Source organism: Paenibacillus intestini (assembly GCF_030803945.1).
Classification (GTDB): Bacteria; Bacillota; Bacilli; order Paenibacillales; family Paenibacillaceae; genus Paenibacillus; species Paenibacillus polysaccharolyticus.
Genome location: NZ_JAURUN010000005.1, coordinates 1 through 115,343, shown reverse-complemented (window position 1 = coordinate 115,343; position 115,343 = coordinate 1). Strand labels below are relative to the sequence as shown.

Here is a 115,343-nt window from a genome sequence, read left to right as displayed (position 1 = left end):
ACCGATATGCATCTGCTTGATGCATGAAGCGTGAAGCCTGTGCCCGCCGCTCTTCAGAAACGAATGACAGAAAAAGATCCCAATATGGTTCAGGTACAACGGAGGGCACTTGCAGTACTTGTATAGTTATCATCATTTATCACCTGACGTTGTATTCGGCATGGATGACAGGCTTTCCTCTATATTTATCCTTATCTCGCGTTTTTCTCCAATGGATCAGGCTAGTTGTGTTTTTTTCCATTCTTCATGCGCAATCTGTATCCGTTCCCACATCTCCCTACGCTCTTGTTCCGTATAAATCACTAACGGTTCATAGAAAAGCTTGGTTAGTATGTCTTTCCACTCATTGTAATTTCGAATTTCTGTCTTGCTAATGCCTTCGATTCCATGCGTTCGAAGCACGCATCCCCTAAGCTCATAGCTGTGGGCTGTATCTCTCTGACGGAGCAGAAATGCGTTATGCCAGGGTGAATCCACGGATTGGCTGTAGAATTCATGCTTGGGAATAAACTCTTCCAGACGGGTAAGCTCCTCGGGATCATAATCCACTCCCATGCTTGGTCCGTTAGGCTCGTATTCAAGCCTCCATCCACCAGTAACAACGGAAGAAGGCATCAATGTATACGTAAACGGTGCGGGTCCATAGGCTCCGTAACGGAGAGGGAGCGGATCAAAAGGCATGCCTCCCAGACCGACATCTACAATCCAACGTTCCACATTCGGGTCCGCATCTGGCAAAGAGACGGACAGACCGAGATGGAACGAGTTCACACGTGGCTGTTCTCCATGCGGCTGAACGCCCGCGCGGTGCCAGTGCACCGTATATCCCAGGGAATGAAGTAAAACACTGAATGCGCCGTTCAAATGGAAACAGTAGCCACTGCGTCCTTGCAGGATCAACTGCACGGATTCTTGCAGATCGATGCCCGCAGGTCTACCTGCAAAAATATCGACCGTTTGCCAAGATAGATGATGGATATGTGCCTGTTGCATCTCGGCAAGGAATTCTAAAGTGGGTTTCTTGATCGTATCCAGGCCTATCCGTTTCAGATAAGCGTTTATTTCAGCTAGAGTCAATGTAACATTCATCTCGATCACCTCAATTCATATCATGGGCTGCAGGGGAAATGCCTCGAACGCTACTGCCCTGAATTCATTGTATAAGTGAGCATCTGAAATGCACACACAAGTTTATTATGATTGTACCGGTACAATTCTAATGATACTCATAGTGGAAATAGGGTACACATATATATTTTGCGCACGTTATATGATAAATGATAGTTTGGTTTCTTTTTCCGGGGTATGTTAACCGTTTGGAGTGGAAATAGGTTAGAATAGAGATAGATAGCAGGATTAGGAGATGGAAAACATGGCTAATGATGAAGTGATTTTGACACAGGAAGGTTTGGAAAAGCTGGAGGAAGAACTGAAGGAACTGAAAACGGTGAAGCGCAAGGAACTGGCAGAACGACTGAAGCTTGCGATCAGTTACGGGGACCTGAAGGAGAACAGCGAGTATCATTCAGCCAAAGATGATCAGGCATTTATGGAGACCCGCATTCTGATTCTGGAAAAGATGTTAACCAAAGCAAGAGTCATCAGCTCAGATAATATGGATTCCAATAAAGTAAGTATTGGTTCAACAGTGATATTGAACGACCTTGAGTTTGCTGAAAAGATCGAGTATCAGCTGGTCGGTCCAGCGGAAGCGGATGTATCCAACAGCAAAATTTCTTATGAGAGTCCATTAGGCAAAGAGCTGATGGGCAAAGAAGTAGGAAGTGTGATTCATGTCAATGCTCCAATGGGTGTAATCAAATATGAGTTGCTAGAGATCAAAATCTAGACAGCATCGAGCGAAAACAATACACATATGCGGGACAATACCCTGCGATATATAGACCATCTTTCAAAAAGGGGATGTTTCAGAGGCTATGCCAAGAGCTGTCTGAAACATCTTTTTTTGTTTTTTCCCAAGTTAACTAAGGGTTCATTGTTGATGGGTGATGGTTAAGTTTCAGGTTATTTTCCCATACTGAATTCATCCTGAAATCATCTCCAATTTGGTGAATTTTCGACAAATACTGATTTTTGCATGACCTGAAACGCGGACTAGTATATAATTACGGGAAAACTTTAAAGTGATGGAGTAGATACAATGAATTTGAGTAAGTCTGATCTAGACCCAAACAACGCTGGCAAAGGGGAACGCTTCTCGCGTGCCGGTTTTATTCTGGCGGCCATCGGTAGTTCCGTAGGTCTCGGTAACATGTGGAAATTCCCTTATATTACGGGCGAAAATGGGGGAGCAGCTTTCTTCCTGCTCTTTATTATCTGTCTTTTGCTGATTGGTTTGCCTGTCTTGCTTGCCGAACTTGCTATTGGACGAAGTGGACGGGGGAGCGCAGCAACTGCTTTTATTAAAGCAGGTGGACATAAAGGTTGGTTAGCGGCTGGTTTACTGCAAGTATTAACGCCTTTTATCATTCTGTCCTTCTACGTCATCATCGCAGGATGGACATTACAATATGCTGTAACTTCGTTCAGTGGCACGTTGTTTAATAATCCGGATTATGGCGCACAATTCGGCAGTTTTGTCGGTGGTTATATGCCGATTGTATGGCAGTTGGTTTCTGTCCTGATCACAGGCTGGATTGTAGCGAAGGGTGTATCGAACGGAATTGAGAAGTTTAACAAAATTCTAATTCCAGCCATGCTGGTTCTGTTAATTGTGTTGATGATTCGTGCCGTTACGCTGCCAGGGGCAGGTGCTGGAGTTTCCTTTTTCTTGAATCCGGACTTCTCCCAGCTTACAACGGAGTCGGCATTGGTTGCGCTCGGACATGCCTTTTTCTCGCTGTCGCTGGGTATGGGTATCCTCGTAACGTATGGTTCGTATGTGGATAAAAGCCAATCCCTGGGTGCGGCAACAGTTGCTGTTGGTGCGGGCGACTTGCTCTATGCCTTTATCGCGGGACTGATCATCTTCCCGACGACGTTCTCTTTTGGCATTGCACCAGACCAAGGGCCGTCCCTGATCTTCATTGCGCTACCTGCAGCATTCTCGGCAATGCCGCTAGGATTCCTGTTTGCCGGATTATTCTTTGTTTTGCTGGCAATCGCAGCGTTGACATCAGCAGTTTCACTGCTTGAGGTTCCCGTAAAATACTTCATGGAGCGTCTTTCCTGGAGTCGTAACCGTGCCGTGTGGGTCATCTCTCTCGCTGTTTTCATCGTAGGGCTACCTTCCGTGCTGTCGCTCGGACTGTTCCCAGAGTGGAAGATCGGATCGAAGAGTGTGTTCGACTGGATGGACTTTATGGCATCCAACATTCTGTTACCTGTAGGTGGATTGTTAGTTACAATCTTTGCGGGATACTTCTGGAAAACGGCTGCTGAAGCAGCTGGTCTGAGCTCCGGCTGGTTCCGCATCTGGCTCTTTATGCTTCGTTATGTCGCACCTGTTCTGGTTCTGCTCGTTCTGTTGCATACGTCTGGCATTATTCACTTCTAGGTCGTCTGCGCAGATTTACCAAGCATAAAACCTCTTGGAAGAAATGCAAAAGCCCTTGTGTTCCCTTGTTAATTTTGGGACAATACAGAGTAGAGGTTTTTTGGGTAAGACGACCGATGAGCCATATGTTTTTTGCGAAAAGAGGTTTATACCATGATTAAATCATCCATATATGGATTAACATTAGAGCAATTACGTACCTGGCTGCCCGAGCATGGGCAGAAGAAATCCCGTGCTTCTCGCATCTGGGAGTGGTTATACCAGGAGCGGGTTCATGATTTTAACGACATGTCCGATGTTCGTCAGGAATGTTTGGATGTGCTCTCTGAGCATTTCACCTTGAATTCAATGAGTGAACATGTGAAGCAGGAGTCAGCAGACGGTACGGTGAAATTCCTGCTCCGGTTGCAGGATGGCAACCTGATCGAGACGGTGCTCATGCGGCAAAAATATGGCTTAACTGTCTGTGTTACTACACAGGTCGGATGTAATATTGGCTGTAGCTTCTGTGCCAGCGGGCTGATCAAGAAGAGCCGTGATCTCTCCGCAGGAGAGATTGTAGAACAGATCATGCATGTACAGCGGCATCTGGATGCAGTTGGTCAAGGCGAGCGCGTCACAAACGTTGTGGTAATGGGCATTGGTGAACCATTTGATAACTTTGAACATATGAGCAACTTTATCGAAGTGATCAAGGATCGAAAAGGGTTAGCTCTCGCAGCGAAGCGAATCACGGTGTCCACAAGCGGATTGCCGGATAAAATCAAGGAATTTGCAGACAGCAGTCTGCAGGTGAACCTTGCGATCTCACTGCATGCGCCGAATAATGAGCTACGTACACATATCATGAAGATCAACCGGGCATTCCCGATTGAACAATTGATGGATGCGGTGGATTATTATTTGGAGAAAACAAACAAACGCATCATGTTTGAATACATTTTGCTTCGGGATGTGAATGATCAGCGCGAACATGCGGCTGAACTCGCAGAACTGCTGTCCAGTCGTAAGAGCATGGTCAGTGTGAATCTGATTCCGTACAATCCGGTGGATGAGCATAGCCAGTACCAGCGCAGTACGGAAGAGAGTATTCTGGGATTCTATGATACGCTGAAGAAGAACAACATCAACTCTACGGTACGTATGGAGCATGGTACAGACATCGATGCGGCCTGCGGACAGCTACGTAGCAAGCAGATGAAAAATGCGGAAGCTGAAGCAGATGTAAAAACAGCTGCAAAACCAGATGCCAGCCGTCTGGCTTTGGGATAAAAAACACAACAAACGCCTCTATGTACTCACTGACGAAGTGAAGATAGAGGCGTTTTCTTTGAGTTGCAAGCTAATTTCGAACGGAGAGATCATGTCTCTTAGTTCAGCTTTTTTGTCATCAGCAGATGGGGAATGCCATCCTCCATGAATTCGTCGGAAGCCGGAGCATAGCCAAGACGTTCATAGAAGCCGGAGGCTTGAACCTGTGCGTGCAACTTGGCTTTCTCTAATCCGTCCTTTCTGGCCATCTCCTCCAGCTTGTTAATTAATACACGGCCCAGACCATGCTTGCGGTAATCCAGCATCACGCAGATGCGTTCCAGCTTGGCTACTTGCTCTACGATGCGTAGTCTGGAGGAGGCGGCAGGTACACCATCCACATAGAGCAGGATATGGCGTGCTTCTGTACCTAGCGCATCAAAGGCATCGAATTCATCGGAGGCAGGTACGCCTTGCTCTTCCACGAAAATGGCCATACGAATGGCAAAGCACGCATCAAGCAGTTCCGGGGTGTTTGCTTCAACAACAGTTATATTCATGAATCGTTCTCCTTTACCTAGTCGGATGGAATATCGGAATGGAATTGAAAGTGATACACTGAACTAGTGTAGTTATATCATCAATTATGTTGCGAATGCAACAATTTTATAGGAGTGTGAACTCTGTGACAGAACCGAAAGAACCTAAATTGGCCAACGAACCGACTCAGCCGAACGATGAATCGCAGGAAGTACATGAACTGAACGAGCCAAGAGAAGTGTTGCGCGAGATTGGCATGATTGCCCGCTGTCTGGATTCCATCAGCAATGTGGAGTTTCAGCATTTGAACTTGTCCCGTGGACAATATTTGTACTTGTACCGCATTTGCGAGAACCCTGGCATCATTCCGAACCAGCTGGCTGAACTGATCAAGGTGGATCGTACAACGGCAGCAAGAGCGATTAGTAAACTGGAATCTGACGGATTCATTGTCAAACAGCCGGCATTGGGTAATAAGAAGAATAAGGTGCTGTATCCAACCGAGGCTGGGCTTGAAGCATGGCAGTTCATTCGCAAAGAAGGTGTGCATTCAGATCAGGTAACGTTGGATGGTCTGACACAGGAAGAGATTGAGACAGCAATCCAGTTGCTGCGGAAGATGAGACATAACATTGAGGTCGATTGGAAATTTGTTAAAAAGGGCGGTCGCCGCCCATACATGGATATCCATGATTAAGCGCACACTGTGGATAAGGCCTACTTCCAAAAATGTAAGAAGTGGCTCAGTTGCTCCGTCATATATTCCCGTCAGGAGGAATGGTGTGAAGTTTATTTTCCGAAAAAAGCGGTCATGGTACATATTACTTGCGGTTGTTGTATCTGTAGCGATTGTACTGCTATGGAGGGAGCGGTTTGTGATGGAGAAGGTGTCCCCTACAGTCGCCTTTGTTAAGGAACATATGACGAATCCTAATGGCATACTTGCAACCTATTTGCAGGAAGCGGCGTCGGAGAGAGCAGACATCGTTGCTGGCCGAGAGGCACTGTCGGAGTCGCTTGGATTGTGGATGCAGTATGCTTTGGCAAGTGATAACGAAGTTATGTTCGAGCAGGCCTACAAGCAGCTCCAGACATACTATGTGATCAGGCCCGACATCTATATCGCCTGGAAGCTTAATCCTCAAGGGAAATCCCATGTAGCAACCAACGCGTTAGGTGACGATCTGCGGATTATGGGGGCTCTGTTGCAAGCAGCAGACAAGTGGAAACAAGGCAGAGCAGACAAACTGGCGACCGCATCAGCCCTTTCCCGAACATTAACGCAGCGAACCGAGCAACAGGGGTATCTGGTTGATTTTTATGATTTCAAAAGTGGACATTCCACGGACACCTTAAGTCTGGTCTATGTGGATTTGCTCGCCTTGCAAGCGATGAGAGACCATCAGATGCTGGGTCCGGACGTTTACAGCAGGTACGAGGATATACTGCATAAAATGCCTGACGATGGATTATTCTATCCGAAGAGCATGAATGTCAATACCAAGGCTTACACCTACGATGAGAAAGTCAATCTGATTGATCAGCTCATCGTTGCCAATCATGTGATGGAGATGGGGCACAAACCCGACAAGCTGATTGCTTTTCTAAAAAAAGAGTTCGGCACTCGGGGTAAGCTCCCCGGACAGTATGATCGTAGAACACAGAAACCAGCCGTAGATTATGAATCGGCAGCGGTATATGGTCTATCCATCCTGCTTGCTGTTCGCTCAGGTGATCCAAATTGGGCAAAGCAGCTGTATCAACATATGATCACACTGCGAGGGCAAGACACACGATATCCGGGCGGTTACGTATTTGACGGAAACACCCACCTGTTTGATAACTTGTTTCCGTTGCTTGGCGAAACTTATTTATATAATTTTCTTAAAAAGTAAATTTTTATTTATATAATCCAAGATTATATGTTACTATATTATTGTCTTTAATTGTCGGTTTTTGTTGAATTTTCGGTTGATAAAAAAAGAGGTGTTGGCACCGAGTCATTCTGAAATTCGATGCAGAGAAGGAGGACTATGAGAAATAACGCACCTACCCAGCGTCTGGCCTGGGGTTACGCAATCTTGATTAGTCTCGCCATCGTACAGCAGTTCTTTGTATATCTCCACTTGTACATGAATCAAAGTTACACCAAGCTGGATGTTGTACTTAGCATAGCGTCACTAGGGGCGCTAGCCGCGGGGCTTTTGCTTCCTGTTGGTGTATCCGTCGTACTGATATTTATATACTTGGTCACTTATTTTGTGTGGCTCGTGACTTTCGCAGAACCCAATGCGCTCGTGTTCTCCTGGTGGCTACTTATTCCGGCGAACACGGCAATCGCTGCTTATATCAAAAGAAGACTTGTGCGTAGTGCACGGGTGATTGAACGTCTGGAGCAGATGAAGGATCACAATCCAGAGATCGATCTGGATACAACGCTGGGCAATAAGGAAGCACTTGGAGATACATTGGTTAAACAGAGCAACCTTGCCAGACGTTATTCAGACTGCTATGGGTTCAGCATCGCCATGTTTAAGATTGAATTTCTGCCGCTTGTGCAGGAGTCACTTGGTTCAGTTCGGTATTCCCAATTCCTGCTTGAGATCTCACAGTCGATTCAGAAACAAATTCGATACGAGGATCACAAATTTTTTGTGGACCGCGGACGATTTGTCATTTTGTGTCCGATGGTCAATGTGGATTACTTACCGATGTTAACCCGCCGGATTAAAAAAAATATTATGGATATGGATGTGCTCGATAAAAAGGGGAACCAGCTCCAGACCATTATCAAATCAGGCGCACTGGTTTTTCAGAAGGAACAATTCAGCAAGTATGACAATCTGGACGCTGTCCTTGCCGCGTTGGAACGAAACACGGAGACGGATTTAATCGGGGAATATATTTAACCGAAAGGAGCGAGGCTTATGGATTATATGTCCTGGTTTATCCCGATCTGTATTGCCGTCAGTTGTATTTTTGTGGTGTTTACCATCGGATTAACGATTGCCACGCTCCGATTTCGCTCTAGGGTAATTCGAAGGTATGATCGGAGGAAAACGGATGGCTGATTTCATTCTGATCTTGTCGATATTCAGTATTTGGATCGCTGTGTTCGAATCGATCGTCATTATGGCCGGGGCTATTCGTTTTATCCACAAGCAGGAGAAGAAGGGCATTCAGATTCCGGAAAATATGGATCATTATCCGAACGTCACGGTTATGGTACCTGCTCATAACGAAGGTCTGGTCATCGTGGCAACAGTGGAGCATATTTTGCGACTGAACTATCCTGAGGATAAGGTGCAGGTGATTGTCATTGCAGATAATTGCACAGATGACACAGCCGATCGGTTAAAATCGTTCCTTGGACAGACCAGTTATGTGCACCGTAACGTCACGGTACTTGAACGCAAAGGTACGGGTGGAAAATCCGGTGCACTGAACGACGGACTGGAACTGGCCACCGGCGATTGGATCTGTATATTTGACGCAGACGCTGCTCCAGAGCGAAATTCACTGATGTTCCTCGCACAAAAATCACTGGAGAATCCTGAACAGTACGGGGTTGTATTTGGCCGAAACAAAGCGCGTAACCGTGGGCAGAACTTCCTCTCCAAATGTATTAATCTCGAAATTATAACGTCTCAGCGTGTCTACCACACCGGGCTGTGGGAGCTGTTCAAGCTGGGGACCATTCCGGGCACGAATTATATTATTAAGACAAGCCTAATCCGGGAAATCGGCGGCTGGGATGTGACCGCCATTACGGAAGATACGGCATTGTCGTTTGAAATTATGAACCGGGGTCAGTTGGTGGCCCTAGCGCCGCAAGCGGAAGCATATCAGCAGGAGCCAGAGCAGCTTGGTGTATACATGAAACAGCGTGAACGCTGGGCCAAGGGGAACTACCAGGTGGTTCTGGATAACATTCATAACCTGTTCAACCGTTCCAGCTGGCGCAATAAATTGCTTGTTCTCTACTATGCGGTCAGTTACTTCTGGTTTATGTTGGCTATTATTGTGTCGGACATTATCTTTGTGGTGAACCTTGTTTATCAGGTTATCGCAATATTCAAACCGGAGGTCAGTTCTCCATTCCAGTTTGCTGGGGACGCATATGTCTACCTGGTCATTGGTTGGGCACTGATGTATTTCATCTATGTTCTACAGATCAATCTGGCACTGGCAGCGGATATCGGGCAGAGCAACACCCGGAATTTTATCTACGCATGTGTATCCTATTTCACATATGCTCAGCTCTTTATTCTGATTTCGATCCGGGCCTTTTACAATCTGCTGATGGACAAGATTCGTAAACGCGAGAGCAAGTGGTACAAAACTGAGCGATTTGGCTAGGAATTAAACAACTCAAACCAAAGTAGAAGGCTGTTTGCGGAGTGGGCTCCGGCAAGCAGCTTTTTTTATGGTGAGAGATGCTTGAATCCGGTATACTTTTACAGAATATAGCCCGCAGCAGGGTGAACCACACTAGTGTATAACTCATAGAATGGGGGTCAGTGCAGATATGAGTGAAAGAGGTTCTGATTTTTACGATAATAATGAGGTATTTGAGACGTATATGGAACGTCGTCAAGGCCAGGATAACGCCAATGATACGTTGGAGAGACCGGTTATGCTGGAGTTGGTCGGGGATGTTACGGGTAAACATATTCTCGATCTCGGTTGTGGAGACGCAAAATTTGCGGTAGAACTACTTGGCGAGAGGTATAATGGCTTGTCTTATACAGGTATTGAAGGTTCAACGAATATGGTTCGGGCTGCCCGCAAGTCCGTTCAGGGATTGAATGCCCGGATTGAGCAATCTTATCTCGAAGAGTGGACGTATCCTGTACATTCATATGACCTTGCCATTTCAAGACTGGCGATCCACTACATCGAGGATGTTGAAAGCCTTTTTCGTAAAGTGTATGGGGCACTTAAAAAAGATGGAACCTTTGTTTTTTCGGTAGAGCACCCGGTGATTACTTCAACGCTGCAACCCTCCGGAACACGAACCAATTGGATCGTAGATCAATACTTCGTCGAGGGGTATCGGGAGCAGCAGTGGCTTGGGGGTTCCGTCCAAAAAATGCACCGTACCATTGAATCGTATTACATGGCCCTGCAAGAAGCTGGATTCCGAGTGGAGCAATTGCGTGAATCAGCACCTAAGCGTGCAGAATTCGTCAATGAAGAGACGTATCAGCGCAGACGGCGTATTCCGCTTTTTCTGTTTCTCTCCGCACGGAAGTAGGCTAAGGAAGAGGCAAACATAGAATCGAAGTTATACTCAGATTGGCGAAAGTTTTACACAGAAAACCGTGGATAACACAATATATAGGAGTAGAAAACCCAAAAACTATCCACATGTGGATAAGTCTTTGGGTTTTACTTATTGTTATGCCCATATTTGATGTGCTCTTTTTCATTGGTAGGGTGTTTTTAACCTTTAGATGCTGCTGCCCGTACATAAACTCGTTCACCATGCTGATCTACTTCTACTGGGGCTTCAAAGAAATCACTTAATACGTCCTGTGTCATGAGATCAGCGGTTAATCCACACCCAAAAACTTCACCCCGACGGAGTAAAAGGCTGTGCCTGAAGACGGGCAAAATTTCCTCGGTATGATGCGTTACATAGATCAGCGAAGGTGAGTCTGAACGTGCTGTCAGTTCACTGATGCTGTCCAGTAGACGCTCTCTGGAAAATAGATCAAGCCCATTACAAGGCTCATCCAAAATGAGCAGCTGTGGATTCGCCATCAGGGCACGGGCAATGAGCAATTTCTGCTTCTCCCCCTGCGAGCAAGTGCGATACTCACGATCCCACAGATGCTGGCAATCCAGCGTTTGCATCCAGTGCATTGCCTGATTCAAATCTTCGTCTGCCAGTTTGTCGTACAGACCGATCGTAGCGTGTTTCCCACTAATCACGACATATTGCGTGCGGTCAGAAGCGTATAGTTTCTCTTGCAAGGAGGAGCTCACCCAGCCAATCGACTTTCGAAGCTCCCTCAGGTCTACACTGCCATATTCATGACCGAGTACCGAGATGTTGCCTTCCGTAGGCCACAGGTAGCCGGTAATCATATTGAGGAGCGTTGTTTTGCCAGAGCCGTTCAGGCCAAGCAGCGCCCAGTGTTCGCCTTTGTTTACACGCCAGCTGACATCGTTCAGCAGGGTGAGGGATTCTCTTTTCCAAGTCACATGCTCTATATCAATGATCATTGAACCATTCCTTCTCTCTGATAAATATCGCGCCTCCGTTTCTCAACTTATTGTATTGGAACTGTTATGGAAGTATCAATAGCTTTCCAATGTGGGTACCATGCAATATTCACGTTTGCTCCTCGGGGCATGGCGTTATAAAAATTAAAGGGTATTCCTGATTTTGTTGTTGCTAAACATTCAAGACTCTGCTAAGATGAGAAAAAGTTTATGAAAGCGTATACATTTAAATTAAAATTACAACGTTGTAATTATGGGGGATGTAAGATTTGAAAAGGTATAGTTGAGGCATGAACGAGACTGAATAAATGCAATTTTTCTCGTAATTATGCGGTATAGTATAGGTCGTTACAAAATTGTAGTTAGCCTAATATCAGATGTATTACAAGGGAACAGATTTTTTTTATCAAAAAATTCAAACGTTGTAATTTTGGAATGAAGGGGAGTGTTTACGTTGAAAAAACGCATGTCCACGCTGTTCAGTCTGATTCGGCGGGATAAGTATTTGTTGCTGATGTTCTCACCAATCTTTCTGTATTATCTCATCTTCATGTATCTGCCCATGCCGGGTGTATTGCTTGCCTTTCGCAACTTTATACCGGGTCAAGGCATGTTCAGTGGCGAATGGGTGGGGCTGCGCTGGTTTGAGCAGTTCGTCAACTCGATTTACTTCTGGCGGCTATTGCGTAATACCTTTTTACTGGCCTTTCTGCCACTCTTGTTCGGTTTCTCCATCCCCATTCTATTTGCAGTCTGCATCGTAGAGATTAAGAATCGAACCTTTAAACGCTTCGCGCAAACCGTAACTTATCTTCCTCACTTTATCTCCACCGTTGTGGTGGCCGGCATTATTATCAACTTCCTATCACCAACAGACGGTATCATCAACACTCTAATCGCAAGACTCGGTATGGAAAAAATAAACTTCATGATGGATGCCAGCTGGTTCCGTACCATTTTCACAAGTTCAGACATCTGGCAGAGCTTTGGTTTTAGCTCCATCATCTACATCGCAGCCATTATGGGCATTGACCCCGAGATGTATGACTCCGGCAAAATCGACGGTGTGAACAAATTCCAGGAATTGTGGCATCTAACCCTGCCAAGCATCAAACCAACCATTGTTATTCTGTTGCTACTGTCGCTCGGCGGTATCATGAGCGTAGGTTTCGAGAAAGTATACCTGCTCTATAACGGAGCCACATATGAAACGGCAGATGTACTGTCTACTTATGTGTACCGTATGGGGATCGAGGGTCAGAACTATGGATTCGCCACAGCTATTGGACTATTCAACTCCATTATCACCTTTATCCTTGTTTTTGCAGCCAATACTCTGACTCGCCGCCTGACCAAAATGTCACTCTGGTAAAACACACACTGATCCAAAGGAGAGCCTGTATGCAAAAATCGAGAAGTGACCGATTATTCTATCTCTTCGTCTACCTGCTGACCATTCTGGCGGTTGTAGTCACCTTATATCCATTCCTGTACGTGGTCAGCATTTCCTTCAGCTCGGTTGATGCCATCGATAAACAAAAAGTGGTGCTCTGGCCTGTGGGGTTCACTCTCTCAGGATATAAGATGGTACTGCAGTACAAGGAACTGTGGGTGTCCTTCTATAACACGGTCTGGTATACCGTTGTAGGCACGTTGCTGAACATTGTAGCAACTTGCCTGGCTGCATTTCCTTTGTCGAGACAGCAGTTTTTTCTACGGCGCAAGCTGAACTTTTTTATCGCTTTCACCATGTATTTCTCAGGTGGACTCATTCCGGTCTACATGCTGATCACATCGCTTGGTCTGTACAATACGCGCTGGGTGATGGTGCTGCCTGTACTGGTAATTACGTTCAACGTGATGATCTGTCGCTCAGCCTTCGAAGGCATTCCGAATGAAATTTTTGAAAGCGCAAGCATTGATGGAGCGAATGAGATGACGATGTTGTATCGTCTGGCCGTTCCAATTATCAAGCCTACACTAGCCGTGCTGACGCTGTACTACGCCGTATTCCACTGGAATAATTTTTTCTCAGCCTTACTGTATCTAGGCAAACAGGATATGCAACCGCTCCAGATGTTCCTGCGAAGGGTGCTGATCATGGCTTCGCCAGAAGTTATGCAGAAGATGGGCGGTACGATGACATCCGGTGCACTGGCGGTTTCATCGCTGCAGGTTCGTTATGTATCTATTGTGGTCAGCATTCTGCCGATCGTGATGATCTACCCGTTTATCCAACGGTACTTCGTTAAGGGCATTACCCTCGGAGCCGTGAAAGGATAGAGTGCATTACCAAGCACCACAGTCATTCAAGCAAGTCATTCAAGGGAGTTCAAAAAGGTCCATACCAAGGAGGAATGATGGATGAAAGTCAAAGGGGCAGGAAGAAAAAGTGTAATTGCGGCGATACTTGCGATCAGTTTGGCGGGTTGTAGCGGGGGAACGGGTGCAGGAACCGATGCGGGGAAAACACCTGAGAGTACAGAAAAAGCCTTCAATTATACCGGCGCTGGGCCGGTAACGGATCAACCGGATGCGAAGCTGTCAGTCCTGGCAACGAACGCATGGACAACCAACGTGGATCTGTCCACCGCAGCCATCGTTAAGAAAATTGAGAGTAATGCGGGTGTGAAAGTAGATTGGGATCTGATCCCTCCTCAAAACTATGCGGATGCGGTCAATCCGAGGCTGGCTGCCGGCACGGGGCTCCCGGATATCGTGTACCTGCCGGATCAGGATCAATTAATGAAGTACATTAACAGCGGTCTGTTCATCCCGATTAATGACCTGGTAGAGAAGTATGGCGTTAATCTCAAAAAAATATATGAAAAGTCGCCATCCGTGAAAGCCAGTTTAACCACGCCAGATGGTAAAATGTATTATGTTCCACAACAAACGCTGACGCGTAACTACATGCCTGTATTCATGGTGAATGAGCGTTGGCTCAAAAAGCTGGGACTATCTGAACCAACTACGCTGGATGAGTTCACAGCGATGCTGCGCAAATTTAAAACAGATGACCCGAACGGCAACGGCAAAGCCGATGAGATTCCATTGTCGATGGAATCGAAGTTTGTGCCCATGGCCTTCGGCCCAGCCTTTGGACTTGATCTATCGAACAATTTCTATGCAGATGATCAAGGCAAAGTAGACTTTAGCTATTATGAGCCTGCTTACAAGGAATACCTGACTTACTTGAATGGTCTGTACAAAGAAGGTCTGCTGGGGGTGGACTACGCGAGTACCACAAGCGACCAGGTTACTTCACGGATCTCGCAAGACGTAACGGGAGCGACGTTTAATTTCAGCTGGTATATGTCGATGGTTTACAGCCCGCTCTTCAAGGATTACAAGCCCGAAGAGCCGATCATCAAAGGTATTCTACCATTAAAAGGGCCACATGGAGATCAGTTCTACATCGGACGTACACCGGTTAGTGGTATCTTCGGCATCAGTAAAGATAGCAAAAATCCGGAACTGGCTTTCCGCTTCCTGGATTATGCAGTCAGTGATGAAGCACAGACATATTACACTTGGGGCATCAAGGATGATACGTATACAGAAGAGAATGGCGTGAAGAAATTCACGGATAAAGGTAAAGACAATGAATATATCCAAAAGCTCGGAATTGGCCCAGTCAACCTGCCAAACATCCAGTCCACGGATTCAGCGGATTCGATCGTTGCACCTTGGCATGCGAAGCTGGACAAAGAATTAGAGAAATATGTGCGTGAGCCGTTCCCGTTTGTGTATGCTTTGCCGGATGAAGCGAGCGTAGAGAGCATGTCGATGCCTGACATCACCACGTATGTGGAAGAGATGAACTTCAAGTTTATTAGCGGTGATGCAAGCCTCGATCAGTTCGACAAGTACATCGAGACACTCAAAAGCATGAATGTTGAACAGGTGATCGCAGGCAGACAAGCACAATACGATCGCTATAAAGCTGCACAGAAATAAGAGACAGGTTTCAGGCATATGAGAGGTGTTGATTCAATTTGATTACTATTAAAGATATTGCCAAACTGGCGGGGGTGAGCTACAGCACGGTATCGAAAGCGCTGAATGATGATCCCCGGATTAAACCGGCGACCAAGCAGAAGGTGCTCGCGGTAGCGGAGAAACACCAATACCGGAAAAATATGCTGGCCCGGCAACTCTCCACCGGCAGAAGCAATATCATCGGTTTTGTGCTGGACGAACTGAGCAATCCATTGTTCTCCAACATTTCGGGTAGCCTGCATACCGAGCTGAAGAAGCGAGGATATCAGATGATTCTGGTTGTTGCCGATGACGGGGTGGACGTGTTCAGCCAGCTGCGTGTCGATGGTTGTATTCTGTGGGACTATGCGCTGGACAACCGGGATGCATTTTGGAAAAAGTTTGCGACCCTGAACATGCCGTGTTTTGTACTCGGTACAGATGAAGCCCCGAACTCTCCTTACATCAAGATTGACCGTAAGGAGGGTCTGTACAAGGCTGTGGAGCATCTGAAATCCCTCGGTCACAGCCGAATTGGATTCATCGGTAACTCGCAGCATGTCAAGCTGGAGGGTTATCGGGAAGCCTTGCAGCGCACAGGACTGGTTTTCAATGAGGACGATGTGTTGCCTGCGCATTCTTCGTGGGAAGACGGATATTTCGCGATTCGGAACTATACGTTTGGCGCGGAGTCTCCCACGGCATTTATCGGCTTGAACAACCTCGTTACACGGGGAGCACTTCGGGCGTTGCTCGAAGCCGGCTACAGCGTGCCGCGTGATATCTCGATTATCGGTTACGACGATCTGCCGGATATGCAGTATGCCGAAGTGGCATTGACCACCATTGGTCCACCGCTGGATGAACTGGCCGCTCAGGCGGCAGAGCTCATCGTATCCCTGATTCGTGACGAGCGGGTGGATGTACCGGTTGTCATCCAGCCGAAGCTGAATCTTCGTAATTCAACAGCAACGTGCCGGCAGTAATGCCGGCTTTAATAGAAAGCTAGTTCAGCTCTAAAAGTAGTAAGTGAATGTATAATTGAATGAAGAACTATCCCATGTTGAGTTATTATTTTGCACACCAACGGAGAGGACAGAAAAAACCTGAAAAAGTGAAGCGTTCGCCTTTATCACCGGATTTTCCCTTTAATAAAAGGGAATTGAAAAAAATCTGGTGATAACAGCGATTGGAAGGTTATTCTGTCATTGGAGTAAGCGTGTAAACATCTTTAGTTCAAATTATAGCTTAGAACGAATGAGTAGAATGAGAGCAGTGGCTAGTAACAGATTCGATATACGGTATTGTATTCGAACCAATACAAACTACTAGGAGGTAACGCGATGCAGGTACAGACGCAGTTATCCTGGTCTGAGCGAATTGCAGCTACAATTATGCAGCAATGTAACGAGGACGGATTCCATGCATTCCCTTCAGGACGATGGGCATACGTGGAAGGCATGACGTTAATGGCTATGGCACGAACAGGAGAAGAATACGGCAAACAGGAATATATCAATTTTATGAAAAGACATATGGATCTGTATGTGCATCCAGACGGCTCCATCGGTACCTACTCCCTGGAGGAATATAATCTGGATCAGATTAATCAAGGGAAGAACCTGTTTGCGTTATTGGATGATGCCAAGGATGGGCGCTACGCAGAAGCTGCTCATCTGCTCGCTGCGCAACTGGCAGGGCAGCCTCGCACATCCGAGGGTGGCTTCTGGCACAAAAAAATCTATCCGTTCCAGATGTGGCTGGATGGACTGTACATGTCTTCTCCCTTTCTCTCCCAATATGCGAAGACGTTTCAGCGTCCAGAGTTATTTGACGAAGTAGCTCATCAAATTCTGCTGGTCGAGCGCCAGACACGTGATCCACGTACCGGATTGTTATACCATGGCTGGGATGAATCGAAGGAGCAGATCTGGGCAGATTCCCTGACCGGATGTTCCCCGCACTTCTGGAGCCGAGCTATGGGCTGGTATGCCATGGCCATCGTGGATAGTGTTGAACATTTCCCGCTGAATCATCCTAAACGGGGTACGATTATTGGTATCTTTGAGCGGATGTGTAACGCCTTGGTACGAGTACAAGAGCAGGAGAGCGGACTATGGTTCCAGGTGCTGGATCAAGGGTTCCGCAAAGGAAACTATCTGGAGGCTTCAGGCTCAAGCATGTTTGTATATGCAATTGCGAAAGGTGTACGTTTGCGTTATCTGGAACCTCACTTCAGAACTGCGGCTGAAAAAGGGTGGCAAGGGCTTACGTCCAAGTTAATGGAGGAGACCACTGAAGGCGTTCGGTTGAATGGCATCTGCCACGGTGCAGGATTGAGTCTGGATCGTGATGGCTCGTACGGCTACTATGTCAGCGAGGCTATTGTAAGCGATTCCTTTATGGGAGTTGCTCCGTTGTTATTGGCCGCACTGGAAATGGAGCGTTTGCCATGACGGAGCAACGCTCGGCAGCGGATCTCGTGATGGAATCCTCTACTCCCTGTATTACGGTTGCTTCTGACGGATCAGGAGATTATACAACCATTCAGGCGGCAGTGGATGCTCATCCAGATCATGGTACTCAAGGCCTTCCGATCCGAGTGAAGGCAGGCGTGTATGTTGAGAAGCTGCACATGGATAAGCCGGGCATTCATCTGATTGGTGAGGGCGCCGAGCAGACGATCATCACCTATGATGACCATGCACTCAAGCGGTTTCCCGACGGTTCACAGTATCATACATTCCATTCGTACACAGCGTTTATCGGGGCTGATGATTTCAAGGCGGAAGGCATCTCTTTCGTGAATTCGGCTGGGCCAGGTAGCGAGGTAGGACAGGCGCTAGCAGTCTATGTGGATGGGGATCGTGCTGTGTTCCGTGGATGCCGTTTTATCGGTCATCAGGATACGATCTTTACCGGACCATTGCCTGAGCAACCGCTGGACCGCAGTTATTTCGGCGGACCTCGTGACGGTGCCGAGCGCAGGAAGTTAAGACAGTACTTCGAGGATTGTTATATCGAAGGGGATATCGACTTTATTTTTGGCTCGGCTACGGTTGTGTTCAAGGGTTGTGAGATCTTCACGAAGAGCCGCTTGACGGAAGCGGAGGTTGCAGAAGGACATGTGAATGGCTGGATTACAGCGGCTTCTACACCAGAGGATGTTCGTTACGGATATGTGTTTGTCGAATGTGATCTGACCAGTAATGCCCCTCCGCAATCGGTGTATCTGGGCAGGCCGTGGCGTAATCATTCCAAAGTCTGTTTCCTGAACTGCTGGCTCGGTGCGCACGTGAAACAGGAAGGCTGGCATAACTGGAACAAGGTCGAAGCGGAAACCACGGTTAATTATGCCGAATATAAAAGTGCCGGGCCAGGAGCCGGACGTGCAGATATGCGTGTGCCTTGGTGCAACATATTGAAGGACGAAGAAGCAGCCGAGTATGCGTTGTCACTCGTTCTGTCAGGGGAGGATGGCTGGAAGCCATTTGAATAAGCCGAGGCTGTGTCTAAATTTCGAATCGAATTTAGGTACAGCCTCTTTGGTGCTTTTTTACGTGCTGGATAATATTTGGACCCATGAATGATTCTTAATTGGTATAGTTATGTACAGGGGATTCAACCCATTACTTGTACGTTTGTGGAGGTGTGAATGATGGAGTGTACAAATTCAATTCGAGAAAGATTGATGCAGTACATACAGGATAATCATATTAAACATTCACACTTTGCTGTGACATCAGGCATAAATTCAGGGACGCTCAGCCGTATATTACAAGGCAATAAGCCCATATCTATGAATCAACTTATAGCGATTACCGCGGGTATGGGATTACCTGAAGATTATTTTTTTGATGATTATATAGACGAGTGTTTTTCAACCCTGATCTCCATCAGACGTATACGGCCGTTTATATTTCGTTGCGCTGATTTGAATCGAGTGGATTGTATCCAGCATATCACAAACCGTATTTTAGAAGACCTTGCTTATGTTCCCGTATTATTTGAGATGGCTGAGGAGTTATTTGACAATAACAAAAAAATGGCTGCAGCAGTTTTATACCGAGGGGTATGTGAAGCGGAAAAGTATCAGCATTCTGAGCGTCTTGCACGTTGCCAATATCGTTTGTTTCTAATTGATCAAGGGGACAATATGGAAAAAAATATACGAGCGGCGACTCAGTTTGAGACATACGTGAACCGGCTGGATGAAACCGATCAGCTTGAAGCATTAAAGCAATTATCACATGCATTCGGAATGGCCCATAAATGGGAGAAAGTGAATACACTTGCCAAAGAGATGCAACGAATCGCAACGATACAATATGAATTGCAACACCGTTCTGTTCGTTCGGAAGAAGTAAAGAAGGAGACAGAAAGACCGCTTTATTATTATATTTTATACGCCTATCTGGCCCAAGCTACAGCAAGTGAGAAGTGCGGTGATTACAAAAGAGCACTGGAACTTGTAGGTCTATATGATAATGGGGAACGCTGGGTTCGAGAGAAAGACGAGCAAGCTCAGCAGATTATTGGACAATTCTCAGAATGGGCTATTGCGAATACCTACCTGTATCGTCTGATGTCAGGAGAAGTGCAGATTATAAATGAATATGCTGATTATATAGCAACTCGCGAAGGTGAGATATTCATTGCTCTATGGCACATGATCCAGGCAGCGAATATATATCATTTCAATATTGACACGATTTTGGAACGATTTGCAGGATATATACCTTATCAATCGGGAAAAGCTGAATTCGGGGAGTATAAACCGACGATAATAAAAGAAAAATACGTCCAGTTTTTAGGGGATTTGGCCGTGTATCGCTTCGTTGAAAGTAAGGATAATCACTCTGCCACAGAGCTTATGTTAGAGGGCTTGAATCTATCTATAGCTATGGGGAGTAGCACAATTCTTAATTCCTGCTTAGCTATTTTCGAAAAAATTAGAGATCGTTCAGAGTTTTATGAAGCTAAGCAAGGCTAGAGATGGCCGTGTATTCGGTCAAATTTCATATAATAGTACTCTTTTTGTGCCTTTAAATTAATAATCTATATTCTGACATCAGATTCTACAATGTTTCAGAGAGGCTAATTTGATGAGAAAAAGTGTGCTTATACATTTGAAAATGGAGCGGGCTAGAAGCCACCTGCACGAACTTGCGAAGAAATATAACGGATTTCTGCATCCTGAAGTAATCAAGCAGTCGGTGATTCTGGATAAACTCGTTGACCAGTTTAATCATAAAGAAGAAAGCAAAAACAAAGCCGATGGATGAATAATCGACTTTGTTTGATAGGTTAATGGTCTTAATTTAAAGAATTGAATTAAAAATCAAAGTTATCCGGGTCCGGACCTACGCGCACATTCTCGTTCAACGAGTTGATCCGTTCCATCTCCTTAGTGGACAGCTCAAAGTCGAATATGTCAGCATTTTCGATAATCCGATGTTCTTTGGTTGATTTCGGGATGGTCACGACACCATTTTGCAGATCCCAGCGTAGGATGACTTGAGCGACAGACTTGTTCTTGGATGTAGCAATCTCCGTGAGTACCGCGTTGTCCAGCAATTCGCCTTGCATTAACGGTGACCAGGCCTCGAGCTGAATGCCATGCTGCTTACAAAATGATTTTAAATCCTCCTGCGTTAGACGCGGGTGGTACTCCACTTGGTTGACCATCGGTTTCACTTGTGCATCCTGCATCAGATCTTGCAGGTGATGAATTTGAAAATTACTTACGCCAATTGCACGGATTCGGCCTGCTGCGTACAATTCCTCCATGGCTTTCCAAGCACCCTTGTATTTGCCGGCTTTGGGCCAGTGAATCAGGTATAGATCGAGAACTTCCAGTCCCAGCTTGTTCATCGTGGTATCAAATGCGGCAAGTGTTTCCGTATATCCAAGATCAGCATTCCATACCTTAGAGGTAATAAAGAGGTCTTCGCGCTTTAACCCGTTTTCTTGCAATGCCTCAGCGATGGCCTGTCCAACTCCTGCTTCATTGCCGTAGATCGCTGCTGTGTCGATACTGCGGTAACCGTGTTTGATTGCACTTTTCACCGCCTCAATCAGTTCTGATCCCTCTTCGACCTTGAATACGCCTAGGCCAAACCAAGGCATGTGAACACCGTTATGCAATGTTGTAGTCGATTGTAGATTTTTTGCTATTGTCATGAGAAATCCTCCTTGAAATCTGTTTATATTTCTATTTAAAGTGATATTGCCAACAATTCATGATACAAAATTAAATCATACTAGATCAAATAACGTCCAACCTATATAGTAACGTATATAGTCTGTCGATATATAATATGAGGCCGGATACGGATTCGAGCGGTCTCTGATCTATAACGAGAAAGGTGCTTTTCTTCCAGATCAAACCTTAACAGGGTTTGGTTCCAACCTGTCTGAGTTTGTCGTAACTTGCTGTTCAAGATGTTGCGCCCATATCGTCAGGATTGCCGCAATAAGCACCATTAATGCACCGACCCATGTGGTATGGATCAAACCGATGGAGTCATTCACGACTCCGCCCAGATAGGCACCTATAGCAATTCCCCCGTTAAACGCAGCAATATTAAAAGCTGACGCGACATCTTTGGCTTGCGGTGCAAACTTTTCTGCGAGTGTAACCACAACGACTTGAAGGCCAGGTACATTCATGAAAGCAAGCAAGCCCATGCCCATAATGGTCACCAGTGCAGCCCATTTGAATGGAACGGTGAAATACAGGATGCCAAGGATGATCGTTTGCACAATGAACATGACAAGAAGTGACTTCAATGGCTTGCGGTTGGCTGCTTTACCGCCAATCATATTACCAATGGCAATGGCCACACCGTACAACAGCAGAATGATAGCGATCGTTTGATCCGAATAACCGCTGATGTCATGCAATAGCGGAGACAAGTATGTGAACACGACAAATGTGCCTCCATAGCCTACAGCCGTGATGATAAAAGCAAGCATCAGACGACCGCGTGTTACGAGTCTCACCTGATCCCGAAAGGGTGTACGTGTACCACGTTGTAACGTTGAGGGCACAAGCAAGAGGTTAGCGATCAGGGCAAGGATGCCAACAGCTACAATCAGAATAAAGGCTGCCCGCCAGCCAAGATTTTGGCCTACGAATGTACCAATAGGCACACCGGTTACCGTTGCAATGGTCAGTCCCGAGAACATCGTGGCAATAGCACTTGCTCTGCGGCCTTCTGGTACCAGATCAGCTGCTATGGTGGAGCCAATCGACATGAACAAGCCATGTGCGAGAGCGGATATCACCCGTGCGATAAGAAGTACAGTAATCCCGGTGGATAATGATGCCAGGGTGTTACCGGCAATAAAAACCAACATGATCGCGAGCAGCAACGTTTTGCGTGATATAGCCGATGTAAGTGATGTTAGAATCGGTGCACCGAACATCACACCCAGAGCATATATGGTAACGGTTAGCCCTGCTGAAGATACACTAATATGAAGATCATTTGCGATCAGTGGCAAGAGTCCTACACTGATAAACTCCGTCGTACCGATTGCGAAAGCGCTGATTGCTAATGCCAGTAGCGCCCAAGTGCTGTGTTTTGTCTCATGATGCATGTCCTGTTCAACTCCTAGAATGTAGATTTGCTTACCGGCAAATGCTATTATGAATTATTCGGTATGACATGAACAGTACGTACTTTTTAGTACCCTACGTACTTTTTGGTGCCTGCACATTAGCATGAACGGAAGCAAATCATAGATGCATCAGGGAGGAAGACAACGATGGAGCGCAAAAAATATAATATATCTGTTGAAGCAACGCTGGAGGTTATTGGCGGCAAATGGAAATGTGTTATTCTCTGTCACCTGACACATGGAAAGAAACGAACCAGTGATCTGAAGCGTATCATGCCCGCAATCACCCAAAAGATGTTAACGCAGCAACTGCGGGAGCTGGAGAATGACGGCATTGTAAAAAGAATCGTGTACAATCAGGTGCCACCCAAGGTAGAGTATGAATTGAGTGAATACGGCCGGAGTTTAGAGCCCATTCTGACCGCACTATGTAATTGGGGTGACCAGCATATCATCAAGGAATATGGCGACAAAGCAGCCGTGCTGGAGGATAATGGACTCAATGACTTTACTACCGACAATGACAGGGAGCTGATGAAACCGTGAAATACGAAATTCTATACGACGGCGCATTTGCTATGCTTAAGGTAGATTTACAGCGTGGAGAGCGTTTCAAGGCTGAAAGTGGAGCCATGGTGTCCATGTCGCCTACCGTTGAACTCAAAGGATCAGCAGAAGGCGGTATGCTCGCCGGATTTGGCCGTATGCTGAGTGGAGAGAAATTTTTCTTTCAGGAATTGACGGCCGCCGGGGGAAGCGCGGAGATTTTGTTATCTCCATCAACTCTGGGCAGTGTGGAGGCTGTAGAACTGGATGGCTCGTACTCTCTCTATGTACAGAAAGACGGATTTCTGGCAGGAACAGAAGGCATTCAGGTGAATACCAAAATGCAGAATCTGAAAAAAGGTCTTTTTTCCGGAGAAGGCTTCTTTATAATTGAAATCAGTGGACGAGGCACTGTGTTTCTGTCCTCATATGGTGCGATACATCCTATACAATTGGCTGCTGGCGAAGAGATTATTGTCGATAATGCTCACTTGGTGGCTTGGCCTCATTACGTTGATTATCGCATCGAAAAAGCATCCCAAGGCTGGTTGTCCAGTGTGACGAGTGGGGAAGGGTTGGTTTGCCGTTTTCGAGGAGAGGGCACCATCTTGATTCAGAGTCGAAATCCGCAGGGATTTGGTCAATGGATAAAACAGTTTATTCCTACACGATAAATCGTTATATTATTTCATAGATGAATGAATAGAGATGCAACGGAAGTGTATTTCGAAGCGTTATTATAACAGATTCGTTATACCATGTATGATATATACATACATCTCTGTTGCACAAGATCGTACATCACGGAGGTAGAACAATGAAAAGCTCACGATACACGAATCCGCAAGATAGTCCCGGATACCTGTTATGGCAGGTAACAACGATGTGGCAGAAGGAAGTGCGCAGGGTATTAGAACCCCTTGATCTGACACAGCCCCAATTTATTTTACTGCATACTTGTTTATGGCTTAATGAGCGTGACTTGGAAGGCAAGGGAGTTACCCAGGTACAGATTGCTCATTTTGCCAATGTAGACGTTAATGTTACCTCCCAAGTGTTACGAGCCCTCGAAAAAAGAGGTTACGTTAAGCGTGAGCGTCATCAGACGGACACACGGGCTAATATCATTACGACAACGCCTGAAGGCACAAGGCTGGCGATTGAAGGCATGAATCTCGTGGAGGAATCGGATAAAAACTTCTTCGAACTTCTCGCGGATCGTAAAGAGGGTTATATGGAAATCATGCAGGAGTTTATTCGGAATAGAGCAGAACATTAATACGGATTACATTTTGATTCATCAGCGGCTTTCGTTTACATGAGTGAATTCATGATATATTTTGCGCGAAAAATGACGAAAAATGGATAAACCTCCCTAACCATGTAAGGTTGGAAGGTTTATTTGTCATTAAAATCTAATCCAGTCTGTAGGATGCGAATGGCTGGCCATAACGGAAATCCTCGCTCAGCTGATCCAGTTCAGTCAGCAATTGATCTGAAAGCTTTAGGTCAAGGCTAGCCAGATTATGCTCTAGCTGCTCCGTCTGCGTGGCTCCTACAATTACGGTGGATACGGCCGGGCGAGTTAATAGCCATGCGAGGGATAGTGTACTTGGAGAGCAACCGGCGGCCTCTGCCTTGGCACTTACCTGCTCGCTTAGCCGAATATTATGCTCCAGCAAGAAGCGGTTGAACGACGGGTCGGTATCTGCTCTGGAGCCAGACGGAATACTGGCTTGTCCATTGTATTTTCCCGTCAGGATACCTCCAGCCAGAGGGAAATACGGGATAATGCCTACACTTTGATCGAGACACAGCGGAACGAGTTCGTTCTCAGGTGTTCGATCGGCGAGCGAGTAACTGGTTTGCGTGGAGATATACCGCGCATATCCACGCATCTCGCTAATGCCGAGGGCTTTCATTAGCTCCCAGGCGGCGTAATTGGAGGCGCCGATGTAGCGCACTTTGCCGGACGTAATCATGTCGTCGAGCGTGCGCAGGGTTTCATCCAGCGGGGTATGCGGGTCAAAGGTATGGATCTGGTACAGATCAACATAATCCGTCTGCAGACGCCGCAGGCTATGTTCCAGCTCTTGCTGTAGATGGTAGCGCGAGGAACCGCGCCCATGGGGACCATCATGCCGGGGCAAACCGGCTTTGGTTGCAAGCACAGCGTTTTCCCGCCGACCGGCCAGTGCCTGTCCAATGATTCGTTCCGATTCGGTGCCAGCATAGATGTTGGCGGTGTCAATAAAGTTGATGCCACGGTCCAGCGCTGCATGAAGAATGCGGGTCGAGGCGGCCTGATCTGCTCTTTTGCCAAATGCATTTGTGCCCAGTCCCAGTGCCGATACGCGCAGACCGCTGTTGCCTAAACGTCGATATTCCATCTCTCATCGCTCCTTTGGTGTCCAGTATTTGTATAGCCGATTATATCGTAATCTATTGAAAACGTGTTATTAATATAGTTAAATGAATGAAGAAACCGCAACTAAAGGAGATATGATGGAAAACAGTGCTGCACATTTAACTAGACGGAAGCCGAAGAAACCGAAGAAAAAATGGAAGAAGCCCCTTATCATCATACTGAGTTTATTGATTGTGCTCGGAGGCATCGGATTCATCTATCAGAAACAACTCGTTGTGCTGGCATTTAACCTGTTCGCCTCAGGTACGGTGAAGGAAGCTTTGGATGATTCGTATAAAGCCGCAGGGGATAAGGATGCGCCTGTTGTTCAACATACCGATCCTTTTTCATTGTTGCTGTTGGGCATTGACCAGCGGGATAATGAGCCAAGCCGTTCGGACACGATCATCTATTCTGTCGTGCGTCCAGAGGATAATAAAGTGTTATTGTTGTCTATTCCGCGTGACTCCTACACTGAAATTGTGGGTCGTGATGTGAAGTCCAAGATTAACTCGGCTTATGCCCACGGCGAAGCTAAAATGGCGATGGATACGGTGGAGAAGCTGCTGGAGAACAAAGTGGATTTCTATGCGGCGATTAACTTTCACGGTTTGAAAGACATTGTCGATGCGGTGGGCGGCGTGGAGCTGCCGATTAAGAAAGATATTGAGAATAAAAGTAAAGCGCATGAGAAGCTGTTCGTGCAAGCTAACAAACCGATCTATAACGGCGAAGAAGCACTGGGATATGTGCGTTATCGGGAAGATTCCGATTTCAACCGTACGATGCGTCACCGGATTTTCCTAAGTAGCTTCATGAATCGTGCGATGGAGGTCAAAAATCTGACCAAAATTCCAGACATCATCAAGATTGCCGGATCGAATTTTACAACAAATATGAAATCGGACTTTATTGTGAATTTTGCCGAGTCTCTATATATGAAGGACAGCATTCCAACCATCAGCAATTACATGCTGAAAGGCGATGGGAAAATGCGTAGCGGCACGTGGTATTATGATCTGTCTGATGAAGATCTAACCTATGTGCGAGGTATGATTACGAGCTGGCTTGACCCGAATACAACGCAATTGATTGAGCCGGAATCGGATGACAAGAAAGAGGGCACGGAGTCGTCAACACAAGATTCAACAACGCAGACGGGGAATTAAAGGGTTTAGTTATAAGTATGAACATGTACGTGGTAGTAGTGTGGGTAAATGGATATAAAACAAGCAAATAGTCTGGAAGCATAAAAGAAGCCTTGGGCAACTTTATGCTTCCAGGCTTTTTTGTGCTCTATTCGTTCAAGTGGTCAGGAGAAGCGGGATGAGTTGGGGCACCCGGCAAAGTGTTGGTAAGGTATCAGCAAAGTATCTGTTCTGTAAACCCTTTTTTGAGCTATCTATAGTAAAATATAGGAAAACAACTTATGACAACCAATGGAGGAAGTCCATGAAGGAATTTAAGGAGCGGCTTAGGCAGGTTCAGGAGCAGCAGAGGCAACTCGCTAAGGACTATCAAGCCTTACTACAGGAGTATCAGTCCGATGACCTTACGGTTCGCAACGAACAGTTGCTGGAGCAGACGGAAACGCAGCAACTTAAACTGCAACAACTGGAACGTCGTGCACGCCAGATGGAAGAAGAGAATGCGCGTCTTCGCATGGCATTGTCCGAGCAGATGCTGGACGAGAAGCTGAATCTGATCCGGGTATCGCGGGAGAAGATGGAGACCTATTTTCAAGGCAAAACGGCAGTACATAACGACCATATCAGCGAATTGGAGCATCGAACCAAAGCTAATCTGAATACTATCTTCAATCAGGCTTCCCAGCATCTGCAAGAGGATGCGGCTGAAATGAAGGAACGGATTGCCTACCTGGCAAACGAGGTGAAATCACGGATCGAATCGCACAAGCAGGCTGTGTGGGAGAGAGCTGAGGCAGTTCGCGGCCAGATGCAGCATGGTTATGAGCAGATGGCAGAGGAGGAGCTGAGCGAGGAAACGATCCAACGCCGAATCAAGCAAAATCGGATGGAGATGCGGATCGGGCTGAGCTGGATTAACAAGGTAGCGATACTGCTCCTGATTCTGGGAGTCGGCGCAGCCTTTCGATACTCCTATTCAACGTGGTTTAGCGATGAGATGAAGGGTGCGGGCTTTTTCCTGCTTGGCGCACTGATGCTAGCAGGTGGGGAGTGGCTGTTCCGCCGGAAACAAAAAACATTTGCCATGGGACTGCTTGGCGGAGGCATATCTGTGTTATTTGGTTCGATATTCTACAGTTATTTCCTGCTGCATATTATCGGGCTGTACACAGGTTTGGGTTTATCTGTGCTGGTGTCAGCTGTGTCCGTCTTGTTGTCTTTAAGGTATCAGTCCAAGACGATCTGTTCCTTTGGTCTTGTGGGTGGATATTTGCCATTCTTCTCTTACCTGTTCACGTTTGGGCTGGAAGGCACAGCGGTCTATACCGCAATGATCTATCTGTTGCTGCTGAACGGCATCATTGTGTTTATTTCCTTTGGGCAGCGTTGGCCGGTAGTGCACTACATCAGCTTCCTGTTCCACACGCCGTCCATGCTGATTCTGTTGTGGCTGTCGCCGAGTGAACAGGTGGGGATGCTGTATTCTATGGTGACTTTTGCCCTGTATCTGGGTATTACGCTTGCGTATCCGTTTAAACATCGGGTGAAGCTGACTTGGTTGGATTTTGCCTTGTTAGCAATGAATACGAGCTTGAGTTGTCTTGTTTTATATGTATTGCTTGATGCGGCGGGCTGGAATGGTGCGCAGGGCTTGCTTGCTGTTATTTTTGCACTCGTCTATCTCGGACTTGCGAGGTTTGTTCAGCGGCATATGGCGCAGGAGAAGCAGACCATTTTACTGTTCTATCTTACGTCGCTCACCTTTACCATTCTGTTTGTTCCGTTCCAGTTTGGTTCGAAATGGCTGTCGATGGGCTGGCTGATTGAAGGCGTGTTACTGGTTACGTTTGGACATTTCAGAAAATTTAAGGCAGTCGAGCGTGCGGGCTGGGGCATCGTGCTTCTATGTATTACATTCTTTGTGCAGTATGATTTGTTATCATTATTCTTTGTGGGGGAACAGTCGTATTTTATGTTAAAATACTCCAGTCTTACGCTGGGAACTCTGCTCATTACGCTTTATTATGCTTGGGCAGTACGCGGAAACGCCACCGAAGGAAGGGGAAGGAGCCTCAGCTATGCCCCGTGGGAGCGTGGTTTCCTGGAAGGTTTCAGGTACGTGACCCTTGTAAATGTATGGTTATACGTGCTCTATGAATCCAACGAACTGTATGTCAGAGCTATGGATGAAACGTTCGTCTTATATATGTTCTATAAGCTGCTTATGTTTGCGGCGCTGACGATTGCTCTGGCGTATGGACTGGGCAAAGTGAAGATGCTTCGTGATCCATTCCTGCGGGGATATACACTCTTTTTGCATGGCATTGGGTGCTGCATTGCACTGGCGGTAACCTTGACGATGCCAGCATTGCAGCCAGGTGTAGAACAGCATACGGCAGCCGAAATTGTCGGACTGATTGTGCTAATTATTTTCAACGTGGGTGTATTCTTCGCCGGGCGTGACCTGCTCATTACAAGCATACGTGGTCAGTTCAAAAGTGTCGAGTGGTATCCCGTTATTGCGGGCATCTACTTGCTCGGCGTCATCACCGTGTTCCTGACCATTCAGTTCCAGTGGGATGACATAGGACTGATGTTCAGCTTGATCTACCTTGTGCTGGCTATTCTCTATATTGCGTACGGGTTCCGTAGAAAATATGTCATGATCCGGCGTCTCGGTCTGGGCCTGACGTTGTTCGCAACTGGCAAGATGGTGTTCTACGATGTCAGTCTGTTGACGGCAGGCAGCAAAATCATCGCGTATTTCAGCTTTGGTCTGCTGCTACTGGGTATCTCGTATCTGTATCAGAAGGTGTCCAGCCGGATGGAGGAGATTCAGGAGAAGGTTGAGGGTGAGGGTCAAAACATATCCACTACGAATATAATAAATCCAACAGATCAATCAACACGATCCAATGAATCTGAGAAAAGTACCTCAGGTACATCCGAAGAAACAGATAATGAACAACATTGATGTAGGCTTATAACGTCGTCAAAGGACTCTGGAATTAGAGTGATTTCAGAGTCCTTTTGAGTGCAAAAAATGCTATGGGATCGCTTCGTAGAACTCAGTCATGAGGTCTGCCAGTTCACCCTGTGGCTCGATTGGCTGATGATTCATATCGGTAGGTGTCATATAAAATATGACGGTTTCCTGTTTGAACATGGTCACATGAAATAACACGCCTGTTGTGTCTTCTGCGTCTGGATGCTGAACAATTTTTACATGTCGAATCTTTTCAATCCAGTCATGGATCAACTTGGGATTGGTCGTTCTTTTTGTAGAACCGTCACTGCCACTCATGATTTCAATTGAATCTACTTCAGTGATGTTATTTGGATAGAACGACCCCAGCTCTCGTGGAGTTTTATTTAGTTCCGCTGGGTTGGGCAGATCAGAGCTTTGACAACTGCTAAGGATCAAAGCAGCAAAAAGAGCACATGTGATTGCGTGAATGGTATTTCTTTTCACTGTAATTCCTCCCCTTATATTGTGGAACGAAGGACGTGCTACAAATGTTTCGTATAGATGACATTCGTGAAACGTTTTGTACAGGAGTCGCGTTTATAATAGAGTAGCTGCCACATTTAAGGTTGATTGTTCATTCGAAGCCACGAGATTTCGGAGGCCGATGTCCCTTCTGGTGATACACCGCCATCGTTACTCACGCGTGACAGCACGGTTAGGGTGATTGATAAAGCGAAAGCAAGCAGCACGTATATCAAAATGGTTTTTTTCTTCATGGGAAATACCTCTCTTGTTGAATAAGCTAAAGCGTCCGTCAGGGCGTTATGAGAAAAAATGCACAACGTCTGGTATAGTTATAGAATGAGTAAAGAATGTTTAAGCCTGTTTAAGTCTATGGTGTTCCTGTATATCACTATATGAAATGGCAGACATGCAAACAATGGAACAAATCTGATGAATTTATCAGTACTCGAATGAAAAGATAGAGATCGAGTGACATTAAAGGTGGGGAATAACATGCGGGAGACGGCAAAAATCGTCATTCGTACGCCGGGACAGGAGAGCGATGGTTCATTCGCCTATGTGAGCCAGGGCCGCTCGATTACGGTGGGGCGTTACACAGGTGTCAGTGAACTGGACTTGTCCATCTATAATCAGATGATATCGAAGCGGCATTGCCGCATTCATTATGACACGAAAGAACAGCTCTGGATCGAGGATCTGGATAGCAAAAATGGAACCGAACTTAATGGGCAACGCCTCGTCCCATATGAGAAATATCCGTTTGGCGAAGGCGACAGCCTGACACTGGTCAACGGTTTGATTCACCTTCGGGTGGAAGGTGATCTCGGGGAGACGAGAGAATATCGTATATCAGACTTGCTCGGCGAGGGTGTGCGTTTACAGGATCATCTGCAGACGGTGCAGGTAAACGAAGATGAAATTCCGCTGTCCAAGAAGGAATACCAATTGTTCAAGCTACTGTATAGTGAGCTGGATCATTTTGTAACAAGGGAGCAGATCATTGCTCAGGTGTGGCCGGAACGAAGTATGTTGGAGAGTGATCCGGTGGGCATCGACGAGATTAACTCGCTCATTTACCGCACGAATCGCAAGCTGGGCATTCATTTCACGATTAAATCCGTGTACAAAAAAGGGGTATACATGAAATCTCATGTCGGGGAAACTGGCGAATAGTAACATCACTTCCTCTAGACAGAAATACCAAGTAATAATTATCATGCCTTTTATAAAATTATGGACAAAGGGAAGCTTCTGAGCGATCATAGACCGCCGAAGCTTCCCTTTGTTATGATGAGTTCATGATGATTATTCAATTAATTCCATGGCTGATTGCCGTGTTAACTTTGATTGCCGTTGTGTGGATCGTAATCGTAAGTTGGAAAAATGGAATCTCGCCCATGCCGACATCCCGCCCGGTCAGGCAGGTAGTGATACAGGAGGTCAATCGAATAACGGGTTATGCAGATATTATGGAGGCGGGTTCGGGATGGGGAACACTTGGCATGGATGTGGTGAAGCATTGTCCTGGCAAAAGACTGACGGGCATTGAAAACTCACTTATCCCACTGTGGACTTCTCAATGGCTGACATGGCTAAGTATATGGCTCCACCGCGCTAGAGGACAACAGCATTCGTTCAAGGGACGTCTGCGCTTCATCCGCGGCAACATCTATACATGTTCCTATGCGCATGCCGATGGTGTGATCTGTTATCTGTTTCCGGGTGCAATGACTCGGCTCGTGGACAAGTTCCAACGGGAACTGCCGCCGGGTGCGAAGGTGATCAGCGTCTGTTTTGTACTGCCGGGCAAAGAGCCACTGCGCACGATCACCTGCCGCGATGCGTTGCGAACCAAGGTGTACGTGTATGCTTTTTGAGAGTGGGGCAGGTTGGAATTTCTCTAAAGACGTAAAATGGTTCCCTCCGTATCTTGATTTCGTCTCAGCTAACTTCTAACGATCACCAGAGACGTTATTTGGCTGGATTTAACCATTCTTAAAATCTAACGATCCCCAGTGACGCTATTTCGGTAGAAAAGCTATATTTTGGCCGTTTTCTGGCATGTTTCTTGGAAATAAGCTTTGTGGAGATCGTTAGAAAACCTTTAGAATATATATCCATATTCGCGTTAGGCTTACAGGTTCCTGTTGGATGACCTATCTTCCCCATGTGAAAAACAAGCAAAGTCCGGCTCTGATTTCACCTTGATTGTGAAATCAGAGCCGGACTTTTTAAATTTGTGTAGGTCAGGGCAGGCTTGCCCTTTCGGCTCACAAGTACATCATCAGTTACTTTGCCGAATCCGTAGTTCCAGTTGTGCTTGTCGTACCCGTTGTATTTGTAGATGTACCGGATTGTGAACGATTTCTTCCACCGCCGAATCCGCCTTGTCCATTGCCACCGCCAAAACCACCCATGCCGGAGCGCGCTGTTGTTACGCCTGATTCATTCACCCAAGTCACATTACTTGTGGATTGGAAGGCAACGATTTGGGTTCCGCCGCTATACGTACCATCGGTATAAAGTCCATCTACCGCTTTGCCTGTCGATGTTCCGCCAGAGTAAATGACGTAAGAGCCATCTTTTTTCAGGTCTGGTGAGCTAACGACTACGTTTTGGTAGTCTTTGGCTGGTGCAAACGTCAGAATATTATTTCCTTTGCTGTCCTGAACATGAACCAGTGTTCCAGCTTTTTGTGTCTCAGGGAATGTCATCACGATTGCATTTTGCGTTGAATCATCGGAAGTGCCTTGCGCCATGCCAGAGCTTCCCGCAGCCACCAGATATCCGCCACTGATTACAAATGTGCCGTCATAATCCAGTGCCCCATTACCGTTATTCGTTGGGCCATTCACGATAACCGTTCCGCCCGTCATTGTGATGGAGCCATTGGAATCCAGACCATCACCACCAGCATTTACGGTAAGGGTTCCGCCGTTGATGTGAAGCTCGTTATTGCCTGATGATTCGCCTGCCATACCGCCAGGGCCACGGGTTTGCTGGCTTGCGTCCGAACCTTGTGCCGACTGATCTGACGTGGATGTGGTACCCGTCGTTCCAGTGGAGTTAGCAGTGTCTGTATCTGCTGATTTGTTTGTGTCGATAGCAGAACTGCTGTTATTTGTAGCTTTTCCCGTTGTAGTTGCTGTTGTGCTGCTCGTTGTTGCCTCACCACCAGCGGCATTCACCCCATCATCTGACGCCGTTACGTCTACATCCCCATCATTCAGGGTGATAATTGCCCCTTCGAGCCCTTCATAACTTTTCGTAATTTTGATTGTTCCGCCGTTAATCGTCAGCGCCTGATCGGCGTGAATGCCATCATCTCCAGACTGAATGTTGAAAGTCCCATCGTTTACTGTCACATTGCTATTGCTGTGCAAGGCATCATCCATAGAATCAATGGTGTATGTTCCACCATTCACCGTGAGATCAGTTCCTGCTTTAAGTGCTTTGGCGCTTATAGATTCTTCCTCTGTTGTCGTCGTTGCAATGTCTGCATCAGCGTTGGATTCAGATGATGTTGCTGTAGTGCTAGCCGCACCGGTATTTGCCGACTTCGTGGAGTTCGTTGTTGTACCGCTATTGGCGTTGCCATTGCTATTTGGCATCGCTGGCATATCGACAGGCGGTTCACCATCCGGTGGGGTGCCCATATCGGTTGGAGGTGTACCGCCATTCATTGCACCATCACCTCCGAAGCTACCACGGCCACCGCCAAAGCCACCACTGCCGGGGCCTTCTTCGACCTTGGCAGGTGCATTTGTACTGCCGCCAGCCGTCACGATGTTATACGTACCGCCATCGGTGACAAGTGCGGTTTCCGCCTGAATGCCGTCGCTGCCGCTCTGAATGTTAAAGGTACCGTCTGCAATCGCGACAAACCCTTTGCTGGTATCGGTGTCATTGGTCGATTTAATGCCGTCACCTGTTGCATCAACAGTAATGGTACCCGACTGAATGGCAACCATATCTTTGCCTTTGATGCCGTCGTCGGCTGCCTTGACGTTAATGGAGCCGCTGATGATTTTCAGATCATCTTTGCTTGTAATCCCTTCATTATAGTTGCCTGTGACGGTCAACTGACCTGCACCGTTAAACGTAAGATCGGCTTTGCTAAAGATGGCCGCATCCGGCTCATCGGTGCTGCTGTCTGCATAGACATATGTTTTACCATCGGAAACGGCGTTTTGGGTTCCTTTTTCAAGCGTAATCACCGCTTTGCCTGCCTTTTGAATGTAGATTCCTGCACTGTCATTGTCATGAATGGTTGCGCCGTTCAACACGAGATGTACCACGCCTTTATCGGCGACATTGACCACGATTTGGCCGTCGGTTAGCTCACCGCTCAGCACATAAGTGCCTGCTTCCGAGATGGTAACTGAACCGCTCGCTGCCTTTGCACCCGAACCTGTAATTGTTGCTGACGTACCGTTCAGCTTGATCATGGTTGAATCCGCTTCAGTCCAGCTGACATTCGTATCATCGGCATCCAGGGAGACCAGATCGGCATACTTCACGGACGTAGACTCGCTGACGGATACGATTTTGGTTGTTCCTGTTGTGGAGACGGCTGCATTGGCTGTGTTGCTTGTCGTTGCCGGAGCACTGCATGCCGCGAGCAGACTGGTAATCATGGCGATGGACCACAGTTTGCTGCCTGTAATGATGTTTTTACGTTTCTGAGCATTTTTCTTCTTCATATATATCGTTCCTCTCCAAATCATAATGGGTTAGTCGAATAAGCGAGCAAATCAATCTTCCAAATTTTAATATTCTGTCGTTGGACTCATCGTTAACGAGATATCCAGATTGCCGTTCCGTGTACGGATGGCATCGAGGAATTGCTTCTGATTCACGCTCTCGTGAATCGTGACGTTATAGACCAGTTCGTACAGGCTACCAAGTTCGGTCGTTCTGATTTTTTTCAGATCAAATGGGATATTAAAAGTATGGAATACTTCGTTCAGAGCCTCTTCATAACTCAAATTCTCGGGAATGGTAACCTTGAGCGTCTTCTGTTGACTCTTTTTCCCGCCAAAGTTAAATCGGTTCAGTACAAACATCAGCACGCACAGGATAACGGTGAACAGAACAGCGTAACCAAAAGCCCCTACACCACAAGCCAGACCGGATGCCATCGTGAACAAAACGTAAGCAATGTCTTTCGGATCACCAGGAGCGCTGCGGAAACGAATGATGGAGAAGGCTCCCGCCAAGCTGAAGGCCCGGGCGATATTGCTACCGATCAGCAGAATGATGATGGCAACGATCACGGGAAGCACAACCATAGTCAGCGTAAAACTCTGTGAATAAGTGGCCTGATTGGTTTTCATATAGGTAAGGCTGATGATAAGTCCCAGAATAATTGCAAGTCCAATCGTGATGACAGCACTGCTGAAACTCAAGGTTGAATCTTCTAGGGCGGAGCTGAAAAGGGCATCAAGCATAGAGTACACGCTCTCTTTCTCTAATTAATTTTTCTTGTGGAGTAGCCGGGGCCGCATCGTTAGGATTGAAATCAGTACCCGGGATAAGCTCTCGTTCGTTCTGATAATTCAGGTTGGTGGTTCGAACCAGATGTCTGTATTCATTGCCGTATTTGGAAAATCCGGTCCGGTACAACCCGTGCCCCGACAGTAATTGGGACAGCCACATCGGAACGGTTTTCTCGGCTTTGACTTCCATCAGCCAGCGCCCGTCTTTCACGAGCGGTTCACCGTAGTCTCCCTGTTCCAGCTTCAGATCATATCTACGGCTGCGGATGTTGGTATCAAAGGTAATGCGGAGATCGCGGCTGTTCTTATCGAACAACGCCTTGCGTTCGTAGGCCAGATAAACTTTAGGTTCAAGGTCGTAGAGCCGGAGAAAATATTTGATCTCTTCCAGCACCTGCGGGTTCATGTAGTCGGCCAGATCTGGCGCTTGTCCCGAGCGGACAAAATCGTAAGCTTCATCCAGCTTCAACGCAGTTCTGCGTTTGTTGACGAGGCCGAACACTTTCTTTTTGATCTCCAGATATACTTTCGCATTCTCTTCAGGTACACCATAAGCTCGCAAACGCAGCTTTTCCTTGTATTTCGGTTTGGATAAACTCGCTCGAATCAGTGAATCCTGCGGTGTATCGAAGTACAGATTACTGATGGAGTAAAACTCATGTTTTTTGTTGTAGGCGTCCAGTTCCATGTAGTGGAGCAGATCGTTGTAGAAATGCTGGTATTGCTCATCGGTCAGCAGGTACTTGCTCTCATATCGGTTGAATACTTCAATCGCCACGACGGTTCAGTCCTTTCGGGTATGGATAAGTTGGTGTATGTTTTGATTATGTTTGGTTTGTTGTGTGTTGCTGTCATGTCTGTATCTTAGCGAAGCAACCTTGAATGAATCTTAAATCGTTTTACATTGCGTTAACATTTCTTTTCCTTCATCTATACCGTGAGGGTGTTCCAATTATTAAGGTTGATTCAAGGTTTAATTGATAGAATGAGAACATACAAACCATCGTGAGCAGAGGATGAATAGAGGATGAGAATTTTAATTGCGGAAGATGAGGTTCATTTGGCAGAGGCAGTTTCGCAGATTTTGAAAAAAAACAACTACTCCGTGGACATGGTCCACGACGGCAGATCAGGACTGGATTATGCGCAGAGTGGCATCTACGACCTGTTACTGCTGGACATTATGATGCCGGAGATGGACGGCATAACGGTGCTTAAAACGCTCCGCAGTGAAGGAAACCATACTCCGGTTATTTTACTCACAGCCAAAGGAGAACTGTCGGACAAAGTATCCGGCCTCGATTACGGTGCCGATGACTATATTGCTAAGCCTTTTGCAACGGAAGAATTGCTTGCCCGGATTCGGGCAGCCTTAAGACGTAAAGGGGAAGTGATCCCCGAGGATGGGGTGAAGTTTGGTGATATCGAACTGAATACGACCCAGTTGAAGCTAAGTGTTCAAGGTAAGGAAATCAAATTGAACCTGAAAGAAAACGAGCTGCTGGAACTGCTGATTACTCGTAAACAAGCAATCACCTCCAAAGAGCAGATCATTGAGAAGTTATGGGGATTCGACTCGGATGTCGAGTATAACAACGTGGAGGTCTACATCTCTTTTTTACGCAAAAAACTAACCTTCCTGAATTCGGCTGTCCGCATTAACACGATTCGGGGCGTAGGGTATGTACTTGAGGTGACGACCTGATGTTCAAGAAACTCCGCAATCGGTTCCTGATTGTCAATCTGGTATCGATCTCGATTATGATGCTGGTGGCTTTTGTAACGATCTACACGATTACGTACCAGAATGTGCAACGCGAGACGAATATGGAGCTGTACAAGGTATCTGATTTCTACCATAACCCGTTTGGTTTGGGTGCTCAGCAGTCACGAGGTGAAGGGCAGAGTGGGGGAGCAGGAGTAGGGACAGGAACGGGAACGAATTCCGGATCGGCAACTGTACCCTCTTCTCCGAGTAGGGGCGGGGGCAACAACAGTAACGGCATGAACGGTGGAAACTTTGGTGGGTATCGAGGACCGGGTGGAGATCTCGGCGCACCTCCTGCCCGATCGGTTTCTTTTATGATCCAGACCGATAAGCAGTGGAAGATTACCGATACCCATTCGCGGTTTGATATGGAGGACTCGTTTTACACACAGGCTCTGCAAAAAGTAGATCAGGAGAAAACCGGTCAAGGTGACAGTAGTCGGTGGACTGGACAATTTGCACTGGATGGCACGGACTGGGCCTATGTGGTTGATCCAAGCGGGGACGGGCACATGATCGTATTCATGGATGTGACTGCGCAGCAGGGTATCCTGACCAATCTGATCTACACTTTTACCGTGGTTGGACTGATTATGTTGATCGTCATCTACTTCCTAAGCCGTTATTTTGCCAACCGTTCCATTGCGCCTGTGCGTGAAGCGTTTGAGAAACAGAAACAGTTTATTGCCGATGCCTCCCATGAATTGAAAACACCTCTGGCAATCATTAATACGAACACGGATGTCTTGCTGGCGAATCAGGATGAGACCATTGAGAGTCAGGCCAAATGGCTTCACTATATCAAATCGGAAACCGAGCGGATGTCTGGACTAACGAATGATCTGCTGTATCTGACTCAGATGGAGGACTCACGTTCCAACCTGATCCATACCGGGTTTAATATGAGTGAAGCGGTGGAAAGTATTATTTTACCGATGGAAGCTGTGATTTTTGAAAAAAATATCTCCCTGGATTACAGCATTGATCCTGATCTGATGGTTCATGGAAACCCGGAGCAGATCAAACAGGTGGTTCTGATCTTGCTCGATAACGCCGTGAAATATTCCGGGTCAACAGGGGCCGTGAACATTACACTTCAGAAGCAAAACCATGATGTGATGCTGACCATCTCCAATACGGGTGAGGGGATCGCGCCAGAGCATCTGGATCGAATCTTTGACCGCTTCTATCGCACGGATGCATCAAGAGCACGTAAACACGGCGGACATGGCCTCGGTCTGGCGATTGCCAAGTCTATTGTAGAGCAACATAAGGGAGAGATTTACGCCAAAAGTGTGGTGGGGGAGGGGGCAACGTTTTACGTGAGGTTATCGTAGGTGCGGATGCTAAGGTGGCAACTGGCGAAAATGAGCACCTTATCATAAAGGGCGCCACAAAAGGCCGGGCATAAGTTCTGCCCGTAATGGGATAACCTATGCTACAATGACAGCAAGAAGGATAACCAAGGAGATGAACATACGTGGCAGACAACAACGCAATTAATGAGCAGGAAATGATGCAATATATCGCGGACAAAACAAAGGCCAGTAAAGCAAATATCGAACTTGTATTGAAGCATGAGCAAGCTTACATCAACAAGGCACATGAGAATGCTAAAGGTAAAGACGTCGATATTGACGGCGACGATCTGTCTGACTACATTCTAAGCCGCAAAGATGTGAAGCTTGACGAGCTGACTGTCGAAAGTATTTTGGATGCGGAAATGGATTATTTGATGGACAAAGGTCACGCGGGATACGTGGATTAAAAATTCTAACGATCACCAGCGACACTATTCAGGTGTTTATACCGAAATAGTGTTCATGTTGATCGTTAGTTTAGTGGAGTAGCACAATAGCAAAGGTAGCCCTGATGGATATACGTTAGTGCATAAGAGAAAAAAGACCTCAACATCACACAAGGGAAGTGCCCTTCATGGTGGTGTCGAGGTCTTTAGTTTTATGCACTATTACTGACCCATCATACCGCCGTCTACAGTGTAGAGGGATGCGGTAACGTAAGATGCATCTTCGGACAACAGGAAGTTCATCACGGCTGCGACTTCTTCCGGTTCACCGTAACGGCCCATTGGAATGGCAGATACTGTAGCGGATTGGTAATCTTCCACGTTGCCTGAGTTAGCTTCGATCTGACGCATCATACGCGTGTTGATTGTACCTGGCAATACGGCGTTAACGCGAATGTTGAAAGGTGCCAGCTCGTTAGCAGCGGTACGTGTGAGACCAACAACGGCATGTTTGGACATAATATATGGAGATACCGCCGGAGCGCCCATCAGACCAGCAAGGGAAGAGGTATTCAGAATCGCACCGGATTTTTGTTTTTTCATCACAGGAATGACGTTTTGCAGACCAAGGAATACCCCGCGAATATTTACGTTGTATACTGTATCAAGTGCTTCAACGCTCAGGTCTTCAATTAGACCCGTTGGCCCTTCAATACCGGCATTATTCGCAAAATAATCGATACGTCCAAATGCATCCATTGCTTTTTGTACGTAATTTTTAACATCTGCTTCATCGGATACATTGGCTTTGACCGCAATGGTATGCTCTTGATCGAGATTTAATTCTGCAATCGTTTTGGCAATCGCTTCTTCGTTCAAATCAACCAAGACCAGATTGATTTTACGTTCAGCCAAGCGACGTGCAAGCTCTTTACCAATTCCTCCGGCAGCTCCTGTAATGACAGCGGTTTGTGTGTAGGATGTACTCATGATTGAATCGTCTCCTTATAATATATAATGGGCAGGTAATCTCCATAGGAATTAAATAATAATTCAGTGGGTGAAAACCTGTCGTCTTTAGTTCCTGTCTTAATGTTAAGATATACATAAATATGTGACAATAATCATTGACAGCGCAAATGTCAGCTACTGAACACAGATGTAAGCGTTGTTCATTTAGGTTACAATAATGGACAAAGGAGGCGGAAGTGTTGATTATTGAACACCCTCAGGATCGGAGAGCACGAAGAACGCAGGATGCGATCATCGCTGCGGCGGTATCTTTAATATTGGAAAAGGGGGCTGACGCCCTGACCATCCGGGATATTACGGAACGAGCCGATTATAATCGGGGGACCTTTTATTTGCATTTTCCCGGCAAACCGGAGCTACTGCAATTTCTTCTGGAAGACTTCCTGCAAGGATTAGGACAGGCTTACGCCTCACCGTATGCTAACCTTACAGAAGTAGATATGACCGGACTGTTACCGTCGACTATGCCTGTGTTTGAATATATTGAAAATCACCAGGATCAATTCAAGGCGCTCATGACAATGCATGGGGATATGGCGCTCAGGATCAACAATGTGTTCCGGGATTACCTTACTCAGGACTTCATTTTGGTAACTGAAGACAGTGAGCAAGTGATCAATTATGACATTATGTTAAGTTATCTCGTATCCGCAACCGTGGGGGTTATTATGCATTGGGCAGAGGTGGGGTTCAAATATTCCGCCCATTATATGGGAGAACAGCTGACAGCTCTTATTAACATCAAACCGACCCGTCTGCTGATTGAACCAGGGCAGAAGGGTCGGATGATGAATGAGCGTATGTTTTCGGACTAAATACATGCTTATTATACTATGTGAATGCGTTCCGCTGCGGGATCTGCGTACAACTGAAGGTTAACCCGTCATTGAAGCAGATGCAGCATGCTGCATCTGGAGCAATTGTTCGCGGATGAGTACGGACTCTCCAACCATAATTAAAGCTGGATTACAGATGTGATGCATATTAGCTAATGTCTGCAGTTCGGCAAGTGTGCCTGTGACAATTCGTTCTTCACTTGTTGTTCCTCGTTCAATTAGTGCGGCTGGTGTATGCCCGGCTTTGCCATGACGAAGCAACTCTTGCTGTATCTGTGATAACTGGCTTATCCCCATGTAAATCACAAGCGTATCTACGCTATGCGCAAGCAGGTCCCAGCGAACAGAGGATACACTTCCGTCGCTGCCGGTTCCCGTTACGCAGGCAAAAGAAGAAGCGACCCCGCGATGGGTTAGTGGAATGAGCGAAGAAGCGGAAGTACCCACAGCCGAAGTGATGCCTGGGATAATCTCATACGGGATACCAGAATCCGCCAGCACCAGCGCTTCTTCACCTCCACGGCCGAAGATGAACGGGTCACCACCTTTAAGCCTGACAACGTGTTTGCCTTCTGCTGCATGAGAAGCCAGCATACGTCCGATCATCTCCTGGCTCATAGAGTGAAGCCCGGGAGCTTTGCCACAGTAAATACGGAGAGCACCATCCCGCGCCTCAGCAAGTAATTCATCCGTGACAAGTCGATCGTACATAATAACATCAGCAGACTGAATCCGTTTCAGGGCTTTGACTGTAATCAGTTCGGGATCACCAGGACCAGCACCGATGATACTTACCAACCCTCTGCTCATGACCGTGTCCCCCATTTCGAAGTTGTATTGGGAGCTGTTAGCCCTGATCTGCCACCTTGAATGGTCGCTAGCGGAGATGATAGCTTAAGCGAGCTTCCCCAGTGATGCGCAAAATACAGACCAAGACCTGTAAATACAGCGCCGCCCAAAAAATTACCTGCCAGCACCGGAATCTGATTCCACAGCAACCAGTCTGTAATCGTGACATGAGCGCCAAGCATCATGCCGGCCGGGATCACAAACATATTCACAACGGCGTGTTCAAAGCCTTGGGCAAAAAAGATCGTAATGGGCAGCCACATCGCCACGATTTTCCCCAGTGTAGATGTAGAGGTCATCGCCATCACGGCTCCGAGCGCAACCATCCAGTTACATAGAATGGCCTTTATGATGACAAGCACGATGCCTGCCCCGCCCAGATGCTGATATCCCAGTGTTTTCGTTTCGCTGGTTTGAATCAGTGTTTGAACGAGTGGGTTACTCATATCTGTACCCATCTTGGTTATCGTCAGGCCGTATAATAGTGCGTAAAATGCACATCCGATCAGGTGACCTATAATTACCCAAAAGTAATTACGAAGCATATCGATAAGTTTGACTCTGCGCTTCATCACTGCGAGCGGAATCAAGGCGAAGTTTCCTGTCACCAGTTCAAGACCGAGCAGAATAATGATTGCGAATCCTGCCGGGAAGATAAGTGCACCCGCCAAACCAAGCGAAGTTTGAGACACGGCAGTATACGCCAGCGTAGTGGCAAAGGCAAGGATGGCCCCAGCCAGAAAACCGCGGATCAACATCTGTACCCGATTCATTTTGGCTTTATGTTCACCAACGTCAACCATGGCTTGCAATACTTCTGCAGGTTTAACAAAATCCATCGTGCACCCCTCCTTCTGTCAGCATTGTCTTGTAACACTAATCAATTGGTTAACCTGCAATCGTAATATAGATATCCCCGCTATCTCCGTCCACTTCTGTTTGGTACGTGTTCAAGCAACCATCGTCCGGTTCATGGACCTTGCCGCTTCGCAGATCAATCTTCCAGTCATGTAATGGACAGTGAACGGCTGTGCCGCAGACCATGCCCTCCGATAGCTTGCCGCCCTTGTGAGGGCAGCGGTTTTCTACGGCATGCAGGCTGCCGTCGCTCAGTTTGAAAACGGCAATTTCGGTATCCTCGACCAGAAAGGTACGAGCCCCTTTTTCATCAATATCGGCCAGATGCCCAATGCGAAATTTACTCATCGCTGATCCTCCTCTTCTAGTGAGCTACCGGTTCTGCACCGGACAGTGGGGTGAAGTTTTTACGCAATTTCTCATCTTCAATAATCTCTTTCCAAGGATCTACCGTGTGACCCAGTGTCACTTCCAGACGTTCAACCAGTGCGAGACGTACGTCTCGATCTGCTAGAGCCTCCTTCACGTGATCCAGACCTACCCGTTCAATCCAGGCCGCTGTTCTCTCATTCCATCTTGCGTTCTCTCTATAGTATTGCAGGTAAGCATAAGTCCACTCTTCGACTTCAGCATCTGTTTTCACCGTACATAACAGCTCGGCTGCGCGAACCTTCACACCGCCGTTGCCTCCAACATGAAGCTCCCATGCGCCATCGATGGCTACAACGCCCAGATCTTTAATCGTTGCTTCGGCACAGTTCCGCGGGCATCCGGAGACCGCCAATTTTACTTTTGCTGGAGCGACCATCTTGTCGAGTTTCTTCTCCAGACGAATGCCCATTTCTATGGAATCCTGTGTACCGAAGCGGCAGAACGTATTACCTACACATGTTTTTACTGTCCGTAAAGCTTTGCCGTAACCAAAGCCGGAAGGCATGTCGAGTTCTTCCCATATCTTCGGCAGGTTTTCCTTCTGTACTCCAAGTAGATCGAGTCGTTGTCCACCCGTAAATTTGACCATAGGTACGTCGTATTTCTCTGCAACTGTTGCGATCTTGATCAGTTCTGCCGGGGACGTTACGCCACCGTAAATTCGTGGAATAACGGAATACGTACCGTCCTTCTGAATATTGGCGTGGTACCGCTCATTCGTGAATTTGGATACTCGCTCATCCTCATACTCTGTCGGCCAGATCATACCGAGGTAGTAGTTGAGGGAAGGGCGACATTTGGAGCAGCCTTCTGGCTCATCCCAGCCCAGCACGTTCATGACTTCTTTGACGGTTTTCAGGCCCATTTCCTTGATTTGAGCCACAATTTCATCCCGGTCATAGGAAGTACAGCCGCAGATGCCTTCTTTAGTCTGCTCGCCAACATTGTCCCCTGCATAATACGTGAGCAGTGATTCCACGATTGGTTTACATCCTCCACAGGAAGCGGAAGCTTTCGTGCAGGATTTGATAGCACCGACAGTGTTACATCCTTTATTGAGAACAGCATCACCGATGGCAGCTTTCGTTACACCGTTACAGCCACAGATGATCTCATCATCTGGCATGGCAGCCATGCGCTCGGCTACAGACGGGCCGGAACCGGAACCGCCAGAAGGCACGCCGAGCAAAATTTCTTTTTCACGACCGCTGATGTCCTCACCGCTTTTAATTAAGGAAAAGAGGGATGCGCCATCGGTCGTATCACCAAACAACACTGCACCGACGAGCTTGCCATCCTTGATCACCATCTTTTTGTAAACACCGTCTACATCATCCTGAATGCGAATGCTGCGTGTGTCTGGTGAGTCCTTGAATTGTCCGGCAGAGAATACGTCGACTCCCGAAACCTTCAGCTTGGTTGAAGTGACCGACCCTGCGTATCCTTCGGTTGCTGCACCAGCGAGCCGTTTGGCAAGAACCATACCTTGTTCATATAACGGAGCTACGAGTCCATAGGCAATACCGCGATGCTCCGCACATTCTCCTACAGCAGAGATTCCAGGGATATTGGTATGCATATAGTCATCCACGATGACCCCGCGATTAACATCCAGACCGCTGTTTCGAGCCAGTTCGATCTGCGGGCGAATACCGACTGCCATCACAACGAGGTCTGCCTCAAGCACCGTTTGGTCGGTGAAGCGAAGTGCTTTAACCCGGCCTTTGCCTGTAATCTCTTCGGTATGTTTGTTCAAAAGGAACTTCATGCCCTGCTCCTCAAGCTCTCGCTGAAGCATTAATCCAGCAGGCAGATCCAGATTTCGATCCATCAAGTGTCCGTTAATATGAATGACGGTTACGTCCATACCCAGATTCAATAGTCCGCGGGCAGCTTCCAGACCGAGTAGTCCACCGCCGATGACAGCCGCCTTGCGGTACTTTTGGGATGCTTGCATCATCGTTTCACAGTCTTTAATGTCACGGAAGCCGATGACCCCTTCTTTATTCGCGCCTGGAAGAGGCAGGATGAAAGCCTGTGAACCTGTCGCCATAATCAGCTCGTCATAGGATGCGTGGACCCCATTCTGAGATACAACTTCCTTGCGTACCGTATCGATCTGCACGACAGGGTCACCCGGATAGACATGGACACCGTTATCTTCGTACCAGCTCCAATCATTAATCACGATATCTTCAATGGATGTTCCGCCTGCGAGAACGGAAGATAGCATGATTCGGTTGTAGTTTGGATGCGGCTCTGCGCCAAAGACGGTAATGTCATATGCATGTGGTGCGAGTTTCAGAATATGCTCAATTGTACGAATTCCCGCCATACCATTGCCGACCAGCACCAGTTTTTTCGTTGTACTCATTGTGGTTAGCCCCCTCAGATCCATTTCTGTATTCTGTTTACTACGCTACCTTCGTCTGTTCCTAAAAATCGAAAAAGCCTGTCATGCCTCGGAGGACTGCGCATATACATACGCATCCCTTATCTCCGAATTTGCAAAACAGGCTTCATTGCCGTTTCAACCAGCTACGTCGTTGTAACTGTGAGTGATCCTTCAGTTATGGAGTTCTTATGGGTTAACTATAAAAGAATGATTTGTTCATGTCAATATAGTTAACATAAAAAAGTATTTGAAATTTGAAGTTAATTATGTTTACATGAGTTTAAAGAAAAGCTGAATCGGCTACGTAAAATATGCTTTAAATTACAAAAAATAAGAAAATAAATCCATGTATCACTTCGTAAACGCCATATAATGTAGGAAATGTGCCATAGTACTCATGATTAACCCATTATTTGTTCCATTTTAATTCATTAGGATCAGACCGAGGATCAGAATGCATCTCATGATGCTACTTACGAATACTTCAGAGCACCTGGAATTTTGAAATATAGATGTTTATTCCTTGATTTTTGTTAGGTAACATGACATTATAGCGCTTTCATGTGGTAATGTATTAAAAGTGAGCGTGGGTACTGTATATCAATATAAGGAGGGATTGATCCATCATGCGATCCATATTGGTCATCCGTGTACATCCCATTCAGGCCGGCTCGTCCGAAGCAATCCCTCTAACACCGGAGAAGCTGCTGGGAGCAGTTGGCTATCATGTTAAGGTCTCGGACAGTGAGGATGAGGTGATGAAGCTTGCTCGTGAAGTCGATGCCTCCATCCTGCATTTGTCTCTTGCGGACGTGGCTTATTGGGTAAAGCGGCTGGGTGAGGAGAAGTCGAATGCTCCGCTGCTCTGGTGGTGTGCTCCGGATACAGCATCTTCCTCTGTAGAAGACTGCGAGGTTGATACCTCGTTTGATGGCATTCTTACACCGTCTATGGCTGGGCCGGAGATTCATTGGACGCTGCACTTTGCTGCGCGGCGTTATATGGAACGCAAGCAATGGGAGCAAGAGCGAAAGCAACTGCAGTCCAGATTGGAAGATCGGAAATGGATTGATATGGCGAAGGCGATCTTGTGTGATTTAAAGCAGATCTCCGAATCGGAAGCCTATGATCTGTTACGCAAAAAAGCGATGGATGAACGCAAACGGATGGTCGATGTAGCTACAGCGATTGTGAAAGCACATCAACTGCTCCAGTCATAATTGGAAGGAGGATGCTCTATGGATATGTCTCAGATCCTCAGAGAGGTAGGGCGTGGCAAACGAGGCTCACGTGATCTGAATTATGCAGAGGCATTGAACGTTGCCGAGAATATATTGAAACAGCAAGTTTCTCCTGCCCAGACGGCCGCATTTCTTATGGCTGAGCGGATGAAGATGGAGAATGTCGAGGAAATGGAAGCCTTTGTCCATGCGTGCCGGAACAGTGCGGAGCGTTTCTCCGTATTTCAGGATAGCTTGGATTGTGCGGGTCCTTACGACGGACGAACCAAGTCATTTATGGCGACATACCCTGTGGCATTTGTACTGGCGGCAGCGGGTTTACCGGTTACGCTACACGGTAGTGAACCTTTACCACCTAAATGGGGAGTTACGCTGTCTGTTGTATTGAGAGAGGCAGGGATTGATACACGGAAGATCGACCGGGAAAATGCCCGGAGTGCTGCTCTCCATACAGGTGTAATGTATGTTTCTGCGGAAGACTGGTGTGAGCCGTTACGCAGACTTCGTCCATTACGGGAAGAACTAGGTTTTCGAACGGTACTGAATACAGCCGAGAAGCTGATTGATTATAATCATTCGCCTTATCTTGTTTTTGGAGTGTTTCATAATACGTTTCTGGATCGAATAGCCAAGCTTCTTACTCGTTTTCAGTATCAACGTGCTTATGTTATTCAAGGTATGGAAGGATCGGAGGATCTCTATATTGATCGTCCTACACGTGTATATGCTGTGGAGGATGGTGAGATGAAGCTTGAACTTGTAGATCCTTCAATCTACGATCTGGATATGCCTGTGCCGGATATGATCTGGACCGCGGCGAGGCAAGTTGAGGTGGCGGAGAGTGTACTACGCGGGGATGGCCATCTTACGTTTGTAAATCAGGTGCTGTTAAATGCGGGCTTTCGACTATATGTTGCAGGACGTGTCCCTTCCATAGAGCAGGGTATATACATGTCTAAGCAGTATATCGAAAGTGGAGCTGCGTTCCGGCTCTATCAACAGTGGTGTGTTTCTATGGGAGGAGAGTTGCCGGATAGCAGAACGATATCGATCTATCCGGCATCCTCCGGTTAAACTGTTCTGTGCTTATTCCCAAGGATATGTTACGGTCAGGAAGTCAGCGAACTTTTTGCTCTCTTCCCGCCGTTGTTTCCGCATAGCTGCGCGGTCAGGCGCAGTCTCGTACAGCTTTTTCTCCTCTTCAGTCTCCGGAATAATACGGGGCACGATCAGTTTGCGGTTATTTTCATCCAGGGCCACAAAGGTCAGGAAGGCTGTTGCCGCAATTTTTTTCTCCCCTGTTATCAGATCCTCACGAATAACCTTCACGAAAATTTCCATGGAACTGCGGCCAGTCCACGTAGCGAACGATTCAAGTGTTACGGAGTCCGTAGGATTAATCGGGTACAGAAAATCGACAGAGTCGGTTGATGCAGTAACGGTATTTACCCTGCACAACTTGGAGGCAGCGATAGAGGCAATATCGTCAATGTAGGACATCAACTTGCCGCCAAACAAGGTGTTATGATTGTTGACATCTGTCGGGAATACCCGTGCCGTTTTGAAGCAGCGCGTTTCACGTACATACTTTCTCTCCGTTTGATCCATCTCCGTTGGTTTCGGTATCTCTCTCATGTTTCTTCCTCCTTACAGTATGGCTGTTATGATTGTATTTCTAAATGCAGCATTTCTTGTGGGCTCTTCTTTGTTCAAAAGGTTATTCTCTCATCGGAGTGGGCTGTGTAAAATCTTTGAGTCCAACTTATATAGTATAGGTGTCGGTTAGGAACATATTCAAATGTAGAGGTACGAGACGAGGTAATACGAAAAAACCGCCAGGCGCGGACCGGCGCGCAGGCGGTGGGACTTCAATCTGTATATTAAGCCTTAGGTCTGAAAATACCGGACGGTTTGCCGATCGGCAGGAAAGTATAACCGAAGTGAGCATTCAGAACCGAAGCACCTGTACCATACAGGGACACAATGCCAATCGCCATCTCAGCGTATGCAGCGATCGTATGGAAGATATGTGGTGCTACGCCGAAAGCGTCAAAGGTCAGACCAAGGAACAAGAAATCGATCAGAATGAAAATGATAAGCAATACTTTATTGGCTTCAACAGCCCCAATCGTCATGAACAAGGTGAAGATCAGGTATCCGGCAAAAGCGAATCCAAGCTGCTTGCCATCGGTTTGCTCAGCGAGTGTAGAGCCGAACACACCCATTTTAATCATCCAGTTGGCACCCATGGCGAACCAGAAGAAGGCATAAGCGCCGAAAGCGGTGGTGCCGAAAGTGTTATTGCGTTTGGAATCCTGAATACATGCGAATAGTTGGGCGAAAGCACCCAGGAAGATCGCCCACGGAATAGCGTAGCTAAGTCCATCGGTAATGCCGAGTTTTTGGGAAGAAGCGACAAGGGTTACAATCGCAAGCCCAAATAATCCCATCGCGCTGGGATCGGCGTTTATGATTTTGACTTTAGTCTGTGACTCGGTTTGCATGGTGTTGATAAGCCTCCAATTAATATCAAATCTGAATCATAGGCCTGCGTAGGCCATTCTCGAAACTGCATGTTGGCATCCGCCGGACCCGGACACACATATCGCCCTATTGTAACCGAATGACCCGGTTATGGAAAGGGATATTATTACCTGAAACATCGGAAAACGGTTGCTTATGTGACAGCCAGTTGAATGGGGGGATAATATATCGGGTTTGTGGTGAAAAAAGACGGATAATTACATGTTATTTCCAGGACATTAACGTTAGTATCGAGGGGAAATCAAATCTGCAGTTCGGTGTGAGCCTGGAAGCGGCGGCATAAACTGCGGTGGGAAAGGGGGAGGTGGACGTGGAGTCAGAGAGGAACAGGGAGAGTTGTAAGAATCGTAGGAGGGTTGTACATCAACAAAATGCAAGCGCTTACTTTATTTAATTCAGCAGAAAAACATGTTGAAGAAACGAAAGGGTGGGTGTAGATGATTGCAAAACGGACGCGGCAACTCGGTTTAATTGTGCTGATATTCATATTTACGATTTCCAGCTTGGGATGGGGTGCATTCTATGGTACGACAGCAGTAAGTGCGGCAGCACCGGATTCAGCTGTTGATACTGGGGAAACAACCGTTTATCGATATGATTTTGGATCAGGAGTCGTGGCGGAGGGGTATACGGGTGTGGGAGCGGATGCCGTTTACACCTCGGAACGGGGATATGGTTTTGCGGATGCATCCAAGGTGACGGTGCAGGATCGTGGAACGAGTGATCCAATCAAGTCTGATTTTGCAACATTTGCTACAGGTGGACAATTCAACGTGGATTTGCCGAACGGTGACTATACTGTTTCGCTTGTTGCCGGGGATGCAGCCGGAGCTACAGAGATCGCCATCGATGTAGAAAGCATGAACAAGGTACAACTGAACAGCAAGGCGGCAGGCGAGTATCTGGAGATGAACTTTGACATCGCGATGGTGGATGGTCAGATGAATCTGGTATTCTCCGGTACCGCTGCGAATCTGAATGCATTGGTTATTACCAAGCAAGCTGAGCGTGATGCGGGAAGCAAACCTGTTCTGTATCTGGCAGGAGATTCCACGATGCAGACCTACAATCCGTATTGGGAGCCGCAAGCGGGCTGGGGGCAGATGTTTCCTTCCTTTTTTAACGATACCGTGGAGATCAAAAATCATTCCATTGGTGGACGCAGTTCCAAGTCGTTTATTTTCCAAGGGCGGCTGGATGAAATTCTGAGAGTAATCCGTCCAGGAGACTATCTATTTGTACAGTTCGGACATAATGATGCGACCATCAGTGTGCCTGACCGCTACGCTTCCCCGGCCGATTACAAAATCTATCTGAAAACCTACATAGACGGTGTGCGGCAACGGGGGGCAACGCCGATTCTGGTAACGCCGATGGGACGCAGGGACTTCAATGCAAGTACGGGTAAATTCAATGTTTCCTTCCCTGAATATGTTCAGGCAGCCAAAGAAGTAGCGTCCGAAAACAATGTGCTACTAATTGATCTGAGCAAACTCAGCATCGAATATTATGACTCGATTGGGCCTGAGGCTACACTGTCGGTGTTCCTGCATGTTGCACCGGGTATTTATCAGGCGTTCCCTAACGGAGTTGCTGACAATACGCATTTTCAGGAGTACGGTGCCATTCAGATCGCAAGAATGGTTGCTGGTGCGGTGCGTGAACTTGATATTCCACTGGCCGATGCCGTGAAAGATGCTGAAGTGCCTGCCGAGGTTCCAGTGAAGCCAAACGGTCTGAAAGCTGGCAGCATCAGTAATGCCGGTGCTGTATTGAAATGGACAGCAGATGATGCAGCAGATATCTATAAAATCTATCGCAAGCTGTCTTCCGAGCCAGCATCTGCGTATACGCTAGCCGGAACAGCAACGGTTCCAACCATGAACTTATCTGGCCTTACCGAAGGTGAAACCTATACGGTACGTGTCACTGCCGTGAATGGTCGAGGCGAATCTGAGCCTTCGGACGAGGTGAGCTTCACCACGAAGTCGGCTGCATATCGATACGATTTTGGCCCCGTTGGCTCTCCAGTCGCGGAAGGTTATAACGAGGTGACAAGGAATACCTTATACACGCCGGAGCGGGGCTACGGCCTGACCTCTTCGGCGAATATGGCGGATCGGGATCGTGGCAATGCCACGGATGCGCTGCGCCGCGATTTTGTCATTTATTTTGGCGGAAGTTATGAATTCAAGGTGGATTTACCTAACGGCAGTTATTCGGTTAAGGCTTACATTGGAGACTGGATCGGCTCCGCACGAACGAATATCAATATCGAGGGCAAGGACCACGGGACCGTATCCTCGGGTGCCCAAAATATAGCTGAGAAGGTTATCAACGATGTTCAAGTGCAGGATGGCCAGATGAATCTGGTGTTCAGTGGACAGACCGCACATCTCAATGGATTGGAGATCACACCAACCTTTATGTCTCCATCCGGGCTTCAACTGAATGAACTCGATCTGAACAGTGAGCCGATCCGTGCAGTGTTGTCGTGGGAGGCGGCTGCTGGAGATGTTCAGTACAAGGTCTATCGGCAATCTGCGGGAGCAACTAAATCAGAATTGCTCTCCACAGTTGATGAGCCAGCCTATACGGATAATCAGATCGAACTTGGCATGGATTATGTATACACGGTAACAGCGGTGGATCAGACGGGAACGGAATCGCTCGCGTCCAATGCGCTGAATGTATCTACGATTGATCCAAGTGTAACGAAAGCAGAAGCACCTACCGGGCTGGCGTTACAAGAGATCCGGAAAAACGATGTTTCTTTCACATGGCATGAAGCTGCTGGTGCACGATTTTACCAAATTTACCGTTCCAAAAGCCAGAATGGGCCTTATGAGATGATTGGTCGGACCAAGGAAACTTCGTTTAAGGATTCCACCATTCTCAGTACGGTTCCTTATTACTATAAAGTGGCCTCAGTGAATGCAGGTGGCGTATCCGAGCTGTCCAGCGTGCTTGAAACTCCGGTAGCTACAACGCTGAACCGGGCAATGGAGTATTTGGATCGTGCACCGGTTGCGGTGAAAACGGAGCAGGGAAACTACATTGGCTGGCGCATGCTGGGGCTGGATACGGATTCGATTGCTTTCAATCTGTATCGTGATGATGTGAAGCTGAACGCAGAGCCGCTGACGGGCAGCACGAACTATACGGATGCCGAAGGTACGGACAGTTCTAAATACCGTGTTACGACGGTAGAAAATGGAATAGAGAAGCCGACGACGAAAGAGTTCGGTGTATGGCAGGAGCAATACCTGTCTGTGCCGCTGCAGAAACCTGCCGATGCGTATACCAAAGACGGGCAGCCGTATTCCTACTATGCAGGAGATGCCAGTGTCGGGGATGTCGATGGGGATGGCGAGTACGAGATCGTGCTCATGTGGTCGCCGAATAACGGTAAGGATAATTCTCAGGCCGGAATTACCGGCATTGTATATATGGATGCCTACAAGCTGGACGGAACCCGTCTCTGGCGGATCAATATGGGGCCGAATATTCGGGCAGGGGCACATTACTCACCGTTTCTGGTCTATGATTTTGATGGAGATGGCCGGGCTGAACTGATGATGAAGACCGCAGACGGAACCGTTGACGGACAAGGGAAAGTCATCGGGGATGCGAATGCAGATCATCGTAACAGCTCCGGTTATGTACTTCTGGGTGATGAGTTTCTAACCGTATTTGATGGAGAGACCGGGGCGGCACTGGATACAGTGAAGTATGATCCGCCACGCGGAGACGTTGCTGCATGGGGGGATGGATACGGAAACCGTGTAGACCGCTTCCTTGCGGCTGTTGCCTATCTGGACGGAGAGCATCCGAGTGCGATGTTTAGCCGCGGGTATTACACGCGTACAGTACTTGCTTCTTACAATGTTCAGGATGGTAAGCTCAGTCAGGTATGGCGTTTTGACTCGAACGATGAGGGTTACGGTTCCTATGCAGGTCAGGGGAATCACAACCTATCCGTAGGTGATGTGGACGGTGATGGCAAAGATGAGATTACATTCGGAGCAATGGCAATTGATGACGACGGTAAGCCACTTTACAACACAAGACTGGGACATGGAGATGCGATGCATCTGAGTGACCTTGATCCAACCCGTCCGGGGATGGAGGTATTCGGGGTACATGAGGACCGAAGCTCGAAATATGGCATGGAGATGAGAGATGCAGCCACAGGTGAAGTGCTTTGGGGAGTGTTTACGGGGATGGACACGGGGCGCGGTATGGCAGCTGATATCGATCCAAACTATCCGGGAGCTGAGGTATGGGCGGCTACGATTACCAATGAACAGCATATTCCGATTACCGGGCTGTATAGTGCCAAGGGAGAATTGATCACAACGAAGATTCCTTCCTCCACAAACTTTGGAATTTGGTGGGACGGCGATCTGTTGCGTGAACTGCAGGATGGTATTCGAATCGACAAGTGGTACTACGAGAATCAGACTACGGTTAACCTGCTGACAGCAACAGGAGCTGCTTCCAACAATGGAACCAAAGCCAATCCAAGCTTACAAGCTGATTTATTTGGCGACTGGCGTGAGGAAGTGATTTGGCGCAGTCAAGACAGCTCCGAGCTGCGGATCTATACCACAACCGATGAGACCGATGTTCGTCTTCGTACGTTGATGCATGATCCAGTCTATCGTCTTGGCGTAGCATGGCAAAATGTTGCTTATAACCAGCCTCCACACACAAGCTTTTATCTCGGTGCAGGCATGGAACAGCCGAAGGCTCCGAATATTCGCTATGTGGGTGGCCCGCAAGAGCCGGAAGACACCACACCTCCAGTCATTACAGGCATGCCAGCGGAGCAGATGAGCGAGGATGATGTGCTTCAAGTGAAGGTGAAGGCTGAAGACCCTGAATCGGGTATTACACATCTGGAGCTGACTTGGGATGGCGAGACTGTGCAGTCAGGGGATGAGATTGTGCTGGCTGGGCTTGTTGGTAAGCATATCTTTACAGCTCGTGCGGAGAATGGTGCGGGACTGATTGCTGAGACAACCGTTGAGATAACGGTGGTGGCTGGGGATCAGGTTACTGGTGCACCTGGAGTGCCTGTTCTATCTGACAATAACGGTCACGGAAACGGGCTTAGTGATGGAACCTACACGGTGACGATGAACATGTGGTGGGGGAACAATGGTACGGAGTATAAGCTGTATGAGAACGGAGAACTGCTAGATCGTCAGAAGTTATCTGCATCTACCCCTGCAGCGCAGAAGGCATCCACTTCCATTCAAGGTCGGGCCAATGGTACCTATATATATACGTGTGAGCTAACGAACGCAAAAGGTAAAACGGAATGTCAACCGCTCACGATAACCGTTCGCAATGCTGAACCATCTCAGCCGGAGCTATCCCACGACAATTGGGATGGAGATGGCAACTATACAATCACAATGAATATGTGGTGGGGCACGAATGCCACATCATACCGATTGTATGAGAATGGTACGGAGATTGACAGCCAGCCGTTGACGGCATCTTCTCCTCATGCGCAGACAGCCAAGGTTGAGATCAAAGATCGTGCCGTCGGTGATTATGAATATGTAGTGGAATGGGTCAATGATCATGGGAAGACAACAAGTGAAACAATACAAGTGAAAGTTACGAACTAATATTCCAAATTTAATAACAGATATCCAATGTATAAATATACGTCAGCATAACAGACAGGACAGCTTCATCCGACATGAATAAGAGATAACCGAGAGCATCTCTCCATTCTCAGAAGGACACCAACCATGGGGTTCGAGATTGGAGGGGTGCATTTTGGTTTATTCTTATAAAATACACAATTATGACACAAAGCCTTTTCGGGCGTGAAGAGTATAAACAAATGCTGCGTATAGAGTGGGAAGAATGTGACAACATGGCGTTACATCTGGTATTTTTCACCAATCTCTATTAGAATGAAATTAGCCCTTTCAAATTTTGGAGAAGCATACAAAACATCCATGTCTCCTATGCCATATGTTAATCCAACTATAGATTGACAGGAAACACTACAATGGAACACAAATGAAGGAGGTATCAGGGGCCATGGTTATGAGTTTGGATTTGAAAAACAAAATAGAAAAAGCCAGGCATAACCTTCATAAACTGGTGGAGCATAATAAGGGAAGGCTTGGACATCCTGAAGTCATTCGGCAGTCGATGGCACTAGATGAATTGATTAATGAGTATAATCGAGTATCCCGGAATCAGACACGCACGTGAAAGTGAACAGAACGGGAATGCAACTATATATTGCAACAATGTACCATGATATGAACTTGTATGGTTTGGGCGAACAGAGTAACACATCAACCCCAATCAAGGAAGGGCATGAAGATCGCCGTCAGGGCTAACCTCACATTACCGTGAGGGAGCTTTGGAGGTGGATCATTCATGCCCTTTTTGGTTTAATGAAGCATGCGCTTGGCTTCCAGGTACAACACCTGTACGAATTTTTTCGTATTGATGCGGGTTTGGGACAGAGAGGGCTCCACGTTGTTTTGCAATTCGAGCATTTTTTTGCGAATCTCTGTAAAATCAAAAAATTTGGAGGCGTAGTTCTCGAATTTTGGATGGGTATAGTCTGTCAATCCAAGAGACACCACATGACTTAGTGTCTGAAAAATGGCTCTGCGCACCCGCTGTTCCGATGCTTTCACCTCTTTGGTAATGTCTGCAGCCGATGCAGTCTCTCCTAGTTTACGCTGAGCTACTTGCTGGAAGATGTCTTTGAGCGAAGGGAAGGTGTAAGGTGATAGCTTATGTTCCTCCGTCTCCAGTTGTTCGAGATATTCCAGCATGTCCAGTAGATCTCGGCTGCCAGCCTCCCCGATCATGCCCATCTCGGACAACAGAAAATGACCTGTGGTAGTAATGGTTTTGTCTGGAGCCTGCACCTGCTTGCGCTCACCTGTCTGTAGACCCGTCAGTCCTTGCAGTGTACGCTGGATATCCGCTATAGACTGCTGCATCCGCAATCTCTCTTCCACAAGGCGAAGCACGGATAGAATCTCCAGCCGGTTAATCGGTTTCGTAATATAATACTCAATGCCTAAGGAGTAGGCTTCTCCAATCATATTTTTGGACTCAATCTGGGAGATCATCACGATCTTGCCTTTGAACTTTCCTTCAAGTGCACGTACGGTCTGTATCCCGTCTTGATGCGGCATCAGCAGATCGATTAGCAGGACATCCACCTTATGTAGTTCCAGCAATTCGGCATGAATATGGGCTCCATCCTCGGCTTCCCCGGCAATGTCACCCAATCCTTCATCTTCAATAATGTCCATTAGCATGGAACGCACGCTTGGATCATCATCCACGATAAAATAACGCAAATTGTTCACGTCCTTTCCAATTCATCACGGTATTTCCCTAAAAAAGCTTTATTTAAACGGCCGTTTGTCTCGCCATAAAATCCTGTTTTATTTTCATCATGCTTATCTCCGTATCCTGAGACATCTCTCCTATCATACTTCCCAAACGCAAATCTGCATAGAAGCTCACATGTAAGGTTAGATGACAATGACTGGATGAGAGAGGCGCATTTTCAAAAAAAATGTCCAGAAATCATGTAGGTATTTGTCTATTTCGGTAGATGCACTTGTAGTATAAGTAACATGCATCAGTCTGAACCTGTCGTTGTGTAAAATGTTGCAAATTTTCAGTTGTTTCAAGCACGGCACTCGGTCAGACACAGGGCTGGGATAAGAAACGAATGTAGTAGTCTTTTTTAATAATACATCATAATAAGGGGCGTATCGATGGAGCAAACAATACAAGATGTTGTCGTTCTTTTCAATGATTTTCTCTGGTCTAAACTGTTAATCATTCTGCTGGTCGTCTGCGGAGTCTATTTCACAACAAAAACGAAATTCATGCAATTCCGTATGATCGGTGATATGGTCAAGGTGCTCAGAGAGCCAAAGAGCAAGGAACCGGGTAAAATCTCCCCATTTCAAGCCTTCTGTATCAGTATGGCCGCACGTGTGGGTACGGGAAACATTACAGGGATCGCACTAGCTATAGCCCTTGGTGGACCTGGTGCTGTTTTCTGGATGTGGGTTATTGCGATCATCGGATCGGCTTCGAGCTTCGTCGAGAGCACACTGGCTCAGATCTACAAAGTTAAAGATAAAGGCGGATTCCGCGGAGGACCGGCCTATTATATGGAACGTGGGCTTGGAAAACGATGGATGGGGGTTCTTTTTGCTATCCTGATCACCCTTTCGTTCGGCTTAGTCTTTAACGCTGTACAGTCCAACACCATTACAGTGGCCTTCCAAAACTCTTTTGGAACAGATCGCTTAACGGTTGGCATTATTATGGCAGTTGTTTTTGCAGGTATCATTATGGGCGGGGTTAAACGGATCGCGAAAGCATCAGAATATATCGTGGTTGTGCTCGCAGTGCTGTATATTGGGGTGGCTGCATTTATCGTGCTCGCAAACATCACAGAACTTCCAGCCATGATTGCGTTGATTGTGAAAAATGCCTTCGGCGTCGAACAGGTCGCTGGCGGGACACTGGGTGCTGCGCTGATGAATGGTGTTAAACGTGGACTATTCTCGAATGAAGCCGGTATGGGTAGTGCGCCAAATGCTGCGGCAACGGCAGATACATCCCATCCGGTCAAACAAGGTCTGATCCAAGCCTTTGGTGTTTTGACAGATACACTAGTTATATGTACAAGTACGGCTATGATTATTTTGTTATCCGGGGTATATCAGGGTTCGGATCTAGGTGGTATTGAGCTGACTCAAGCTGCGCTCAGTGTACACATCGGTTCGTGGGCTTCAGGCTTCCTGGCGGTGATGGTATTTTTGTTTGCCTTCAGCACGTTGATTGGTAATTATTATTACGGTGAAACAAACATTGAATTCATTAAGTCTAACAAAGTTTGGCTCTGGGTGTATCGCGTTGCTGTCATTAGCATGGTGGTATTTGGTGCGGTAGCGAAGGTGCAACTAGTGTGGGATTTGGCTGACCTGTTCATGGGTCTGATGGTTGTCGTGAACTTGATTGCCATCTTGATGTTGTCCAAAGTCACCTTCGAAGCCTTGAAGGATTACAAGCGGCAGAAGGCAGAGGGACGTGATCCTGTATTCACTCGTGACCGGATACATATTCCGGGCGAGATTGAATGCTGGGAGTCGGAAGAGGAAGTAACAGGTGCAGGAAAGCTGGATGCAACAGGATAAGATTGTTTATGATTTAGATTGATGTCATCCTTGGCGCGTCCAAAGTGTCAACAAACGAATAAAGCTTGTTATAACGCACTATAAAACAGGACTTGGACTACCATGATGGCATTCCAAGTCCTGTTTATTACATACCTCAATCTATCAGTAAGGTTTTTATGCGGATCGTTCGTATATGATTTGCTCTTGTTTCCCTATGTTACTTTTGTACAGAGTAAGTGATTAGTTGCTCGGATAGAGCTTTCATGCGCGTACCTGTATCATTCAGTTTCTCAATGACATCGGTGAAGGATGCAACCAGATTTGCCTGTTCTTGCGAGGAGGCAGCGATCTGGGATACTTCAACCTCCATCTGCTGAATCACTTGTTGTACGTCTTTCAAGCTGGCATCAATATCGGTCGTTGCTTGTTTCGCATCAACGGAGAGTTTACGTACTTCGGATGCCACGACACCAAATCCTGCACCGGCTTCACCTACACGTGCAGCCTCAATTGCAGCGTTCAGGCCGAGCAAGTTCGTTTGTTCGGAAATTTCACGAATGAAACCAGCCACCTTGTTAATCTGGGATGAGTTCTGGACAGCCAGTCGTGTGTTCTCCAAAATTTGCTCACTGGTAGCCTGCAATTCTTCGGCATGAGCTGCGACATGCTGCACCATGTCAACCAGGTTTGCATTGATGTCTTGATTCTCTTGGATGATGTCCTCCAGTTGGTTCTGATTGGATTGATCATAGGATACACAGAATACAGCGACAACGTTATTATTATCATCAAAGATGGGAACGTTCAGCGTATCCAGCTCTAATCCAAACACTTCTTTGGGCAATGTAGAGAGTGTAGCTTCCCGACCGTTTTTCAAAACAGCATAGTTTTGATAGGAATCGATAAGTTTCATGCCTTTTTCAAATCCAAGATTGAACTTCTCTGTCATAATCACATCTAATACTTTCTCGTGGTCATACACGGTCAAGCTTGCTGGCTCCCGCAGGATCAGGCTAATGTAAGGCAAGGATTTTAACAGTGCGTCAACAATGTTTATGTTACTCATGGAACTCAATCATCCTCTCAATATTTAAATGTAAAGTGAATTGGAAAATTTGCAGAACCTCTATTGTTCATCGGACAAAAATCGGATATCCTGAATGCTTGATTGCATGAAAATCGAACTATTTTCCAAATGATATTCCAACTTTTTCCCATGTGGTGCGTTTTCTTGGATATTAGTTCTAGTTGTAACTGTTTTTATGCCAATTATTCGTTGCTAATTTGATTGAAATATGGGACATGTGTCCACTTTGTATAGCAAGGAGATCACATTGGAGGTGGTTTGGATGAAGGAAGTGTTGAACTTTGAGCTTATGCGACAACTTGTCCGGGAGCATGGATTGGATCAGGTGTTGGACGAAACGTTAATTGCCGAGCTGCGTCTGCTTGAGGCGGAGAAGGGCGAGATTATTTGTGAAAAAGGAGAACGTCCTGAACGTTTATATTTTCTCGTTGAAGGTAAGCTAAAAATCTTCACAACACTGCCGAATGGCAAGTCACTGTTGCTCAGATTCAGTACACCACTCGCCCTTGTGGGTGACTTGGAGCTTGTGAATGGAAAAGAAGCGAACAATATCGTGCAGTCTGTGAATCGCAGTTTGTTACTCGCCATCAGCTACCGTGTCATTCAGAATACGTATGCGGAGAATCCGAAATTCCTCCATTTTATGCTAAGTCAGGTGACACACAAGCTGTACACGTTCTCGAATCTGTCGAGCCTGAACATGCTCTATCCTGTTGAAAGCAGATTTGCCAGCTATATGTTATCTACGGCTGATCAGGATACAGCTGCATCAGAGGAGATTCAGACATCCAAATTGACGGAACTTGCTGATTTGCTGGGTACCAGCTACAGGCATCTCAATCGGGTTATTCAGGACTTGTGCAGACGAGATATTATTCGCAAAGTAGGGCGTAAAATCGTCATTCAGAACGTGGAAGAACTACGAGAGATTGCAGGAGGGAATGTGTACGAGTGAAGTGATACTACAAAGAGCACCCTTCAACGAAGAAGGTGCTCTTTTGCGTTCTGTCTATTCTGTATGAATCAACCTTGATCCCGTCTGCTTCGATCAGACATTCCCGTGTTGCTCAAATAATTGTGCAATCTCCACAATAACCTGTGTGGCCTTGACCATATTATCTACCGATACATATTCGAACTTGCCGTGATAGTTTTCCCCACCTGTGAAGATATTCGGTGTTGGCATGCCCATGTAGGAGAGCTGGGAGCCGTCTGTTCCTCCCCGAATTGGACGAATAATTGGCTCGATACCCAGCTTTGTCATGGCTTCGTGCGCGATATCAACGATCTGGCGAACCGGCTCAATTTTTTCACGCATATTATAGTACTGGTCGTTCATCTCTACCATAACGCTTTTATCTCCGTACTTCGCTTTCAGTTCCCCTGTGATGTTTAACAGGTTGGTTTTGCGTGCTTCAAACTTCTCCCGATCAAAATCACGAATAATATAGTGCATCTTCGTCAGCTCTACATCACCTTCCATCGCCAGCAGGTGGTAGAAGCCTTCGTAACCTTCGGTGGATTCAGGTGCTTCCTCTACAGGTAGCTTGCTGTTTAATTCCATCGCAATTTTCAGTGAATTCACCATTTTGCCTTTTGCCGTACCGGGATGCACATTCGTACCGCGTACCGTAATCTTGGCTGCTGCCGCGTTAAAACTCTCATACTCCAGTTCCCCCAGTGGCCCGCCGTCTACAGTGTAGGCGTATTTAGCACCAAAGGCAGCGACATCAAACTTGTGTGGACCGCGGCCGATCTCTTCATCGGGAGTAAAAGCAACCCGAATCTTGCCGTGTTTCACTTCCGGGTGCTCGATCAGGTATGCCATCGCCGTCATGATCTCGGCAATCCCTGCTTTATTATCTGCACCGAGCAACGTTGTGCCATCGGTGGTAATCAGCGTATGTCCTTTGTACTCATGGAGTTCAGGGAAGTCCTTAGTGGACAAAATAACGTCCAGCTCCTGGTTCAGCACGAGATCAGAGCCATCATAGTTCTCGACAACCTGTGGTTTTACATTTTTACCGGTAAAGTCAGTAGCAGTGTCGAGATGGGCGAGGAATCCAATGACAGGCACATCCTTGTCCGTATTGGACGGAAGTGTTGCCATGACATAGCCATTCTCATCCATCGTGACTTCTTGCAGTCCGATGGAGGTACATTCTTCGACAAGAAGCTTGCCCAGCGCCAGTTGTCCGGGCGTGGATGGACAGGTGTCACTATTTTCATCGGATTGGGTATCCATCTGTACGTATGTGCTAAGTCTCTGAATCAATATATCTTTCAAGTGAAATCGCTCCTTTATGGGTAATATATAGGTTGAATATGATCTGCCAGACTGTACAAGTGTAACGTTATCATTGGATCACATCACATTCAGGATATCAGGCACTCCAGAATGTCTTTGTGCTTTGCGGGATGGTGACATCTCCTTCAGCCTTTCAAAATGGAATCTTATTGGTAGGATATCCCTTTTGATGAGTTTGTAACGATATCATACCATGTTTTGATCTTATTTCGAGAAGGGTATTCTGCTGACGGGATGGAAGGGCACCAAAAAGTGCGTACTTGAATTTTTGAACCTCAGGTTCATAATAGCTATGAAGAAAGGATGTGTGTAGATCATGCCATTTATTACAGTGAAGATGCTGGAAGGCAAAACGAAGGAGCAGAAGCGCCAGTTGATCGAACGAATGACCGAGGTTGCTTGTGATACGCTGGGTGTGGAAGCGAGTAAGGTCTTTATTTTCATAGAGGATTTGGAGAAAGATAACTACGGTAAAAACGGGAAAATGTTCTCCGATCAGGAACCAAACTGATCAGTTCAGGCGGATGACATGTTCACCCAACTAAGCTACAGATATAGACCATGGATAGGAGTTGTACTCAACAATGACAGAGCAATTATTCTCACCTTATCAATATAAAAGCTTAGCGTTACAGAACCGTGTCGTTATGGCACCGATGTGTCAATATTCGGTTACGGCGAAGGATGGCATCCCGAATGATTGGCATCAGGTTCACTATGTGAGCCGTGCTGTGGGTGGAACAGGACTCATTATTATTGAAATGACAGACGTTGACCCGGACGGACGGATTACAGACAATGATCTGGGGATTTGGTCAGACGAGCATATCCCCGCCTTCGCCAAGCTGGTAGACGGAATGCATGCTTACGGCTCTAAAGTGGCGATCCAGATCGCACATGCAGGACGTAAAGCCGAGGATGCACCCCAGCCTGTTGCTCCTTCTGTTGTCACGTTTCCGGGAGAACAATATAAAGAGCCGCGCGCGTTGACCACCGAAGAAGTGGAAGCGATGGTGCAGAAGTTCGCAGATGGTGTGCGTCGTGCGGTTCAAGCGGGTGTGGATGCAATCGAGCTGCATGGTGCACACGGTTATCTGATTCACCAATTCCACTCTCCGCTGATGAATCATCGCGAGGATGTGTATGGACAAGATCTGTCTCGTTTTGGCGTAGAGGTGATTCGTGCGGTGAAAAAAGAAATGCCTGCTGACATGCCGCTCATTATGCGAATTTCTGCGGTGGAGTATGCGGACGGCGGGTATGATCTCGATCATACCATCGAGATTGGCCGTGCCTATCAGGAAGCAGGCGTGGACATGTTCCACATCAGTTCGGGCGGTGAAGGGCCATCTGGTCAGCGTAAACCCGGGAACTATCCGGGGTATCAGGTTCCTTTTGCCCGTCGTTTTCGGGACGAGTTGAAGGCACCTGTAATCGCTGTAGGCATGTTGGAGGACGCGGCACTGGCACAGGCCGTGATCGGCAACGGTGATGTTGATCTGGTTGCCATTGGCAGAGGCATGTTACGTGACCCGTACTGGGCCAATCATGCTGCTCTTGAACTAGGTGTCAGCAAAGAGCAGGCGGCGATTGCCGAGCAATATTCTCGGGGATATTGATGGTGTGGTGGCTGACGCTTCCTATCAGGAAGCAGGGCACCGGGTACTAGGAAAGCCATGCTACAGCTTAGCGGCCGTGAAGAGCGCTAACGATCAGGAGAAACCTTATTTAGGTGATTTCAGCCATTCCTATTTTCTAACGATCACCAGAGACGTTATTTGGCTTATTTTGCTTCAATGGGAACTGTTTTTCAGGTTTTTCGATGAAATAAGCCCACTGGAGATCGTTAGAATTTGGAAAGCCTCGTTTAGGGGCAAATAAGGCCCGTGGTGATCGTTAGAATTTCTGCATCCTATTTTCTTGAATCGTTAGTGTATCGTTGGTAAGGCGTTCGTGGTGGCCAATTTAATGAACCATCGTTATTTGGTGCATATCTTATGGGTAGTTCAAATCGTGCACCAAACTCATATAACTATTTCTTGCGTCTTGCTTCATAGACGAACTTTTGACTGGATTGTGTGGGAGCTTGCTCGGGATCAAAGTCTGCATAGACTTCGATATCGGTGAATCCAATCTTCTCCAGCACAAGACGTAACTCCTCCACACCATACCATCTTAAGGTGAGTTCCTGCATCTCCGTGCCCACGAGTTTACCTTGGTGCCATTGTTCATAGCGAATCAGGTTTGTTTTATACTGGTGCAACAGATTGATTTCGGTCGTTCTCACTTCAATGGTAATCGTGTCACCACCTGGTAAGCGGACAGTAGATGTATCAATGGAAGCGGGCTTCGTCACGTCAGGCAAAAAGAGATCAAAGATTAACCTGCCCCCTGCCTCTAAGTGATCATACAGATTCTGGAGGATTCGAATAGAAGAACGACGATCCTGGATAAGCATCAGTGAGCCGCTTGGAATAATAATGGCTTCGTAACGATAGGGAAGCTGCAAATTTTCAAGATCGGCTACAAACAGCTCAGGCATAGGTAGATTACGTTCGGTGCATCGGGAACGGCAGGACTGAACCATAGCTTCTGAATAATCGACTCCATCAACTTTCAACCCTGTTTCGAGTAATGGAATGAGCATTCGGCCAGAACCTGACATTGCTTCAAGGATGCGTCCGTTGCAATGCTGCAGCAGGTTGCTGTAAAATTCGATATCGCCTCCCAAGGAGTGTCCGATAGGCTTGGTAATATCGTATACCTTGGTGCATAAAGGGCCGTAATAACTGAATGACATTGTATAATACCTCCACTAGTAAGGATGTTTAAAACAGAAGTGTGGAAGGTAAATTCTTGCGGAACTATCCCTTCCGGCAACCGTGTTTGGAAATGGATTTTTCAGAGCAGACTATCATAGGAATCACACACCTTATATGTAAGATAAACCCATTATAGGTTGAGTTAGAAAAAAGCGTCAAGGAGGTAACCCAGGAATGGAATCATCACCAACGGCATTACCGGATATTAAGGAAGAACTTGTATTGATGGCATCTGTTGCAAAAGTATGGCCTAAGGTCTCGACAGCAGAAGGACTGGGGTCGTGGTTCATGCCCAGCAATTTGGAGCCAGTCGAAGGACATGAATTCACACTGGAAGCAGGACCTTTTGGACAATCCCCTTGCCAAGTGATTGAAGTGCAACCGCAACAGAAGCTGAGCTTTCGCTGGGGAAAAGATTGGACGTTAACATTTGAACTTGCTGAACAAGCGGAAGGAACCCATTTTACATTGATTCATAGCGGATGGGATGCGGATAAACTGACTGAATTCGGACAGGCCCATGCGGTGATCCGCGAACGTATGGCTCAAGGTTGGGCTGGTCTTGTACAGAAGCTGGTTCAGGTCGTTAAGTAAAGCTTAAAACAGCCACCGAATAACACGAAATGCAGGATGTGCGTTGCGTACCCTACGTACCTACGTACCCTACCCTAAGAGCATCTCTAAGCCCCGGCTTCTCCCTGGTTTCCATCTGGCGAGAATAGTTCGGGGCTTTTTGGCCTGTCGCCCTACCATAAGAAAGCCTTAAAAGCATTTTTTTGCTATGAAATGAGCTAAAACTGTTCATGAACTATTTCCGTGAGCACCGGAAACGTGTAACATGGATTTATAGAAAAAAATCGACAAAAAGTGATATCTGTCGCTGTAATGAGGGTGGAAGGAATACATAGATGAGAAAACACTGGATCATGTTGACACTAAGTTTCATTTGTGTCGTTCTGCTTCCACTGGGATGGATCGCCCAGGTATGGATCAGTGAGCGGGACAATCCTCAGGTTATAAAGGGGCGTATAGATTTACGTCAATGGGATTTCAGCCAGGAAGGTGTCGCTAAGCTAAATGGCATCTGGGACTACTATCCTGACAAGCTGCTCGGTCCGGAAGATTTTGAAGCGGATATGTCAGGCCGCAGACCCTTGTCCGCTCCTATGGATGTTCGGGTTCCGTCCAAATGGAATGCAGCACTTGGAAAAGGACAAGGTTATGGAACATATCACATGCAAGTGAAACTCACCCCAAGCCACTTACAGAAACGTTATGGGATTCATACACAGAATATACGCATGTCACATCGCATTTTTATTAATGGAAATCTCATAGGGGGTATGGGTTCTCCTGGGGTAACCAAAGATTCAGACCGTCAAAAGAATCTACCCTTTACAGGCTTTACTTCCATAGAGGGAGATACAGCTGACATTATTATTCAGGTATCCAATTATAGCTATGCGTCTGGAGGTATAGTTGCATCTGTTTTATTCGGGGATGAGGCTAGTATTTTCCGAAGCCAGCAGTTGGACGGGCTCAAGGATCTGATGACCTTGTTTGGATTTATTCTGCCCGCTGTTTTTTTTCTCGTGTTGTTCAGACTGCGCCGCAGTGAGAAAGAGCTCCAATTTCTAGGACTGTTCAGCCTTTCGGGTGCATTGTATGCCCTCACGCATGGAGAGAAGCTGCTGGCCACATTTATACCTTTACTGACGCACGATGCGATGCTTCGACTTCAACTTCTCAGCGGAGCATTCTCGTATTATTTTTTGCTTCGATATCTGGCTGCATTAGTGCCGGGGGCCGTCCATGGTTGGTTTGTGCGTTTGGGCTTTATTCTGCTTGTTGCTCAATCTCTGATAGGTCTTACTTTTCCCACCACACTATTCTCGGCCTTTGAAGCACCGATGCTGCTTATTTCGTTCTCAGTGTTATTCTATGCGATACGAACCATGATCTTTTGGTCGCGTAAGAGGACAAACGACAGCCACTTTGCATTGGTCGGCCTAATGAGTATTATCATGGTTGTTGTGTTGTTCACGATCGGGGCATTTGTGGCCATTGATACCGCTTTTCTAGCATTACTTGAACTTTTGTTATTTGTTCTGATTCAGATGTTTGTTACAGCTATTCGTTTTGCGCAGTCATTCCTTGAAGTGGAAGCTTTGTCGGAGCGTTTGCTGGTGATTGACAGCCTCAAGGATGAATTCATGGCGAATACGTCGCATGAGCTGAGGACACCGCTACATGGCATTATTAACATTGCGGAGTCTATGCTGGAAGGAGCGGCAGGAGCTGTTACGCCAAAACAAGCCAAAAATCTGTCCATGATTACCGCTACGGGGAAAAGATTATCCCTGCTAGTCAATGATATTTTGGACTTCTCCAAACTAAAAAACAGCGAAATCGAGTTAAATCGCGTTCCTGTTGATCTGGAGTCGGTCGCTCGAACAGTGGTTGAGGTTTCGGGGTTTACGTTCGATGACAAGCCCATTGTGCTGATTCAGCAATGGCCTGATGCATTACCGCTGGTGGAAGCGGACGAGCATCGGTTGCGGCAGATTCTCTATAACCTTCTTGGCAATGCTTACAAGTTTACGGAGCATGGCGTGATCCGGCTGTATGCCTCTGTGGAAGGGGACAAGGTCAGAGTATCTGTTGCGGATACTGGCGTGGGGATTGCATCCGAAAGGCTGCATGATATTTTTCAATCTTACGAGCAAAGCAATGGAACGATGGAACGGGCTTATGAGGGGACCGGGCTGGGTCTCAGCATCACGAAAAAACTTGTTGAGTTGGGTGAAGGCGAAATATGGGTCGAATCAGAACCGGGAGTCGGATCGACGTTTCATTTTACGTTACCCATTGTACAATTACCGTTACTACAAGAACAGATCAACCCCGTGCCGGCTCGTTATGTGACAACACAAGGAAAAAAGGCGAAGGACTATGTAGCCAGGGATTTGAATGACTCCAGTCCAATGCAGGAACAGGATGGGAATCATGTTGGGGAACCTACGATTCTGATTGTGGATGATGATCCTGTGAATCGACATGTGCTTCTGAACTTGCTCTCTACGGAGCATTACCGGGTCATTGCAGCAGACAGCGGTTTTAAAGCAATCGAGCTGTATGAGCAACACCCATCCATAGATCTGGTTATTACCGACTGGATGATGCCCAAAATGTCCGGTCCGGAGCTTTGTCGCAAGCTTCGGGAGCATCGTTCGTTGTCCGAGTTGCCTATTCTGATGCTGACTGCTCGTGGATTACCCGAGGATATTCGGCATGGCTTCCAGGCGGGGGCAAATGACTTTTTGAGTAAACCTGTCGATGCGGGTGAATTACGGGCGCGGGTTCGAACGCTGATCGACCTGCGTACCTCTGTACAGGATACGATTCGGGCGGAGATGGCCTTTCTTCAGGCGCAGATCAAACCTCATTTTCTCTACAATGCGCTGAATGTAATTATTGCAACTTGTGCTGTAGATCCCGATAAGGCAACGGACCTGCTTATCGAATTGAGTCATTATTTGCGAGGCAGCTTTGATTTTCAGAACAGGGATCAACTGGTTCCGTTGTACAAAGAGCTCGAATTGGTAGAGTCCTACGTTCATCTGGAACAGGCGAGGTTTGAAGACAGGCTTGTCGTTAAATATGAAGTACAGCCGGATTTAAGGTTGTTTTTACCACCGCTCACCATTCAACCGCTTGTAGAGAATGCGATTCGTCATGGGGTTATGGAGAGGGCTGCAGGCGGTACGGTGCGGCTTCATATTTTCCAGGAAGGTGACGATGTCATCGTTCGTGTACAGGATGACGGTGTGGGTATACCTCCTGAACGTATGGCTCAGGTGAAGTCAGGTCGAACAGAAGGTCCCGGAGGTGTTGGGCTTCAAAATATCAATCGCCGTCTTATGTCGCTCTATGGACAGGGACTGAATATTCAGAGTCATGTAGGAAGCGGTACACAAATTCAATTTCATATTCCGCTGAACCAGGTTAATCATTTTACATGAGACTTTGAGTTCATGGATTGGGTAAGTATGGTTAACATGAATAAGCCAAAGCCGATATAGCGGCTATCCATATTAAATCTCTCATGGCAGGAGGTTGGGGAACGTTGAGAGCCATAGTCATTGATGATGAGAAGCCGGCGCAGCTTCATCTGCAGCGCCTGCTGCAGTCAGATGGAAGAATTAATCCTGTTCAATGTTTTTCAACAGCACGCGAAGGTATTCATTATTTGACCATCGATCGTGTGGATGTTGTATTTCTGGATATTGGTATGCCAGAGGTTAATGGTCTGGAAGCGGCTGAATATATACAGCAACTCGATTCAAGCATTCGAATCATATTTGTAACCGCGTATGCGGACCATGCGGTGGAGGCATTCGAGTTGCATGCTCTGGATTATGTATTAAAACCGGTCAGTTCTGCCAGACTTAGCAAGACCATCGATCGTATTGCAGGTACGATGTCTTATCACGCTCAGACAGCAGCGACGATGGAGGTGCAAGAATCGGAACCTGAAGCCCAGGCCGAGGAGTTGGAATTTAAAGCACCTGGTTTGTTGACTTTTAAACATCTGGATATATTCAGAAGTATGGATCATAGCGCCGAGAAGCATAAATGGCGCACCACCAAATCTCAGGAGTTATTTGCATTTTTGTTTCATCACCGGGAAGAGTGGGTAAGCAAGGAGGTTCTGCTTGATAAGCTTTGGGCCGATGTATCTCAGGATAAAGGGCTGACACTGCTACATACTTCTGTCTATCAGATTCGCAAATTATTGAAGGAATGGAACATGACAGGCAAGCTGGAGTACAATATGAACCGTTATCGTCTGCTGACAGGTAACTTGGTGAGCGATATTGAACAATTTGAGCAGGCCTTGTCCTATGAAGCTGTTACTTCGGATAATGTGAACGAGCTGAGACAGGTCGCCCTGCTGTATCGCGGCGATTATCTGGAAGAGCATGACTATGATTGGGCCAGATCCAAGAGCAGGGAGCTCCGTCGTAAGTATATGGGACTTGTCATGGATATCGCTCATTGGGAGATGTCCCACAAGCGGGGCGAGCAGGCGATTGAGCTATTAATGGAATTGCAGGAACGTGAGCCTTATTCAGAAGAAATCTGCCGGTTAATGATGGAGATCTATGCTTCCATGGATGATCAACAAGGCATATTGCGACTGTATCATTCCTTTACATTGACCTTGAAAGAGGATTTGGGTCATCAGCCCGAACCTGAAACGAGCAAACTATACGAAAGTCTGACCAAACAATAGACAATAGATATTTAGGGCGTGTCTGAAAACTCTGAAGAAGGCAGGTTTTGCTGAATTTTCGTTCCAAGCAAGGAAGTTTTCTGCAGGCGTGCTGGGGCACGTCAAGGGAAACTGACGCAGCAGGGGGGGGAAAGGCGGTGAAAGATGCACTTCAATAGGTTTCAAGACACGCCCTAGGCAGAAGGGGTGTAGCGCATGAAATTATTCATACACCGCAAAGATCTGCGTACAGATGATCTAAGCGCTTTGGATTATTTGCGTGAGCAGGAAGAAGAGAGCCTGCATGTGTTGATCTATGATCCATTCCTGCTCCGGCAAGGCCGGGAGAAGGAGCATAGCGGTGCAAACTTCCTCCGTCATGCCGCAACACTGGGCAGAAAGTATAAGAAAGCGAAACGGCAGCTGCAAGTAGCTTATGGCAAACCCGCCGAAGTGGTGGATTGGTTACTGAGCCACATGGAGGACAAGATCAGTGAGATTGTCGTCCATCGGGACATGACGCCATATGCGATGGAACGGGATCGAGAGATACGTAAAGTCTGTGAATCCTATGGGATCACATTCACCCAACTGACGGATCATTTGCTGGTTGATCTGAAAGCCTTCGCCAGTTTCACAGGCAAATCAGAACCCTATAAAGTCTTTGCCGCCTTCCATCGACGCTGGGTTGAATTCATGAATGAACATCCTAATCCACCATCGGCAATCACGATTGCAGACGTGGACGTCACTGAACGAATTGTGGATTGGCCGGAGGCTATGAAGGTTCCTCATGCTTTGTTGGAGAATTCGGATGAGGCAGGAGATGAAGAGAATCCACATATGTTGCTGGATCGTTTTCTGTCCGAACGAGTAGCAGATTACGGGGATCATCGGGATGAGTTCGAGGCCTATGAGCCAAGCCATCTCAGCTCATATGTAGCTGTGGGGGCAGTATCTATTCGCAAGATGTATGATGCTGCACAGCGTATATCCGAAGCTGGGGAGTGGATCAGACAGCTCTGTTTCCGCGATTTCTACTTGTACAGGGCAGTCTATGAGCAAGATTATTTTACGTATGAAAAAGTGTATGATCTCTCTGTTCTTCAAGATACTCATTTCGAACGTTGGTGCAGAGCGGAAACGGGCATTCCGATTATTGATGCAGCCATGACAGAACTGAACGAGACCGGGCATATGCCCAATCGGCTCCGCATTCTGACAGCGATGTTTTTGACGAAAAACCTTCAGTGTCCGTTCACGCTGGGTGAAGCATACTTCAGAAGGAAGCTGAAAGATTATGATAACATCCAGAATCGGGGGAACTGGCTGTGGTGCGCCTCGCTGGGTGAAAATGCTGCGCCATATTTCCGTGTGAATAATCCGGTTACGCAGTCTGAGAAGTATGATGCTCAGGGCGACTATATTCGCAAGTGGCTACCCGAGTTGAAGGATTTGCATAGCAAGGAGATTCACCAACCACGCAAGGATGCGATCGTAGATCTGAAAGTTTCCAGACAGGCAGCCATTGACGTGTACAAGCAGATTCTGGCGAGTCGGGAGAAAAACTGAATTTTGAATGATGATGAAGGCAGGGAGGGAACTCCTTGCCTTTTGTTATATAAATTAGGACATGTGCGAAATGTAATTAAATATGGTATTTAATTACAGAATTTGTTACTGTTTTAGTATAAGGTAGAGTTAGAACAGGAAAACATGGCATTGTCGATTTTATTGTTGAACGAAGGGATGAGGTGTATGAAACAAATACAATCTGCAGAGTTGATCGGTAAAGAAGCCGCAACAATGATTGGTCTGAAATGGGAGGGAACGTTCGCTGAGGCAGGGGCTGGAGGTATTCGCAAGGTGCAGACCGAATTTAAGCGTCGCCTGCATGAAATCAAGAATATGATGCATCCGGATGAGCTATTGGGTTTGTCGTATCATATGACAGAAACCGGGTTTGTCCACTATGTTGCCGTCCAGGTAGATGACGTGGCATCTCCGAATGTCCCGGAGGGAATGGTTCAATTTGAAGTTCCGGCACATGATTATGTGAAATACACCCATATCAAAGGAGAATCCATTGAATCTTCTTATCATTTAATCTATGCATGGATTGAAGAACAGGGACTTTTTCTATCGAATGAACCGCTTACGCATTATGAAGTGTACCCTATGAAGCAGGATTCCAATGATCATGAACCTGAGTTTAACATTTTTGTACCGGTAAATAAAAAAAGTTAGAGTAACGACACAACAAGCCTCAGGCCGCGTCACAGCGGTCTTTTTGACATGTCTGACGATGTGAATGATCTGAAAACTTCTTGGAAATTAAAGAAAAATTAAGGAATTGGACTACACATGTTAAGCGATATGCCTTTTAATAGATAGAGAGCTTAATGGACTAAGTCATATTTAACATATTGACGAATACATAAAGGAGAACCTCTAAACCATGAGTCAAACACTGAAAAGAGAACGAATCCCGGAGTTAAATCTCGTACGGGCTGTGGCGATTATCGGTGTGCTATTTGTACATTCCACCTCCAATGCTACGCTGGAAATGACCAATTCCAGTTACTATTGGTTGTACAACTTTGTTAATATTTTCATGAAATATGGTACACCAACCTTTATTTTTTTGAGCAGCTTTGTGCTGTTCTATAATTATTATACCCGTCCGCTAGACAAGAGATTAGTCACGAATTTTTACAAGAAGCGCTTTGTCTACATTTTGTTACCTTACTTCCTGTTTTCGATTATGTATTTTGTTGTGCTGCATTACTTGTATTACCAGGGACGCCCGTTTAATGAGTCGTTGATTACTTTTATTGAAAGGCTGTTTACAGGCAAAGCCTACACGCATCTATATTTTGTTTTTATTAATATGCAATTTTATCTCATCTTCCCACTGGTGCTATGGCTATTAAAGAAACATCCTTCTGTTGTAAAGTGGTCTATCCCGATCGGGCTTTTTATTCAATGGGCCTTCATCGTCAGTAATAAATACGGGTTCCAGGTGCCCAACAAAGGAAGCTGGGCTTTCTCTTATTTCTCCTATTTCATGCTTGGAGCTTTTATGGGCGTATATTTCCCGCAGATCAAACAATGGTTTGTGATCAGTCGGGCGAATGCAACTAAAGTGCGCGTAGTTTCATGGATTGTGCTGTGGGTTGTGTGGATCACGGCGGGACTTGCTCACGTATATATTTATTATTTGCTACGGTTGAAAATTGCGACCTATAACACGTTATGGTATGAGCTTTTCTGGAATGTGCATACCTTTGCCTGTGCACTGGTCATTATTCAGATTGCATACTTGCTCTACCGCAAAGGTCCTGCACTAATCGTCAAACCGCTAAATCGACTGGGTACATTATCCTTCGGCATTTATCTGATTCATCCGTTTTTCCTTTTGTTTTATCGTGAGCATCCACCCCAAACGGGGGTATCCTGGTTGATTCATCTGTGGTACGCCGCCGGATTTGGTATTGCACTGATCGCTTCATGGATTGTGGTTGGGCTGGCGGCACGATTCCTGCCACATGCCTGGATTATCTTTGGTAATTTGCCCAAACCGAAGCCGCGTCTTGTACCGCAACAACATTCGGGGCAAGTGGATGTTTGATCTTGAAGTCAGATCATACCTGATTAAAAGCCATTTTCCGGTTCAGCCTTAGGCTGAGCTCGAGAATGGCTTTTTGTTGTGCTGAAGTGATTCGGGGGTTCTGCAGATACTATGGGTGTTTATCGTGGGAACGAATGTTTCTTTTTCAGAATACAAGGGTAATCATAAGGCGGAAAGATAATAACTACTATATAAGTTGAACTATTTATTTACACAGAAACGGAGAGGACAGAAAAATCCGGGGATAACAGCGATGGGAAGGTTATTCTGTCGTCGTAGTGTTCAGTTTAGACAGCTTTAGTTCAACTTATAGAAAACTTCGAGAACAGGATCAAGGTGATCATACATGACAAGATGTGAACAATGCGGGAAACCGATGCAAGATATATTGGAATATGTGGAGCACATTCTTCACGAATGCAACGAGCAGACAACTGAATTTGAGTCGGAAGAGTACAAGTCTTATAGCTATGAGGGTGTTCGAGAGCAGTTGTGATACAATAGAAAGAAACCGGATTCATTCGGAATCGAGGTGACAACCATGGAGACAGGATCAGCCCCTTTCCGCGAAGGGAAGACAGCACACGAAACGCGACAAACCAAGACATGTATGTATTGCGGAGAGCGACGGCCTGCGTCGGAGTTTCGGCGTAGAACGGGAAGGCGTGCGAGTTCGGGAGCCAGACGCGGAGCCTGTCGCCGTTGTCGTCAACTCGGTGTACGAGAACAACATAACCGTGATATGCGAGTAGCCCAAGCATCTCCATCTGCAAAGCTGGAGCGTCGTGGTCAAGATGGGATGGACAACACCCTTCGGGAAGACATGACTTCATCTTCGGTGAAGAACGAATGGGAACGGAATGAGCGGATTGCGCTGCAGGGGTCAGCCGCAGGTAAGGAACAAGGCCGTGATTTGGGGAAACGCGTAAATTCACATGCTGAAGCTGGGGCTGTGTTGATCGACCAGATGGAGAAGGATGTAGCGATCGTTTCGGTTAGTGATACGCCCAGCCAGCGGAAAAAACGCCGAAGACGACGGAAAAAGAAGCCGTTAGAGGTGATACATGCGCATGCCTCTGCTCAGGCAGAGAGCGAGAGTGAGGCATCCACCGATCTGTATGCGGTGGATAGGAGGCTGCCGGGCGGGGAGCATCCGCCCGGCGATGTGCATTCGCCAGGCGTAGCCGCTGCGAATGGCAAGGGCAGTGCACAGCGGGCTCGCAAGCGAGCTGCCGCTGCAGTTCCGGCCGCCGAGCAAGCATCGGCGGCCCAAGCCCTGCTGCCGGCTACGCCGGATGGCCCGGCAGCAGGGCCAGCGCCTGTGGCTGCGGACGAGCCACCCGCAGCCCGGCGCAAACGCAAGCGGCGCCGCAAGCTTGCAGCGGCGCTCGCGCCCGGCGCAGGGCAGGCCCGCAGCGAAGCTGCTGAGGCCCCTGCGCCGGAGCCCGGCCTTGCCCGTGACGAGGCCAGCACGGGCAAGGCTTCTTCGGCGGCGAAGGCACAGCCAGCCGCCGCCGGGCGCGAGCCATCGCATGCCAGCCGCAGTCACGGGGCTGGCATGGATGGCCGACCGCGGCGTCATCACGCGCCGCCGGCAGCGATTGACCCGGAAGATCCGGCTTCGCTCCGGACCAACCGTCAGGGCATGGTGCGCATGCGCGGCAAAACGGACAAAGGACGCCGCTGGCATCAGGAAGTGGATATGGAACTTGCCGTTACACTGGTGAAGGAAAAAGCTGCCGTTGTGATTAATCGGTATACCATTCGCCGATTGTTCAGCAACAAGGATTTCAAGCGGTTTATTCTGGACCGTGACAAGTATACCTGTTACTTCTGCGGCTCCTATGGAGATACTATTGATCATCTTCTTCCACGGGCCAAAGGTGGACATACAACACCGCTCAATTGTGTATGTGCCTGCAATCTGTGTAATCAATCCAAAGCGGCGATGGATGCGGACGAGTTCATGCGTTCGGGCATTCCAGAGTGGAATGCAGCCCATCAGGCAGAACTGCTTGCGCTGGAGATACAGGAAACGGGATTGGAATAAGCGATAGACAAGCTATGCTCCTGAAGTTTCAGGAGCTTTTATATGTAGAGCACACCTGGGTGAATGATCAGGGTGTGCTTTTTTGATTTGCTCTCCTATTCAAATATTTCTTCAAATTGACAACGATGCGACATCCTAATGTACGTTATACTTGGAGGGCGGCAGTCGAATTGTTTTTAAAATGTACTACTTTTTATAGATCGAATAGATTGGATGGATGCGGATGACACCAGCAGCACTTGATATTATGTCATACATCACGGAGGAAAATATTCGGTTCTGGCTGGAGAAGTTTCGTTCTCTCGGTCCATTGCCGGGCATTTTGCTTACGTTTATGAAGTCTTTTGTACCACCGCTTCCAACGTTATTAATTGTGGGTGTGAACGGAGCGGTGTACGGGTTGTGGGCAGGATTTTTGTACTCCTGGATCGGCATGGTGCTTGGCTGTACCGTGACATTCCTGATCGTGCGAGAGATCGGGAAGTCTGCTTTTGTGGAAAAATGGGCACGCAAACCGCGTGTACAACGCAGCATGGTATGGATTCGTAGAAACGCATTCAGTTATGTATTCCTGCTTAGCATTTTTCCTGTGGGGCCATTTGTCATTATTAATGTGGCTGCAGGTATCGCCCGTATGCGATTGTTATCCTTCCTGCTTGCGGTGGGGCTCGGTAAAGGTATTATGATTTTCTCTGTAACGTATATTGGTTCAAATGTAGAGCAGTTTCTGGAGCATCCGGTACGCTGGATCGGCGTCGTGTTGTTCATTGCATTATCTCTGTGGGCGAGCCGGAAATTGGAACGTCACTTCACCCGGCTTAAACCGGATCAGGATGAACGACATCCGATACAGCAGGCTTCTGAAAAAACGATTTCCTCATAAGCAGACAAGGCATACGATTGGGAATACCGGGTGCGTCAACTTGTGCTTCAAGGCAAGCTCGATATGGAGGGCAATACGCGTGCCATGCGTTTTTATCGTGTTCGAATAGCAAGGGGAATGTAGCTCCAATCGGAGAATCTTCCCCCTGCTTATATGGTTTTCATTAAGACAGCAACTCAAACCCTGCGATTGAGCCACAGCTTGGTTAAAGGCCCGCCTTCCCCATATACCGGGTCTGTGCCTGGTACAGGAACCTCTAGAATTTCTTGTAACACCTCAGGCCGCTCCTCTGGTTTGCCTGTTCGAGTGTTGTAATTCATGCCTCCAGGATAAGCTCCCGCGATCCGAAAATCGGGACTGGCTTCCAGACGTTTATGGCCGGTTCCAGCGGGCAATACAACCACATCACCACTCTCCAGATAGACCTTCTTTCCGTTCTCACCGCCTATAATTAACCTCACAAATCCGCTCATTACCGCAAGCACCTCGTGCGCATTGCTGTGATAATGATGATAATCGTATACACCGTTGATCCAGCTATTGCCCCATTCATTCCGGTTCAATTCGGATTCGGCACGGGTAGGTTCGGTACGCCAGACTCCTTTGTACAGAAGTACTGGCAGATGCGGATGATTCGGAATGACTCCGTCGTCTTGAAATTTCATGGACTGGATATCGCTATAATCTTGCCTTAGATCTCTCATTTGGGTTCACCTCTTTCCATGTATTAACCTTTCAGGGAATAAAGGAATAAAAAAATATTTGTAAAATGATACAAAATGTATCGTTTTCAGGTTATACTCGATACAGACATTCTCTTTAAAGCGCCCGATGAAAAAAAGGAGTAGGGGGAAAATGTGTGAACATTGTGGTTACAGGAGCTTCAGGATTTGTTGGATTTAATCTTTCACAGTTTTTGGCGCAAAAGGGACATCAGGTTACTATGCTCGATCAGGATGACTACTGTCAGAGACTCGTTCACCGCTCTCCATTGCACGACATGCCATTCATCAAGTGTAACCTTGCTAAAGACAATATTCATTTACCCCCGAACATAGATTACATCATTCATCTTGCCGCCATGCCTCACGTCGACTATTCATATCATCAGCCCGCAGAGGTATTTCGCAATAATACCCTCAGTACACAAGCTATCCTGCAATATGCTACCGATCGCGACATTCCTCTTTTACTCGCTTCGTCCGTTGAAGTGTACGGTGGCGAATGGGGCAGAGTTTACAACGAATCAGACCCTTATGCACCTGTCTCCCCTTATTCTGCCTCGAAAGTAGCTTGCGAGACACTAGCCCAATCCTACGCTCAATGTTATCAACTTCCGGTGAAAACATTCCGTCTGACCAATTTATACGGACCATGGCAACTTCCTGATCGCATTATCCCGCGTAACTTCGGGCGCATGCTGGATGGATTGCCACTGGATATTCAGGGATCAGCTGTACGTGATTTCCTGTATATCGATGATGCGTTGCGAGCGATCGAGCAGATTATGACCCATGGCCAAGATGGACAGACCTATAACATCTCTACCGGTATTGGAACAACGATGCAAGAGATCGGGATGTTACTGGAACCACTCGATCGATCAGCAACAGCAAAAGAGATTAGGGAACTGGAGCCTACGCAATCCAGAGGTTCCAGCTTGGTTGTACACTCCGGCAAGTTGCGCGCATCGTTTGGCTGGTATCCCCAGACTACACTGGAGCAGGGTCTGGAGAGAACATTCCAATGGTACCAGGAGCATGCCGACTGGGTTAGACTATTCAACCGGGAGTACCATACAACACGTACAAGTCGCAGCTTTATCATTGATATGGCACGGTATTCCGTACCAGCGTTATAAAACAAAAAAAGCCAGGGAAGGGTGGTTGTTCTACACCTTCCTTGGCTTTTTTTGCGCCCCCGTCATCAGATTCGGATTCAGATGTTCGGCGTATCCGAACGAATTGAGCCCAAACTTCGACGGTCAGGCTGGTTTGCCACTCTTGCGATCTTCACACAAGGTGCGTAAAGATGATCCGAGAATGCAAACCAGAATACATTATTCGTGATGTTTTTTCACATCGGCCACTTTATCTTGAACGGCCCCTTTGGCCTTATCCATTTTACCCTCAGCCTGAAGGGACTTGTTGTTCGTCGCGTTACCGATCTGATCCTTCACTTCGCCTTTGGCCTTGTTAATGCCTGCTTTAATTTTATCGCCAGTTGAATTACTCATATCGAACATCTCCTTCGTTGTCTGGTGTAGTCCTTATTAACCGGGCTGAGGATAATTTAAACGTTCACGATTACACATAGATTTGAGAAGGGGTTCTAACCTGAGGTTGTGAGCGCACCTTCCTAGGGTGGAATTTTTGCATTCTCTTTCGAGAAGGTTCATACTTGCTTGAGTAAGATGTTTGAACGGGGAGAATAAGGCTGAGGCTGTCGCTGCATAATAACCAAAGTGACCAAATTCGTTGCATGAACGGTAGATTTTTGGAAATCCATTCCTGAAAAAACGTTCAACATGCACTTTCATATGTGCTTTTCGTACATATGGTTTGTTGTGATCATGTCTTAATACCACATATGGTAGCTCGTGGCGTTTGGAAAAGAAATATGACCCGTCGAGACAAGCCAACACTCCTTGACAAAAAAATCGATTTTGTTACAATGTTCACAATATCTTCACAAGTGTAAAAAATTTCTTTTTCATGTTCATGTGTAAGAGGTGTAATATAAGGGTATAGAGTTCGATTTCGGCCTGCTTGTCGTTTTGTGCGTCAACATGTGTTGTGCGCAACAGACCCAACATACCATGCATGCGAGAGAGTGGTCTTTCTGGATGCTCTTATCCTAATGTGTGAAATTTGGTACATTTAGTGTATTGATGTATTTGTGGTTCGGCTCAGCTTGACAGGCATCATGAAAGTCGCGGACTTCTATCCCAAAGTAAAGGAGGACTTTCTCTTATGTCACAATCGCCTACTCAACAAGAGGTGCCAGTAACAGAAGGCGCAGAGCGCCAGTCCCTGGACGTACTGGATCAACTGATGAAGCCCGAGGTACAGGAGTCTTTAACTGTATTGGTGGAGAACCTGCCTAAATTGGCTGAAATGGTTACTGCAATGACGAAAGCTTACGACTTCGCACAAGGTATCGCTACAGACAAAGTTCTGATCAGCGACACAATGAGTGCAATGGGTGAGTTCGCTAAACCTGTTGTAGACAAAGCTAAAGGTGTAGCTTCTGCTGCCATCGAGGCAAATGACCGTGCACAAACCGAACAATCTTCGGTTGGCCTGTTCGCTATGCTTAAAATGCTTAAAGATCCAAACGTACAACAATCGCTTCGTTTTGCTCAATCTTTCTTGAGCATCTTGAACGAGCGTCAACAAACGAAACGTTAAGACTTAGAAAGAACGGAGGATGGATATGTCGAAGCAAATTTTGATCTTGGGTGGAGGATACGGCGGTCTGTTGACTGCGCTGACTGCGCGTCAATACTTGACTCCGGAAGAAGCGACAATTACTGTCGTGAACCGTTACCCTACACACCAAATTATTACGGAACTGCACCGTCTTGCAGCAGGAAGCATTGCTGAGCAAGCTGTTGCTCTCCCGCTTGAAAAATTGCTGCGCGGTAAAGATGTGAACCTGAAAATCGATACGGTGGATACAATCAAGCCGGACGAGAAAAAAGTTCTCATGACTAGCGGCTCCACATACTCTTACGATGCACTCGTTGTTGCTCTGGGTAGTGAAACAGCTTACTTCGGAATTCCGGGACTGCAGGAATACAGCTTCACGCTGAAATCTGTTAGTGATGCAAACCGTATTCGTGCGCATGTTGAAGCACGTCTGGATGCATACAAGCAATCCGGCAACAAAGCAGACGCTACATTTGTTATCGGTGGCGGCGGCTTGACAGGTATCGAGCTTGTCGGCGAATTCGTTGATCTTCTTCCAGGTGTATGTAAAGAAAAAGGTATCGATTTCAACGATATCTCCCTCTACACGGTTGAAGCAGGTCCTTCCATCCTGGCAGGTTTCCCGCCAGAGCTGGTTGATCGTGCAAAATCCAGTCTCGAAAAACGCGGCGTAAACTTCATTGTTGGCGTAGCGATTACAGAGATGAAAGAAAACGAAGTTATGCTGAAAGACGGCAGCTCCATCCCTACGAACACACTGGTATGGACAGGTGGCGTACAAGGTAATGCCGTTGTTGCCAACAGTGGAATCGAAGTGGATCGCGGCCGTGCAAAAGTAACGGAAGTTCTGCAATCCACATCTCACAAAGATGTGTTTGTTGCTGGTGACAGCGCAGTAGTCTTCCCTAGTGAAGGCGCTCGCCCTTACCCTCCAACGGCACAACTGGCTTGGCAAATGGGTGAAACCATTGGTCACAACCTGGGCGTAATGTTCAAAGGTGGCGCAATGGAATCCTTCTCGCCAATCTTCTCCGGTACGCTGGGAAGTCTGGGTCGTAAAGACGCTGTCGGCATGATCGGTGGCAACCAGACTCGTCTGAAAGGTCTGCCTGCAACTATGATGAAAGAAGCAAGTAACATCCGTTACCTGTCCCACATCCATGGCTTGTTCGCACTGGCTTATTAATCTATAACACCAACGTTAAAGGGCGCCCATTGGGCGTCCTTTTTTTGTTATGCTTTTCTGGACTTGAACTTGCTTGATATGATCTGAGAAGTAAGAGGAGCGATGCTTCATGCAGATGGTAAGCGAAGCGCGGAGATGCTCACAGGTATGAACACAAGGCTTTATACAGATATTAAACGGAACGTTAGAAACCGATAGGAGCGAAGAAAGGCAATAGTGAAAGAGAGGCAGGGTCTCCTTTATCATGAGCAGGACAATACGTGCGCGTTCCAAAGAATTCTGTTGGTATACCGTATTGTGATATATCAAGGAGCCAAGCGTGTAGCGTTGAGCGACTCAGCTAGCGCTTAAAAGCAGCTGCTTTCGTTTAAAAGATAAGGTAAGGCTTTTACATTAAAAGTCTATAAGATAAACAAAAATATAGCAGACAGGTAGCAATGATATCGCTCTTTTGCGCAACCTGAGAGGAGAATGAACAATGAACGTACTGGTGATTGGAGCAAATGGACAGATTGGTAAACACCTGGTGGAACAGCTGGCACAGGAAGGCAAACATCAGGTTACGGCCTTGATTCGCAAGCCGGAGCAGGCAGACGCACTGAAGGAACTTGGAGCACAGGTTGTCATGGGTGATCTGGAGGGTACCGTGGATGAGATTGCTGAAGCGATGAAAGATCAGAATGCCATCGTGTTTACAGCTGGTTCAGGCGGCTCAACGGGTCCGGACAAAACATTGTTAATCGACCTGGACGGTGCAGTGAAAACGATGGAGGCCGCAGAGAAACAGGGCATTTCCAGATATATTCTGGTCAGTGCCTATGGTGCCGATCAGCGGAGTAAATGGCCGGAAGAGATCAAACCCTATTATGTAGCGAAGCATTTTGCGGATCGTGCACTGTTCGCCAGTGATCTGAACTATACCATTATTCGTCCCGGAGGTCTGAAAAATGAACCGGGAACCGGCAGAGTGGCCGTGGGTACTGACCTGAAACCGGGTAGCATTGCTCGTGAAGATGTGGCACGTGTAATTGCAGCCTCCTTGCAGGAAGAGAAGACGTATCGGATGGCCTTTGATCTGATAGCTGGAGATCATGCTGTATCGGACGCTTTAGGCAAATTGTAAACAGATGTTGTAAACTAGCGGGAGAAGGATATGACGGGTGAGGGGGAATCAGCATGAATGAAGCTGTGCTGGTCATTGAAGATGAGCCCAAGATTGCAAGGTTGCTTGAACTGGAGTTGCAGTACGAGGGGTATCAGGTCACGAAGGCAGGAAGTGGGACGGAAGGGCTGGAAAAGTACAGTGAAGGACAATGGGATCTGATTCTATTGGACATCATGCTGCCAGGCCTAAGTGGTATTGAGGTTTTGCGGCGGATCCGAGCGAGAGATACAGCTATCCCAATTCTTATGCTGACAGCGAAAGATTCAGTGGAGGATAAAGTGTCCGGTCTGGATCTTGGTGCCAACGACTATATCACGAAGCCTTTTCAGATTGAAGAGTTGCTGGCCCGAATTCGTGCAGCGCTACGACTTGCTGCAGTTTCTACTGCCAGAACATTGACTCATGCCCCAGGGCAGGAAACGGTGCATGAGTCAGTAGGTCAGCAACAGGAAACAGACACAGCGTGGTTAACTGCAGCTGATTTAAAACTGCATGAAGGGACGCGCGAGGTTTTTCGAGATGGACAAGCCATAGAGCTTACCCCTCGTGAGTTTGATCTACTGGTGTATTTGCTACGCAACCAGCGTCAGGTGCTCAGTCGGGATCAGATCGTACAATCCGTGTGGGGATACGATTATTATGGCGATACCAATGTGGTGGACGTGTATATCCGTTATGTGCGCAAGAAGGTGGACAACGGATTCACGCCACCTCTAATACATACCGTAAGGGGCGTAGGATACGTCCTGAAGGAGCAAACATGAGCCTGCGCAGTAAAATCTACGGATACTCGTCGGTTCTATTTGCCGTGCTGTTAATTGCAGTGAATCTGTCTGTCTACCTCGTATTCGAGCGAGTATCCATTAATAATGAGATTCGCCGAGTCGAAGCAGAAGCCGAGTCGATCGTCGCAGGAGTACGTCAGTCCGCTGGCTCGATCCCGCCAGACGATCTTCTTCGGGCTTATGCGCCCGTGAACGGCATGCTACGCATTGTACATGAAGACGGCAGCAGTTCACCAGTAACCACAACGGGAGCATCCGAACAACTCAGCAAGTTATCTTACCAGTATGAGAATGAGAAAAAGGCAGAGTATACCCAGGTGGATCAGGTCGGATATGTGTGGGTATCCATGCCATTAATCTGGCCGGACGGCGAAGTGGTAAATCTGCAGGTAACTCAGAGTGTAGCTGAAACAGAGAGTGGACTTGCTACCCTGCGTACAGTGCTAGTCATCGTGACTATTGTTGCCCTGATTCCTGCCGTGATCTCCAGCCGAATTTTGGCGAATCGCATGACAAGACCGATCCAGCAAATGACTCGTACAATGAGTGATATTCAAGCGAGTGGGCAGTTCAAGCGACTTCCGCTGGAGGCAAAATCAAAGGACGAACTGAACACGATGGGACAGACGTTTAATCGCATGATGGACCTGCTGGAATCAAACTTTGAACGGCAGGAACGTTTTGTCTCGGATGCATCACATGAGCTAAAAACACCGCTGACGATCATTGAGAGTTACGCCAGTCTGCTCCAGCGCCGGGGGAAGGAGCGGCCTGAAGTCTTTGATGAAGCTGTGGAAGCGATTCTGTCTGAATCGGTACGCATGCGTGAGTTGACGGAGCAACTGTTGCTCCTGGCCAAGCAGCCGGAGCAATGGAATGTACAACTGGAACGCGTAGATATTACGAAGTTGGCTACGGATTCTACGCGAGCATTCCGCGAAGCTTATCACCGAGAAGTGCGGTGTGACGCTTCAGGCCTCATCTGGGCGATCAGCGATGAGAGCAAGCTGAAGCAGCTACTGTTTATTTTGCTGGATAATGCCCGGAAATATAGTGAAGATGCCATCGAAGTCAAACTGGAGAGCCAGGGAGAACAGTGCCGGATACGGATTGTGGATACAGGTATAGGTATGCGGCAGGAGGATCTGGAGAAAGTGTTTGACCGTTTCTACCAGGTCGATGTCTCTAGAACTAGAAGCGGAAGTGCCAGCGGGTCTGGTCTCGGACTGTCGCTTGCCAAGGAGTTGGCAGGCGCTGTCGGAGCACAGATTGAGCTAACGAGTACCGAAGGTGTTGGCACGGAGGCATGTATTATTTTACCACGATCCAAATCGGACAGCCGAGGCAACTCACTCTCATGAAATTCTCATTCTTCTCTTCTATACTGATGACATACAAGGCTAGTTATAACGTTTCAACGAGAATACTCAGATCAGTTGTGGAAGAATGTGAGGGGGAAGTGCGTATGACAGAACAGGAACAGAGGCCTGAAATGACACGAAGTGATAACAAACATGAGCTTAGGCATGGAGATAAAAATACCAAAAGAAGTCATACTGGTAAAGGATCACGAAGGTTACTGTGGTTGGGGACCGGAACATTGGTTGTCGTACTTGTTGTAGCTCTGGTGTGGTGGAAACCGTGGGAACCTGCTCGTGAGCAGTTATCTGCTGATGCAGTCGCGCAATCTGTACTGAATCAATATCCAGGGGAGATCATTCATTCTACCCTGAAGGACGGTACGTATTTGATACAGCTTCGTTCGGAGACCGGTTTATACGATGTGCAGGTCGATGCAGTAACGGCGGCTGTTCAATCCATCAAACGTCTGGAGTCGAGTCCACAGGCTGAAGAGAAGACGCTGTGGAGCCGTGAGCAGATGAAGTCGGAGTTGCTGAAAAAAAGAGCAGGGGAGCAACTTATATCGCTGGAACTGGTTGAACAGAAAGGCAGTCCTGTGTACACCGCAGTGGTAAAAGCCAAGGATAACAGCCGCCAAGAACTGACGCTTGATCCATATACGGGCGAGATTATTTCCTCCAAAGCGATCAAGTCACCTCCACCATCGGCAACGGGAGGGACGGATAAAGAGCCACAGTTTCTAAGTGAGAAGCAGGCGGAGCAGAAGGCACTTGCGAGAGTTCCTGGCGAAGTGGATGATGTGGAGCTACGTGGTACGAACAGTGGCAATCCGTATTACCTGGTTGAGATCGACCTGGAAGACGGCCGGGAGGCGACTGTACAGGTGAATGCGATCTCGGGTGCCATACGTTCGGTAACCTGGGATAAGGACGACGATTAAGAGATGCTCGACTACGTTTGAACGTTTATTTTGTCATAGGCGGACTTGTGTGAACATCTTTAGATCCAATTCTACCGCTCTCTAAAAAGGTGTAAGCATACTCTCCTCATTTTCTCATCAAATTCTAATCTTTCTCTCTCTAAACTCTCATTCGTCCAGGTTATTCTAAATATGTAGACGAGAACGAGAACAACAACGAGGAGATGAATGATGATGATGAACAAACATAAACTTTGGATTGGCAGCTTGTCCGCTGCGGTGCTGCTTGGTGGATCGGCTGTTGCAGCTAGCGGTAATATGAACGGGCAACCGGCGCCACAAATACAATCTGAAACTACACAATCCGCACCAGCCTCAGTGACACAATCCACGAGTGCGAACCAGAACAACACAGGTAAACTGCTGACTGTATCCCAAGCTAAATCCATAGCACTGAAAGCAGTGGAAGGTAAAGTGGATGATGTGGATCTGGAGCGTAGAAACGGTCAAACGTTCTATGAAGTCGAGATCGACCGAAAAGGTAAACCGGATGTGACTGTTAGGCTCGACGCCTATACAGGTAAGGTTTTGGCCGTTGTTAATGATGATGACTACGATGACGATGATGATTATCGGGATAATGGAACAGGTAACTCTTCGAGTGCATCTGCCTCCAATCAGGTTAAATTGACGGTTGCACAAGCTTCCAACATTGCACTGAAACAAGTGACTGGTGGAAAAGTAACCAAGGTTGAACTGGACCGTGATAATGGTCGTTATGTCTATGAGATTGAGCTGAGAACCGCTCAAGGTGAGGCAGACGTTGATATTGATGCGAACACAGGTAAGGTGTTGTCGTTTGATCAGGATTTTGATGACGAGGATTAATTGATAAATTGCAGCGAAGTATGGAATGGATGGAATTGATTTTCGACTCTGATCACTGTTTGCGGTATATACAGCTTAGACCGATCGTATCAGCAGAAAGACGCTTCGAATGAAGCGTCTTTTTTGTCGTACTATATAGAGTTCATAGATCCCCTAATCCAAACTGTGGTAAACTAGTAGAATTGTAGAAAAAGTATAGACGAGGAGCTGGATAACGAAGTGGCTGGTGAACAAATGAGATCGGAAACGACTAGAGAACAAGTACTGTCAATTGAAGGCTTACGTATGCGGTATAACGGGCGTTATGTATTAAACGGCATCGATCTGGAAGTGAATCGTGGGGAGATGATCGGATACATCGGGCCCAATGGAGCTGGCAAGAGTACAACGGTCAAAATTTTGCTTGGATTAGTGGAAGGTTATGTGGGAAACGTTCGTATTTTTGGACAGGATATCGCTGGCGGCGATGTGGAATATAAGCGTAGAATCGGGTATGTGCCGGAAGTGGCAGAACTGTATGAACAGTTAACTCCGGCCGAGTATTTAACGTTTACGGGAGAGTTATATGGCTTGTCTTATGAAGATGCAGATTATAAAGCAAAGCTGCTGATGGATTGTTTTGGACTGGAAAAATCATATCATTCCCGCATTGCCTCTTTCTCCAAAGGGATGCGTCAGAAAGTGCTGTTAATCTCGGCTCTGCTACATGATCCTGATCTGCTGTTTCTGGATGAACCGCTGAGCGGGCTGGACGCCAACAGTGTAATGGTGGTGAAAGAGATTTTGTCACAGCTGTCCGCAAAAGGTACAACGATCTTCTATTCGTCACACATTATGGATGTGGTGGAGAAGATCAGTAGCCGGATTGTATTGATAGCCGAGGGCCGTGTCGTGGCAGATGGCACGTTCAAGCAACTCCAGCAACAATCGATGGAAGGGTCACTGGAGGAAGTGTTTAATCAATTGACAGGCTTTAATGAACATAAGGCGATCGCTGAGCGCTTTGTGTCGATTGTGCAGGAGGTGAACTAATATGGCGAAACCCTCTGATTTTCGTACGCTCCAAGTTCTGGATCGTTTTCGGCCAATCATTACCAAGACGGGTGCTGATTATGATGTGCTACGCCTTATTTTACGGGTGAAGTTCCAGATGGATCAGCGCAGAGTGCCTACGATTATGGCTGGAAGGTCAAAGAGCAAGGAGAACAAAGAAGGTAACCAGTATGTTCGCTCTCTCTGGCTGTATGCCTTGATGGGAGCAATCATGGTTCCCTTTGTCGTCTGGGATACAGGACAATTCATGCTTCAGATGGGCATTCTGTTTGGCGTGCTGATGTTTATGATTATGACGTCGATGATTTCGGATTTTTCATCCGTGCTTCTCGACATCCGTGATAGAAATATTATTTTGACCAAACCCGTTAATGCGCGAACGGTGGGTATGGCGAGAGCCATTCATGCCGGAGTCTATCTGGTGCTGCTGACAGGTTCAGTGACGGCTGCGCCGCTGATCGCCGGGCTTGTTACGCACGGGATTGGTTTCTTTCTACTCTTTCTGTTACAGATTATTCTGATCAGCATCCTGATTCTGGTGAGCACATCTCTCATCTATCTGTTCATGATGAGGTTTCTGGATGGGGAGAAGCTGAAAGACATGATTAATATGGTGCAGATTTTGCTTTCCGTGGGGATTGCGATTGGATATCAGTTTGTCATTCGTTCCTTCGATATTATTGATTTTAAAGTAGCTTTTACGCCGGAATGGTGGCAACTGCTGTTACCTCCGCTATGGTATGCTGCTGCATACGATTGGTTATTCGCAGGAAATGGCGGGGGGTGGATCTATACGTTAACAGCGCTGGCTGTTGTTGTTCCGGTGATATGCCTGATCGTATATGTGAAGCTTATGCCATCCTTCGAGCTGTATTTAGAAAAAATGGCTCATTCCGGCCAGACATCGAGTCGCCGCCGGGGAAAGTGGGATCGTATGGTTGCCAAGCTGTTCAGTCGCTCTACCGAAGAACAAGCCTGCTTTCGTCTGTCGGCCAGCATGATGCGCGATGAACGGGAGTTCAAGTTGAAAGTTTACCCATCTTTAGGTTTATCGTTAGTTATGCCTTATATTTTCTGGTATACAGCTTTACAATCATCGACCTGGGCAGAATTCAGGCAAAGTTCCTTTGTGTACACCTTGTATATTATGCTGATCCTGTTGGTAACGGTAGTCATTATGCTACGGTATTCGGGTCAGTACAAGGCATCCTGGATCTTTCGCGCCGCGCCGATGTCTGATGAAAATGTATTATATCGAGGCGCCCTGAAGGCATTTCTAAGCAACATATTTATACCGGTATTTCTGTTGAATGCGGCCATGTTCACATGGACATTTGGACTTCGGATTTTGCCGGACATTGCGATTATTCTGCTCACAGCTACAGCGCTGATCCCGGTATCCGGCAAGTTTATGCTGCAAAAGCCACCGTTCTCCCAATCGTTCAGTGTGGCACAGCAAAGTGACGGCTGGTATATTTTCGCTGCTTTGCCTGTGTTCGCTTTACTGTGGGGTGCTCATGTCTTTTTCCGTTCTTTCTCCGGAGGTGTCTGGATGTACGGTGTGATCTTGATTGTGGCGAATGTGTTGTTGTGGACGCTGCTGTATCGTGTGAAGAAACCAGCGGTCAAGTCGGCTGTGGTCATTTAAGCTGAAGTCTATCGAGGTATCTTTTCAGAGTTGTTAGCCTGATTGAACTGGTCGCTGGCTTAAGCCGTGTAATTTTAAGAAGTGGGTCTAAGCATGATTGATGGAAGTGAGTATTTATTTTCGCCCCGTGAGCGGCTTGCAACTACCTTAAAATGAAATAAATGAAGGAAATGAAGTAAGTATGCAAACAAAGTAATTGAACTGAATGAAGAAATGAAGCGAACAAAGGAAACAAAGTGAATAAAGAAAACGGAGTAAAAAGCGTAAAAGAAGTAGGTGAACCGAGTGAAACGGGTACAGTAAGTAACCCAATACACAGTAAATCGGATAAGTAAATCATACAATTAGGCCAATGTGCAGTGGTGACTCAAACAAGCAACCTGACGAGTAGTAGAGGGGATAAGTAACTCAAACAAATAATCCTAGGTGCAGTAGATGGATAAGTAACTCAACAAGTAACTCTAGGTGCGGTAGAGTAAAAAGTGTGTTGTGATTCTAACGATCTCAGATGAGCTTATTTGGGTGAAAAGTGGCCCTCATGAATTCTAATGATCACCAGGAAGCTTATTTCTGCAAAAGAGGGTGTTTTAGGCCGAAAGTGAGCTGACTTTTGCAAAATAGCGTGTCTGGTGATCGTTAGCCTGGTACAGCATGCAAAATGGGCCAAATAACGTCTCCTGTGATCGTTAGTGTGTGGTGACAACAGTGGTGCAGAAGTTAGTGTAAATGCAGATACAGATACAGATGCAAGTGCAGGTGTAGATGTAAGTGAAAGTGTAAGCAGGTGGGGAACTGTTTAGAATAAAGAGCTCTGCGAGGCTACGAATAAAAATGCTTAAACAGTACTTTCCTCATACATGAAAGACAGAGATATTGAAGTGTGACTTAATAGGCCTAGTCGTTCTGGCCTGATTCGAGAATGGCCTCGGCCAGACGATCGGCTGCATCTGCTGTGGAGATTACAGATCGCGCAGCCTCGGCGAATACCTTGCTGAGCGTGCCTGCTATCCCCGCCACTTTCTGGCGGATCAGGTCAGGCCCAGCTCCCTGCAGTTCGCAGGCGGTGCTGATAATGCCGCCTGCGCTCAGCACGTAGTCAGGCGCGTACAGAATGCCGCGCGCCTGCATGCGGCCAGCAACCAGCTGTCGTTCACTCAGCTGGTTGTTGGCCGCCCCGGCGACAATGGAGCAGCGAAGCTCCTCCACGGTCGCCGGGGTGATCACGCCCCCTAGGGCACAGGGGGCGAACACCTTGCAGTCAGCGGCGTGAATACGGGCCGGATCGGCCGGGATGGCGCCGCTGAACTGCACAAGGGCGCGTTGTACACGTTCCGGTACAACGTCTGCCACGATCAGCCGTGCCCCGGCTGCATGCAGGTAACGGCACAGGGCATACCCGACCTTGCCCAGTCCCTGGACGGCCACGGGAATGCCCTGCAGATCGGCTACGCCCTGGTGGCGCAGAGAGGTGACAATGCCGATATACACGCCGTAGGCGGTCATGTCGGCAGTGAAGTCATCCTGTGCGCCAAGGGAACCTGTGGTATCCGTCACATATGCCGTCTCCACCCGGATCTGGTCCATGTCTGCCGCCGTTGTGCCCAGATCCAAACCTGTCACGAAGCGACCTTGTAATCGCTCCAGAAACCGCCCGAGAGCCCGAAACTGCGATGCACGAATTTCTTTATTCTTTGCTGGATCTGCCAGACCTTCGCCAAACGTACCATTCACTGACGAGTCTGCTTGCGTCCTGCTAAAAGAGCCATCTTTCGTTGTGTCCATCCACACTTTGTCTTGTGCTTGTGCTCGTGTTTGTGTTTCGTCTTCCGAATTCTCCGCTATGATCCCGTTGTTCGCTTCGCCTGCTTCGTCCATTCCTGAGTTTGCCAGCATCTTGCCCAGCACATTATCTTTCGCTGAGTGCTCTAGCCCTTTACCAAATGTGTCTCCCTTAACTGATTCGATCAGCGTCCCAACAAGCATATCGCTTTTATTCGAGTCTATCAGCAAGCTATCGAAAATATCGCTCTGCAATGAGTCCACCACGCCCCCACCGACCCGTTCCCCTGTCGTCATCTGCTCCGAAGCACCGGTTACATCCCAGACAACAGCCTTACCTCCGCCATAGGGCAAACCTGCCATGGCATTTTTGTAGGTCATGCCTTTGGCCAGCTTTATCGCATCCCGGATTGCTTCTTCTTTGGATGTATAGGCCCAGTAGCGGCATCCACCCAGAGCTGGACCAAGAGTTGTGTTATGAATGGCAATGAATGCTTGAAGTCCGCTGGAGGAATCGTGGCAAAAAACAAGCTTTTCCATACCTTCCTGCTCCATCTCCCGCCATATTTCCATGGAACACTCCTCCTTTGAAATTCATTCGTCCTGTACTCACCAAAGGCAACAGATTTCCTTATAAAACCTGCATCCCGTCTGTATTTTGGCTCGAATATTTCTCTTGCATGGCTCGAAAGATAAGGGATCACCCTAAATCCAGTGTGATTTATATATCATATTCGCGCTACAGTTATTACGCCCCTGGGACTATCGCCGGGTTGAACATCGACACAAACGGTTCTATAATGGCAGTTCCGGGATCGTCAGACTGGACAGATGCCTGAAAATTTACATCAAACCGTTTAGGAAGAGGGCATAACGTCCAATGATGGAGATAGAGGAATATGATGGGCTACATGAGCCTGGGTTGTTAAACGCATCTCCAATAAGGTGGGAATGTTCGCCATGCAGCACGTAACCAAGGCCCTGATTCATCGAAAAGGTCTAGGAAAGAGGGATCGTCATTGCTTAAAATTTTGTTATTTATCTTTTTGATTCAGATTGTATATGTATCGGCCTACACCCTTCGCATGATCTTAACGCTCAAAGGACAGAAATACATCGCTGCCCTAATCAGTATGGGTGAGATTGTAATCTATGTACTGGGCTTGAATCTGGTACTTAGCTATTTGACCCAGCCGTCCGCTCTAATTGTATATGCAGTGGGATACGGACTTGGAGTACTGCTCGGAGCATGGATTGAGGAAAAGATTGCACTTGGTTACGTTACCGTGAAAGTGATTTGCAACCAGATGGACGGAGGGCTTGCAAATGCTTTGCGCGATAAAGGGTATGGTGTAACCTCATGGGTTGGTAGCGGACGAGACGGAGATCGGCTGGTTATGGAAATTTTGGCGAAACGCAAAAACCAGAAACTGCTCTACCAGACCATTCTGGCTCTCGATCCCAAAGCTTTTGTCATCACCGTTGAGCCCAAACAGTTCCATGGCGGCTTCTGGACACGTTCAATCAAAAAGTAAAATCGGGCAGGTCTGCATTAGATGCGGTCCTGTCTTTTTTATTTCATTTATCTGCACACGTGTTATTCTCTTCACGGATTTCCCATTCCTACATCAAACCCCGTTATACAAGTTAACTTGATACGATGCCAGGTTGTTTAGGGTACCATTTGCCTCCTGTCAGCCGTTCTCACAGGGATGTGAAATCAGGATTATTGTTGTAATCGCTTCCAACATTTACATTGTGAATATGTCACTTGCGACATGATATGCCGCAGAGGGACAGGCAGGACAACTCATCACTCATCATCATACTATCGGGAGGAATCAATTCGATGAAAAAAACAGTACGAAGTTTATGTAGCACGGCTCTGGCCCTTACGCTAGGGTTCACCTTATTATCCGGACCTGCGAGTGTGCAGGCAGCGGGCAACGCGGATTACAATCTGACCGGTTTCTCCCAAGGGAACACAGGCGGCGGAATCATCAGTGAGTCGAGCACGTCTACGTATAAAAAAGTGTATAATGCCACCGACCTGGCGCTGGCTCTGAAAAAGAACTCCGGTGTCAAAGTCGTTGAAATTATGAACGACCTCGATCTAGGATGGAACGAGATTCCTAGCGCCGCACAGACTGCACCTTTTGCCAAGCATAACGATGCATTGACACATCCGGTATTGAAGCAGACGGGTGTCAGCAAAATTACGGTGGACGGCTTCAATGGACTCACCATTTTCTCGGCTAATGGCTCTAAGATCAAACACGCTGCCATCACGGTGAAACGAAGCTCCAACGTCATCATCCGCAACCTGGAGTTCGATGAGCTCTGGGAATGGGATGAATCGACCAAAGGGGATTATGACAAAAACGATTGGGATTACATTACTCTGGAGGACAGTAGCGGCGTGTGGATCGATCACTGCACGTTTAACAAAGCCTATGACGGCCTCGTCGATTCGAAAAAAGGAACCAGCGGTGTAACCATCTCCTGGTCCACCTTCAAAGGGGATGACGGTAGTGCGAACAGCTGGGTTACCCGTCAGATTAACGAATTGGAAGCCAATAAATCTTCCTATCCAATGTATAACCATCTGCGTAGCAGTGCGGTCGGTTTAAGCAAAGAAGATATCATTGCCATCGCTGGGCCGCAGAAAAAAGGGCATCTCGTCGGTGCGACCAGTCTAGAGTCGGCTAACGCTAACCTGTCGATTACTCTGCATCATAACCTGTATAAAGACATTCAGGATCGCATGCCTCGTCTGCGTGGCGGTAATGCCCACGCCTATAACATCATCATGGATGCTACAGATGCTCGTTCAGCTCAAGCGCGCATTACTAACGCTATGGCCACAGCCATTGCATCTAAAGGCTACAAATTCGGTATTACCAGCAATGGGGCAATCTCAACCGAAAGTGGCGCAGTGTTAGTTGAAAAATCAGTAATCAAGGATGTGCAGTATCCTGTACGCAACAATCAGACAGACCCGACCAACGCCACATACACCGGAAAAATCAGTGTGCTCGATACGATTTACTCTCTGGATGGAAGTTCCTTCCGTGGTAATAGTGACACAGCAGGTAGTCCACTTGCACCTGTTCCGGCTGTCATCAAACCGTTCTCGTGGAATGGTTTTGGTTCCCTTCCATACAGCTACCAGACAGATGATCCATCTACACTGAATGCACGTCTCACCGCTTCCAACGGTGCAGGAGCAGGAAAGTTAACTTGGTCTAAAGACAACTGGCTGAAGACGAGCTACTGAGTGAAGTGCTCCGTACAATCTAACGATTAAAAATAAGTAAAAAAAACAAGCGCCCCGCAGTTGTTGCGGGGGCGCTTGTTTTTAATGTTACTTGTCCATGTTACTTGCCTCAGCTCCAAATGCCTACAATTTACTGTTCATGGCTTAAAGGCTTTATGTTCAGTGGTCTTCTGCTTCATTATTATTGTGTCGTTGTTGTCACTTGATGCTGAGTCTCTGGTGCAACACTTACTGATTCACGATAGATGATATTGCCCTTTACATGGACGCGACCGAAGCTACGGTTCGGGTTGTCGATCTTTTTGAGCATGGATTGAACAGCCGTCCGTGCCATCTGTTCGATATCTACTTCAACTGTGGTGAGTTTAGGTTCAGACAGCATGGCGTAGATATCATTGTCGAACCCAACGACAGAGCATTGGGCCGGCACTTGAAAACCCAGCGAAGTCAGCTTCTGCACGAGCAGATGAGCAACCTGATCACAGTTGCAGACAAATGCGGTGGGAAGCTGTTCTGGTAGATCGATCTCGATAAACGTACCTCGTTCATCCCGATCATTAAGCACCAAATCCGGATTCATGGGCATCCGGTGCTCAAGCAAAGATTTGTAATAACCAAGAAAACGATCCTGAATGCTGCTTGTCGAATACAGATTACCTACATAAGCAATACTGCGGTGTCCCTGCTGGATCAGATAGTTTGTCATTTCATACGCGGCATAGAAGTTGTCCGTCACAACAGAATCAATATCGGAATGTTCATCGTAGAAATCGAGGAACATCTTAGGTACGTCCATCGACTGCACCAATTCAATATATTCCTTGCTGATCTGACCCAGCACAATGAAGCCGTCGACCTTGCTGTCGCTGTACAGTTTGGGCAATGATAGCTCTTCTTCGTCCTCACTGTTCAAAATATGAAGAATACCGTAATACCCCTGTTCCTCCAGATGTTTGGTAATGCGTTGGAACACGCGTACATAGAACGATTGCGTAGGACCGGTAAACCGCTCCGGGATAATTACACCAACATTATGAGTTAAGCCTTCCTTCATGGAACGGGCTGTGGCGTTATACCGATAACCCATCTGGACGGCAAGTTGTTTAATCTTTTCCTTTAATTCGCCACTGACGCCTTCTTTGTCATTCAACGCTTTCGAGACGGTCACACTGCTGACCCCGAGCCTGTCGGCGATATCCCGCATGGTGATATTGTTCTTCAGCTTTGGTCGCCTCCTTCAAGCCGGTTTAGGTACAATGTGCTGTCATTATGATGAGCGCTTTCTTCCAACATAACAACAATCCATATTAGTATACATCGTTACCAACCTGGAATAAAGCCATTCCGGGCCTCACATCACTATTTTTCGCAAGTCCCGGCAGGTTGGACAAGGTTGATTGAGCGATGTTAGTTTCATTGATTTTGCAATAAACGTTCGTTCTGTTCAATCAGGTTTCCTCGCTGGCCGGCACAGTCCAGGGAACGATAAGGATCAGCAGGGGTATTAAACGTGTAATCCATCAATTGCTCCAGCGTGGTTGTGGCAACATGACAGCGCGTATCACTGGATGCATAATAGATAAAGACTTCACCCTTTTCATTAACCACGGCACCGTTGCAAAAAATAACATTCGATACATCGCCTACGCGCTCGTCATCATAAGGGGCAAGGAAGTGCCCGCCCGGCTTGGCGATGATGCGTGCCGGATCATGCAGATCGGTGGCGAAGGTGTACAGTACGTACCTAAGACCTGCTGCGGTGTTCCGTACGCCGTGGGCAATATGAATCCAGCCACGGTCTGTTTTGATCGGGGCAGGGCCTTGACCATTTTTCACCTCATACACCGTGTGGTATTTCCGTTCATCTATAATGATCTCTTCGTGAATAACCGGATTCAGGATATCCTCGCACAGACCGAAGGCAATACCGCCACCGCTGCCTGTGGAGATAAATCCATCCTGCGGACGTGTGTAGAAAGCATATTTACCATCGACAAACTCGGGATGCAGCACCACATTCCGTTGCTGCGGGGAGTTCGTCGTAATATTCGGAAGGCGTTCCCAACGGGTCAGGTCACGTGTGCGAACCAGACCCGCCTGTGCAACAGCGCTGGAGGTGTCGAAGGCAGGCGCATCCGGGTCTTTGCGTTCCGAGCAATAGATGCCGTAGATCCAGCCGTCCTCATGCTGAACCAGACGCATGTCATATTGATTGGTTTCCGCTGCATCGATATCGTCCCAGACAAGCGGTTTGCGGGTGAAGCGGAATCCGTCTACGCCGTTGTCGCTCTCTGCAAGGGCAAAGATCGATTTCCGATCCAGTCCTTCCGTGCGTACGACCATAATGTATTTTCCGTTGTGATAGATTGCTCCCGGGTTGAGTGTTGCGTTAATGCCCAGACGCTCCATGAAATACGGATTCGTTGTTTCGTTTAGATCAAATCTCCAGTGCAGTGGCACATGATGGCGTGTAATGACCGGATACCGATAACGCTGGTAAACGCCATTGTAGAAGGAAGAATCCACCTCATTTTGACGTGACAAAAGCTGCTCCTGCTGTTCTAGTAACGATTTGTATTTTGGGTGTATCATGCTTATCCCATCCTCTCCATGAGTTCAATGCAAAATCGGCTGTTATGATACGGACATTTCCACGGGCCGGCCATTTCATGATGATCAGGTGTGCCATTTTCGTCCACAGCCCAGTACCACTCACCGCCTGGCCGGGAATCCACGATGTGCGTTCGCGTATAATTCCACAACCGTTCGACCGTTTCCAGAAATTTAGAATCCCCGGTGCGCTGATAAGCGTTATAGAAACCAACCATCGCTTCCGCCTGAACCCACCAGATACGTGTGGTATCTACATGCTTGCCTTCCTGTTCGTTCATGAGCGAACCATCCGACTGTACAGCTACATTCATAATGTTGTATGCGATATCCGTAACCATGGCGGCATACTGCGGATGATCTTCAAGTCCCAGCACCTTGAGAGCATCGTCAATCAGCCAGCTTGCTTCGATGTCATGTCCGAACGAGCGCAGATCAATGATGGATTCCCACTTTTTGTTGAAAAAAACCCCGAGGAACCTGGTGTTCTTGTCATATACCCGTTCATACAGAATTCCGAGCAGTCGCTCAAGGGATGCTTTTACTTGTGGGTCCGGCCACACCCTGTATAGGGTGGTGTAGGCTTCCAGCACATGAATGTGCGTATTCATCGTGTAATCCGCAATGACCCCGTTTTCACTCAACATTTCATTCGGCTGTTCATTCCAACATCGGTCAAATTGCTCTTTGTAAGCAGATGATTCTGTGTTGAACCCTTTGCTCTCAATCAGCATAAAAAGCGTTTTCGCTAAGTCCAGCGCAGAAGCATCACGGGTTGCACGATAGTATTCGCTGAGCGCATATACGCCAAAGGACTGGGTATACACATGCTTGCTCGTATCCAGTGCTTCACCAGTGGCATCCACCATCCAGTACATCCCTCCGTGCTCTCTGTCTATCAGGTGTCCAGTGAGAAAACGATAGGCGTGTTCAGCGTGCTCCCGCCAGATGTCCTCACCGGTTACCCGGTAGGCTGCGGAAAAAGACCAAAGCTGCCGTGCTGTAGCGATTCCGCCTTTGGGTGCCTGATGATTGATCTGCAGATCGTTGCCAACCCAGCCGTAGAATCCACCATGATCTTCATCTTTTAACTTAGACCAGAACGGCATAATCTTCGTCTTCCAATGCTCCGCAATTTCTGTTTGAAGCTGATTCATCTTATGAGTCATCCAGAGCGCTCCTTCATCCGTGCAAAATCATGTTTGATTAAATTAAGTTATCGGTAACTTTATAAAGTAATATTAGTTCTATAAAATTACCTTGTCAACGAAATATAACTTTCATTTTTTTGGTGAAGTAATAAATAATTCAATTGACACGTAAGCGTTACCATAATAAAATCTAATCTGTAACCTTAACGATAACTTAACGGAATCAAGAAAGGGGTCGGAACAAATGAGGAAAAATAAAGGCTGGATGATGCTGCTGACGATGCTGCTCATCACTTCGCTGCTTGCTGCGTGTTCATCGGGAGGTGGGTCTTCGCAGGCGGGGGAAGAGATTAGCACAGACCCGGCGGATATCAAGGGCGAAATTACCGTTTTGACGCAACGTACAGATATTGTTGATACCGTATTCAAGGACTATGCGGCCGAATTCAACAAGGAGTATCCGGATGTGAAAGTGAATTTTCAGGCCTTGGCTGATTATGAAGGGCAAGTGAAAATTCGAATGAGCACCAAAGACTACGGCGACGTGCTTATGATTCCAACAAGTGTTCCGATCGCCGATATCCCGGACTTTTTCGAGCCGCTTGGCACGTACGATGAGTTGAAAGACAAATACACCGCTATTGAAGAACGTATGGTGGATGGTAAGGTATACGGAATTCCAACCGTTATTACGTTCTCCGGTATCATTTATAACAAACAAGTTTTCAAAGACGCAGGCATCACCGAGCTTCCGAAGACACCAGAGCAATTCCAGGCAGCACTTCAGAAGGTAAAAGACAACACCAAGGCAATTCCGCTCTATACGAACTATGCATCCGGCTGGGCGCTTACCCAATGGGAGGCAGACCTGCCAACGGTTGCAGGAAGTGTAGACTATGTTAACGTGGATCAACCGAATACGGATGAGAACTTTGTGCCAGGGAAGCCGCACTACGAGCTGTACAAAGTACTCTATGATGCAGCCAAGAATGGCCTGATCGAGAAAGATCCGACAACAACAGACTGGGAGAGTTCCAAGGCAGATCTGGCTAATGGCAAAATTGCAACGATGGCTCTCGGATCATGGGCGATTACACAGATTCAAGGCATGACAGATAAACCAGAAAATATTGGTTTCTTACCCTTCCCGACTAATGCTAGCGATGTAATCGTACCGCTGTCCGCGGATTACAACATCGGCATGAATGTGAACAGCGAGAACAAACCTGCGGCAAAAGCATGGATCGACTGGTTCCTGGCGAAATCCAACTATGCAGTTGAGCAAGGTGGAGGCATGAGTGCGGACAAGAGTGCAGAGCTACCACCGATTCTGGATCAGTATAAAGATGTAAAATTCTCTACTTTAACTCCAGCTAAAGAGGGGCAAGAGGGATTGATGGACAAAATCGATAACGAAGCCGAGATTGGCCTCTGGCAGCCTGACTTCAAGAAACGAATTATCGAAGCAGCTATCGGTAACCGAAGCGAATCGTATGATGACATCATGAAAGACCTGAATGATAAATGGGTAAAAGCCCGCGCAGAGGTTACGAAATAATAGGAAAAACGAGCGTTCATACAGCAGATGTGAGCAGATGAAGCAGATGTAATACGGGTGCCGGTAGTTGTCGGATTTTTGGGCCAGGTTCGCACGGGAGTTAAACCATCAAATGAATTGATTGTGGTGAAGACTTGTTAAACATGTGTATTCACTTGGCCCACCCTGCGGTTACATCCGCGGAGCGATACGGAGCGTGTATGAACCAAGGCGGCTGAACCGCTGGGAGGTGTGGGGAGCATGAAATACTGGAGAATTTCAAGCTGGAGTTACTCAGCACAACGCATATTTATTATCTGTGCCTTCTCGATTATTCCGCTGGCACTGTTATTTACGTTTGCTTATTTGCCTGTCATTAACATGTTCAAATACAGCTTTACCGATTGGAATGGATACAGCAAAAGGTTCGACTATGTTGGATTTGATAATTACACACGGATTTTTAGCGATCCGGAATACTTTAAAGTGTTTATCGTCAGTTTGTATTATTTTGTGGCAACCTTTGTACAGATGGGTCTGGCCCTCTATTTTGCCACGATCCTCAGCTTCAAAATCCGGGGCAAAAATTTCTTTAAAGGCATTCTCTTCTTCCCTTACTTGCTGAATGGCGTGGCTATCGGTTTTATCTTCCTCTTTTTCTTCAAACCGGACGGTACGCTTGATACGCTGATGCAGGCTGTCGGACTGGGACAGTACACCCAGCTCTGGCTGGGTAACCCGAATATCATTAACGTATCCCTCGCGGGTGCATCGGTCTGGAGATACATGGGCTTCAACTTCATCATCTTCCTGGGTGCGATTTCTTCGATTCCGAAGGATGTGTATGAGGCTTCCGATATTGACGGTGCGAACCGCTGGCAACAATTCCGCCATATCATTTTGCCGAGTATTACCCGCATTCTGCAACTTAATCTGATCTTGGCCATAAGCGGCGCCATCAGTGCGTTCGATATTCCATATATTATGACCGACGGTTCCAACGGAAGTATGACCTTTGTTATTCAGACCGTTCACTTGGCATTTAAATACGGCAAATTGGGACTCGCATCAGCGATGGCTGTCGTGCTGCTTCTGATCGTAATTCTTGTAACGCTTGTGCAGCGTGTCAGCATGAAAGGAGAGGAATGAACGTGAACCAATTCAAATATACCATCGCCAGCATAATCAAATACGTTTCTCTGATTCTGGCGGCGTTCATTGCACTTTTGCCTATCGTAGTGATCCTGTTTGCGTCCCTGAAGACCAATGCCGAGTATGCCAATAGCAGTCCACTAGCCCCGCCCGCCAACTGGCTGAACTTTGCGAATTATGCCAAGGCATTTGTGGATGGCAACATGCTTGTCGGTTTCAAAAATACAATCATTATTCTAATCATATCCATCGTGGGTGCAACGTTGACGGGTTCCATGATTGCCTATGTACTGGACCGCTTCAAGTTCAAAGGCAAAAAAATTATGGTTGCCGCTTTCCTGCTGGCTACCCTGATTCCGAGCGTAACGACACAAGTTGCCACCTTCCAGATTATTAACGCCCTCGACCTGTTCAACACACGGTGGGCAGCTATCGTCATGTACCTGGGAACCGATATTATCGCCGTGTACATTTTCCTGCAATTTCTCGGTTCGATCTCCAGCGCGCTGGATGAATCGGCTATGCTGGACGGTGCTTCATACTTCACGATCTATTGGAGAATTATATTGCCTTTGTTGAAACCGGCGATTGTTACGGTCATTATCGTCAAAGGTGTCAACATTTACAACGATTTCTACACGCCATTCCTGTACATGCCAAAAACCGATCTGCAGGTAATATCCACCGCCCTGTTCAAGTTCAAGGGCCCCTTCGGATCACAATGGGAGGTCATCAGCGCCGGGATTATGATTGCCATTATTCCAACGATGATTATTTTCCTGTTGCTTCAAAAATACATCTACAACGGTTTTGCGCAAGGTTCCGTGAAATGATTGCGTGAAACCATTCCTTGAAATCATTCAATTAGAAGGAGAAATGAGATATGACAGTCACTGAAACGAAAAAGGTACACATGGTTGGGGATGCTTTGCCAAACATGCCTTGGGAGGATAAGCCGGAAGGAACCGAAGGCCCGGTGTGGAGACACTCGGCTAATCCGGTGGTGCCACGTAATCCGGTGAAGGGAGTTGCCCGTATTTTTAACAGTGCAGTCGTTCCTTATGAGGGGAAATTCATCGGTGTATTCCGTGCCGAGACAGTCAATGGCCGTCCACACCTGCACATGGGTTCGAGTGAAGATGGGTTATCTTGGACGATAGAGGAGGAGCGCATCACTTTTGTAGACGAACAAGGCGAACCGTTTATGCCGAACTACGCATACGACCCGCGTCTGGTCAAAGTGGAAGATACCTATTACATCATCTGGTGTACCGATTTTTACGGTGCGGCCCTGGGTCTCGCCAAGACGGAGGACTTCAAAACGTTTGTCCGTCTTGAGAATCCGATGCTGCCATTCAATCGCAATGGTGTATTGTTTCCGCGTAAAATTAACGACAATTATGTGATGTTGTCCAGACCAAGCGATAGCGGACATACCCCGTTCGGAGACATTTTCCTGAGCGAAAGCCCGGATCTGGTGTACTGGGGCAAACATCGTCACGTCATGAGCAAAGGCGGTCAGGGCTGGTGGCAATCCGTGAAAATTGGCGGTGGCCCCGCTCCGATCGAGACGTCTGAAGGTTGGCTGATGTTCTACCACGGTGTAACCGGAACATGCAACGGTTTTGTGTACAGCATGGGTGCGGTGATTCTGGATCTGGATGAGCCGTCCAAAGTAAAATATCGTTCCTCCAACTTCGTGCTGACGCCGGAGAAATGGTATGAGGAGCAGGGCTTCGTTGATAACGTTGTCTTCCCATGCGCAACCCTGCATGATGCCGATACTGGACGAATTGCCATCTATTACGGCGCAGCCGATACCTATGTCGGTGTGGCCTACACAACGGTCCAAGAGATCGTGGACTATGTTAAAGAAACGGATGAAGTGATCGCTGGCGACCGCGAGGAAGGCAAACTATAATGGGGTTTTGCGCATCCAGAAATGACTTGATGAATTGAGTGTAGGTATGAAATGAATAGGAAATGTACAGAGAATATGCAGCAAATTTGCTGCTATTCACCAAAAAAGCCCCTCATCCTATAGGAAGGGCTTTTTTGGCTATTTAATGGGCATACATATTATGTCGATTTTTGTTGACAAAAGGGAGGCTACTTCATATTCTTAATGAATATGAGAATCATTATCACGGTAATGGTCAGGTAAAGAATGAGAGAAGAGAGAAAAGGGGTTTATATCTATGTCAGGACAACAAAACAAACGTTCTACTACCCTTATGATGGTGACAACACTGTTGTTGCTGTTATTTATCGTGGGTTGCAGTAATAAAGAGAGCAGTTCGGCGTCTTCTTCTGCTTCGGGAGATCAGGCGGCTTCAGCGAAGTCGATTACGATGTCTTGGCCACGGGATATCGGTACGATGAACCCACATACGTACAATCCGTCCCAATTGTTTGCCCAATCCATGATCTACGAACCACTGGTGAGTTACCAGAAGGATGGTAAATTGGAACCGGCCCTTGCTGAGTCATGGACCATCTCTGATGATGGCAAAGTATATACATTCAAGCTGCGCCAAGGGGTGAAATTCTCCGATGGCACACCTTTTAATGCTGAAATTGTGAAAAAGAATTTTGACTCCATCATGAAAAATAAAAAAACACATAGCTGGCTTGGCATCATCGGCGTGCTGGGCAAGACAGAGGTCGTGGATGACCATACGTTCCGTATGACTCTTACCGAGCCGTACTATCCTGTACTTCAGGATCTGTCTGTTGTTCGCCCGTTCCGTTTCCTGGGTGCGGCTGGATTCCCGGATGATGGGGATACATCCAAAGGCATCAAAGAGCCGGTAGGTACAGGCCCATGGATGCTGGCTGAATATAAGCAGGATGAGTATGCGGTCTTCAAACGTAACCCGAATTACTGGGGTACTGCACCGGCGTTCGATCAGATTACGGTCAAAATCATTCCTGATGCAGAGACCCGTGTGCTTGCTTTTGAAAAGGGCGATCTGGATCTGATTTACGGTGAAGGCGTGATTAGTCTGGATGCATTCCAGCAGCTGCGTGAGAACGATAAGTATGTAAGCGAACTGTCTGACCCTGTAGGTACTCGTGACCTGTTGCTTAACTCTTCGAATCCGAAGTTGTCTGATGTGAGAGTGCGGAAGGCACTTCAACAGGGCTTCAACAAAAAAGCGATGGTGGAAGGTGTCACATCGGGTCTGGAAGAACCGGCTGATACCGCATTGTCCAAAAACTATCCATATACCAATGTGGATCTGAAACCGATCGAATATAACGTAGAGCAATCCAAAGCATTGCTGGATGAGGCAGGCTGGAAGTTGCCGGCAGGCGGAACCGTGCGTGAGAAGGATGGACAGAAGCTGGAATTCGAATTGATTTTTGATAAGACCGACCCGATTCAGAAAGCGATGGGCGAAACGATTCAGGCCGAATGGAGCGAGCTGGGGGTTAAAGTAAACCTTACCGGACTTGAACTGACGGTACAAATTAAACGTCTGAAAGCCAATGATTTCGATCTGTACTTCTGGTACAATTACGGGGCACCATACGATCCACATTCCTTCATTAACGTCGTAGCAAGCCCGGGATTCGGAATCTCCGAGACACTAACTGCTTTGCCGATGAAAAAGGAACTGGACGAGCAGGTGCATGCCGCACTGTCTTCTACAGACGAGAAGAAACGTCAGGAGCTGTATACATCCATCCTGACGACATTGCAGGACCAATCGGCGATTGTACCGATCTCTTATGTGAAGAAAACAGCTGTATATCAGAAGAAAATTGCTAAATTTGTCTTCCCGGCCAATCGGGATGAAAATCCGTTTGTGGGAATGCAGTTAAGTAACCCATAATTATAATCGAAGAACATATTCATGAACACGTAACACATCAGGCAACAAGAGCTTGTGTGGCATGGTAAAAGGGGAGGAAAGTTTGGTGATCGGCTATATAGGTAAACGAATGATCGCGATCATTCCTATCGTTTTTATCGCTACACTTGTCACTTTTGGGCTAATCCATATTTCACCAGTTGATCCAGCCGAAGCGTATCTGACAGCTGCACATATTTATCCAACACCAGAGCTGCTGGCAGAGAAGCGACATGAATTCGGTCTGGATCGGCCTTTGCTTACTCAGTATGTTGATACGTTGAAGAGGATGGCCCAGCTGGATTTTGGTACCTCGTATCTCACGAATAAACCCGTGATCGATGAGGTCAAAGATAAGTTCCCAGCCACAGCAGAACTGGCCTTGTGGAGCATTCTGTTCTCTGCACTGGTGAGTATTCCTCTCGGAATTTTGGCGGCGGTATACAAAAATAGCTGGATTGATATGGTGAGCCGGGCGATCTCCTATTTTGGTGCTTCCATTCCGCAGTTCTGGCTCGGTTATCTGCTTATTTTCTTTTTTGCAGTAAAACTGGACTGGCTTCCCGTCGAAGGGCGCGGCTCTTGGGAGAACCTGGTGCTGCCTACGCTTACGCTCTCTATGGTGATGATTGCGTTATACACCCGTATGTTGCGTACCAGTGTACTCGAACAATTACAGGAAGCATATGTGCAATACGCCAGAACCCGCGGCATACGTGAACGTGTTATCATGCTGAAACATGTGCTCAAGATTGCCATTACCCCGTTTATTACAGGAATGGGCATGACCATGGGCAGGCTGTTAACAGGAACAATTATTGTAGAGCAGGTCTTCTCATGGCCGGGTTTCGGGCGTTACTTTGTCGAAGCCATCTTCAACCGAGATATTCCCGTGATCCAATGTTATGTCTTTATTTCGGCGTGTCTGTTCATCGTGTGTAATCTAATCGTTGATCTGGTGCAGCTGTATATGGACCCGCGGATTTCGGCGAAAGGACGGGCAGAGCATTGATGAACCGATGGCGAACGATGTTTCGAGGAAAAAAAATAATTTGGATTTGCGCTACGATCGTGCTGCTTTTCTTCATTCTGGCATTATTGGCTCCATGGATCGCACCGCATGATCCGGTCAAAGTTAACCTGTTGCAGAAGTTAAAGGACCCATCTGCCGAACACTGGCTCGGCACAGATCATCTGGGAAGGGACAATCTCTCCAGACTTCTCTATGGAGCGCGGGTTTCGATTGGATTTGCAACGATGATCTTCCTGTCGTCTTTGATTATCGGGCTGATCGTTGGGTCGATCTCCGGTTATCTTGGTGGCTGGATTGACAATGTGCTGATGCGTTTATGTGAGGGCATATTGGCATTCCCACAGCTGGTACTGGTGCTGGGCATCATCGGGATCTTCGGTCCAGGGCTGATGCAGATTTTGCTGGCGCTCATGATGGTACAGTGGGTGCATTATGCGCGTATATGCCGAAACATGGTGGTTAGCTTGAAGGAACGGAACTTTATCGCAGCCGCTCGAATTAGTGGTTCCTCCACCTGGACAATCATTCGTAAACATATCATTCCCAATGTGCAACGTCCCATCGTGGTCATGGGCACACTGGAGATGGGCTGGGCGATAATGGATATCTCGGCGCTGTCCTTCCTGGGGCTTGGCATTCAACCGCCTAATGCGGAGTGGGGAGCCATGATTCATGAAGGCACAGGGTATATTCGCAGTCATCCGGAGCTAATGATCTATCCGGGTGTAGCCATTCTGCTGGTTGTAATGACGTTTAACATTTTGGGAGAAGCATTATCTGATCGTTACGGCATTTCTAAAAAATAAACTGGACAAGGGGGGAATGTGGCGATGGACGATCCGGCGATTGTACTTGAAGTGCGCGATCTGGAGGTTAAGCTGAAGACAGCCAAGGGAGCCGTCCCGTTACTGGAACCTGTTCAGTTGAATTTGAAAAAGGGTCAGGTCTTCGGCCTTGTCGGTGAGAGTGGTTGCGGCAAAACGGTGACTTGTAATGCGCTACTGCGCTTGCTTCATCCCCGCAGAATGGAATCGTCAGGCAGTGTTCGTCTGAACGGACGGGAGCTTAGCAACTTATCTGAAGAAGAGATGCGGCGCATACGAGGGAGGGATATCGGATTTATTATGCAGAATCCGATGAATGCTTTTACCCCGGTGTATACGATCGGCTCTCAATTCATTGAAACATTGCGAACCCATAAGAAAATGTCCAAAGCAGAGGCGCGGGAACAGGCCATTGCCGCGCTGGCTGATATGAAACTTCCAGACCCGGCAAAGTTGATGAAACGATATCCGTTCCAACTCAGCGGAGGTATGTTGCAGCGAGTGATGATTGCCGTTTCCATGTGTCTGCGGCCAGCTCTGGTGATTGCTGATGAGCCTACAACAGCGCTGGATGTCGTGAATCAGTTGAATGTGCTACGTGAACTGGATCGGCTTCGCAAGGAACACGGTACATCTATTTTGCTCATCTCACATGATCTGGGTGTCATCTCACAGATGGCAGACGAAGTAGCAGTAATGCAGAAGGGGCGGATCATTGAACAGGCAGATGTATACCAATTGTTCGATCATCCACAGCATGAGTATACGCGGATGTTATTGAGTGCTCGGCCGAAACTGTCCATTGGTCGCTAAAGGTGAGAAGATGTGGAGTAGTGCGGAACTGTCTGGATACGTACTATTGAAACGAAGGAAGGGGGGCGGAGAACCGAATGTTACAAGTACATGAAGTAAGTCATCGCTATGGCAAGCGGAGCTGGCTCCAGCGTTCGGGCTTGCGCCCTTCTGTGCTCGAAGATGTTTCACTTACGATTGAAGAAGGCATGTGTTTAGGACTGCTTGGAACGAGTGGAGCAGGTAAAAGCACCTTGGGCAAAGTTATTCTTGGGCTGGAGAGACCCAGCCAAGGTCAGGTGTTATTTCAAGGCCAGGATATCTATCGAGCGGATAAAACGGTGCTCAAAGGGCTACGTCGTGACTTGCAAGTCGTTTTCCAAGACTGTTACTCCGCCGTGAATCCGATGATGACGGCCGCGCAGATTATTGGAGAGCCGCTGGACAATTACGAGCGCCTGTCTGCCAAGGAACAACAGCGCGTGATTGAACAGCTACTCGTGCAGGTCGGGCTTACACCGCAGGACGCGAGCAAGCTTCCACATCAATTCAGCGGAGGGCAACTACAACGGGTCAACATCGCGAGAGCCATTGCCCTTAAACCGAAGTTAATCGTGCTGGATGAATCGATCAGCAGTCTGGATATGGTGCATCAGACACAAATTCTGTCTTTACTGGCAGATCTGCGAGCAACGTATGGGCTGTCCTATCTGTTTATCACGCATGACATTCGCGCCGCATTGACGATCTGCGACAGCATCGCCGTGATGGATCAGGGAAGGCTGGTCTATACCGGGGATGCCACGGATTCCATCTTGGAGTCGGATCAGCCTGCTGTCCGGCAGTTGGTGTCGTCGATTTTGCCTGAGCATCCGTCAGGGAGAATTGTGTTTGAATAGGTGTGAGAAACCAAAACCAATTTGAGTTACCAAAAGAACCAAGTCGAATGATCGGCCTGGTTCTTTTTTGTATGCATTGGATTCGGCTGGCGCTCAGTATTTTATTCTCTGGAAACCGTTCTAACCCTTCACCGCAAACTGATAAGATGAGGCAATAACCTCAACATAACTGTCATATCCGGCGACAAGATAATGCTTCAGATCAAGCCGGTTTCGGGGATCAAATAGTGTTCTTTTCTCCTCTAGAATGGGTGAATCTACGACCTGATAAAAGCCGGGATCGGGATGATACCTGCTCGTCTCCCAGAAGGCGAGCACATCGTCTTGCTGGCTGATCCCTTCAACCTGACCTGCATGTAGCTCGAAGAAATTAACCGTGATGCAGCGCAGTTCAGCAACGGTGTCGAAAGTGAGTTCGATTTCTCGATAATGATCTAGAGGTACATCCCCACGCGTTTGCACATCTATACGTAAAGTTACACCGCCCGATTCAGTGTAGATGGCCTTCAGATCGGTTGTGGAGATGCGGAAATCTACTTTTTCAGGTATCAGTACAATGCTCATGGTCGTTCCTCCTATGTAAATGTTCAAGTACCCTCACAATCTGTCGTTCCATTATATCATTGTCTATAAAGGGATCGGAAAAGAATGAATGGCACAGGGAGAAAAATGCACTTGTGATACACCTCTGCTTAACAGTAAGAAACACCTCTTGCAGGCCGTTCATCTGCAACGTATGATGGATAGAAATCCTGTACGGAACGGCTAGACAGAAGGGAGGGTGAGTTTATGAAGAGCATGGAAAATATAGAGGATGCAGAGAATTTCGAGAACATGTTTCCAGAGCGCTGGGTGACATCCGAAGGAACAGTAGATGAAAAGCAGGTTACAGCACGGCAGATTCTCTATAAGGGGATGAACGGCAGGTGTGTGGAACGATTTACTGTTCAATCTGGCCAGACTTATATTTTCAAACCGCTGACGAATCCTGCACAGCATGGACGGGAACGCTGGATGTACGAGCATGTGATGGCACAATTGCCACCCGTATATCCGCAGCTCATTGCGGCTTCGGACCAGGCGGCGGCTCCGGAGCAGAGCTGGATGATCTACGAGGACATGGGACAGCTGGGGCATCACTTGTGCGAATCGACGATATTGAATGCTGCCGCACATATGGCGGCTTGGCATGCACTTCCCGTTGCAACGTGGCAAGACCTGCCGCGAGTCGGGCATAAGCCGCCCATTCGGGATATGCTGCATGAACTGCTGCAGTACCCGTCAGCAACGGATAAACTGCTACGCGAACTGCATCTGACGTTGTCTGCAGCGGACTGGGACAGACTCACCATGTTGATCTTCACGGCAGAGGACGAGCTACCGCTGGTGCTGTGCCATGGTGATCTGCACCCCGGCAACGTAGCCGAGGTGGAGGGTAGATTGGTCATTCTCGACTGGGAGCATGCTCACCTGAATACGCCATTGTGGGACGTATATCATCTGCTGGACTTGTCGCATCCGCTCTTTCCACGTACGATGACGCCGGCGCCGGGGCTTCGGGCGCGTGTGATGAAGGTGTATCTGGACAAGCTGAAGAGCCTTGGCGTGCAGGTTGAACCGGGTTCTTTTGCTAAGTGGTACGATGCTTATGCGATTGTATTCTCGCTCTGGATGTTACGTCTGATCGACGGCGATTTACGGAATCCGGACTGTGTGTGGCCGCAGGAACAGCTGCGCAATCAATGGCATGAGACGGCTACCACGCTGGAGCAATGCATGAATCATCTGAACGAGGTAAGATAAAAGATTAGACGGTTGAAGTGCAATATGGATATAAGGGGTGAAAAGTTTGCGTAAAGTCGGACTGGTTATGCGTAAAATTCAATTCACGGAGGCTCAGGGGCCGCGGGTGTTCGCGGATCGACTGAAGCAGATCGGGCTGGAGCTGGGCGTGGACGTTGTGTTCATCTCGCCGGAGCGCCATGTGAGCGGATACGACTGGCTACCGGGGTACGAGCATGAGAAGGGTGACCTGGTGAACTATGATATCGTGCTGGATCAGATTCATAGCCAAAATATTGAGCATGTGATCTATACGGTATCGGGATTTACATTTCTGAAAATGTTTTTGCCGAAAAGTGTTCTGTTTCCGCACAGTTTCCCTGACCCGGCATTAACCGGGTATGAGATGATGAAGCCATTCTATACGATGGTGGATAAAGCGATTGTGCAGACCGAGTTTTTGAAAAGAGAGCTGGGGCGCAATTTCGGCGTGCATGACGTGAACGTCATTCCGATTGGCTTCAACGAAGAGCTGGCGCACCGCCATTATGACCCGAGTCAGGTCGTGCATAATCGCGTGCTCTGGATCGGGCGGGATGAGGCGAACCGCCGTCCCGACCTTGTGCTGGAATATGCCCGGCAGAACCCGGACAAAGAAGTGTACATGGTATTTGGCGGTGTGCGCTACCAGGAGAGCATGAAGAAATACGATATCCCAAGTAATGTGAAGCTGAAGTTTGCACTTACTCAGGATGAGATATTTACGCTGATGAACTCAGCCAAGGTGTACTGGAGTTGTTCAGCGTTTGATACGTTTGCGATGCCACTGACGGAAGCGATGGCGATGGGGAAAATGGTCGTGAAACCCGAGCATGCCTGCTACGGACATATTAGATCCACACATGCCTTTGCCGGCAACGAGGATAATTGGTTTGAACTGGTGAACATGGCTGCGGCTGCGCCGCGAAGTGTATCAGAGGACAATCGCGAGTATGCATTTGGTGCCTTTTCAAGAACGATAATGAAGGAAGGGTATCGGAACTTTTTTGCAGACTGGCTCAAGTAGCGGTCGATATGAATATCCAATCATAAGGAGAGGATTTTGTGGATATCGTTATTTTGTGGACGCTTGGGATGTGGGTAGTACAGCTGTTGGTTGAATGGATTGTGTATCGGGTTCAGGGACGCCGGATGACGTGGATGCAGTCCATTTTGCCGTGTCTGACATTGCTTGGCGGAGCGGGTGTCATTATGATCAGCATCGATATAGGTGGTTGGAACGGTATCGGGTATGCGTTCCTTGGTGCGGCACTAGGTACATCAGGGTTGCTGACGCTGATTACGGTTGCGATTACGGCTTTGGTGCTTCGGCGCCGAGGAAAGGACATATGATGAATAGCTTAATCATGGAACATTGGTCCGCTGAACAGCGAGAGATGCCAGGTATAAATTGCATCGCTTTTCCAGAAGGAACGGTCATTATTTTAGATATCCGCACATATTTTGACCCTAACAGCAACGAGCGAACCATGTATTGTTCTCCCGTTTGTGATACGACGATAGACAGTATTGTGAAATACAATCCGGATTGCTGGACGATGGTAGATGTATGGACAAGTGTGGATTATCAAGGTGGGAAAATCATTGGTGGAGACGGGCAAATGGGGAATGAAGGCTTCATTGCTTGTACCGATGCAGAAGATCATTTGGTGTGGGCGATTTTTTTGGAGGACACCAATCCCATCAAAAAATTAAGTGTTAGCGGTAACTCGTTAATTGCGATCAATGAGCATGAGGAACTGCGCGTGGAGATAAATTTGCACAATGTAGTGGATATTCGAATGACTTATATAGGGTAATTTGTCTTCAGGGTAGAAGAGATGTAGGAAATCTGAAGAAGAGCCGTGGAAGATTGTAGGAATTCAGCAAGAGTACCCAGGGAATGAAAACGGCTGATGGAGAATGGCGAATGAAAACCTTGAGCACAGCATATGACAGGGATGCTAGGCGCATGAGGTGGTTGCAGAGGTGCAACCGTCTGTGATATATTGACATTACTTATGACAAAGGGAGGTGAAGACAGGTGAATCACGAGATGCTTAACAACCGTATTAGCCAGCTGCCGATTGCTATGGCTGGCATTGTTCACACTTTTTCGAACAACGGGAGAAGTCTGTCCAATTTTGAATATACGGAAGTTAACATGTACGAGAAGATGCCTGCCTTGACCTCATTCGGACGATAAGCATATTTGCTTGAATTCTGAAGAGCCGCGGAGCTAACCTCCTGCGGCTCTTTTTGTGTTGCGGTCGGGCTCTTCCACACCATAGGAGGAACCTTATTATGATGATTATTAGCGCGCAACAGTTGAAACAATATCACGGAGCACATCTGGTGCTGGACGGCATTACATTTGAAATTATGGAAGGCGACAAGGTGGCCCTGATCGGCCGCAACGGAAGCGGCAAAACCACCTTGATGCGTTTGATGGCTCGGTTAAGCCAGCCGGACGAAGGCCAGTTAATGCTGAAAAAAGATACACGTGTCGGTTACGTTGCCCAAGTACCCGAAGGAATGGATGACCACACGGTGCTGGATGTACTGGGCCTTGGTTTTCGGGAACTTATCGCTTGCCGCACCCAGATGACCGAATTGGAGCAGCAGATGTCCGATCCCGCCTGTGCGGCAGATCCAGAGCAACTGGAGCGTCTGTTGAAGCGGTACGCAGCACTGCAGGAGCGGTTCGAACGCGAAGGTGGATACGAAATGGATGCACGGATTGACCAAGTCGCAGACGGGCTGGATATTGCGAAGGCACATTACGGCTGGCGGTTCGATTCACTCTCAGGTGGCGAGCAGACCCGTGTGGTGCTGGCTTCGCAGCTGATCGTCAGTCCGGATCTGTTATTGCTGGATGAGCCGACGAACCATCTCGATTTGGAGCGGGTGGAGTGGCTGGAAGGATTTTTACGAGATTATTCGGGTACCGTCATTCTGATCTCACATGACCGCTATTTTCTGGATCGGGTCGTGACACGTACGCTGGAGCTGGAGGACGGAGAGGCCGAAATCGCTACGGGCGGATACACCGAATATATGAAGGTGAAGGAACAGCGGCTGCTGAAGCAGTTTGAGGAGTTCAAGGAGCAGCAGAAGGTTATGAAAAAAATGAAGGAAACGATCCGCCAGCTGGAAGAATGGGGCCGCGTTGGCGGTAACGAAAAGTTTTTCCGTCGTGCAGCCTCCATGCGTAAAGCGCTGGAGCGGATGGAGCAGGTAAAACGTCCTGTGCTGGAACGTCGTCATGCAGATTTTGATGTGCGTCCGACGGATCGGACTGGTAAACGTGTAGCGGTGCTGGAAGACGTGGAAAAACGATACGGTGACCGGGATATTTTACGTGGCGTATCTGCTCTACTGGAATATGGAGATAAAACGGCCTTGATCGGTCGCAATGGCTCCGGTAAAACAACACTGTTCAAGCTGCTGCTCGGTGAAGAACAGCCGGATGCAGGCAAGCTGGAATGGGGCGCACGCGTTGATGTGGGATATCTGGCCCAGCAGGAGGAGCCTGAGGATCCAAAGCTGAGTGTGCTGGAGCACTTCCGTCTGGAAGCAGGCGTAGAGGAAGGAGAAGCCCGTGGCATTCTGGCGAGATATCTATTCTATGGCGCAGATGTTTTCCGTTCGGTAGGGCAACTGTCCGGCGGGGAATGGACTCGCCTGAGGCTTGCGTTGCTGGTACATCGCAAACCCAATGTATTACTGCTGGATGAGCCGACCAACCATCTGGATATTGCCTCAAGAGAAGCGCTGGAGGATTCACTTGCTGATTTTGAAGGAACCGTGCTGGCTATCTCCCATGACCGATACTTTGTGAATCGTCTGGCTTCTGGTGTCTGGGAACTGGAGGACGGACAGCTGACGGCATATCTCGGAGATTATGAAGCGTACCGGGAGAAAAAGTTTGATTTGCAGGCTCGTGTAGCGAAAGAAGTTGCACAAGAGCTTGGAGCAGGTCGTGCTGGAAACGGATCGAAAACCGGAAGAAGAAAAGCGGAAAAGGAAATTGGTACTGGGATCGATGGGAAGTCATTGGAGACGGGAGCGAACAAAGGTGCCCGACTGAAAGCCGAAGGCGACGGACCTGATGTTGCGTCTGCAAGCGGAGAGATCATGTTGGAGCAAGCTCATACTGAGCTCGATGCTGGACGGGTGAACATGAATGTTGCAAGTGGGAATGGTGATTACAGTAGCAGTCAAAGCCGAAGCCGAAGTGGTAGCAGTAGTGGGAATTGTGACCACAGTAACAATCAAGGCCGAAGTGGTGGCAATCGTGGGAGTCACAGGTCTGCTCAGCAACTGGAGCAGGCGATGGCTCTTATAGAAACGCAGATTCGGGAACTTGATCAGCAGCTTGAATCGTTAGCCAATGATCCGATAGCGCTGGAGCAAACTTGGAACGAGCGTGAGCAGTTATCCGCAGCTTATGATGAGTTATTGGCTCAATGGGCTGAGATGTGATCGTAGAAGTGAAGATGACAGTAAAACGTGCAAGTAAAACATCTAAGACTCGTACCATGGGGTAAATACTAGGCTGATTGTTGAAGGTAAATAGCTATAACTGTAGGGAACTAACTGGAGTGCAAGGAAACTGAATAGAGCACAAAGAAACTGACTAGAGTACAAAGGACGTAAAGGGCTATCTCACGGTTGATGCATTTGGTGTGCATTGACTGACATGGGGCAGCCCTTTGCTGTGTGGTTGTGAATCAGAATATATTCTAACGATCTGAGGAGAGGCTATTTGGCTGATTTTTAGCGATTCAAAATTCTAACGATCACCAGGAACGTTATTTACTAAAAATGTGGAGCTTTTAGCCGATTTCACTGGTTTTTCTCCTAAATAACGTTTCTCCCGGTTCAACCCCTTAATATTGGACACTAGCTAGCTTTTTCTCAGATTGACGCATCATAACGCAATGGATTTGGGTTCTATGGTTCCTTCGTTGAC

The 115,343-nt window shown here is 47.4% G+C and carries 103 protein-coding genes and 1 pseudogene (1 of these 104 running past the window's edge); 73 read left to right on the top strand and 31 right to left on the bottom strand.

Annotation, left to right across the window (positions count from 1 at the left end; all coding sequences use genetic code 11):
* Nucleotides 1-133: the 5' portion of a 4'-phosphopantetheinyl transferase family protein gene (locus J2T16_RS15605; RefSeq protein WP_499018689.1), read on the bottom strand. The gene continues 680 nt to the left of window position 1, outside the view; only the first 133 of its 813 coding nucleotides appear in the window; it begins with the start codon at nucleotides 131-133; its stop codon lies off the left edge, out of view.
* 83 nt (nucleotides 134-216) lie between these two features.
* Nucleotides 217-1,089 carry an arylamine N-acetyltransferase family protein gene (locus J2T16_RS15600; protein WP_499018686.1) on the bottom strand — a complete coding sequence of 291 codons (873 nt, stop codon included), beginning with the start codon at nucleotides 1,087-1,089 and terminating at the stop codon, nucleotides 217-219.
* A 283-nt stretch (nucleotides 1,090-1,372) separates the two neighbouring features.
* On the opposite strand from J2T16_RS15600, the gene greA reads away from it, so the two are divergent.
* The 3 genes from greA (at nucleotide 1,373) to rlmN (ending at nucleotide 4,789) form a co-directional block, all read left to right on the top strand.
* Complete coding sequence (gene greA / locus J2T16_RS15595) at nucleotides 1,373-1,849, top strand: transcription elongation factor GreA (protein ID WP_090921402.1); 477 nt, start codon at nucleotides 1,373-1,375, stop codon at nucleotides 1,847-1,849.
* Nucleotides 1,850-2,161: 312 nt separating this feature from the next.
* A complete protein-coding gene (locus J2T16_RS15590; protein ID WP_221790048.1) occupies nucleotides 2,162-3,517 on the top strand; it encodes a sodium-dependent transporter in 1,356 nt (451 codons plus the stop codon).
* A 153-nt stretch (nucleotides 3,518-3,670) separates the two neighbouring features.
* Complete coding sequence (rlmN, locus tag J2T16_RS15585) at nucleotides 3,671-4,789, top strand: dual-specificity RNA methyltransferase RlmN (RefSeq protein ID WP_499018684.1); 1,119 nt, start codon at nucleotides 3,671-3,673, stop codon at nucleotides 4,787-4,789.
* A gap of 98 nt (nucleotides 4,790-4,887) precedes the next feature.
* Here the strand turns inward: rlmN and J2T16_RS15580 are convergent, their stop codons facing one another.
* A complete protein-coding gene (locus J2T16_RS15580; protein WP_499018681.1) occupies nucleotides 4,888-5,328 on the bottom strand; it encodes a GNAT family N-acetyltransferase in 441 nt (146 codons plus the stop codon).
* A gap of 236 nt (nucleotides 5,329-5,564) precedes the next feature.
* Between J2T16_RS15580 and J2T16_RS15575 the strand changes: the two genes are divergently transcribed.
* From J2T16_RS15575 to J2T16_RS15550, 6 genes are all read left to right on the top strand, one after another.
* On the top strand, nucleotides 5,565-6,005 hold the full coding sequence (locus J2T16_RS15575; protein ID WP_154984489.1) for a MarR family winged helix-turn-helix transcriptional regulator: 441 nt from the start codon (nucleotides 5,565-5,567) through the stop codon (nucleotides 6,003-6,005).
* A gap of 85 nt (nucleotides 6,006-6,090) precedes the next feature.
* Nucleotides 6,091-7,203 (top strand): glycosyl hydrolase, encoded by a 1,113-nt coding sequence (locus J2T16_RS15570; protein ID WP_499018679.1) that lies wholly within the window; start codon nucleotides 6,091-6,093, stop codon nucleotides 7,201-7,203.
* 138 nt (nucleotides 7,204-7,341) lie between these two features.
* Nucleotides 7,342-8,217 (top strand): diguanylate cyclase domain-containing protein, encoded by an 876-nt coding sequence (locus J2T16_RS15565; RefSeq protein WP_154959555.1) that lies wholly within the window; start codon nucleotides 7,342-7,344, stop codon nucleotides 8,215-8,217.
* An 18-nt stretch (nucleotides 8,218-8,235) separates the two neighbouring features.
* On the top strand, nucleotides 8,236-8,379 hold the full coding sequence (locus J2T16_RS15560) for a hypothetical protein (RefSeq protein WP_167375743.1): 144 nt from the start codon (nucleotides 8,236-8,238) through the stop codon (nucleotides 8,377-8,379).
* Entirely contained in the window at nucleotides 8,372-9,667 is a 1,296-nt protein-coding gene (locus tag J2T16_RS15555) for a glycosyltransferase family 2 protein (RefSeq protein ID WP_090921414.1), read from the top strand. The genes J2T16_RS15560 and J2T16_RS15555 overlap by 8 nt, the downstream gene beginning before the upstream one ends.
* A gap of 169 nt (nucleotides 9,668-9,836) precedes the next feature.
* The gene (locus tag J2T16_RS15550; RefSeq protein WP_090921416.1) at nucleotides 9,837-10,565 is read left to right on the top strand and encodes a class I SAM-dependent methyltransferase; all 729 of its coding nucleotides are present in this window, start codon (nucleotides 9,837-9,839) and stop codon (nucleotides 10,563-10,565) included.
* A 188-nt stretch (nucleotides 10,566-10,753) separates the two neighbouring features.
* Here the strand turns inward: J2T16_RS15550 and J2T16_RS15545 are convergent, their stop codons facing one another.
* Nucleotides 10,754-11,539 carry an ABC transporter ATP-binding protein gene (locus J2T16_RS15545; protein ID WP_499018676.1) on the bottom strand — a complete coding sequence of 262 codons (786 nt, stop codon included), beginning with the start codon at nucleotides 11,537-11,539 and terminating at the stop codon, nucleotides 10,754-10,756.
* A gap of 454 nt (nucleotides 11,540-11,993) precedes the next feature.
* Here J2T16_RS15545 and J2T16_RS15540 point away from each other — a divergent pair, with 454 nt between their 5' ends.
* The 8 genes from J2T16_RS15540 to J2T16_RS15505 all read left to right on the top strand — a co-directional run bounded on the left by J2T16_RS15540 (nucleotide 11,994) and on the right by J2T16_RS15505 (nucleotide 20,805).
* Entirely contained in the window at nucleotides 11,994-12,911 is a 918-nt protein-coding gene (locus J2T16_RS15540) for an ABC transporter permease (RefSeq protein ID WP_418792713.1), read from the top strand.
* 29 nt (nucleotides 12,912-12,940) lie between these two features.
* Nucleotides 12,941-13,822, top strand: a complete 882-nt coding sequence (locus J2T16_RS15535; protein WP_499018674.1) for a carbohydrate ABC transporter permease — start codon at nucleotides 12,941-12,943, stop codon at nucleotides 13,820-13,822.
* Between the two features lie 81 nt (nucleotides 13,823-13,903).
* The gene (locus tag J2T16_RS15530) at nucleotides 13,904-15,499 is read left to right on the top strand and encodes an extracellular solute-binding protein (protein WP_499018671.1); all 1,596 of its coding nucleotides are present in this window, start codon (nucleotides 13,904-13,906) and stop codon (nucleotides 15,497-15,499) included.
* Nucleotides 15,500-15,537: 38 nt separating this feature from the next.
* The gene (locus J2T16_RS15525; RefSeq protein ID WP_154889954.1) at nucleotides 15,538-16,506 is read left to right on the top strand and encodes a LacI family DNA-binding transcriptional regulator; all 969 of its coding nucleotides are present in this window, start codon (nucleotides 15,538-15,540) and stop codon (nucleotides 16,504-16,506) included.
* Nucleotides 16,507-16,863: 357 nt separating this feature from the next.
* Nucleotides 16,864-17,976: a glycoside hydrolase family 88/105 protein gene (locus J2T16_RS15520; RefSeq protein ID WP_499018668.1), complete on the top strand. Its 1,113-nt coding sequence runs from the start codon at nucleotides 16,864-16,866 to the stop codon at nucleotides 17,974-17,976.
* Entirely contained in the window at nucleotides 17,973-19,019 is a 1,047-nt protein-coding gene (locus tag J2T16_RS15515) for a pectinesterase family protein (protein ID WP_499018667.1), read from the top strand. Before J2T16_RS15520 ends, J2T16_RS15515 begins: the two co-directional genes overlap by 4 nt.
* Before the next feature lie 159 nt (nucleotides 19,020-19,178).
* Complete coding sequence (locus J2T16_RS15510) at nucleotides 19,179-20,513, top strand: helix-turn-helix domain-containing protein (RefSeq protein ID WP_499018666.1); 1,335 nt, start codon at nucleotides 19,179-19,181, stop codon at nucleotides 20,511-20,513.
* Nucleotides 20,514-20,625: 112 nt separating this feature from the next.
* Complete coding sequence (locus tag J2T16_RS15505) at nucleotides 20,626-20,805, top strand: aspartyl-phosphate phosphatase Spo0E family protein (protein ID WP_221790034.1); 180 nt, start codon at nucleotides 20,626-20,628, stop codon at nucleotides 20,803-20,805.
* 49 nt (nucleotides 20,806-20,854) lie between these two features.
* On the opposite strand, the gene J2T16_RS15500 is transcribed toward J2T16_RS15505, so the two are convergent.
* Together J2T16_RS15500 and J2T16_RS15495 are read right to left on the bottom strand one after the other, a co-directional pair.
* Entirely contained in the window at nucleotides 20,855-21,697 is an 843-nt protein-coding gene (locus J2T16_RS15500; RefSeq protein ID WP_221790061.1) for an aldo/keto reductase, read from the bottom strand.
* A 207-nt stretch (nucleotides 21,698-21,904) separates the two neighbouring features.
* Nucleotides 21,905-23,125 carry an MFS transporter gene (locus tag J2T16_RS15495; protein ID WP_154889964.1) on the bottom strand — a complete coding sequence of 407 codons (1,221 nt, stop codon included), beginning with the start codon at nucleotides 23,123-23,125 and terminating at the stop codon, nucleotides 21,905-21,907.
* Nucleotides 23,126-23,293: 168 nt separating this feature from the next.
* On the opposite strand from J2T16_RS15495, the gene J2T16_RS15490 reads away from it, so the two are divergent.
* From J2T16_RS15490 to J2T16_RS15480, 3 genes are all read left to right on the top strand, one after another.
* On the top strand, nucleotides 23,294-23,692 hold the full coding sequence (locus tag J2T16_RS15490; RefSeq protein ID WP_090921468.1) for a winged helix-turn-helix transcriptional regulator: 399 nt from the start codon (nucleotides 23,294-23,296) through the stop codon (nucleotides 23,690-23,692).
* Nucleotides 23,689-24,366, top strand: a complete 678-nt coding sequence (locus J2T16_RS15485) for a TIGR00266 family protein (protein WP_090921470.1) — start codon at nucleotides 23,689-23,691, stop codon at nucleotides 24,364-24,366. The genes J2T16_RS15490 and J2T16_RS15485 overlap by 4 nt, the downstream gene beginning before the upstream one ends.
* 143 nt (nucleotides 24,367-24,509) lie before the next feature.
* Nucleotides 24,510-24,971 (top strand): MarR family winged helix-turn-helix transcriptional regulator, encoded by a 462-nt coding sequence (locus tag J2T16_RS15480; RefSeq protein WP_154889966.1) that lies wholly within the window; start codon nucleotides 24,510-24,512, stop codon nucleotides 24,969-24,971.
* Between the two features lie 136 nt (nucleotides 24,972-25,107).
* On the opposite strand, the gene J2T16_RS15475 is transcribed toward J2T16_RS15480, so the two are convergent.
* Entirely contained in the window at nucleotides 25,108-26,082 is a 975-nt protein-coding gene (locus J2T16_RS15475) for an aldo/keto reductase (protein WP_221790031.1), read from the bottom strand.
* A gap of 112 nt (nucleotides 26,083-26,194) precedes the next feature.
* On the opposite strand from J2T16_RS15475, the gene J2T16_RS15470 reads away from it, so the two are divergent.
* Together J2T16_RS15470 and J2T16_RS15465 are read left to right on the top strand one after the other, a co-directional pair.
* The gene (locus J2T16_RS15470; protein ID WP_499018664.1) at nucleotides 26,195-27,268 is read left to right on the top strand and encodes an LCP family protein; all 1,074 of its coding nucleotides are present in this window, start codon (nucleotides 26,195-26,197) and stop codon (nucleotides 27,266-27,268) included.
* Nucleotides 27,269-27,551: 283 nt separating this feature from the next.
* Entirely contained in the window at nucleotides 27,552-30,221 is a 2,670-nt protein-coding gene (locus tag J2T16_RS15465) for a DUF2339 domain-containing protein (protein WP_499018662.1), read from the top strand.
* 72 nt (nucleotides 30,222-30,293) lie between these two features.
* Here the strand turns inward: J2T16_RS15465 and J2T16_RS15460 are convergent, their stop codons facing one another.
* Nucleotides 30,294-30,719, bottom strand: a complete 426-nt coding sequence (locus J2T16_RS15460) for a hypothetical protein (RefSeq protein ID WP_499018660.1) — start codon at nucleotides 30,717-30,719, stop codon at nucleotides 30,294-30,296.
* A 116-nt stretch (nucleotides 30,720-30,835) separates the two neighbouring features.
* Nucleotides 30,836-30,991, bottom strand: coding sequence for a hypothetical protein (locus J2T16_RS15455; protein ID WP_167375744.1), 156 nt, complete (start codon nucleotides 30,989-30,991; stop codon nucleotides 30,836-30,838).
* 241 nt (nucleotides 30,992-31,232) lie between these two features.
* Between J2T16_RS15455 and J2T16_RS15450 the strand changes: the two genes are divergently transcribed.
* Complete coding sequence (locus J2T16_RS15450) at nucleotides 31,233-31,913, top strand: FHA domain-containing protein (protein WP_123063975.1); 681 nt, start codon at nucleotides 31,233-31,235, stop codon at nucleotides 31,911-31,913.
* Between the two features lie 128 nt (nucleotides 31,914-32,041).
* On the top strand, nucleotides 32,042-32,617 hold the full coding sequence (locus J2T16_RS15445; protein ID WP_499018659.1) for a class I SAM-dependent methyltransferase: 576 nt from the start codon (nucleotides 32,042-32,044) through the stop codon (nucleotides 32,615-32,617).
* A 411-nt stretch (nucleotides 32,618-33,028) separates the two neighbouring features.
* On the opposite strand, the gene J2T16_RS15440 is transcribed toward J2T16_RS15445, so the two are convergent.
* From J2T16_RS15440 to J2T16_RS15430, 3 genes are all read right to left on the bottom strand, one after another.
* Nucleotides 33,029-35,443 (bottom strand): carbohydrate-binding domain-containing protein, encoded by a 2,415-nt coding sequence (locus tag J2T16_RS15440; protein WP_499018658.1) that lies wholly within the window; start codon nucleotides 35,441-35,443, stop codon nucleotides 33,029-33,031.
* Between the two features lie 66 nt (nucleotides 35,444-35,509).
* Nucleotides 35,510-36,190, bottom strand: coding sequence for a DUF4956 domain-containing protein (locus tag J2T16_RS15435; protein ID WP_251508150.1), 681 nt, complete (start codon nucleotides 36,188-36,190; stop codon nucleotides 35,510-35,512).
* Nucleotides 36,183-37,016, bottom strand: a complete 834-nt coding sequence (locus J2T16_RS15430) for a polyphosphate polymerase domain-containing protein (RefSeq protein ID WP_499018655.1) — start codon at nucleotides 37,014-37,016, stop codon at nucleotides 36,183-36,185. Before J2T16_RS15430 ends, J2T16_RS15435 begins: the two co-directional genes overlap by 8 nt.
* A 249-nt stretch (nucleotides 37,017-37,265) precedes the next feature.
* Between J2T16_RS15430 and J2T16_RS15425 the strand changes: the two genes are divergently transcribed.
* From J2T16_RS15425 to J2T16_RS15415, 3 genes are all read left to right on the top strand, one after another.
* Nucleotides 37,266-37,943, top strand: coding sequence for a response regulator transcription factor (locus J2T16_RS15425; RefSeq protein ID WP_499018654.1), 678 nt, complete (start codon nucleotides 37,266-37,268; stop codon nucleotides 37,941-37,943).
* Nucleotides 37,943-39,343: a sensor histidine kinase gene (locus J2T16_RS15420; protein ID WP_499018653.1), complete on the top strand. Its 1,401-nt coding sequence runs from the start codon at nucleotides 37,943-37,945 to the stop codon at nucleotides 39,341-39,343. The genes J2T16_RS15425 and J2T16_RS15420 overlap by 1 nt, the downstream gene beginning before the upstream one ends.
* Nucleotides 39,344-39,519: 176 nt before the next feature.
* Entirely contained in the window at nucleotides 39,520-39,774 is a 255-nt protein-coding gene (locus tag J2T16_RS15415; protein WP_145333845.1) for a hypothetical protein, read from the top strand.
* 201 nt (nucleotides 39,775-39,975) lie between these two features.
* Here the strand turns inward: J2T16_RS15415 and J2T16_RS15410 are convergent, their stop codons facing one another.
* A complete protein-coding gene (locus tag J2T16_RS15410; protein WP_154889991.1) occupies nucleotides 39,976-40,743 on the bottom strand; it encodes an SDR family NAD(P)-dependent oxidoreductase in 768 nt (255 codons plus the stop codon).
* A gap of 221 nt (nucleotides 40,744-40,964) precedes the next feature.
* Between J2T16_RS15410 and J2T16_RS15405 the strand changes: the two genes are divergently transcribed.
* A complete protein-coding gene (locus J2T16_RS15405) occupies nucleotides 40,965-41,600 on the top strand; it encodes a TetR/AcrR family transcriptional regulator (RefSeq protein ID WP_167375745.1) in 636 nt (211 codons plus the stop codon).
* A gap of 60 nt (nucleotides 41,601-41,660) precedes the next feature.
* Here J2T16_RS15405 and cobA read toward each other — a convergent pair whose 3' ends face one another.
* From cobA to nirB, 4 genes are read right to left on the bottom strand one after another with little or no spacing between them, the layout of a single operon-like run.
* Complete coding sequence (gene cobA / locus J2T16_RS15400; RefSeq protein ID WP_221790016.1) at nucleotides 41,661-42,431, bottom strand: uroporphyrinogen-III C-methyltransferase; 771 nt, start codon at nucleotides 42,429-42,431, stop codon at nucleotides 41,661-41,663.
* A complete protein-coding gene (locus J2T16_RS15395; RefSeq protein WP_221790014.1) occupies nucleotides 42,428-43,309 on the bottom strand; it encodes a formate/nitrite transporter family protein in 882 nt (293 codons plus the stop codon). Before J2T16_RS15395 ends, cobA begins: the two co-directional genes overlap by 4 nt.
* A 49-nt stretch (nucleotides 43,310-43,358) precedes the next feature.
* Nucleotides 43,359-43,676 carry a nitrite reductase small subunit NirD gene (gene nirD, locus J2T16_RS15390; RefSeq protein WP_336121635.1) on the bottom strand — a complete coding sequence of 106 codons (318 nt, stop codon included), beginning with the start codon at nucleotides 43,674-43,676 and terminating at the stop codon, nucleotides 43,359-43,361.
* Between the two features lie 16 nt (nucleotides 43,677-43,692).
* On the bottom strand, nucleotides 43,693-46,134 hold the full coding sequence (gene nirB, locus J2T16_RS15385; protein ID WP_221790013.1) for a nitrite reductase large subunit NirB: 2,442 nt from the start codon (nucleotides 46,132-46,134) through the stop codon (nucleotides 43,693-43,695).
* A 647-nt stretch (nucleotides 46,135-46,781) separates the two neighbouring features.
* Between nirB and J2T16_RS15380 the strand changes: the two genes are divergently transcribed.
* The gene (locus J2T16_RS15380; protein WP_221790012.1) at nucleotides 46,782-47,375 is read left to right on the top strand and encodes an ANTAR domain-containing response regulator; all 594 of its coding nucleotides are present in this window, start codon (nucleotides 46,782-46,784) and stop codon (nucleotides 47,373-47,375) included.
* 18 nt (nucleotides 47,376-47,393) lie between these two features.
* A complete protein-coding gene (locus J2T16_RS15375; RefSeq protein WP_090921517.1) occupies nucleotides 47,394-48,470 on the top strand; it encodes an anthranilate phosphoribosyltransferase in 1,077 nt (358 codons plus the stop codon).
* Nucleotides 48,471-48,482: 12 nt separating this feature from the next.
* On the opposite strand, the gene J2T16_RS15370 is transcribed toward J2T16_RS15375, so the two are convergent.
* Together J2T16_RS15370 and J2T16_RS15365 are read right to left on the bottom strand one after the other, a co-directional pair.
* The gene (locus J2T16_RS15370; RefSeq protein ID WP_186809692.1) at nucleotides 48,483-49,031 is read right to left on the bottom strand and encodes an acyl-CoA thioesterase; all 549 of its coding nucleotides are present in this window, start codon (nucleotides 49,029-49,031) and stop codon (nucleotides 48,483-48,485) included.
* A gap of 245 nt (nucleotides 49,032-49,276) precedes the next feature.
* The gene (locus tag J2T16_RS15365; protein WP_090921519.1) at nucleotides 49,277-49,900 is read right to left on the bottom strand and encodes an acetate uptake transporter; all 624 of its coding nucleotides are present in this window, start codon (nucleotides 49,898-49,900) and stop codon (nucleotides 49,277-49,279) included.
* Between the two features lie 477 nt (nucleotides 49,901-50,377).
* Here J2T16_RS15365 and J2T16_RS15360 point away from each other — a divergent pair, with 477 nt between their 5' ends.
* Together J2T16_RS15360 and J2T16_RS15355 are read left to right on the top strand one after the other, a co-directional pair.
* Nucleotides 50,378-55,582, top strand: coding sequence for a rhamnogalacturonan lyase family protein (locus J2T16_RS15360; RefSeq protein ID WP_499018651.1), 5,205 nt, complete (start codon nucleotides 50,378-50,380; stop codon nucleotides 55,580-55,582).
* Nucleotides 55,583-56,006: 424 nt separating this feature from the next.
* Nucleotides 56,007-56,183, top strand: a complete 177-nt coding sequence (locus J2T16_RS15355) for an aspartyl-phosphate phosphatase Spo0E family protein (RefSeq protein WP_090921523.1) — start codon at nucleotides 56,007-56,009, stop codon at nucleotides 56,181-56,183.
* A gap of 185 nt (nucleotides 56,184-56,368) precedes the next feature.
* Here J2T16_RS15355 and J2T16_RS15350 read toward each other — a convergent pair whose 3' ends face one another.
* Complete coding sequence (locus J2T16_RS15350; protein WP_090921525.1) at nucleotides 56,369-57,298, bottom strand: response regulator; 930 nt, start codon at nucleotides 57,296-57,298, stop codon at nucleotides 56,369-56,371.
* A gap of 426 nt (nucleotides 57,299-57,724) precedes the next feature.
* Between J2T16_RS15350 and J2T16_RS15345 the strand changes: the two genes are divergently transcribed.
* Nucleotides 57,725-59,161 (top strand): alanine/glycine:cation symporter family protein, encoded by a 1,437-nt coding sequence (locus J2T16_RS15345; protein ID WP_221790010.1) that lies wholly within the window; start codon nucleotides 57,725-57,727, stop codon nucleotides 59,159-59,161.
* A 199-nt stretch (nucleotides 59,162-59,360) separates the two neighbouring features.
* Here J2T16_RS15345 and J2T16_RS15340 read toward each other — a convergent pair whose 3' ends face one another.
* Nucleotides 59,361-60,200, bottom strand: coding sequence for a methyl-accepting chemotaxis protein (locus J2T16_RS15340; protein WP_418792786.1), 840 nt, complete (start codon nucleotides 60,198-60,200; stop codon nucleotides 59,361-59,363).
* A gap of 292 nt (nucleotides 60,201-60,492) precedes the next feature.
* Between J2T16_RS15340 and J2T16_RS15335 the strand changes: the two genes are divergently transcribed.
* Entirely contained in the window at nucleotides 60,493-61,185 is a 693-nt protein-coding gene (locus tag J2T16_RS15335; protein WP_090921529.1) for a Crp/Fnr family transcriptional regulator, read from the top strand.
* A gap of 93 nt (nucleotides 61,186-61,278) precedes the next feature.
* Here the strand turns inward: J2T16_RS15335 and pepT are convergent, their stop codons facing one another.
* Nucleotides 61,279-62,517 carry a peptidase T gene (gene pepT, locus J2T16_RS15330; protein ID WP_336121640.1) on the bottom strand — a complete coding sequence of 413 codons (1,239 nt, stop codon included), beginning with the start codon at nucleotides 62,515-62,517 and terminating at the stop codon, nucleotides 61,279-61,281.
* A gap of 337 nt (nucleotides 62,518-62,854) precedes the next feature.
* Between pepT and thmT the strand changes: the two genes are divergently transcribed.
* The 3 genes from thmT (at nucleotide 62,855) to J2T16_RS15315 (ending at nucleotide 64,419) form a co-directional block, all read left to right on the top strand.
* Nucleotides 62,855-63,049: a 2-hydroxymuconate tautomerase gene (gene thmT, locus J2T16_RS15325; protein ID WP_090921533.1), complete on the top strand. Its 195-nt coding sequence runs from the start codon at nucleotides 62,855-62,857 to the stop codon at nucleotides 63,047-63,049.
* A gap of 73 nt (nucleotides 63,050-63,122) precedes the next feature.
* Nucleotides 63,123-64,157 (top strand): NADH:flavin oxidoreductase/NADH oxidase, encoded by a 1,035-nt coding sequence (locus J2T16_RS15320; protein ID WP_499018650.1) that lies wholly within the window; start codon nucleotides 63,123-63,125, stop codon nucleotides 64,155-64,157.
* Complete coding sequence (locus J2T16_RS15315; protein WP_499018649.1) at nucleotides 64,129-64,419, top strand: hypothetical protein; 291 nt, start codon at nucleotides 64,129-64,131, stop codon at nucleotides 64,417-64,419. The genes J2T16_RS15320 and J2T16_RS15315 overlap by 29 nt, the downstream gene beginning before the upstream one ends.
* A 151-nt stretch (nucleotides 64,420-64,570) precedes the next feature.
* Here J2T16_RS15315 and J2T16_RS15310 read toward each other — a convergent pair whose 3' ends face one another.
* Nucleotides 64,571-65,338 carry a class I SAM-dependent methyltransferase gene (locus J2T16_RS15310; RefSeq protein WP_221786750.1) on the bottom strand — a complete coding sequence of 256 codons (768 nt, stop codon included), beginning with the start codon at nucleotides 65,336-65,338 and terminating at the stop codon, nucleotides 64,571-64,573.
* A 196-nt stretch (nucleotides 65,339-65,534) separates the two neighbouring features.
* Here J2T16_RS15310 and J2T16_RS15305 point away from each other — a divergent pair, with 196 nt between their 5' ends.
* The 9 genes from J2T16_RS15305 (at nucleotide 65,535) to J2T16_RS15265 (ending at nucleotide 77,199) form a co-directional block, all read left to right on the top strand.
* On the top strand, nucleotides 65,535-65,954 hold the full coding sequence (locus tag J2T16_RS15305) for an SRPBCC family protein (RefSeq protein WP_499018647.1): 420 nt from the start codon (nucleotides 65,535-65,537) through the stop codon (nucleotides 65,952-65,954).
* A 314-nt stretch (nucleotides 65,955-66,268) separates the two neighbouring features.
* On the top strand, nucleotides 66,269-69,382 hold the full coding sequence (locus tag J2T16_RS15300; protein WP_499018646.1) for a hybrid sensor histidine kinase/response regulator: 3,114 nt from the start codon (nucleotides 66,269-66,271) through the stop codon (nucleotides 69,380-69,382).
* Nucleotides 69,383-69,486: 104 nt separating this feature from the next.
* The gene (locus J2T16_RS15295; RefSeq protein ID WP_221786742.1) at nucleotides 69,487-70,656 is read left to right on the top strand and encodes a response regulator; all 1,170 of its coding nucleotides are present in this window, start codon (nucleotides 69,487-69,489) and stop codon (nucleotides 70,654-70,656) included.
* Between the two features lie 195 nt (nucleotides 70,657-70,851).
* Complete coding sequence (locus J2T16_RS15290; protein ID WP_221786740.1) at nucleotides 70,852-72,207, top strand: cryptochrome/photolyase family protein; 1,356 nt, start codon at nucleotides 70,852-70,854, stop codon at nucleotides 72,205-72,207.
* Nucleotides 72,208-72,393: 186 nt separating this feature from the next.
* Nucleotides 72,394-72,882 (top strand): GyrI-like domain-containing protein, encoded by a 489-nt coding sequence (locus tag J2T16_RS15285; RefSeq protein ID WP_221786738.1) that lies wholly within the window; start codon nucleotides 72,394-72,396, stop codon nucleotides 72,880-72,882.
* Nucleotides 72,883-73,093: 211 nt separating this feature from the next.
* Entirely contained in the window at nucleotides 73,094-74,266 is a 1,173-nt protein-coding gene (locus J2T16_RS15280) for an acyltransferase family protein (protein ID WP_154959588.1), read from the top strand.
* A 346-nt stretch (nucleotides 74,267-74,612) separates the two neighbouring features.
* Nucleotides 74,613-74,762 carry a hypothetical protein gene (locus tag J2T16_RS15275; protein WP_499018645.1) on the top strand — a complete coding sequence of 50 codons (150 nt, stop codon included), beginning with the start codon at nucleotides 74,613-74,615 and terminating at the stop codon, nucleotides 74,760-74,762.
* A 45-nt stretch (nucleotides 74,763-74,807) separates the two neighbouring features.
* Nucleotides 74,808-76,316 carry an HNH endonuclease gene (locus J2T16_RS15270; RefSeq protein ID WP_499018644.1) on the top strand — a complete coding sequence of 503 codons (1,509 nt, stop codon included), beginning with the start codon at nucleotides 74,808-74,810 and terminating at the stop codon, nucleotides 76,314-76,316.
* Between the two features lie 223 nt (nucleotides 76,317-76,539).
* Nucleotides 76,540-77,199, top strand: coding sequence for a TVP38/TMEM64 family protein (locus tag J2T16_RS15265; RefSeq protein ID WP_434349219.1), 660 nt, complete (start codon nucleotides 76,540-76,542; stop codon nucleotides 77,197-77,199).
* Nucleotides 77,200-77,375: 176 nt separating this feature from the next.
* Here the strand turns inward: J2T16_RS15265 and J2T16_RS15260 are convergent, their stop codons facing one another.
* Nucleotides 77,376-77,903, bottom strand: coding sequence for a cupin domain-containing protein (locus J2T16_RS15260; protein WP_221786733.1), 528 nt, complete (start codon nucleotides 77,901-77,903; stop codon nucleotides 77,376-77,378).
* A gap of 155 nt (nucleotides 77,904-78,058) precedes the next feature.
* On the opposite strand from J2T16_RS15260, the gene J2T16_RS15255 reads away from it, so the two are divergent.
* The gene (locus J2T16_RS15255; RefSeq protein ID WP_336121645.1) at nucleotides 78,059-79,060 is read left to right on the top strand and encodes an NAD-dependent epimerase/dehydratase family protein; all 1,002 of its coding nucleotides are present in this window, start codon (nucleotides 78,059-78,061) and stop codon (nucleotides 79,058-79,060) included.
* 198 nt (nucleotides 79,061-79,258) lie between these two features.
* On the opposite strand, the gene J2T16_RS15250 is transcribed toward J2T16_RS15255, so the two are convergent.
* A complete protein-coding gene (locus tag J2T16_RS15250) occupies nucleotides 79,259-79,435 on the bottom strand; it encodes a CsbD family protein (RefSeq protein WP_090921556.1) in 177 nt (58 codons plus the stop codon).
* A 736-nt stretch (nucleotides 79,436-80,171) separates the two neighbouring features.
* On the opposite strand from J2T16_RS15250, the gene J2T16_RS15245 reads away from it, so the two are divergent.
* The 9 genes from J2T16_RS15245 (at nucleotide 80,172) to J2T16_RS15205 (ending at nucleotide 89,636) form a co-directional block, all read left to right on the top strand.
* A complete protein-coding gene (locus tag J2T16_RS15245; protein ID WP_090921558.1) occupies nucleotides 80,172-80,609 on the top strand; it encodes a DUF1641 domain-containing protein in 438 nt (145 codons plus the stop codon).
* Nucleotides 80,610-80,634: 25 nt separating this feature from the next.
* Complete coding sequence (locus J2T16_RS15240) at nucleotides 80,635-81,816, top strand: NAD(P)/FAD-dependent oxidoreductase (RefSeq protein ID WP_090921560.1); 1,182 nt, start codon at nucleotides 80,635-80,637, stop codon at nucleotides 81,814-81,816.
* A 478-nt stretch (nucleotides 81,817-82,294) separates the two neighbouring features.
* Nucleotides 82,295-82,939, top strand: a complete 645-nt coding sequence (locus J2T16_RS15235; protein ID WP_221786731.1) for an SDR family oxidoreductase — start codon at nucleotides 82,295-82,297, stop codon at nucleotides 82,937-82,939.
* Between the two features lie 53 nt (nucleotides 82,940-82,992).
* The gene (locus J2T16_RS15230) at nucleotides 82,993-83,745 is read left to right on the top strand and encodes a response regulator transcription factor (protein WP_336121646.1); all 753 of its coding nucleotides are present in this window, start codon (nucleotides 82,993-82,995) and stop codon (nucleotides 83,743-83,745) included.
* Nucleotides 83,742-85,127, top strand: coding sequence for a sensor histidine kinase (locus tag J2T16_RS15225; protein ID WP_336121647.1), 1,386 nt, complete (start codon nucleotides 83,742-83,744; stop codon nucleotides 85,125-85,127). Before J2T16_RS15230 ends, J2T16_RS15225 begins: the two co-directional genes overlap by 4 nt.
* A gap of 104 nt (nucleotides 85,128-85,231) precedes the next feature.
* Nucleotides 85,232-86,068 carry a PepSY domain-containing protein gene (locus J2T16_RS15220; RefSeq protein WP_336121648.1) on the top strand — a complete coding sequence of 279 codons (837 nt, stop codon included), beginning with the start codon at nucleotides 85,232-85,234 and terminating at the stop codon, nucleotides 86,066-86,068.
* Between the two features lie 216 nt (nucleotides 86,069-86,284).
* Entirely contained in the window at nucleotides 86,285-86,935 is a 651-nt protein-coding gene (locus J2T16_RS15215; RefSeq protein ID WP_499018639.1) for a PepSY domain-containing protein, read from the top strand.
* A 234-nt stretch (nucleotides 86,936-87,169) separates the two neighbouring features.
* Entirely contained in the window at nucleotides 87,170-87,967 is a 798-nt protein-coding gene (locus J2T16_RS15210; RefSeq protein WP_154890342.1) for an ABC transporter ATP-binding protein, read from the top strand.
* Between the two features lies 1 nt (nucleotide 87,968).
* A complete protein-coding gene (locus J2T16_RS15205; protein ID WP_336121649.1) occupies nucleotides 87,969-89,636 on the top strand; it encodes a hypothetical protein in 1,668 nt (555 codons plus the stop codon).
* 894 nt (nucleotides 89,637-90,530) lie between these two features.
* Here the strand turns inward: J2T16_RS15205 and J2T16_RS15200 are convergent.
* Nucleotides 90,531-91,511, bottom strand: coding sequence for a Glu/Leu/Phe/Val dehydrogenase family protein (locus tag J2T16_RS15200; protein ID WP_499018806.1), 981 nt, complete (start codon nucleotides 91,509-91,511; stop codon nucleotides 90,531-90,533).
* 213 nt (nucleotides 91,512-91,724) lie between these two features.
* Nucleotides 91,725-91,988 (bottom strand): annotated as a pseudogene (locus tag J2T16_RS15195) (Glu/Leu/Phe/Val dehydrogenase dimerization domain-containing protein); the annotation flags it as partial.
* A gap of 446 nt (nucleotides 91,989-92,434) precedes the next feature.
* Here J2T16_RS15195 and J2T16_RS15190 point away from each other — a divergent pair.
* The gene (locus J2T16_RS15190) at nucleotides 92,435-92,950 is read left to right on the top strand and encodes a DUF2179 domain-containing protein (protein WP_090921575.1); all 516 of its coding nucleotides are present in this window, start codon (nucleotides 92,435-92,437) and stop codon (nucleotides 92,948-92,950) included.
* 314 nt (nucleotides 92,951-93,264) lie between these two features.
* The gene (locus tag J2T16_RS15185) at nucleotides 93,265-94,692 is read left to right on the top strand and encodes a pectate lyase family protein (protein ID WP_499018636.1); all 1,428 of its coding nucleotides are present in this window, start codon (nucleotides 93,265-93,267) and stop codon (nucleotides 94,690-94,692) included.
* Between the two features lie 181 nt (nucleotides 94,693-94,873).
* Here the strand turns inward: J2T16_RS15185 and J2T16_RS15180 are convergent, their stop codons facing one another.
* The 3 genes from J2T16_RS15180 to J2T16_RS15170 all read right to left on the bottom strand — a co-directional run bounded on the left by J2T16_RS15180 (nucleotide 94,874) and on the right by J2T16_RS15170 (nucleotide 98,471).
* A complete protein-coding gene (locus tag J2T16_RS15180) occupies nucleotides 94,874-95,896 on the bottom strand; it encodes a LacI family DNA-binding transcriptional regulator (protein WP_499018634.1) in 1,023 nt (340 codons plus the stop codon).
* Between the two features lie 209 nt (nucleotides 95,897-96,105).
* The gene (locus J2T16_RS15175) at nucleotides 96,106-97,284 is read right to left on the bottom strand and encodes a glycoside hydrolase family 130 protein (protein WP_154984349.1); all 1,179 of its coding nucleotides are present in this window, start codon (nucleotides 97,282-97,284) and stop codon (nucleotides 96,106-96,108) included.
* A gap of 2 nt (nucleotides 97,285-97,286) precedes the next feature.
* A complete protein-coding gene (locus J2T16_RS15170; RefSeq protein WP_418792716.1) occupies nucleotides 97,287-98,471 on the bottom strand; it encodes an AGE family epimerase/isomerase in 1,185 nt (394 codons plus the stop codon).
* A gap of 226 nt (nucleotides 98,472-98,697) precedes the next feature.
* On the opposite strand from J2T16_RS15170, the gene J2T16_RS15165 reads away from it, so the two are divergent.
* The 9 genes from J2T16_RS15165 to nikE all read left to right on the top strand — a co-directional run bounded on the left by J2T16_RS15165 (nucleotide 98,698) and on the right by nikE (nucleotide 108,547).
* Entirely contained in the window at nucleotides 98,698-100,011 is a 1,314-nt protein-coding gene (locus tag J2T16_RS15165) for an ABC transporter substrate-binding protein (RefSeq protein ID WP_154984350.1), read from the top strand.
* A gap of 240 nt (nucleotides 100,012-100,251) precedes the next feature.
* Nucleotides 100,252-101,139, top strand: coding sequence for a carbohydrate ABC transporter permease (locus J2T16_RS15160; protein WP_336121652.1), 888 nt, complete (start codon nucleotides 100,252-100,254; stop codon nucleotides 101,137-101,139).
* The gene (locus tag J2T16_RS15155) at nucleotides 101,136-101,975 is read left to right on the top strand and encodes a carbohydrate ABC transporter permease (RefSeq protein ID WP_090921587.1); all 840 of its coding nucleotides are present in this window, start codon (nucleotides 101,136-101,138) and stop codon (nucleotides 101,973-101,975) included. Before J2T16_RS15160 ends, J2T16_RS15155 begins: the two co-directional genes overlap by 4 nt.
* Nucleotides 101,976-102,025: 50 nt before the next feature.
* A complete protein-coding gene (locus J2T16_RS15150; RefSeq protein WP_090921591.1) occupies nucleotides 102,026-103,063 on the top strand; it encodes a glycoside hydrolase family 130 protein in 1,038 nt (345 codons plus the stop codon).
* Between the two features lie 277 nt (nucleotides 103,064-103,340).
* A complete protein-coding gene (gene nikA, locus J2T16_RS15145) occupies nucleotides 103,341-104,981 on the top strand; it encodes a nickel ABC transporter substrate-binding protein (RefSeq protein WP_339833664.1) in 1,641 nt (546 codons plus the stop codon).
* An 85-nt stretch (nucleotides 104,982-105,066) separates the two neighbouring features.
* Nucleotides 105,067-106,011: a nickel ABC transporter permease subunit NikB gene (gene nikB / locus J2T16_RS15140; RefSeq protein ID WP_090921753.1), complete on the top strand. Its 945-nt coding sequence runs from the start codon at nucleotides 105,067-105,069 to the stop codon at nucleotides 106,009-106,011.
* Nucleotides 106,011-106,838: a nickel ABC transporter permease subunit NikC gene (nikC, locus tag J2T16_RS15135; protein ID WP_499018630.1), complete on the top strand. Its 828-nt coding sequence runs from the start codon at nucleotides 106,011-106,013 to the stop codon at nucleotides 106,836-106,838. The genes nikB and nikC overlap by 1 nt, the downstream gene beginning before the upstream one ends.
* 24 nt (nucleotides 106,839-106,862) lie before the next feature.
* A complete protein-coding gene (nikD, locus tag J2T16_RS15130) occupies nucleotides 106,863-107,669 on the top strand; it encodes a nickel import ATP-binding protein NikD (protein WP_499018629.1) in 807 nt (268 codons plus the stop codon).
* Between the two features lie 77 nt (nucleotides 107,670-107,746).
* A complete protein-coding gene (nikE, locus tag J2T16_RS15125) occupies nucleotides 107,747-108,547 on the top strand; it encodes a nickel import ATP-binding protein NikE (RefSeq protein WP_499018628.1) in 801 nt (266 codons plus the stop codon).
* A gap of 120 nt (nucleotides 108,548-108,667) precedes the next feature.
* On the opposite strand, the gene J2T16_RS15120 is transcribed toward nikE, so the two are convergent.
* Nucleotides 108,668-109,111 carry a hypothetical protein gene (locus tag J2T16_RS15120; protein WP_186809698.1) on the bottom strand — a complete coding sequence of 148 codons (444 nt, stop codon included), beginning with the start codon at nucleotides 109,109-109,111 and terminating at the stop codon, nucleotides 108,668-108,670.
* Nucleotides 109,112-109,336: 225 nt separating this feature from the next.
* Here J2T16_RS15120 and J2T16_RS15115 point away from each other — a divergent pair, with 225 nt between their 5' ends.
* The 6 genes from J2T16_RS15115 to abc-f all read left to right on the top strand — a co-directional run bounded on the left by J2T16_RS15115 (nucleotide 109,337) and on the right by abc-f (nucleotide 114,853).
* Nucleotides 109,337-110,350 (top strand): phosphotransferase, encoded by a 1,014-nt coding sequence (locus J2T16_RS15115; protein WP_499018627.1) that lies wholly within the window; start codon nucleotides 109,337-109,339, stop codon nucleotides 110,348-110,350.
* A 46-nt stretch (nucleotides 110,351-110,396) separates the two neighbouring features.
* On the top strand, nucleotides 110,397-111,395 hold the full coding sequence (locus J2T16_RS15110; RefSeq protein WP_090921607.1) for a glycosyltransferase: 999 nt from the start codon (nucleotides 110,397-110,399) through the stop codon (nucleotides 111,393-111,395).
* 38 nt (nucleotides 111,396-111,433) lie between these two features.
* On the top strand, nucleotides 111,434-111,721 hold the full coding sequence (locus J2T16_RS15105; protein ID WP_499018626.1) for a YesK family protein: 288 nt from the start codon (nucleotides 111,434-111,436) through the stop codon (nucleotides 111,719-111,721).
* A 14-nt stretch (nucleotides 111,722-111,735) separates the two neighbouring features.
* Nucleotides 111,736-112,188: a hypothetical protein gene (locus J2T16_RS15100; RefSeq protein WP_339833642.1), complete on the top strand. Its 453-nt coding sequence runs from the start codon at nucleotides 111,736-111,738 to the stop codon at nucleotides 112,186-112,188.
* A gap of 224 nt (nucleotides 112,189-112,412) precedes the next feature.
* The gene (locus J2T16_RS15095; protein ID WP_186809699.1) at nucleotides 112,413-112,574 is read left to right on the top strand and encodes a hypothetical protein; all 162 of its coding nucleotides are present in this window, start codon (nucleotides 112,413-112,415) and stop codon (nucleotides 112,572-112,574) included.
* Nucleotides 112,575-112,672: 98 nt separating this feature from the next.
* Nucleotides 112,673-114,853, top strand: a complete 2,181-nt coding sequence (gene abc-f / locus J2T16_RS15090) for a ribosomal protection-like ABC-F family protein (RefSeq protein ID WP_499018625.1) — start codon at nucleotides 112,673-112,675, stop codon at nucleotides 114,851-114,853.
* Nucleotides 114,854-115,343 lie beyond the last annotated feature (490 nt).

Bases quoted from the DNA above. Each gene is read 5' to 3' on its own strand.
- J2T16_RS15600 (WP_499018686.1), bottom strand. From the start codon at position 1,089: ATGAATGTTACATTGACTCTAGCTGAAATAAACGCTTATCTGAAACGG.
- greA (WP_090921402.1), top strand. From the start codon at position 1,373: ATGGCTAATGATGAAGTGATTTTGACACAGGAAGGTTTGGAAAAGCTG.
- J2T16_RS15590 (WP_221790048.1), top strand. From the start codon at position 2,162: ATGAATTTGAGTAAGTCTGATCTAGACCCAAACAACGCTGGCAAAGGG.
- rlmN (WP_499018684.1), top strand. From the start codon at position 3,671: ATGATTAAATCATCCATATATGGATTAACATTAGAGCAATTACGTACC.
- J2T16_RS15580 (WP_499018681.1), bottom strand. From the start codon at position 5,328: ATGAATATAACTGTTGTTGAAGCAAACACCCCGGAACTGCTTGATGCG.
- J2T16_RS15575 (WP_154984489.1), top strand. From the start codon at position 5,565: ATGATTGCCCGCTGTCTGGATTCCATCAGCAATGTGGAGTTTCAGCAT.
- J2T16_RS15565 (WP_154959555.1), top strand. From the start codon at position 7,342: ATGAGAAATAACGCACCTACCCAGCGTCTGGCCTGGGGTTACGCAATC.
- J2T16_RS15560 (WP_167375743.1), top strand. From the start codon at position 8,236: ATGGATTATATGTCCTGGTTTATCCCGATCTGTATTGCCGTCAGTTGT.
- J2T16_RS15555 (WP_090921414.1), top strand. From the start codon at position 8,372: ATGGCTGATTTCATTCTGATCTTGTCGATATTCAGTATTTGGATCGCT.
- J2T16_RS15550 (WP_090921416.1), top strand. From the start codon at position 9,837: ATGAGTGAAAGAGGTTCTGATTTTTACGATAATAATGAGGTATTTGAG.
- J2T16_RS15545 (WP_499018676.1), bottom strand. From the start codon at position 11,539: ATGATCATTGATATAGAGCATGTGACTTGGAAAAGAGAATCCCTCACC.
- J2T16_RS15535 (WP_499018674.1), top strand. From the start codon at position 12,941: ATGCAAAAATCGAGAAGTGACCGATTATTCTATCTCTTCGTCTACCTG.
- J2T16_RS15530 (WP_499018671.1), top strand. From the start codon at position 13,904: ATGAAAGTCAAAGGGGCAGGAAGAAAAAGTGTAATTGCGGCGATACTT.
- J2T16_RS15520 (WP_499018668.1), top strand. From the start codon at position 16,864: ATGCAGGTACAGACGCAGTTATCCTGGTCTGAGCGAATTGCAGCTACA.
- J2T16_RS15515 (WP_499018667.1), top strand. From the start codon at position 17,973: ATGACGGAGCAACGCTCGGCAGCGGATCTCGTGATGGAATCCTCTACT.
- J2T16_RS15510 (WP_499018666.1), top strand. From the start codon at position 19,179: ATGGAGTGTACAAATTCAATTCGAGAAAGATTGATGCAGTACATACAG.
- J2T16_RS15505 (WP_221790034.1), top strand. From the start codon at position 20,626: ATGAGAAAAAGTGTGCTTATACATTTGAAAATGGAGCGGGCTAGAAGC.
- J2T16_RS15495 (WP_154889964.1), bottom strand. From the start codon at position 23,125: ATGCATCATGAGACAAAACACAGCACTTGGGCGCTACTGGCATTAGCA.
- J2T16_RS15490 (WP_090921468.1), top strand. From the start codon at position 23,294: ATGGAGCGCAAAAAATATAATATATCTGTTGAAGCAACGCTGGAGGTT.
- J2T16_RS15480 (WP_154889966.1), top strand. From the start codon at position 24,510: ATGAAAAGCTCACGATACACGAATCCGCAAGATAGTCCCGGATACCTG.
- J2T16_RS15475 (WP_221790031.1), bottom strand. From the start codon at position 26,082: ATGGAATATCGACGTTTAGGCAACAGCGGTCTGCGCGTATCGGCACTG.
- J2T16_RS15470 (WP_499018664.1), top strand. From the start codon at position 26,195: ATGATGGAAAACAGTGCTGCACATTTAACTAGACGGAAGCCGAAGAAA.
- J2T16_RS15465 (WP_499018662.1), top strand. From the start codon at position 27,552: ATGAAGGAATTTAAGGAGCGGCTTAGGCAGGTTCAGGAGCAGCAGAGG.
- J2T16_RS15455 (WP_167375744.1), bottom strand. From the start codon at position 30,991: ATGAAGAAAAAAACCATTTTGATATACGTGCTGCTTGCTTTCGCTTTA.
- J2T16_RS15450 (WP_123063975.1), top strand. From the start codon at position 31,233: ATGCGGGAGACGGCAAAAATCGTCATTCGTACGCCGGGACAGGAGAGC.
- J2T16_RS15445 (WP_499018659.1), top strand. From the start codon at position 32,042: ATGATTATTCAATTAATTCCATGGCTGATTGCCGTGTTAACTTTGATT.
- J2T16_RS15440 (WP_499018658.1), bottom strand. From the start codon at position 35,443: ATGAAGAAGAAAAATGCTCAGAAACGTAAAAACATCATTACAGGCAGC.
- J2T16_RS15435 (WP_251508150.1), bottom strand. From the start codon at position 36,190: ATGCTTGATGCCCTTTTCAGCTCCGCCCTAGAAGATTCAACCTTGAGT.
- J2T16_RS15425 (WP_499018654.1), top strand. From the start codon at position 37,266: ATGAGAATTTTAATTGCGGAAGATGAGGTTCATTTGGCAGAGGCAGTT.
- J2T16_RS15420 (WP_499018653.1), top strand. From the start codon at position 37,943: ATGTTCAAGAAACTCCGCAATCGGTTCCTGATTGTCAATCTGGTATCG.
- J2T16_RS15415 (WP_145333845.1), top strand. From the start codon at position 39,520: ATGATGCAATATATCGCGGACAAAACAAAGGCCAGTAAAGCAAATATC.
- J2T16_RS15410 (WP_154889991.1), bottom strand. From the start codon at position 40,743: ATGAGTACATCCTACACACAAACCGCTGTCATTACAGGAGCTGCCGGA.
- cobA (WP_221790016.1), bottom strand. From the start codon at position 42,431: ATGAGCAGAGGGTTGGTAAGTATCATCGGTGCTGGTCCTGGTGATCCC.
- J2T16_RS15395 (WP_221790014.1), bottom strand. From the start codon at position 43,309: ATGGATTTTGTTAAACCTGCAGAAGTATTGCAAGCCATGGTTGACGTT.
- nirD (WP_336121635.1), bottom strand. From the start codon at position 43,676: ATGAGTAAATTTCGCATTGGGCATCTGGCCGATATTGATGAAAAAGGG.
- nirB (WP_221790013.1), bottom strand. From the start codon at position 46,134: ATGAGTACAACGAAAAAACTGGTGCTGGTCGGCAATGGTATGGCGGGA.
- J2T16_RS15380 (WP_221790012.1), top strand. From the start codon at position 46,782: ATGCGATCCATATTGGTCATCCGTGTACATCCCATTCAGGCCGGCTCG.
- J2T16_RS15375 (WP_090921517.1), top strand. From the start codon at position 47,394: ATGGATATGTCTCAGATCCTCAGAGAGGTAGGGCGTGGCAAACGAGGC.
- J2T16_RS15370 (WP_186809692.1), bottom strand. From the start codon at position 49,031: ATGAGAGAGATACCGAAACCAACGGAGATGGATCAAACGGAGAGAAAG.
- J2T16_RS15365 (WP_090921519.1), bottom strand. From the start codon at position 49,900: ATGCAAACCGAGTCACAGACTAAAGTCAAAATCATAAACGCCGATCCC.
- J2T16_RS15360 (WP_499018651.1), top strand. From the start codon at position 50,378: ATGATTGCAAAACGGACGCGGCAACTCGGTTTAATTGTGCTGATATTC.
- J2T16_RS15355 (WP_090921523.1), top strand. From the start codon at position 56,007: ATGGTTATGAGTTTGGATTTGAAAAACAAAATAGAAAAAGCCAGGCAT.
- J2T16_RS15345 (WP_221790010.1), top strand. From the start codon at position 57,725: ATGGAGCAAACAATACAAGATGTTGTCGTTCTTTTCAATGATTTTCTC.
- J2T16_RS15335 (WP_090921529.1), top strand. From the start codon at position 60,493: ATGAAGGAAGTGTTGAACTTTGAGCTTATGCGACAACTTGTCCGGGAG.
- thmT (WP_090921533.1), top strand. From the start codon at position 62,855: ATGCCATTTATTACAGTGAAGATGCTGGAAGGCAAAACGAAGGAGCAG.
- J2T16_RS15320 (WP_499018650.1), top strand. From the start codon at position 63,123: ATGACAGAGCAATTATTCTCACCTTATCAATATAAAAGCTTAGCGTTA.
- J2T16_RS15310 (WP_221786750.1), bottom strand. From the start codon at position 65,338: ATGTCATTCAGTTATTACGGCCCTTTATGCACCAAGGTATACGATATT.
- J2T16_RS15305 (WP_499018647.1), top strand. From the start codon at position 65,535: ATGGAATCATCACCAACGGCATTACCGGATATTAAGGAAGAACTTGTA.
- J2T16_RS15300 (WP_499018646.1), top strand. From the start codon at position 66,269: ATGAGAAAACACTGGATCATGTTGACACTAAGTTTCATTTGTGTCGTT.
- J2T16_RS15290 (WP_221786740.1), top strand. From the start codon at position 70,852: ATGAAATTATTCATACACCGCAAAGATCTGCGTACAGATGATCTAAGC.
- J2T16_RS15285 (WP_221786738.1), top strand. From the start codon at position 72,394: ATGAAACAAATACAATCTGCAGAGTTGATCGGTAAAGAAGCCGCAACA.
- J2T16_RS15280 (WP_154959588.1), top strand. From the start codon at position 73,094: ATGAGTCAAACACTGAAAAGAGAACGAATCCCGGAGTTAAATCTCGTA.
- J2T16_RS15275 (WP_499018645.1), top strand. From the start codon at position 74,613: ATGACAAGATGTGAACAATGCGGGAAACCGATGCAAGATATATTGGAA.
- J2T16_RS15270 (WP_499018644.1), top strand. From the start codon at position 74,808: ATGGAGACAGGATCAGCCCCTTTCCGCGAAGGGAAGACAGCACACGAA.
- J2T16_RS15265 (WP_434349219.1), top strand. From the start codon at position 76,540: ATGACACCAGCAGCACTTGATATTATGTCATACATCACGGAGGAAAAT.
- J2T16_RS15260 (WP_221786733.1), bottom strand. From the start codon at position 77,903: ATGAGAGATCTAAGGCAAGATTATAGCGATATCCAGTCCATGAAATTT.
- J2T16_RS15250 (WP_090921556.1), bottom strand. From the start codon at position 79,435: ATGAGTAATTCAACTGGCGATAAAATTAAAGCAGGCATTAACAAGGCC.
- J2T16_RS15245 (WP_090921558.1), top strand. From the start codon at position 80,172: ATGTCACAATCGCCTACTCAACAAGAGGTGCCAGTAACAGAAGGCGCA.
- J2T16_RS15240 (WP_090921560.1), top strand. From the start codon at position 80,635: ATGTCGAAGCAAATTTTGATCTTGGGTGGAGGATACGGCGGTCTGTTG.
- J2T16_RS15235 (WP_221786731.1), top strand. From the start codon at position 82,295: ATGAACGTACTGGTGATTGGAGCAAATGGACAGATTGGTAAACACCTG.
- J2T16_RS15230 (WP_336121646.1), top strand. From the start codon at position 82,993: ATGAATGAAGCTGTGCTGGTCATTGAAGATGAGCCCAAGATTGCAAGG.
- J2T16_RS15225 (WP_336121647.1), top strand. From the start codon at position 83,742: ATGAGCCTGCGCAGTAAAATCTACGGATACTCGTCGGTTCTATTTGCC.
- J2T16_RS15220 (WP_336121648.1), top strand. From the start codon at position 85,232: ATGACAGAACAGGAACAGAGGCCTGAAATGACACGAAGTGATAACAAA.
- J2T16_RS15215 (WP_499018639.1), top strand. From the start codon at position 86,285: ATGAACAAACATAAACTTTGGATTGGCAGCTTGTCCGCTGCGGTGCTG.
- J2T16_RS15210 (WP_154890342.1), top strand. From the start codon at position 87,170: ATGAGATCGGAAACGACTAGAGAACAAGTACTGTCAATTGAAGGCTTA.
- J2T16_RS15205 (WP_336121649.1), top strand. From the start codon at position 87,969: ATGGCGAAACCCTCTGATTTTCGTACGCTCCAAGTTCTGGATCGTTTT.
- J2T16_RS15200 (WP_499018806.1), bottom strand. From the start codon at position 91,511: ATGGACGAAGCAGGCGAAGCGAACAACGGGATCATAGCGGAGAATTCG.
- J2T16_RS15185 (WP_499018636.1), top strand. From the start codon at position 93,265: ATGAAAAAAACAGTACGAAGTTTATGTAGCACGGCTCTGGCCCTTACG.
- J2T16_RS15180 (WP_499018634.1), bottom strand. From the start codon at position 95,896: ATGCGGGATATCGCCGACAGGCTCGGGGTCAGCAGTGTGACCGTCTCG.
- J2T16_RS15175 (WP_154984349.1), bottom strand. From the start codon at position 97,284: ATGATACACCCAAAATACAAATCGTTACTAGAACAGCAGGAGCAGCTT.
- J2T16_RS15170 (WP_418792716.1), bottom strand. From the start codon at position 98,471: ATGACTCATAAGATGAATCAGCTTCAAACAGAAATTGCGGAGCATTGG.
- J2T16_RS15165 (WP_154984350.1), top strand. From the start codon at position 98,698: ATGAGGAAAAATAAAGGCTGGATGATGCTGCTGACGATGCTGCTCATC.
- J2T16_RS15160 (WP_336121652.1), top strand. From the start codon at position 100,252: ATGAAATACTGGAGAATTTCAAGCTGGAGTTACTCAGCACAACGCATA.
- J2T16_RS15155 (WP_090921587.1), top strand. From the start codon at position 101,136: ATGAACGTGAACCAATTCAAATATACCATCGCCAGCATAATCAAATAC.
- J2T16_RS15150 (WP_090921591.1), top strand. From the start codon at position 102,026: ATGACAGTCACTGAAACGAAAAAGGTACACATGGTTGGGGATGCTTTG.
- nikA (WP_339833664.1), top strand. From the start codon at position 103,341: ATGTCAGGACAACAAAACAAACGTTCTACTACCCTTATGATGGTGACA.
- nikC (WP_499018630.1), top strand. From the start codon at position 106,011: ATGAACCGATGGCGAACGATGTTTCGAGGAAAAAAAATAATTTGGATT.
- nikD (WP_499018629.1), top strand. From the start codon at position 106,863: ATGGACGATCCGGCGATTGTACTTGAAGTGCGCGATCTGGAGGTTAAG.
- nikE (WP_499018628.1), top strand. From the start codon at position 107,747: ATGTTACAAGTACATGAAGTAAGTCATCGCTATGGCAAGCGGAGCTGG.
- J2T16_RS15120 (WP_186809698.1), bottom strand. From the start codon at position 109,111: ATGAGCATTGTACTGATACCTGAAAAAGTAGATTTCCGCATCTCCACA.
- J2T16_RS15115 (WP_499018627.1), top strand. From the start codon at position 109,337: ATGAAGAGCATGGAAAATATAGAGGATGCAGAGAATTTCGAGAACATG.
- J2T16_RS15100 (WP_339833642.1), top strand. From the start codon at position 111,736: ATGGAACATTGGTCCGCTGAACAGCGAGAGATGCCAGGTATAAATTGC.
- abc-f (WP_499018625.1), top strand. From the start codon at position 112,673: ATGATGATTATTAGCGCGCAACAGTTGAAACAATATCACGGAGCACAT.